Origin of the sequence: Microbacterium sp. LWO13-1.2 (genome assembly GCF_038397725.1) — a bacterium.
Lineage (GTDB): Bacteria > Actinomycetota > Actinomycetes > Actinomycetales > Microbacteriaceae > Microbacterium.
The window spans coordinates 3,214,657-3,324,938 of sequence record NZ_CP151634.1 but is presented as its reverse complement, the minus strand read 5'-3'; the positions used below and the strand labels follow the sequence as shown (position 1 = coordinate 3,324,938).

The following is a 110,282-nucleotide window of genomic DNA, read 5'->3' as shown; positions in this document are numbered from 1 at the left end:
CGTCGTCAAGGTCAAGGTCATCGACCGCACCACCGTGATCCTGGATATCTTCAGCCAGCACGCGAAGAGCCGCGAGGGCAAGGCGCAGGTCGAACTCGCCCAGCTCGAGTACCTGCTGCCGCGACTGCGCGGGTGGGGTGACTCCATGAGCCGCCAGGCCGGTGGCCAGGTCGGCGCCGGTGGGGCGGGTATGGGCTCGCGCGGACCGGGTGAGACGAAGATCGAACTCGACCGCCGCCGCATCCGCACCAAGATGGCTCTGCTGCGTCGCCAGATCCGCGATTTCGGCCCTGCCCGCGAGGCGAAGCGCGCGGAGCGCAAGCGCAACACGATCCCATCGGTCGCGATCACCGGCTACACGAACGCCGGCAAGTCGAGTCTGCTCAACGCGCTGACCAGCGCCGGGGTGCTCGTCGAGAACGCTCTGTTCGCGACGCTCGATGCGACCGTGCGCCGCACCGAGACAGCCGACGGACGTGTCTACACGTTCACGGACACCGTCGGGTTCGTCCGCAATCTGCCGCATCAGCTGGTCGAGGCGTTCCGGTCGACCCTCGAAGAGGTCGGCGAAGCCGACGTCGTGCTGCACGTCGTCGACGGCTCGCACCCCGACCCCGCAGGTCAGCTGCAGACCGTGCGCGACGTGATGGGTGACATCGGCGCGCGCGACATCCCCGAGATCGTCGTCGTCAACAAGGCCGATCTTCTCAGCGAAGACGATCGTCTGGTGCTGCGCGGCCTCGAGCCGAATGCGCACTTCGTCTCCTCCCGGTCCGGAGAGGGCATCGAGGAGCTGCGCGCCGCCGTCGAGGAGGCACTGCCCAAGCCGGCCGTCGAGGTCCGTGCCGTCGTGCCGTACGACCGTGGAGACCTCGTCGCAGCCATCCACGAGACCGGGATGCTGTTGTCGGCGGAGCACGGCGAGCACGGCACTGTCGTGCACGCGCACGTCTCAGAGCGGCTGGCCGCTGAGCTCGCTCCCTTCACCCGCTGAATCCACGGGTACGCAGCGGCGGCTCAGCGGGCGATGAAACGCGCTTCGACGGTTGCCGAGACGATGATCTCTTCCGGCTCGTATTCCATCGACGCGCCGGAGTCGGCCGCCGCAAAGGCGGCGCCGCGCATCTTCATCGCCGGGGGAGCAGCGGCCTCGGCGCGGGCCATCAGGCCGACATCGGCGATCTCGAGCGGCGTGACCTCCGTCAGTCCGAGAGCGCCGGCGTAGGCCTGCGCGCGAGCGACAGCGACGCCGACAGCCTCGGCGGCGACCTCTCGCTCGACACGGCCGCGTGTCTCCGGGGTCAGTTGCCAGTCGACCCAGCCGATCTCCACGCCGTCCCACGCCGAGACCTCGGAGACCCAGATGGACAGCTCGGATGCCTCGGCGAACGTGGCCGTGAGTGAAATGCTCCCGTAGAAGACGGGGGCGAGGCGTTTGCCGTCGCTGTTCCACGGCCGTTCGGCGCGGACCGCAAGGCTCTTGCTCGTCCACTCCACCACGCTGTTCGCATTCTTGCGGTCGACGATGCTTGTGCGCACGGGTTCTGCGAGCCTCATCACGAGGTCGACGACGGGCGCGCGCTGCGCACCCTCGGCACGTACAGTGACGTGGATCGTGGCGCGTTCCGGCGCGATGCGCGCCTCGTTCTCGCCGCGGACGGTGATGGTGACGTCGGTCATGCTGCGACTCTACGCGACTGCTCCACGCCCGCGCGGAATAGCGTGGGGCGCGCTTTCGTTGTAGTCTGTGATGCTCCGGTGCATCGCATCCGGAGTTGAAAAATACACAGTGTGACAGCGGTCCCTTCGCAAGAAGGAACACGGGGCTGATCGGTTTCGACAGCGCCTGTGAATCCACGAGAAGCGGGCCGAGGATGCAGGGTTATCTCGTGAACGCTCCCTGCAAAACTATAAGTGCCGAAACCAAGCGCACTGACTTCGCCCTCGCTGCATAAGCGAGCCCGATAGTCCGTCAGGCCGTATGTGATTCCGATACGGATCCTGGCGTCATCTAGGAATCTTGCTGTATGACGGCGTCTGGACGTCATACGGGACTCTTCCCAGGCTGGGCTTGTCGACTTAGGTGTCTGTGACAAAGGTCGGAGCCGAGTAGAACGTCTGCACAGACTGCGCCCGGAGAATGCGTGGAGACTCAGCGTTGGACGGGGGTTCGATTCCCCCCAGCTCCACCGAACCGCTGTCACTGGATGAAGGCCCGACTCCCTAGAGATCACTATGGAGTCGGGCCTTTTTCTGCGCCCGGTGAAGGCTCCGATCCACCCGGTGCCACAACGGGTGCCACAATCAGCCCGCCGAGGAGGGCGCCGATAGCGTCTGCTGCTTCGCGCTGAAGCCGTGGCATCACTTTGTCGGGCACCCGGCATATGCGCCGCACCCCGACTCGATAGCTGCCGGCGTATAGCAACCCCGAAGTTGGGTCGCCGGGGCGAATTGCCTGTCAGAGGTCGCAGGCGCGCTGAAGCCTCTGACAGCGAGGTTGTCGATAAGGTAAACAAGTCAGCATTCGCTTAGCGCGCGATTCGCGGGTCAACGGACGAGATGTCCTAGACGCGACGGATTCTCATGCCAGGTGCAGGGGATGAAGACGCGGATCCAACGCTTTCGAAGTTGGCCGATGCACGGCGTTCCTAACGGGCTCCCGATGGACAGCGGGTTGGAGTGCACTTCGTGAGTGGGCGGTACGCTCACTCACGAAGGCATCCGCTATCCCGTCACAATCGATATTGCGGACTCAAGTGGTTCGCGAACAACACGGTTCACTCGCAACCCGTTGGCGCGTAGCTCGGCCGCGAAGTCGCGGAGTTTGGAACGTGCCTGCCGTGGGTGACCCGTGATGCTGAACGCGAAGCGCTTGCGGTGAGGATCTACCAAACGGAGCGTCGTTTCGGACTGCTTCACTTTCCATCCTTGAGCCTGAGCGCTTCGGGCGACCGACTGTAGCTCCCAGTGCAACCGTTCGACATGATCCGCTAGGGAGTGCGTCACGGGATTAGGCCGTGCGGGCGCAGCGATCGGCTGGCGCGGAGGAGTTGGAATCGTGCCAGATCGCACCGGCATGCGCTTCCGTGGCCCCACCTCTACAATGTGCTCGGTGATGTCAAGCGCAGCTCGTGTGAGCGCGGCCTTGAGGTTGCGGGAGCCGTCGAGGAAGTACGGTGCGTGTGTGATTCCGTTCATATCGGTCGGGAGCTTGATGCCGTTCGCGGAGTGGTCTGCCACAAGGAGCGCCCTGTCGCGTCCGAGGGCTCCGATGAACAGCCCGAGCTCAAGCATCACGTTGTCACGCGGCGCCATTCGTTCTTGATTCGCTAGAGCGTCGTCTTGCGTGGCAACAAGTACCGCGAAGTCCGCAGCCTCTGCAGCGTTTATCAGGCTATCGAGGAACCCTTTCGTGAGGCCAAACGTGCCCTGATCCCAAACGACCGGATCACACTTCGCGTAGCCCTGCAGAAGCACCTGAAGGGTATCGGCCACGAACTTCGCCTCTGAGGAGGCGCCGATGAAGACGCGGGGGAGCGGTTCGTTCGTCATCCCAGAACGCTAGCGCAGCAGGTTGGGGTCTGACCGAATCGCTAGGCTTCAGGAGTGGAGTTTTGGGAGTGGTTCATCGAGAAGTTCGACGCAGACCCGGCCGGGTGGATCGGGCTACTCATTCTGATCGCTGGTCTGATCGCGGCGTCGTTCTGGGGCAAGCGCATCGTGCGTTGGGCGCGATCGATCCCGAAGCAGATCGACGGGTGGCTGCGCAGGAAGTATGCGACCTCTCCGCCTCCTGTGGGCTCGACGATCTCTGTTGCCTTTTCCAAGTCGATGAGCAATCCCAGCCATTTCACTGCCGCTTACGGCAGCACCTTGCTTGGCGGACTGACTGAGTGGGAAGTCACCAACCTTGGGCCTAGCGCTGTCGAGCACCTTCGTGTCGAGTTTGTTGCGCCGACCATTCAGGCGGAGACGCTTCCTTACTGGAATACCCTCGATGTCGGCGGCACGGGAGCGTTCGTCGCCTTCGTTCCGTTCGACTCGTCTACTGCGACTCGGCTGCGATGGGAGCAGGGCGGACACGGCTTCGAACGCGAGATTTCCCTGCTCTTTGAGCGCCGCTAACTAGAGGTCAGCAGCCACCTCGCATCATGTTGAGACGGTTCTCAGTGGTTGCGACAACTTCTCGCGTTAGCTCTTCAAACTTGAGCCGCCGCCGACGCTCGACGATTCGGCCTTTGAGCCACCGATGAGGAGCACCCGTGATGGTCTCTAGGTTGATCACGTGAGCCTTGGCGGACAGTTCGTGCCATGCTTCGAGGAACGCATCGCGGTATTCATCTAGGAGACGCCGCGCGTGGAGGTAGGACGTTACGTCGTCCTTGAACGCCCAGTCTTGCTCGACCTGCGTTGCAACGGGTTCGAGTGTTTCAGGGGCGCCGCCCTCCCACCACGACGGTATGTGAGTGACTCCGGCACGCGCCATGTCGTTGATGCGAGCGTAGAGAGTCGAAGCTGTCAGGAAGCTATCGCCACTCTCGTAGCTCTCCGATCGAGCGGAGATGCTGTCGGCCAGTACCTGAAGGCGCTCGTAAGTTCCCACGGCGTCTGTTAACCAATTGAACCCGAATACGTTTCGGGAAGGCCGATCCGGAGAGACGGAGCCAGCAAGAAGCCGCAGGCGCTCCAGGTTGCCGCCAGCGGGTAGCAGTGACTCTGGACCATGTCCGGAGTAGATAAGGGATGCCTGAAGCAGAAGAACCCCGTTAGACACGGCTCGGTCCTGCTGTTGGGCTACAGCCTCGCCCCGCGCGTGGGCACTCACGCGTTGCTCGGCCCAGATGAGTATCAGACCAACACCCAGAGCAGTCAGCGCCCCGACGATGAGGTCCGGTCCGAATGTCGAGAAGTTCCAGATACCTGCAGAATCCGGAGCCGCGGAGTCGCTGAGTTCCATGGTGATGAGTGAAGACCACATGGAAGAACACAACCACACGTTGCACCGTATGAAAGCGACACTCGACGTCGAGGTGCCAGGCATGGGTACACCGATGGGATCACCCGATGCTCAGGGGTGGGGGGAACCCCCTTCGCCCCTCGCACCGCGGCCCGCCGGGGAATCGACTTTTCTCCCCCCACGAAAAAACGGGGTCGAAGGAGGCTCATGACTATTTCTGAGGAGGTCGGTGCCGAGCTGGATCGGCTCGGTGTTGACGGATGGCGGCGTGCAGTTGCGCTACGGCTCGCCGAGACGGTCGACGAGAGCGGCACTGCTTCAGCCGCCGGATTGCTGCGAGTCCTAATGGGTGCGTCAACGACTGATCGACATGCTCGCGCAATTCGGGATCACCGGGGCCGAAGCAGAAGCCTACGCCGACAAGCTCGGACTCATCCCCGGCAACATAAACACCGCGGTGACTTTGACCGGCGCGGAAGAAGCGGAACTGAAGCTGCGGGCTCTGAAGGAACGCCTAGACGCGATTCCCGGCAACACCTACAAGCGGATCACGCTGGAATCGTTCTCTGTCGGGAACAAGGACGTGTCGATCGGCGAATGGGCTACCGGCGGGCCGGTTCGCGGACCCGGGACGAGCACATCCGACGACGTGCCCGCAATGCTGTCAGACGGCGAGCATGTCCTGACTGCAGCCGAAGTGCGGGCAGCTGGTGGCCACAGCGCGATCGAGAAATACCGTGCCGCATTACGGAGCGGTGAATGGAGAGGCATCACGTCGGCCAGGGGTATTGCTGCCAAGACGGCCGACAGCGAGGAGTACGCTATGGAGCTCCCATCCGGGGCGAAGAGGAAGGGAAGCTCTTGACGCTGCTGATGTACACAGTCTGGCAAGACGCGGCCGAGATCGTTTCTGACACATTGGTCACCGCCGCAGATGGACGTACACCCGTTCGGTATCAGTCGAAGGTGTGGGCCATTCCTCGACTGAACCTAGCCATGGCCACAACAGGTACTGCCGAAATCGGCGCGGCTCTGCACGCTCAACTCAACGCGGATCTGGCAATCGTCGACGTCGAAGGCGCCAATGCGACCGCACCAGGAAGACTGAGGGCGATCGAGCGCGAACTGATCTCGATCGCTGGAGATATCGGCAGCACGACCGTCTACCTCTTCGGGTTTCCGCATGAGAGCGAACTACTTTCGGCCTTCAAGTACACGTCGATGGACGGAGGCACGTTCGAGTCGCAACGTATCCCGGCAGGAGAGTTCGCTGTCAAGCCCAAGCCGCAAACGTTTACGCTGTCATCCGCGCCGGATGCACGCGAGGAGAAGATCGCGCTGGCATGTCGTGTCCGCGACGAACAGCTAGACCTGATGGAAGCCGGTGCCAAGGCAGTCGCCATCGGCGGCGAGCTGATGGCTTTCCTGGTGGAGAACGGAAGCGTCCAGGCGGAACGACTGTTTCGTTTCCCGGACTATGACGAGGCACTGGCGATGAGAGGGGATCTCCGCGAGACGCCTCAACCGGCTGCACCCGTCACGTCGCGTTCCACCGCGGCGGACGTCGCGGTGGAACGCTTGTGGCTAGGCTCTGCTACATGACCCCCGCTGAACTCGCCGTCGAACTGAACGTCTCACCGAAGTGGGTTCGCGCGGTCGCTCGTGAGATGTTCCCGCGGGATGAGTCGGAGCATGGCGGTCCGTGGCGCTTTGATCTGGAACAGGTGTCGCGACTTCGGCGCCGCATACCGACGAGGGCTGAAGCATGGGTGATTGCACTCGACCCAGCAGGGGCGCGCTCAACCGATCCTGTGTTGCCCTGGGAAGCGAACGAAGTGATCGCTGTGCTGCCCGCGTCGCACACAGCCGGAGAGGCGGACGCTGCGCTGAAAGCAGCCGTCCAGATCATATTTCCCTGGGAAGATCGCTCGGAGCTACTGTTGTTTGCCAACGCCGACGACTACGTGCGTGGAGCCCTTCACTACTGGGACATTCTTCACCCATACGTCCAAGTCGTTCAGGCGCGAAACCTCCGGGTCGAATCGGGGCGTCTTCGTTTCGATCCCGTGCTGCGCCGTTGACGGCATGGGGCCGCGTTGCTCCCGGTCTCGATCTTCTAACGCCGCCCGACCCGCACCACAACGGGTGCCACAACGAAGCTCGAAAACGGATGTCGGCCGATGTAGTTTCATGCATGTCGCCATCGAGTGGAGAGCGGAATATTGCCGAAATTCGGCGGATCCCGCTAGCAGAAGTAAGCCGCGGGGCATAAGTTCGATTCCCCCCAGCTCCACGAATGGTGTCAAACATGTGTATCACCACACTGCAAGTGGGGATTCAGAATGGTCGTCACCATGTGTATCATCCGAGACAAGTTGAGCGTCTCGGAGAATGGTCGCTGTCACCAGTGGAAAAGTCATCGCGCGCGCGCGGTCGACCGCCCTGTTCGTCAGGGTGGTGGACCGCGTGCGCCGAAGCAACAGGCCGAGAGGCGAGAGAAGCAGGATCTCGACGCGGCCCGAGAGCGCATCACCGACCTCGAGTCCGAGCGCGATGCGCACCTGCAGGCTCTGCACGCGTACTTCGTCGCTAGCGCCCCGAGGAGCCGCTCGGAAGTATCATTCCAACAGGTTGATCTCGTGCTCTCGAGTTCCTCGATGACACATGAGACACATCAGAAAACAAACTTAGCTCCACGGAACCGCTGTCATACAGGAGAACCCCGACAACCGCGTGACCACGCGGATGTCGGGGTTTTCTGTGTTTGTAGGGGAAATGCACTCTCCAAGAACCGGAGACGGGCCGATCCCGACCTCAGGGGTTCGCGACGGAGGCAGCCAGCGTCCCCGTGGACGCAAGCGCCGCCTGCAGGGCGTTCGCGGTTTCCTCGAATGCGGTCTTGGTCTTCGCCGCACCGATCGCACCGCCCTTGAGGGCGCCGGCGGTCATATCGCGATTCAGGCGGGCGATGAGGCGCCCTTGAGCATCCTGCGCGTAGTCCACAGCGAAGGACACATGGAAGTTCTTCCCGGCCAGAGCGCCGATCCAGAGTGTCGCGGCCTTGCTGCCGCGCGCGGCGACGATCGTCGTCCCGTTCGGCAGCGCGTTCAGCGCGTACCCTTCCGCCTGCAGAGCAGCGGCGATCGTCGCCCTGGCGGCGGTGTGGTCGCCGTTGATGATGAAGTCGTGTGATGCCATGGGGGTCCTCAGGAAATGGGGGCGTGGTTCCGACGAAGCCTAGCCGCATCCCGAAACGTCAGCGGATCAGCCGGCCCACTCGATGAGGATCAGTCCCTGCCTCGTGTCAGCGAATTTCACCCAACCATCGCCGAAGAGGTAGGTCATGCCGTAACCGTCTTCGTCGGTACCCATCGAGTGCTCGGCATCCTCGGTGATGTACACGCCCTCCGATGAATCCTCGCGCTGCCACCCGTCGGCCAGCAGAGCAGCCTGCGCCTTGTCAGCGTCGGATGCGCTGATCTGGGACCATCCATAGAGCTGACCATGATCGGAGGCGACGGTGTAGTCCGCCCAGAAGCAGAGCAGCCCCTGCGGGAGGGGCACGCCTCCGATGTTGAACTCCTTGACCCCCGCGGTCCAACCTTCATCGGTGAGCGCCTCGACCGTGCCCTGCGAGACCATCGTCTCGCAGGTGGGAGCCGCGCTCGTGGCTGCAGGGGTGGGCGTGGTCACCGGTTCGGCGCTCGCCTCCGCGGCGGGCTCCGACGCCTTGGGCGTCGGGATCGTCCCGGTATCGGTCGGCGCGCCGGCGCACGCAGTGAGAACGAGCGCGAGGAGCAGCGCCGAGGCGGCGGCAGTAGAGATGCGGGGGATCATCGCTGGGCCCTGTCGTGTGTCTGGGGTGGAGTCAGTGCAGGAGGTCGAGGAAGGCACCGTGCAGGATGCCGTTACTGGCGAGTGTCGAACGGGCAGAGATCGTCTCGACGCCGTCGAACGAGGTCATTCGGCCACCGGCCTCGCGGACGATCGGGACCGCAGCGGCGATGTCGTATTCCTTCACCTCGAACTCCGCGACCATCTCGAGACGTCCCTCGGCAAGGAGCATGTAGGCGAACACATCGCCATATGCTCGGTCGCGCCAAGAGTGTTCGGCAAGCTTCAGCAGAGCGGGCAGTTGGCCGGCCTCGGCCCATTGCGTGATGCTCTGGAAGCTCACGCTCGCGTCGCTGATGGAAGACACGGATGACGCGCGGATCCTCCGCGGTGCGGCGTCGGTCGCGGTCCAGGATCCTCCGCCGGTCGACGCCCACCAGCGACGCCCGAGTGCGGGCATGCTGACGACACCGACCTGAGGGACGCCGTCGATGGCGAGCGCGATCATCGTGCCCCAGAGCGGGACTCCGCGCAGGAAGTTCGCCGTGCCGTCGATCGGATCGATGATCCACTGGCGGTGCGTATCGCCCTGCGCGCCGAATTCCTCGCCGAAGATGCCATCCTCTGGGCGCTCGGCGGCCAGAATCTCTCGGAGCGCACGCTCCGTCGCGAGGTCGGCGTCCGTGACGTGCGAATTGTCGGCTTTCGTCGAGATCTCGAGGTCGGCCGCATCGAAGCGCGGCAGCGACTGTGCGTCGGCAGCATCCGCCAGTCGGAGGGCGAGCTCGAGGTCGTCGCGGAGGTCGGCGGCAGCGGGGGAGGCGGTCACCTTCTCAGGATAGCCTTCCCATTCCGGGTCTCCGTCGGCGGGTCGGCCTCGATTTCGCATGACGCCGATCGACTGGTAATGTAATTCCTCGGCCGGGGTCATCCCGGGCCACGCACCTCTAGCTCAATCGGCAGAGCAACTGACTCTTAATCAGTGGGTTCTCGGTTCAAGTCCGAGGGGGTGCACGGAATCGCCTCGAAGACTCTCGCCAGTCTTCGGGGCTTTTTCATTTTCCGAACCGAACGCTGCGCTCAGGCGGCGGGAGCGCTCAGATCGAGCACCCATTCGTTGAAGGTGAGCTCGGCATCGCGGAACACGTCGGTGACGGTTCCCGCGTGCGTGAAGCCGGCCTTGCGGCACACCGCATTGGACGGTCCGTTCGTCACGGACGGGAAGGCCGTGAGGAGGCGTCGCTCGGAGCTGTGCTCGCGCATGACGTCGATGAGAAGCGCGAGGGCCGTGGACGCCATGCCGTGCCCTTGAGCCTCCGGCGTGACGAACCAGCCGGTCTCGAAGACGGCCTCGCCGTGCCAGTTAGTCCGCCAGCATCCGATCGAGCCGAGCGGACGATCGCCGTCGATGACCACGAACATCCATGCCTCGCCCGACTCGCCGAGTCGCAGATAGCGCTCATGGCGCGCGATCAGCTGCTCTTCGGTTTCCGGGCCGTTGAGGTGCGCCGTCATCTCGGCGGTGTTGGCCAGGCGCAGCAGATCGAAGTCGTCGACAGACCAGCGGCGAAGAGACAGTTCATTCACGCGCCCAGGATGCCATGCGTCACCGACACGGTGCGATACCGTGAGCCTCGACATGAGGGGTGGGCAGATGGCGAACAGGATGACTCGCACGGTGCTGTCACTGGCAGCGGCCGCAGTGGTCGGCTTCGGGCTGGCGGGGTGCGCAGGCGCCGCTGAGAAGACCGTCGACTACACGGTGGACTCCGTGACTCTCGCACCGGGGGAGACGCTCGTCGTCGACTTCGGGGAGATCAATCCCTCGGTCGGAGATGCGTGGGTGATCACGCAGGAGCCGGATGCAGCGGTGCTCGGCCCCGGCGACGAAGAGACGCGCTACCTCGGCGAGGAGGGAATGACCGGTGCGCCTCTCGAGTTCTCGTACCGGTTCGCTCCGGTGGGCTCGGGAACCACCGTCATCGAGTTCGAGTACGAGTTCCGTGGCTCCGTGCCTGAGGAGACTTCGGACCAGAAGACGGCGAAGATCGCGGTCACGGTCAAGTGATCACGGCCCGCGTGCGTCCGGGCGGTCAGCCGGCGGCGACTTTCACGATCTGACCGTTCGTCATTCCGACGAGCTGAGCGAATGTCAGCGGCATCACGGTGTGCGGGGTGCCGCCCGCCGTCCAGATCTGCGGGTAGGCCTCGAGAGATTCGTCGATGAATGTGGGCAGCGGAGCCGGGTGGCCGACAGGGGCCACTCCGCCGATCGCCTGCCCGGTGACGTCGCGGACGATCGCGGCCGGCGCCATGTCGACGGCATCCGCTCCGACACTGTCGGCGAGCACAGCGAAGTCGACCCGATGCCGGCCGCTCGTCATGACGAGCACCGGCGCGCCGTCGACGACGAGCACGAGGCTGTTCGCGATCGCACCGACGTCGCAGCCGATGGCGGCAGCGGCGGCCGCTGCGGTGCGGGCGGAATCCGGCAGGACGACCACGTTGGTGTCGACCCCTGCCGCCGCGAGATGCTCCTGCACGATGCGGCTCCGCGGCGGAAGGGTCTGTTCTGCGGTCACGACGGCGTCCTTTCAGAAGCGTTCAGAGCCGCGGATCATGCGGCATCTCCGATGAGAATAGCCTCCGCGTCCTCGAGCGCATCCTCGACGGGTTCGTCGATGCGATTGAGCACTCGGCGACCGAAGAAGACGATGAGAGCGGCGAGCAGGATGGATGCTGCCGCGAACAGATACGGCACGGTGGCGTCGAAGGCGTGCCAGAGCAGTGCTGCCAGCGGCGGGGCTGCTGCTCCACCGAGGAACCGAACCGCGGAGTAGGCCGATGATGCCACGGAGCGCGGGAGATCCGTAACCTCCATGACCGCTTCGGTCAGCACCGTGTTCATGATGCCGAGGAGGAGCCCGCCGACGATGATGCAGACGACCAGGGCAGCAGCGTTCGTGACGACCAGCCCAGCGGCGATGAGATCGAGGGCGAGCATCGGCAGCACCACGAGGATGATCCGCGTTCGCGGCATCCGGCGCATGAGAACCGGGGCCACCCACACACTCGTCACGGCGAGCGCGACGCCCCACCCGAAGAAGGTGAAGCCGATTCCCATTGCGCCGAAGCCCAGTGGGAAGGGCGAGAAGGCGAGCAGCACGAAGAACCCGATGTTGTAGAACAGCGCGGTGGCGGCCAGTGCGGCGAGTGCCGGGTGGCCGAGGGCTTTGAACGGGGCCGTGAACGGTATCGGCTCGCGCGTCTCGGTCGGGCCGCGCAAGAGAGCGAGCACCGCGATGAACGCGATCGCCATCAGCGCGACGACGCCGAAGAACGGTCCACGCCAGCTCTGCTCGCCGAGCAGGCCGCCGATCAGGGGACCCACCGCGATGCCGAGGCCCAGGGCGGCCTCGTAGAGCACGATGGCCGCGCTGCTGCCGCCGGAAGCGGCACCGACGATCGTCGCGAGCGCTGTGGAGATGAACAGCGCATTGCCGAGGCCCCAGCCGGCGCGGAAGCCGATCACGGCGTCGACGCTGCCGCTGAGCGCGCACAGCAGGGCGAAGACCACGATCAGGCCGAGCCCGATCAGCAGCGTCGCTTTCGCGCCGATCCGGCTGGAGATCCAGCTGGTGACGAGCATCGCGAGACCTGTGACGAGCAGGTAGCTGGTGAAGAGCAGCTCGGTCTCCACCGGCGTCGCTTTCAGCGACTCGGCGATGGCCGGAAGGATCGGATCGACGAGGCCGATCCCCATGAAGGCGACGACGCACGCGAAGGCGACGGCCCAGACCTGCGCCGGCTGCTTCCAGACAGAGGGGGCGGGAGTGCTCACCGTGCTTCTCCTGTCTTCGCGCTGCCGATGTGCTCGGTCAAGATCTTCGCTGCCCGCATCAGGACACTCCAGTCGTCGTCGCCGAGATCAGCGAAGCGTGGGGCGAGTGTGTCCCGGAACTCCTCACGCCAGGACCGCAGCGCGGTCACGCCCTCGGCGGTGATGTCGACGACCACGGCTCGGGAATCGGTCGGGTCCGCTGAACGGCGCACGAGTCCTTCGCGTTCGAGACTGCCGAGCAGCCGGGTCATCCCCGGCTGCGTCGTGCGCGCCGCAGACGCGAGTTCGCCGACGCGCTGGCCGCCGCCCTGCTCGAGCCGGCTCAGGACGCGCCACTGGGCCGCTGGGGCCTCGTTCCCGGCGTCCTGTGCGGCGATCCGGGCGAGGGCGTGTGCGGAAAGCACGAGCGAGGGGATGATGTCGTCGCGATTCATACCATTCAGTATATATCAGATGGTATGGAATGGCTTCAGCGTCGAGCGCCGGCGATCCGAGCGGAGAGCTGATGCGCGTGCGCGAGGAGGGTTCGCCCGAGATCGGCGATACGGTCCGGGCCGAAGCGGAATCCGACCCCGGTGAGACTCAGCGCCCATTCCGGACGCCCGGCGCGATCGAACACCGCAGCGCCGATGCCCCAGCTGCCCTCGACGATGAGGCCGGGGTTGATCGCGTAGCCGCGCTCCTTCGTCTCGGCGAGGCGAGTGCGCAACGGCTTCTGGCCGTGCGGACGCCCCCACTGCGACGCCAGGTCGGGATGGCGATCCAGATAGGCATCCACATCGTGGTCAGGGAGGAAGGCGAGGATCGCGAGTCCGGCGCTCGCGACGCCGAGGGGGAAACGCACCCCTTCGCTGAGCACGAACGAACGGATCGGGAACGAGCCCTCCTCGCGCAGCAGGCAGACCGTCTCGTCAGCACGTCGCACCGAGAAGAAGGCGCTCTCCTCGGTCTTCACGGCCAGTGACCGGACGATGTCCCTGGCCTGTGCGGTCACGTCGTAGCGTGCCGCAGCCACTGATCCCATGAGGAAGAGCTCGGGTCCCGGCATCCAGCGCGTACTCTCGCCGTCGCGGTCGACGAGGCCCTCCGCGCGCAGGGCGGTGAGAAGGCGGTGCGCGGTCGAGCGCGACAGGTCGGCTGACCGTGCGAGATCCTGCAGCGAGGCGCCGTCCGCACCGCTCGAGGTCACCAGGCGCAGCAGCAGTGCCGCGCGAGCGATCGCCTGTGCACCGGGGACGGTTCTCGAAGCCTGTTCCATAATGTGGACGCTATCTCCGACTTCGGCCACATCGCAAGACCCGGCTTCCCTCAGGCGGGTGCGAAGCGGATGCTGGAGGGAGGACACGATGCGAAGGAGTACGCGTGATCGACAAGCAGTGGGCGTCCGCGACGGAAGCCGTCGCCGATATCTCTGACGGTGCATCGCTGGCGGTGGGCGGGTTCGGGCTCTCCGGCAACCCGATCGCCCTCATCGAGGCGCTTCTCGCCCAGGGGACGAAGGATCTCAGCGTCGTGAGCAACAACTGCGGCGTGGATGACTGGGGGCTCGGCGTACTGCTCGCGGCGCACCGCATCCGCAAGATGACCTCGTCGTATGTGGGGGAGAACAAGGAGTTCGAGCGTCAGTTCCTCACGGGCGAGCTCGAGCTGGAACTGACCCCGCAAGGAACCCTGGCAGAGAAGCTGCGCGCCGGGGGGTCCGGGATCGCCGCGTTCTTCACGCAGACCGGTGTGGGCACGCAGGTCGCCGAGGGCGGTCTCCCGCAGCGGTACGACCCTGACGGCTCGATCGCCGTCGCCTCGCCGGCCAAGGACGTGCGCTCCTTCGACGTCCGGGGTGAGCAGCGCGAGTTCGTCCTCGAAGAGGCGATCACCACCGACTTCTCGCTCGTGCACGCCCTCGTCGGTGACCGTCACGGCAATCTCATCTTCAACAAAGCCGCCAGGAACTTCAATCCGCTGGCGGCGATGGCCGGGCGCATCTGCATCGCGCAGGTCGAGCGACTTGTTGAGCCGGGCGAGCTCGACCCCGATCGTGTCCACCTCCCCGGAGTCTTCGTGCATCGCATCGTCGAGGTCGGCTCCGACATCCCCAAGCGCATTGAACGGCGCACTGTTGCGGTTGCCGTGGACGCCACGGAAGGAGCGTGAGATGACACTCACCCGAGACCAGATGGCCGCACGCGCTGCGGCCGAGCTGCAGGACGGCTCCTATGTCAATCTCGGCATCGGTCTGCCGACGCTCGTGCCGAACCATGTGCCCGACGGTGTCACCGTCGTGCTCCAGTCGGAGAACGGAATTCTGGGCGTCGGACCGTACCCGCGGGAGGACGCCGTCGACCCTGACCTCATCAACGCCGGGAAGGAGACCGTCACGGTTCTCGCGGGGTCCGCGTACTTCGATTCGGCGATGAGCTTCGGGATGATCCGCGGTGGAAAGATCGACGCCGCGATCCTCGGGGCGATGCAGGTGTCGGCCGCGGGAGACCTGGCGAACTGGATGATTCCGGGAAAGATGGTCAAGGGCCCCGGGGGAGCGATGGATCTCGTGCACGGCGCGGCCCCCGTCATCGTGCTGATGGAGCACGTCGCGAAGGACGGCTCTGCGAAGATCGTCGACGAGTGCTCGCTGCCGTTGACCGGACGCGGAGTGGTGGATCGGATCATCACCGATCTCGCCGTCATCGACGTGACGCCGGCCGGGCTCGTGCTGGTCGAGACGGCACCGGGTGTCACGGTCGACGAAGTGATCGCCGCGACCGAGCCGCAACTGATCGTGGCCGAAGCATTGAAGGAGCAGTCATGAGTGAGAAGGAAATCGTCATCGTCGCAGCGGCCCGTACGCCGCAGGGGCGACTGAAGGGGCAGTTGGCGTCGTTCACCGCGCCGCAGCTCGGATCGTTCGCCATCCGCGGTGCGCTGGAGCAGGCCTCCGTGGATCCCGCCGAGGTCGACGCGGTCATCGTCGGGCAGGTGCTCGCCGCAGGTTCCGGGCAGAACGCCGCGCGCCAGGCGGCCATCGGCGCTGGAATCGGGTGGGATGTGCCTGCGCACTCCGTGAACAAGGTCTGCCTGTCGGGTCTCACCGCGATCATCGACGCCGCGCGGATGATCCGCGTCGGGGATGCGACCGTAGTGGTCGCCGCCGGGATGGAGTCGATGACGAGGGCGCCGCACCTGCTGATGGGATCCCGCGACGGGTGGACCTACGGCAGCGTCGAGGTGCTCGACCACATGGCGTTCGACGGGCTCACCGATGCGTACGACAAGGAGAGCATGGGCGCATCGACTGAGCGGCACAACGCCCGTTATGAACTCACGCGCGAGGCTCAGGATGCGGTCGCTGCGCTGTCGCACCAGCGTGCCGCCGCGGCGCAGGAGGCGGGCGTCTTCGCGGATGAGATCGTCGAGATCTCCGTTCCGCAGCGGCGCGGGGAACCGGTACGGGTGACGAAGGACGAGGGCATTCGCCCGGACACCACGGCGGAATCGCTCGCCGGGCTGCGCGCGGCCTTTGCCGAGGGCGGATCGATCACCGCGGGGAACTCCTCGCAGATCTCCGACGGCGCGTCTGCTGTCATCGTCACCTCGCGCGCCAATGCGGAGGCGAAGGGCTGGCCGATCCTGGTGACCGTCGGAGCGAGCGGTCAGACCGCCGGTCCCGACAACTCCCTGCAGGCGCAGCCGGCGCGCGCGATCGAGCGGGCCTGCGAGAAGCAGGGCATCACCCCCGTCGATCTCGATCTCGTGGAGATCAACGAAGCTTTCGGTGCTGTTGTGGCGCGGTCGCAGAAGGAACTCGGCGTGGCCTCCGACATCGTCAATATCCACGGCGGCGGCATCGCCATCGGGCATCCGATCGGAGCATCCGGAAACCGGCTCGTCGTGCACGTCGCGCACGAACTGGCACGTCGGGGCAGCGGCACCGCTGCGGTGGGGCTGTGCGGCGGCGGCGGTCAGGGAGAGGCGCTGATCCTTACACGCTGAGCCGTGGTCAGCGGCGTCGGTCCTTGGCGTGCCCCTGGGCGTCGGCCATGGCCTTCTGCGAGCGGAACTGCAGTCGCTGCGCCTTCTTCGACTTCTTCACGGACTGGGGGGAGTCGGCGTCCACGAGAACACCGCGCCTTGCGCGGTTCATGTCGACCACGGCCCCGACCGCGAGTGCCATGGTGATGCCCCAGCTCAACCAGGAGAGCACGGCCCGCCAGGTGATGGGTTCCTCGCGCGTGCCGCGCAGGAGCGAGACGCCTGCCGAGATCGCGGCGATGAGTCCGGTGCTGAAGAGGTAGCGCATGCCCCTACGCTACCCGGCGTCGCCCCAGGCGGTGCCGAGCCTTGACAAGCCGTCCCGGATCCGCTCCGGTGCGTAGGTGGTGAATGAAAGGCGGAGAGCCCGACGATCCGCCGGACCGGCGAAGAACGGCGCGCCGGGCACGTAAGCCACGTCGTGCGTCAGCGCCGAGGCGAGCAAAGACGTGGCATCCAGCCCCTCAGGCAGCCGAGCCCAGACGAACATTCCACCGTCCGGCCGGTTCCAGGAGCTCCCGGCCGGCAGCGCGGACGGAAGCGCGTCGAGCATCGCATCGCGCCGTTCGGCGTAGGCGGAGCGGATTCGCTCCAGCGCGGCTTCGCCGCGACCGGAGTCCAGATAGTGAGCCGCAGCCGCCTGGTCGACCGTGGAGGTGTGCAGGTCGGCGGCCTGCTTGGCGATCGTGACCGTCGGTCGAACGTCGGCGGTCGTCCGGATCCAGCCGATGCGCAGGCCCGGCGCGATCACCTTCGAGAAGCTGCCGAGGCTGAGCACGTGGTCGGGAGCGAAAGCCGACAAAGACGGGAGGGGGTCGCCGGAGTAGCGCAGCTGCTTGTACGGCTCGTCCTCGATGATCCGGAAGCCGTGCCGGATCGCCGTCTCGGCGATCCTCCCGCGCGCAGGGAACGCGTGGGTCCTCCCAGTCGGGTTCTGGAACGTCGGCACCGTGTAGAAGAACTTCGGAGAGTGTTCGGCGGCGAGGCGTTCCAGCGCGTCGAGGTCGAGTTCATCCCCGGCATACGGAACGCAGATGACATGAGCGCCGGCCAGCGCGAACGTCTGCAGGGCGGCGAGGTAGCAGGGCTCCTCCACCAGGATGCGATCGCCGGGATCGAGCAGCGCCGTGGCGAGCAGGCCGAGGCCCTGTTGCGATCCCGTGGTGATGATCAGATCGGATGCCGCCGTCTCCAGACCGTCGGCGGTGTAGCGCCGAGCCACCTCTTCTCGCAGTGCGGGGTTGCCATCGGAGGGGGAGTACTGCAGCACGTTCGGCTGGCGCAGCACGTTGTCGAAGGAGTCGCGGATCCCGTCGAGGTCGAACAGCTCGGGGGCAGGAAGTCCGCCGGCGAAGGAGATGACCTCCGGCCGTTCGGTGAGCGCGAGAAGATCACGAACCGGTGAGGTCTTCGCCGAAGCCGCGCGCTGCGATCTTCCCGGCAGGGTGAGAATCCGGTCGGCGGTGTCCGCGGCTGACGTCATGTCGGTCTCTCCGTCCTGGGGCGTGTCGCCCAGGATAGCGCCGCCGCTCTCCGCACGCGGCCACTGTGTCGCGGTATCATGGAGTCGCCGCAATTCGACTGCGGCCGCACACCGTGTAACTACCGGCCGCCGGCATTCCGGCGGACAGCGGCGGCACCAGATCACCGCGTCCGTCGACGCGTGAGAGCCATGGCACAGACACACATCGCACCTCGGCAGAGCCTTCTCAAGCTCGCAGGTCTCCCGTATTTCCTGATCGCCTTCATCGCGCGGCTACCTTTCGCGATGATGGTGGTCGGCGTCCTCACCGTCGTCGTCGCCGCCCGCGGATCGATCTCCCTCGGCGGACTCACGTCGGCATCCGTCGGGCTCGGAACGGCGTGCTTCGGGCCGTTCCTCGGCGCCGCCGCCGACCGGTTCGGGCAGCGAGTCGTCCTGCTGACCCTGGCGGTCGCGAACGGCACGATGCTGGTGCTGTTCACCGCCACCGTCTACAGCTCCGCCGCCGATGCCCTCGTGCTGCTCACCGCCGTCGGGATCGGCGCGACCGCACCCCAGGTCGCCCCGATGTCGCGCTCGCGATTGGTCACGATGATCGCGGACCGGATGCCGCCAGCCCAGCGCGCCGGCACGCTCTCCGGGACGATGGCCTATGAATCGGCCGCGGATGAGACGGTGTTCGTGTTCGGCCCGTTCCTCGTCGGCGTCCTGGCCTCTGCCATCGCGCCGTGGGCTCCGTTGGTCGGAGCGGCAGCGCTCACCGTCCTGTTCGTCGGTGCGTTCGCGCTGCACCCGAGCGGTCGCCACGTCTCGCTGGACCGTGACGCGTCAGGGCGGGCGCCGTCTGCCGTCGCTGATCTGTTCCGTCCGCAACTGCTGGTGGTGGTGATGGGCATCCTCGGTGTCGGGCTCTTCTTCGGCGCGATGCTCACGGCGCTCACGTCATTCATGGCTGATCGGGGTGCTCCGGAACAGGCTGGTCTTCTCTACGGCGTGATGGGCGTCGGGTCGGCGCTGCTCGCCCTCGGCGTCGCCTGGCTTCCGCCGTCGTTCTCGCTCCGCGCACGCTGGCTGGTGTTCTCCGGCATCCTGCTGGCCGGCTCGCTGCTGCTCGGATTCGTCGATTCCGCCGCGATGATGATGCTCGCATTGGCGATCATGGGCGTCGGTATCGGACCGACCCTCGTCACCCAATACAGCTTCGGCGCCGCACGCAGTCCGCTCGGACGTTCGGCGACCGTGATGACGATGCTCGGGTCCGGCGTCATCGTCGGACAGTCGATCGGCGCCGCGGTCACGGGGGCGATCGCCGAGAGCGTCGGCACGGCGCCCGCACTCGTGCTGCCGGTGGTCGCAGCGTCCATCGCATTTGCCGCGGGAGTCGTGAACTGGTTCCTCAGCCGCACCCGACCGCGCCGTCGTCGCGTCGCAGCCTGACAGGCGTGGCGTCGGAGGCTCGGCAACCTCGATAGCCTGGGGGCACTGAACCGCTGGCGTGAGGAGTCATCATGACCGCCGCAGATTTCGTCGTCGTGGCCAACCGGCTGCCCGTCGACCGTGTTGCAGGGCCCGACGGAGAAGAAGTCTGGCGCACGTCGCCGGGTGGACTCGTGGCTGCGCTCGAGCCCGTGATGCAGAGCGTCAACGGCGCCTGGGTGGGGTGGCCGGGGCAGGCCGACCTCGAGGTGAAGCCCTTCGCATCCGGTGGCATCCGACTCATCCCGATCGCGCTGAGTGAGCAGGAGGTCGCGGAGTACTACGAGGGATTCTCCAACGACACGATCTGGCCGCTCTACCACGATGTGATCGCGCCTCCTCAGTACCACCGCGAATGGTGGGACGCGTACGTCGCGGTGAACCGGCGCTTCGCTGACGCCGCTGCCGCCGCGGTCGCGCAGGACGGGACCGTCTGGGTGCACGACTACCAGCTGCAGCTCGTTCCGCAGATGGTGCGGGCGCTGCGACCGGATGTGACCATCGGGTACTTCCATCACATCCCCTTCCCGACACACGGGCTTTACGCACAGCTGCCGTGGCGTGGCCAGGTGCTGCGCGGGCTCCTCGGCGCGGACGTGATCGGATTCCAGCGGGCGACCGATGCCACGAACTTCCTCAACGCCGTGCGCCGCCGGTTGAAGTACGAGATCAAGTCGTCGACCGTCACCGTGCCGTCGGGCAACGGCGAGATCGACGACAGAGGCGATTCGCACCGCGCGCTGGTGAAGGCCTTCCCGATCTCGATCGACACGGCGCCGTACATCGAGCTCGCCCGGCGCCCGGACATCCAGGCGCGCGCAGCCGAGATCAGAGCGAACCTCGGCAATCCGAAGTACGTGCTGCTCGGAGTCGACCGCCTGGACTACACCAAGGGCATCGGTCACCGCGTCAAGGCATACGGTGAGCTGCTCGCCTCAGGAGACCTCTCCGTCGAGGACGTCACACTCGTGCAGGTCGCGAGTCCGAGCCGCGAACGCGTGGACGCGTACGCGAACCTGCGCGACGAGATCGAGCTCTCCGTCGGCAGGATCAACGGCGACACCGACACGATGGGGCACACCGCGATCCGGTACCTGCACCAGGGGTTCCCCCGTGAGGAGATGGCGGCCCTGTACCTGGCCGCCGACGTGATGCTCGTGACCGCCCTCCGTGACGGCATGAACCTCGTGGCCAAGGAATACGTCGCCACTCGAATCGACAATCGTGGTGTGCTCGTGCTGAGCGAGTTCGCCGGTGCTGCCGACGAGCTCGGCAACGCGATCCTGGTGAATCCTCATGACATCGAGGGCCTCAAGGAAGCCATCATGCGCGCTGTGGAGATGCCGCCGCGGGAACAGACACGACGGATGCGTGCGCTCCGGCGCCGAGTGCTCGACAACGACGTGAACGCCTGGTCGAACTCGTTCCTCGCCGCCCTCGCCGCGGCGCGCGAAGCACGCTGACCGCCGCGTGCGGCCGGGCTCCTGCGTGAGAGGCTGGCAGAGCACGGATACCGAACAAGGAGATGCCCTGTGACCCGCAGCTGGACCCCCGGAACACCGGATGCCGACCTCTCGGCGATCGCCCGGACGCTCCGACTGGTCGTCGCGCTCGACTTCGACGGCGTCGCTTCGCCTCTGGTCGCCGAACCGATGGCGGCACGGGCCCTCCCCGAGGTGGCCGCTCAGGCGAGCCGACTCGCGTCGTTGCCGGACACCCTCGTCGCCTACGTCTCCGGGCGAAGCTTGCACGACCTTCGTGAGATCACCGAACATGACGACGCCTCGCCGATAGTTCTCGCCGGCTCGCACGGCGCTCAGTACTGGTATCCGGGCACCGGTGAGCTCGACAGCGGAAGCGAACAGACGGCCGGAGAGACACGCGAGGCACTCTGGGAGGCAGCCCGGCCGATCATCGACCGTTACGTGGGGGCTGAGTTCGAGCCGAAGACCTTCGGGATGGGTGTGCACACCCGTCGCGCTGACCGCGAGACCGAGACTCAGGTGTTCGCCGAGATCGACGCGCTCGTCGCCGAGCGATTCCCGGGTCTGCGACGTCGGGCCGGACACCGTGTACTCGAGTTCTCCTCCCGTACCGAGGGCAAGGACGCCGCGATGGCCGCCCTCCGCGAACACTTCGATGCCACCGGGATCCTGTTCGCCGGCGATGATGTCACGGACGAGGACGCGATGCGCGTACTTCAGGACGACGATCTCGGGGTGCGGGTCGGGCCGGGGGAGAGCGCGGCGGCGCTCCGTGTGGACAGCCCACAACAGATCGCCCAGCTTCTGGAGACGCTCGCGGACGAGCGGGCCGCGCGGCAGGAATAGACTGCCGTCATGTCCCCGCATGATCCTTCTGCCAGCGCGCCCGCCGATTCCCGCACCGTCGACATCAAGCCCCGCAGCCGAGTCGTCACCGACGGCATTGAAGCCACGACTTCTCGTGGCATGTTGCGTGCCGTCGGCATGGGAGATGCCGATTGGGAGAAGCCGCAGATCGGGATCGCGTCCAGCTGGAACGAGATCACCCCTTGCAACCTGAGCCTCGACCGTCTCGCTCAGGGTGCGAAGGAGGGCGTGCACGCCGGCGGCGGATACCCGCTGCAGTTCGGCACCATCTCGGTTTCTGACGGCATCTCGATGGGCCACGAGGGCATGCACTTCTCGCTCGTGTCGCGCGAGGTCATCGCCGACTCGGTCGAGACCGTGATGATGGCGGAGCGGCTCGACGGGTCCGTGCTCCTCGCGGGTTGCGACAAGTCCATCCCCGGGATGCTGATGGCCAGCGCCCGTCTCGGCCTCTCCAGCGTGTTCCTGTACGCCGGGTCCATCGCGCCCGGCTGGGTGAAACTCTCGGACGGCACCGAGAAGGAAATCACGATCATCGACTCGTTCGAGGGCGTCGGCGCCTGCCGAGCGGGCCGGATGAGCGAGGAGGACCTCAAGCGCATCGAGTGCGCCTTCGCTCCGGGAGAGGGCGCATGCGGCGGCATGTACACCGCCAACACCATGGCGTCCGTCGCCGAGGCCCTCGGCCTCAGCCTCCCTGGATCAGCCGCCCCGCCCGCAGCCGACCGTCGTCGTGACTACTACGCGCACCGTTCCGGTGAGGCGGTGGTCAACCTGCTCCGCCAGGGCATCACCACCAAGGACATCCTGACCAAGGAGTCCTTCGAGAACGCGATCGCCCTCGCCATGGCGCTGGGCGGCTCGACCAACGTCGTCCTGCACCTCCTCGCCATCGCCCGTGAGGCCGAGATCGAGTTGAGCCTGCACGACTTCAACCGCATCGGCAGCAAGACCCCGCACGTCGCCGACATGAAGCCGTTCGGGCAGTACGTCATGAACGACGTCGACCGCCACGGCGGAATCCCGGTCATCATGAAGGCGATGCTCGACGAGGGGCTCCTCCACGGCGACGCGCTCACGGTCACCGGCAAGACCGTTGCCGAGAACCTGGCCGACCTGAACCCGGACCCGGTGGATGGCGACGTCATCCACACGTTCGACAACCCGATCCACGCCTCCGGCGGCATCACGATCCTGCACGGATCGCTCGCACCCGAGGGCGCCGTCGTCAAGTCCGCCGGCTTCGACGCCGACGTGTTCGAGGGGCCGGCCCGTGTGTTCGAGCGCGAGCGCGGGGCGATGGACGCCCTCGCTGCCGGCGAGGTCAACGCGGGCGATGTCATCGTGATCCGCTACGAAGGACCCAAGGGTGGGCCCGGGATGCGCGAGATGCTCGCGATCACCGCCGCCATCAAGGGCGCCGGGCTCGGAAAAGATGTACTACTCTTGACAGACGGTCGATTCTCAGGCGGCACAACCGGACTGTGCATCGGCCACATAGCACCCGAAGCGGTGGACGCAGGTCCTATCGCCTTCGTGCGCGATGGTGATCTGATACGGGTCGATATCGCGGCTCGCACCCTCGACCTACTCGTCGACGATGCAGAGCTCGCCTCCCGCCGCTCTGGCTGGGAGCCGCTTCCCCCGCGCTATACCCGTGGCGTTCTTGCCAAGTACTCGCGTCTCGTGCGGTCCGCCGCCGAAGGCGCGACGACCGGCTGAATCGCGTCGGCCACGCCTCCGGCATCCGACGTCGTCCACAGACCACCAGAAGGAATGTCATGACTGCTGATCCCGTCTCGGCCGTGCCGAGGCCACCCGCCCGCCAATCCGCCGCCCCAGAGCTCTCGGGCGCCGAAGCCGTCGTCCGGTCGCTGGAGCTGCTCGGTGTCACCGACGTCTTCGGGCTGCCCGGTGGTGCGATCCTCCCGCTCTACGACACGTTGATGGGCGACTCCCAACTCCGCCACATCTTGGTGCGCCACGAGCAGGGCGCCGGCCACGCGGCCGAGGGCTACGCCTCGGCGTCGGGCCGCGTCGGGGTCTGCATCGCGACGTCCGGTCCCGGCGCCACGAACCTCGTCACGGCGATCGCCGATGCCTACATGGACTCGGTGCCGCTGGTCGCGATCACCGGTCAGGTGTTCTCCACGCTGATGGGGACGGATGCCTTCCAGGAGGCCGACATCGTCGGCATCACGATGCCCGTGACGAAGCACTCCTTCCTCGTGAAGGACCCCGCGGACGTTCCAGGAGCCCTCGCCGCCGCCTTCGAGATCGCCTCCACGGGCCGCCCCGGTCCCGTGCTGGTCGACATCACCAAGGACGCGCAGCAGGCATTCGCGCCGTTCATCTGGCCGCCCAAGATCGATCTTCCCGGGTATCGCCCGGTGACGAAGGCGCACGGCAAGCAGATCCAGGCCGCAGCGAAGCTGCTGGCCGAGGCGAAGAAGCCGGTCCTGTACGTCGGTGGCGGCGTGATCCGCGGCCGCGCATCGGCGGAACTGCTCGAGTTCGCCGAATCGACCGGCGCTCCCGTCGTGACGACCCTGATGGCACGCGGGGCGTTCCCTGACTCGCACGCGCAGCACCTGGGCATGCCCGGGATGCACGGCACGGTTCCCGCCGTGCTGGCGCTGCAGGAAGCAGATCTGCTGATCTCGCTCGGAGCTCGCTTCGATGACCGCGTGACCGGCAAGGCCGCGCTGTTCGCACCGAACGCGAAGGTCGTCCACGTCGACATCGACCCGGCAGAGATCTCCAAGATCCGCACCGCGGACGTGCCGATCGTGGGTGATGTGCGCGAAGTGCTGATCGACCTCGACGCGGCGTATCGCGGCACCGTCGGTGACACGAAGCCGGACACCGAGGAGTGGTGGTCGTACCTCGACGGACTGCGCGATGAGTTCCCGCTCGGCTTCGCGCCGACCACCGACGGACTTCTCGCACCGCAGTACGTGATCCAGCGCATCGGCGAGCTCACCGGTCCCGAAGCCGTGTACGCGGCGGGCGTCGGACAGCACCAGATGTGGGCTGCCCAGTTCATCAAGTACGAGCGTCCCAACGCCTGGCTGAACTCCGGGGGAGCAGGCACCATGGGCTACTCGGTACCGGCGGCGATGGGTGCGAAGGTCGCCGAACCCGATCGTGTGGTCTGGGCGATCGATGGTGACGGCTGCTTCCAGATGACCAATCAGGAGCTCGCGACCTGCACGATCAACAACATCCCGATCAAGGTCGCGATCATCAACAACTCCTCGCTGGGCATGGTGCGCCAGTGGCAGACCCTGTTCTATGACGGCCGGCACTCCAACACCGATCTGAACACCGGGCACGGCACGGTCCGCATCCCCGACTTCGTCAAGCTGTCCGAGGCCTACGGGTGCCTTGCGATCCGCGTGGAGAAGGAAGAGGAAGTGGATGCCGCGATCAAGCTGGCACTCGAGACCAACGACCGTCCTGTGGTGATCGACTTCGTGGTCAGCGCGGATTCGATGGTGTGGCCGATGGTGCCGCAGGGCGTCAGCAACAGCTACGTCCAGTACGCGCGGGAGCACGCCCCCGAGTTCGATGAGGAGATCTGAGCCATGTCGACCCACGTACTGAGTCTGTTGGTGGAGAACAAGCCCGGTCTCCTCACGCGCGTCGCCGGGCTCTTCGCCCGTCGCGGCTTCAACATCGAGTCGCTCGCTGTCGGCGTGACCGAGGTGCCCGGAATCTCCCGCATCACGGTCGTCGTCGACGTGGAGGACCTGCCCCTCGAGCAGGTGACCAAGCAGCTGAACAAGCTGATCAACGTCATCAAGATCGTCGAGCTGGACCCGGCGTCCTCCGTGCAGCGCGACCACATGCTGGTCAAGGTGCGCACCGACAACGCGACCCGCTCGAACGTGATCGAGGTCGTGAACCTGTTCCGGGCCTCGGTCGTCGATTACGCCCCCGACGCTCTGGTCGTCGAGGTGACCGGCGACAAGGGCAAGGTCGAAGCGATCCTGCGCGCACTGGAGCCCTTCGGCATCAAGGAGATCGCCCAGTCCGGCCTCCTCGCCATCGGCCGTGGCGGCAAGAGCATCACCGAGCGCGTCCTGCGCGGCTGACCACTTTCACAATTTCAGGGACTCCGTGTCCCGCACGAACCACTACCAAGGAGAAAAACAGTGAGCACCGAGATCTTCTACGACGCAGACGCAGACCTGTCCCTGATCCAGGGCAAGAAGGTCGCGATCGTCGGCTACGGATCGCAGGGCCACGCCCACGCGCAGAACCTGCGCGACTCGGGTGTCGAGGTCGCGATCGCCCTCAAGGAGGGCTCGAAGTCCGCCGCGAAGGCCGAAGAGGCCGGCTTCCCGGTCAAGACGGTGGCGGATGCCGCCGAGTGGGCTGACGTCATCATGATCCTCGCGCCGGACCAGTACCAGCGCACGATCTTCAACGAGTCCATCAAGGACAAGCTGACCCCGGGCAAGACGCTCGCGTTCGCACACGGCTTCAACATTCGCTTCGGGTACATCGACGCTCCCGAGGGCGTCGACGTCATCCTCGTCGCCCCGAAGGCTCCCGGGCACACGGTGCGTCGTGAGTTCGTCGCCGGCCGCGGCATCCCGGACATCATCGCCGTCGAGCGCGACGCGTCCGGCCACGCCTGGGACCTCGCGCTCTCCTATGCGAAGGCGATCGGCGGCACGCGTGCCGGTGTCATCAAGACGACCTTCACCGAAGAGACCGAGACCGACCTGTTCGGTGAGCAGGCCGTGCTCTGCGGTGGCGTCAGCCACCTCGTGCAGGCCGGCTTCGAGACCCTGGTCGAGGCGGGCTACCAGCCGCAAATCGCCTACTTCGAGGTGCTGCACGAGCTGAAGCTCATCGTCGACCTGATGTGGGAGGGCGGCATCGCCAAGCAGCGCTGGTCGGTCTCCGACACGGCCGAGTACGGCGACTACGTCTCCGGCCCGCGCGTCGTGACTCCCGAGGTCAAGGCGTCGATGCAGGCGATCCTCTCCGACATTCAGTCGGGTGCCTTCGCGAAGCGCTTCATCGACGACCAGGACAACGGCGGCGAAGAGTTCCTCGCGCTCCGCGCGAAGGAAGAGACGCACCCGATCGAGGCGACGGGCAAGGAGCTGCGCGCTCTGTTCGCGTGGAAGCAGCAGGACGAAGACTACGTCGACGGCAGCGCTGCGCGCTGATCTGAAGCACGAAGAAAGGGCGTCCCGCGAGGGGCGCCCTTTCTCGTCCCTCCGCTGGGATACATCCGATGTCTTTGGCTAGGATGAGGCCATGCGACAGGACTGGTTCAGTGACGCCCGATTCGGCATGTTCGTCCACTTCGGGCTCTACAGCGCGGCGGCCCGACACGAGTGGGTGCAGAGCTTCGAGCGCCTCACCGATGCCGACTACCGGCAGTACTTCGAGCATTTCGACCCTGATCTCTTCGATGCCCGTGCTCTCGCGCGCACGGCGAAGGAGACGGGAATGGGTTATGTGGTGCTGACGACGAAGCACCATGACGGCTTCTGCCTCTGGGATTCCACACTCACCGACTTCACCTCCACCGTCGCCGTCGACCGGGACCTCGTCCGCGAGTACGTCGAGGCCTTGCGTGCAGAGGGGCTCAAAGTCGGTCTCTATCATTCGCTGATCGACTGGCGTCATCCGCATTTCACCCTCGACTGGACCCACCCGCGCCGCGACGACGACGACGCACGCGACCTCGACGCGGGTAGGGACATGGCCGTGTATCGGGAGTATCTGCACGGTCAAGTGCGTGAACTGCTCACCGAATACGGCGACATCGACTACCTGTTCTTCGATTTCACCAGCCCCGACGAGAAAGACGGCTGGCCGGGGAAGGGGCCGGACGACTGGGATGCGCAGGCGTTGCTCGCGCTGTGTCGAGAGCTGCAGCCGAACATGCTGGTGAACGACCGGCTCGGCATCCCTGCAGACTTCGTCACACCGGAGCAGTACCAGCCGACCGCGCCCCTCGTGCGCGACGGGAGCCCGCTGGTGTGGGAGGCATGTCAGACCCTCAACGGCTCGTGGGGGTATCACCGTGACAACACCGACCAGAAGTCGGCGACCCTGCTGGCTCAGATGCTCGTCGATTCCGTATCGATGGGCGGCAACATGCTGCTCAACATCGGACCCGACGGGCGCGGAGCGATCGTTCCTCGTGATGCCGCGACCCTGTCCGAGATCGGGACCTGGATGCGGTTGCACCGAGACGCCGTCATCGGGGCCGGGCATTCCTCGTTCGTCCCGCCTCGTGAAGGCGTGTACACGCGTCGCGGCAATCGCCTGTACCTGAGTCTCTTCTTCTGGCCGATGGGATTCGTGCATCTCCCGGAGCTCGCCGGAAAGGTCGCGTACGCACGCCTTCTCAATGACGGCTCGTGGCTGCGGACGAGTGTGTCAGATCCTGGGCAGGAAGCCGACCTCATGACGCCGGCCGGTCAAGCAGAGGGCACGCTGACGGTGCATCTCCCGGTGCAGCGCCCCGATGTCCTCATCCCGGTGATCGAACTCACGCTGACGGACTGACGGGCATTCTGAGATCGGCGCGCTCCTCGGAGCGCGCCGATCGTCGTCGAGCCATCACGCGGGTGCAGAGGACCGGCTGCCGCGGCGTCTCTCTTTGGTGACCCCAATTCGCGCAGACATCCGATGTTCAGCTTGCGCCATCCCCTGAAGTATGAAACGGTAACTTCATACGAAACCCTCCTAGGTTGTTTCGATTTTAGGAACAACCTTCCCGTTCCCAAGGAGTAATTCAATGAAGAAGATACGCATGGGCGCCGTCGCCGCCATCGCCGGCGTCGCCGTCGCCATGACGGGATGTGCCGGCTCCGGTGGAGCGTCCGGTTCTGGTGACGACGGCACGATCGTCGTCGACATGTGGGCCGGCTCTGCCGACGACACGAAGGCCCTCGAGGCGCAGATCAAGATCGCCCAGGAGCAGAACCCCGACCTGAAGATCGAGCTGCGCACGGCGCCATGGGGTGACTTCTTCACGAAGCTCACGACCAACATGGCGTCCGGCAACATGGCGTGCGTCACCGGTATGAACAGCGGCATGCTGTCCAGCTACACCGACGGCTTCGCCGAGCTCAGCGCGGCCGACCTCAAGACCGCCGGACTCGCCGAGAGCGATTTCGCACCGGGCGCGACCGAGATCCTGAAGAACAAGGGCACGATGTACGGCCTTCCCTTCGACGTCGCCACGATGCTCGTCTACTTCAACGCCGATCAGCTCGCTGCATCCGGCGCGGCGACTCCTGCTCCCGGCTGGACCTTCGACGACTTCGAAGCGACGGCCAAGGCGGCCACCAGCAACGGCAAGGCGGGCTTCGCCGTGGGAATGGGCGACTTCCAGTGGCAGGCTCTTCCGATCGCGAAGGCGGGCCTGCAGCCGGTCAGCGCCGATGGTGAGCTGCAGCTGACTGACAAGAAGTTCGTCGAGGCGGCCACGTGGTACGGGGACCTCGTCTCCGCACAGAAGGTGGCGCTCCCTGTCGCGTCCGCATCCGACACCGGCTGGGGAGAGAACCAGTACTCGAGTGGCAATGCGGCGATGGCAGTGGACGGCACCTGGAACGCGGTGAGCTACCTCGCCAACGAGTCGGGTTTCGCCGCAGGCATGGCGCCGCTTCCGTCTGAGGGCGGCGAATCGCTCAGCCTCATCCTCGGTTCCGGCTTCGGCATCTCCAAGACCTGCGAGAACAAGGAAGACGCCCTCAAGGTGCTCGGCTCGCTTCTCAGTGCCGACGCTCAGGACTACATCGCCTCCTCCGGGCGCAGCTACCCGGCGCGCGCCGAGAGCCAGCCGCTCTACTTCGAGTCGATCGATGAGAAGTACCGCGCGCAGGTCGAAGAGGTCTTCACGGCAGCGTTCGAGAACGTCCAGGGCCAGTACGTCAGCGACAACTGGTCGAAGGTCGGCACCTACGTCCAGCCGCAGCTGGTGAGCGTGTACAACGGGCAGGAGACGATGGCCAAGGTCCTCGAATCCGCCCAGCAGCAGTTCGCCAACTGACGAACTGAGGAAGAAGAGAGATGACCGCCAACGTGCCACGTCGCAGGTCTCTCGCCAAGGTCGAAGGCCGCCAGGCGCTGGGGTTCGCAACCCCGGCCCTGGTGGGCCTCGCCCTGTTCACCATCGTGCCTGTCGTGCTCTCCGTCGTGATGAGCTTCTTCGACTGGCCGACGTTCGGCGAGAAGACCTTCATCGGAATCGACAACTACATCCGGCTGTTCACGGCCAGCCCGGACTTCTGGCCGGCGATGCGGAACACCGCGGTCTTCACGATCCTCTACGTTCCGCTGAACGTCGGGCTGTCGCTCGTGCTCGCGATGGCCCTGGGGCCGCGCATTCGCGGTCGCGGCGCCCTCCGCGTGCTGTTCTTCATCCCCGTGGTGACGCCGATGGTCGCCAACGTGCTGGTGTGGAAGATGCTCCTGCAGCCACAAGGCCTGTTCAACGGCGCTTCGGAGAGCTGGTTCGGGGTGACGCTGCCGAACTTCCTGGCCGACCCGCAGTGGGCGATGATCATGGTCGTCATCATGAGCGTCTGGCAAGGCGTCGGATACAACATGCTCATCTTCTCGGCGGCGCTCGAGCAGTTGCCGGAGTCGGTGATGGAGGCCGCCAGGATCGACGGTGCGAGCGGATTGCGGATGCAGCTCAGCATCGTCGTCCCGATGATCTCGCCGGCGGTGTTCTTCGCCACGATCATGACGATGATCACGGCGCTCCAGGTGTTCGTGCAGCCGCAACTGCTCACCGGTGGCGGACCCGGAAATGCGACGCAACCGCTGGTCCAGTTCATCTACAACCAGGGCTTCAAATTCCAGGAGCTGGGCCTGGCCGCTGCGGGCGCGTGGATCCTGTTCGCTCTCATCATCGTCATCACGGCGCTGCAGTTCGGCGCGCAGAAGAAGTGGGTGCACTATGAGCACTGACCTGCAGACCTCATCCGTTGTGCTCGGCGATGGCGAACACGTCGAGGTCGACCGCAAGGGACGCACCAGGGCGCCGCTGAGCGCAGCGGAGCGTACCAGACTCGTCATCGCGCATGTGCTCGTCTATATCGCCGCGGCGATCTTCGTCTCGCCGATCGTGTACGCGTTCTTCTCGGCGCTCAAGCCGAACTCCGAGATGTTCACGATGCCGCCGTCGCTGGTCGCATCCGAGGTGCGCTGGACGAATTTCCTCGACGTGTTCGCTTACGGGCCGTTCCTGACCTACATTGGCAATTCGTTCTTCGTCGCGATCGCCGGCACGCTCGTCGTGCTGTTCGTCTCGACCACGGCCGGCTACGCCTTCGGACGGCTGCGATGGAAGGGGCGGGATGCCGTCTTCGTCCTGTTCCTCGCGACGCTCATGGTCCCCGCCGAGGTCCTCGTGATCCCGATGTTCCAGGTCATGCAATGGTTCGACTGGGTCGACACCTACCAGGCGCTGATCTTCCCGTTCGCGTTCACCGCGTTCGGCACCTTCCTGATGCGTCAGTTCTTCCGTGGCATCCCGTACGAGCTCGAAGAAGCCGCGCGCGTCGACGGCGCGGGGCCGGTCCGGTCGTTCGTGCAGATCATCCTGCCGCTCGCCAAGTCGGCCGTCGCCGTGCTCTCGGTCTTCACGTTCCTGTCTTTCTGGAACAGCTATCTGTGGCCGCTCATCGTGACCGTGGACTACAACGCGCACGGCACGCTGCCGATCGGCCTCGCCAGCTTCTCCGGCCTCACCGGCACCCGCTGGGACCTGCAGATGGCCGCTGCGATCATCTCGATGGTCCCGACGACCGTGCTGGTAATCGTGCTCCAGAAGCACCTGGTCAAGGGGATCGCGATGGCAGGACTCGGCGGGCGCTGATGTCCGCGGCTCGCATGCACGACGAGGAGAAGAAGACCGCATGATGAACTTCGAGAAGCGCACCGGTCCGGACTTCGGCGCGGCCGCGCCGACCTATCCGACGAACGGCGTGCCGGACTGGTACCGCGACGCGAAGCTCGGCTTCTTCGTGCACTGGGGCCTGTACTCGGTGCCCGCCTGGGCCGTGCAGCACGGTGACGGCGTGAACATCCCGACTGAGGATGCGTACGCCTGGCATCAGTACGCGGAGTGGTACGGCAACACCGTCCGCATCGCAGGCAGCCCCACCTGGGAGCGCCACCAGCGTCTGTACGGCCCCGGTACGTCATACGAGGATCTCGCCGATCGATGGGACGCCTCGGCATTCGACGCCGACGCTTTTGTCGGCGAGCTGGTGGATGCCGGAGCGCAGTACATCGTCCCGACGACGAAGCACCACGAGGGGTTCTGTCTCTGGGGCACCGGGACGACCGGATTCAATGCGGTCGCCCGCGGTCCCCGCCGGGATCTGATCGCGGAGTTCCACGATGCCACCCGTCGCGCGGGGGCCAAGTTCGGCGTCTACTATTCAGGGGCTCTGGACTGGCACGTGAGTGACTTCCCGGCCATCGAGTCCGACACGGACCTCTTTCGATATCGCCGTACCGACGAGCATTTCGCCCGCTATTCGGCGGCGCAGCTCGAGGAGCTCGTCGAGCGCTTCTCGCCGGATCTCCTGTGGAACGACATCGAGTGGCCGGACGGCGGCAAAGGGCCGGAGGCCTACGGCGTGGCCGCGTTCCTGTCGAGATACTTCGACGCGGTGCCGGGCGGCGTCGTCAACGACCGCTGGGGAGTGCCGTACCACGGGTTCCTCACGCGTGAATACACGGACATCCCCGACATCATCTCCGAGCCGTGGGAGTCCACGCGAGGACTCGGGTACTCCTTCGGGTACAACCAGGACGAGGACGCCAGGCATTCGCTCTCCGGAGCAGCGCTGGTGCGTCTCCTCGTGGATGTCGTCGCGAAGAACGGAAACCTGCTGATCAATGTGGGACCGGCTGCAGACGGATCGATCCCGGAGCTGCAGCGCGACGCGATGCGCGAACTCGGCGCGTGGCTGCGTGTGAACGGCGACGCGATCTACGGCACGCGGCCGTGGATCCGGATGGGGGAGCAGGCCGGGGTGCCGGTGCGGTACACCCGTTCGGCAGACGGCGTGCATCTCCACACGCTCGACCCGAGCGTCGGTACGGTTGCCCTGCCCGCGGAGTTCGGAGATGTCGAAATGCGCTGGCGGGACGGAACCCCCGCGCGCGCGGAGCGGGACGCGCACGGTATCCGGTCCGTCGAGGTTCCCGTTGGTCTGCGCGGAGAACCGGTCGCCGTGCTCACCGCATCCGGGATCTGACGCCCGTGAGAACGGAGGAGGCCCGGTGCACGTGCACCGGGCCTCCTCCGTTCTCAGCTGGTCAAGAGCGGATCACTCCGACGGCGCCTCTTCGACCTCGATCGGAGCGTCGGCCGCGTCCGCCCAGACGGGCGCGGGCAGCAGCGTGTCGGTCGAACCGTCGCGGATGGCGCGGAGCGCCTCGACGATCTCGCTCGAGTTCTCCGGCACAGCCAGTCCGCAGGTCTTCAACTCTGATGCGAACTCGAGCGTCAGGCGGGTCTTGCCTGCTTCGACCGCCTCAGCGGTGGTGCCGGTGCGCTTCTCGCTGCCGGTCTGGATGTCCGAGACCTCGTCGCACACGTGGTAGACGGCGCCGCCGTCGACCCAGACGACTTCGTCCTTGCCGAGCAGCTGGATCACGGTGGACTGGTCTGCCGTGTATTTCTCCACCGACGGCGGGTTGAAGTCGATCCCGAGCACGACGGCGAGAGCGGCCAGGACGATACCGACGATGCCGGCCGTCGTCTTCTGCCCCTTGTCCATGTCCTTGTTCAGGAAGATGAGGATGATGAGCGGCACGAACGCGATGATGGCGATGATCGCACCGAGCTGGTTCTGCACGAAGAATCGCACGGTGTCGGACTTTCTCGCGGGATCGAGGCGATTCGCCTTCTTCCAGAGGAAGGACCCGGTGATCGCCAGCGCGGCGATGACGACGAGCAGCACGAGGAGAGCGATGAACGCCCACTGCGGGAACTGTGCGGTGACGCCCTGCTCCTCGAGGAGCCCGGTGTCGGGGTCGCGGACGAGCGCGCCGTCCTCGCCGACGAAGACGCGCTGGCGCAGCAGCCAGAAGATGCCGACGGCCTCTCCGGCGATCGCGAGGACCCACAGGACCACGGCGATCCAACGGAAGGTCACCGCCTTCGACTTCGCCTCCGGAGTCGGCTTCCAGTTCGCCGGCGGGTCGACGACTCCGCCGTCGCTCGACACGGTCTGATCGTCACGGACGACCTTCTTCTTGCTCTCAGCCACGGTGCCTCCCCGATCGTTACAGCGCCGAGCTTAGTGGAAGCCCTACGCTGTCCTCATGACATCCGACTCCGATTCCGACGACGCGTTGGGCTGGGCGGGCGACGAGCAATCGCCGAAGAGCGACCCCTCGCTTCCGCACGGCTGGAATGCCGTGGGCAAGGGCAGCGCAAAGGTGGGGCGGATCAAAGCGGACGGGACCGTCACGCCGGCGGATGCGCCCGCGCCGATGAGTACGGCGATGCTCGTGACGCTCGGCATCGTCGGGGGCATCTACCTGCTGTACACCGTCGGGTGGGTCATCGGAGGATTGCGGCTCAAGCCGCTGACGGCCCTGATCGTCGCTGACGCGATGTTCGTGCCGTGGTTCGTGCTGGCGATCGCCGCACCCGCTCTCTGGTTCCTGACGTCCTGGATCCTCACGCGCGGCCGTGCGACGTGGATCCGGCTGCTCGTCCTTCTTGTCGGCGTGGTGCTGCTGGTGCCATGGCCCTTCGTGACGGTGGGGGTGATCGGGTCGTGAGTGCTGCAGGAGATTCCGTGCCGGAGTCGGTCGGTGGGAACGGGGCTCCGCGCTGGCTGACCTGGACCGTCATCGGCGCGGCCGGTTTGTTCTACGCATACGCCGTCTGGAACGCCGTCGCGCATCTGGTCTCGTTCCTGCCGAGCGGTCTCACCGCGATCGGCTGGGTGACGTTCCTGTTCGGTGTGGTGTTCCCGATCATCGTGTTCGTGCTCGCCCTCGCGCTCGGACGGCGCCGCAACGCCGGAGAGCTCGCGCTGCTCCTGCTCACCGGACTCGGTGTGGTGGCCGTTTTCTGGCTGAGTCTTCTCGGATACAGCGTGCTGAACATGGACGAACTGGTGACCGTCGCGCGCTGACGCCGAACGTCACACGTCGGGGCGCGCTGAACCGCTCCGGTACAGTTGAAACCGATCGCGCCCCCACGGTGTGCGGCGCATCGGCCCCTCCCGCCTGTCGCGCTGCCCCGAAGGATCCACTGTGCCGAAGCCCGTTGTGCTCATCGCCGAAGAACTCTCTCCCGCCACGATCGAGGCCCTGGGCCCGGACTTCGAGGTCCGCAACGTCGACGGCACCGACCGCGCGGCGCTGTTCTCCGCGTTGGCAGAGTCGGACGCAGTGCTCGTCCGCTCAGCGACGAAGATCGATGAGGAGGCGCTCAGCCACGCGCCGAAGCTCAAGGTCGTCGCCCGTGCCGGCGTCGGTCTCGACAACGTCGACATCAAGGCGGCCACCACTGCCGGTGTGATGGTCGTCAACGCCCCGACCTCGAACATCGTCTCCGCCGCCGAGCTCACCGTCGGCCACATCCTCAGCCTCGCCCGTCGCATTCCCGCGGCGCACGCGTCGCTGTCGGCCGGGGCCTGGAAGCGCAGCTCCTTCACCGGCGCCGAACTCTTCGAGAAGACCGTCGGCATCATCGGCCTCGGCCGCATCGGCGCCCTCGTCGCGGCCCGCCTCGCCGCCTTCGACATGCGCGTCGTCGCCTACGACCCCTATGTCACCTCCGCACGCGCCCAGCAGCTCGGCGTGCAGCTGCTCTCGCTGGACGAGCTCGTCGCGGAGTCGGACTTCATCACGATCCACATGCCGAAGACCCCGGAGACCACCGGCATGCTCGGCGCTGAGCAGTTCAAGGCGATGAAGCCCTCCGCGTTCGTCGTGAACGTCGCCCGCGGCGGCCTGATCGATGAGGTCGCACTGCACGAGGCACTGGTCGCCGGCGAGATCGCCGGCGCCGGACTCGACGTCTTCACCTCAGAGCCCCCCGCCGAGGGCGGCTCCGCGCGCGCACTGCTCGATCTGCCGAACGTCGTGGTCACCCCGCACCTCGGCGCAAGCACCGAGGAGGCGCAGGAGAAGGCCGGCGTCTCGGTCGCCCGCTCCGTGCGCCTGGCGCTCGGTGGAGACCTGGTGCCGGATGCCGTGAACGTCGCCGGCGGTGTCATCGACCCGTACGTGCGCCCCGGTATCTCCCTCGTCGACAAGCTCGGTCAGATCTTCGCCGCTCTCGCGACTTCGCCGCTGACGAGCCTCGACGTCGAGGTGCACGGTGAGCTCAACGACTACGACGTCAGCGTGCTCAAGCTCGCCGCGCTCAAGGGCGTCTTCACGAACATCGTCAGCGAGACGGTCTCGTACGTGAACGCACCTCTGCTCGCTGAGCAGCGGGGCGTCGCCGTCCGTCTCATCCAGGACGACGTGAGCGACGAGTACCGCAACGTCATCACGCTGCGCGGCGCCCTCTCCGATGGCTCGCAGCTGTCGGTGTCCGGCACGCTGACCGGACCGAAGCAGATCGAGAAGCTCGTCGGCATCAACGACCACGCCGTCGAACTCCCGATCGAGAAGCACCACGTCGTGATGCTGTACACGGACCGCCCCGGAATCGTCGCCGTCTACGGGCAGAAGTTCGGCCAGGCCGGCATCAACATCGCTGGTATGCAGATCGCGCGTCAGGCCGCCGGTGCGCAGGCGCTCAGCATCCTCACCTTGGACTCGCCGGTCTCCGACGATCTGCTCGACGACGTCTCGAGCGCGATCGACGCCGACCTGTTCCGTCAGATCGAGATCACCGAGGCGTGACGCGGGGGAGGGCGAGCATATGAACCGCGAGCCCTCTTTCGTCAGCCTCGCCTTCGGTGACGGCAGGTTCGATCACGGAGACGTCTTCTTCGTCTCGATCCCGCCGCAGGCGCCGAGCGATCCTCGCCTCTGGGCGGAGACGATGTTCTCGCCGTCCTCGGTGCCGCGCGCCGTGCAGGGACTGTTCGCCGTGCGGATGCTCTTCGCTTCGCTGCTCGGCCTCCGACCAGCTCCGTCGGGTGTCTTCGACGTGCGCGAGGTGGTCGGCGACGAAGCCCTGATGGCGTTCGACGATGAACACCTGGATTTCCGATGCGCCGTCGGAGTGGACGTGCATTCCGGGATCGTCAGGGTGACCACGGTGGTCCGGCTGCACGGGTGGCGCGGGCGGTTGTACTTCACTCCGGTGAGCCTGCTGCATCCGCTGATCGTGCAGTCGATGCTCCGTCGAACCAGACGGGTTCTCGTGCGGGGGAGGTGAGCGCCTCAGGCGGTTGCCCGCAGCACCAGCTCGATGAGGTCTCGGAGCTCGTCGCCGTTCGGAATGAGTCGCTCGGGCCCGTGCACGTCGAGCGAGTTGTTGAAGTAGAGACCGTCGCTGACGAGCATCACGAGATCAAGACTCGCGTCGTCGCGCACATGGGGCCGGATCTGATCCGCCCAACGTCTGCGGACGTTTCTGAGTGCGTCTGCTGCCGCCGATGATCCGGCCTGAGCCAGCCGAGAAGCGGCGATGAGGGCCCGATCGAGCGCGTCATCCTCCATCACCGAGGTCCGCACGTAGTACGCGACCGGGCCTTCTGCGGCGGACGACATGCGCTCCAGGTCCGCCGTCGTCAGTGCATCCAGGCGCTCGAGCATCCCGGCGACGAGTTCGTCCTTCGAGCCGAAATGGTAGAGCAGGCCGCCCTTGGAGACACCCGCTGCCTTGGCCGTGGCATCCAGTGTGGCTGAGCGCTCTCCATCGGCGATGACGAGCGCCTCGAAGGCATCGAGGACACGTTCACGTGCGAGCGGCGGTCGGGGCATCGGGGTCCTGTTCTCGGGAAAAATTCTGCCGATTCTGTTACTGTACCATCTGGACGGTTTAGTAACGGGTCGTCCAAAAGATACTGAGAGGTGTTCCATGACGCGCACAGCGTCGATTCCCACGATCGATAACCATATCGAGACGGATGCGCCGCGAGCCGGCGCGCGCGGCTGGGCGGCACTCGTCGTCCTTATGCTGCCGGTTCTGCTGGTCTCGGTGGACAATACGGTGCTGAGCTTCGCGCTGCCCGAGATCTCCATCGCGCTCGGACCCACCGGAGCCGAGCAGCTGTGGATCATCGACGCCTATCCGCTCGTGCTGGCAGGTCTCCTGGTCACGATGGGCACGCTCGGCGACAGGTTCGGACGTCGACGGATGCTGCTCATCGGCGCGACCGGCTTCGCCGCCGTGTCTGCGCTGGCCGCCTTCGCCCCCACAGCGGGGCTGCTGATCGCCGCTCGTGCCCTCCTCGGGTTCTTCGGCGCGATGCTGATGCCCTCGACGCTTTCCCTCCTGCGTTCGATCTTCAAGAACCGCGATCAGCGCCGCCTGGCGATCGCCGTCTGGGCATCCGCGTTCTCGGCCGGTGCCGCGCTCGGTCCGATCGTCGGCGGCTTCCTCCTCGAGCACTACGGCTGGGGATCGGTGTTCCTCATCGCGGTCCCCGTGCTCATCCCGCTGCTCATCGCGGCACCCCTGCTCGTCCCCGAGAGCCGCGACCCGAATCCGGGCCGGATCGATCCGATCAGCATCCTGCTCTCGATGGGCGCGATGATTCCGATCGTCTACGCGATCAAGTCGCTCGCCGTCGAGGGACCGACCGTGCTCGCCGCCGTCTGGACCCTGCTCGGCATCCTGCTGGGCGCCCTGTTCGTGCGGCGCCAGCTGCGCACGGACGTTCCGATGCTCGACATGGCTCTGTTCCGCCGGGGCTCGTTCTCCGGCGCGATCCTGGTGAATCTGCTCAGTGTCGTCGCCCTGGTCGGCTTCCTCTACTTCGTCTCCCAGCACCTGCAGCTCGTGCTGGGTCTGTCGCCCATGACGGCGGGCTTCGCACTCGTGCCCGGGATGGTCGCCATGATCATCGCAGGGCTCTCCGTCGTGCCCATCTCACGGCGGGTGCCTCCGCATGTGCTGGTCCCGTCGGCGCTGGTGTTCTCGGTCGCCGGATATCTGATCGTCGCGTTCACCACTCACGAGCACGGCGTGCTGCCCCTCGTCGTGGCCTTCGTGGTGCTCGGGATCGGGATCGGCGCCGCGGAGACCATCTCGAACGAGTTGATCCTCTCCAGTGCGCCTGCCGAGAAGGCGGGAGCCGCGAGCGCCGTCTCCGAGACGGCGTACGAGCTCGGCGCTGTCCTCGGCACGGCCGTGCTCGGCGGGATCATCACCGCGTTCTACCGTGGAGCGCTGGTGATCCCCGATGGTCTGCCGCAGGATGCGGTGGATGCCGCGCGGGAGACGCTCGCCGGCGCGTACACGGCCGCTCAGGAACTCCCGGCGCAGCTCGGCGACTCCCTCTGGAACGCGGCAGCCGCGGCGTTCGGATCCGGAGTGACGGTGACGTCGCTGATCGGGGCCGGGCTCGTCGTGGCAGCCGGCGTGATCGCCGCCGTCACACTGCGCTCGGGGCGTATGCACTGACCAGTACGCTGGATGCACGCCCGCGCCGCGTCGGATCGCGGGCGATCCCGATGCAAGGAGTGTCATGTCGCGTGTCGTGAAGCTGGCCGTCATCCCGGGTGACGGCATCGGCCCCGAGGTCGTCGCCGAAGCCGAGAAGGTGCTCGATGCCGTCACCGCAGGCAGCGGCGTCAGCTTCGACAAGACCCGCTTCTCGCTGGGCGCTGCGCGCTTCCTCGAGACCGGCGACACCCTGACGGACGATGATCTCGAAGCCATCGCCGCGCACGACGCGATCTTGCTGGGGGCCGTCGGCGGCACCCCGGGCGACCCCCGGCTGAAGGACGCCAACATCGAGCGCGGCCTGCTTCTGAAGCTGCGCTTCACGCTCGACCACTATGTGAATCTGCGTCCTTCGAAGCTGTTCCTCGGGGCTCCCGGGCCCCTCGCGAACCCCGGAGCGATCGATTTCGTCGTCGTCCGGGAGGGCACAGAAGGACCGTACGTCGGCAACGGGGGCGCGATCCGCAAGGGAACGCCCCATGAGGTCGCGAACGAGACCTCGGTGAACACGGCATTCGGCGTCGAGCGGGTCGTCCGCTACGCGTTCGACCTCGCCGAGCGTCGACGCAAGAAGATCACCCTCGTGCACAAGACCAACGTCCTGGTGCACGCCGGGGGCATCTGGCAGCGCGTCGTGAACGAGGTCGCCGCCGAGCATCCGGATGTCACTGTCGACTACCTGCACGTGGATGCGGCGACGATCTTCCTCGTGACCGACCCCTCTCGGTTCGACGTCATCGTCACGGACAACCTGTTCGGCGACATCCTCACGGACCTCGCCGGAGCGGTCACCGGAGGCATCGGCCTCGCTGCCTCCGGGAACATCAACCCCGACGGCGCGTTCCCGTCGATGTTCGAGCCCGTGCACGGTTCGGCTCCCGACATCGCGGGGCAGCAGAAGGCGGACCCGACGGCGGCGATCCTCTCGATCGCGCTGCTGCTCGACCACCTCGGTCTCGTGGAGGAGTCCCTGCGGGTCAGCGAGGCCGTCGAGGCCGATATCGCCGCACGCGACGGCGCGCCGCGCACCACGGCGGACATCGGTTCCGCGATCACTGCTCTGCTCTGACCAACTGGTTCTGAACGGCGGCGCGCATCCGCGGTTCGGGCGTAGGCTGAAACGGCGCGACGGAGCGCCCACCCACAAGGAATGGATGACGACATGACGACCATCGACGCAGAGGCGGCCGTGGCCCCGCTGGAGTTCACTGTGATGAAGAACCTGCAGGCAGCGGCGCCTGCACGTCTCGCTGAGGTGCTGGAGAATCCGGGCTTCGGCGTCAACTTCACCGATCACATGGTCGACATCTGCTGGTCCACCAAGGGGGGATGGCACCGTCCGCGCGTGCAGCCGTACGGCCCGATCGCGCTCGATCCCGCCGCATCCGTGCTCCACTACGCGCAGGAGATCTTCGAGGGCATCAAGGCCTACCGTCACGCCGACGGCTCGATCCACACGTTCCGCCCCGACCGGAACGCGGCTCGGCTGCAGGCGAGCGCGCGTCGTCTGGCTCTGCCCGAGCTGCCGACCGAGTACTTCATCCAGTCGCTGCGCGAGCTCATCGCCGTCGACGGCCGCTGGGTGCCTTCCGGCGCTGACCAGAGCCTGTACCTGCGGCCCTTCATGTTCGCGAAAGAGGCCTTCCTCGGTGTTCGCGCCGCGCAGAAGGTCGCCTACTACGTGATCGCCAGCCCGGCCGGCGCGTACTTCTCCGGCGGCGTCAAGCCCGTGCGCATCTGGCTCTCCGAGGACTACGCCCGCGCGGGCCGCGGTGGCACAGGCAAGGCCAAGACCGGCGGCAACTACGCGTCCAGTCTGCTGCCGCAGGCCGAGGCGAGTGCCAAGGGCTGCGACCAGGTCGTCTTCCTCAACGAGGAACGCAATGTCGAAGAGCTCGGTGGCATGAACGTCGTGTTCGTGTTCAAGGACGGCCGCGTCGTGACCCCGCAGTCCGACAGCATCCTCGAGGGCATCACGCGCGACTCGCTGCTGCAGCTCGCCGAGGACCGCGGATACACGGTCGAGCGCCGGCCGATCTCGATCGACGAGTGGCGTCAGGGCGTGGCATCGGGCGACATCGTCGAGGTGTTCGCCTGTGGCACGGCCGCCGTGGTCACCCCGATCGGCGCGCTCGTCAACGATGACTTCGAGGATGTGCAGCCGATCGGCGAGCTCGCACTCTCGCTGCGCGAAGAGCTCACCGACATCCAGTACGGCCGCCGCGAGGACCGGCACGGCTGGCTGGTCCGTCTGGACGCCTGAGGTTCTAGGCTGGACGGGTGAAGATCGCTCGGTTCAGCCACAATGACGCCATCACCTACGGAATCCTCGACGAGAAGGATCTGGTCGTCCTCGCCGGCGACCCCCTGTTCGCCGGATACGAGACGACGGGCGAACGCGTGCCGCTCGCGGACGCGGTGCTGCTCGCACCGGTCATCCCTCGGTCGAAGGTCGTCTGCGTCGGCAAGAACTATCACGACCACGCCGCCGAGATGGGGGGAGTAGCGCCGGAGGAACCGTTGCTGTTCCTCAAGCCGAACACCGCGGTGATCGGCCCCGGCGACACCATCGTGCGCCCGACCCTCTCGGAGCGCACCGAGTACGAGGGTGAGCTCGCGGTGGTGATCGGACGCATCGCCAAGAACGTCAAGGCGGCGGATGCCCTGGACTACGTGCTCGGCTACACGATCGGCAACGACGTGACGGCGCGCGACCTCCAGCGTAAAGACGGCCAGTGGTCGCGGGCGAAGGGCTTCGACACGTTCTGCCCGCTCGGCCCCGTGATCGAGACCGACTTCGATCCGGCATCCGCCACGATCGAGACCAGGGTGAACGGTGAAGTGCGCCAGCACGCGCCGCTCACCGACATGATCCACTCGATTCCGGCGATCATCGAGTACGCCTCGGCAGTCTTCACCCTGCTTCCCGGCGATGTCATCCTCACCGGAACGCCCGCAGGTGTGGGTATTTTCGAGGCGGGCGATACCGTCGAGGTCGAGATCACCGGCCTGGGCATCCTGCGCAATTCCGTGCGCGACGCGCTTCCCGCGTCATGACCGTCGTCGCGCTGACGGCACAGCAGCAAGCGGCCGTGCAGCGCCGCACGGTGCTGGTGCTGTCGATGGGCCAGGTGCTCGGCGGCATCGCCTTCGGCGCCACCGTCTCGCTGGGCGCGCTCCTGGCCGCGGATATCTCGGGCGATGACGCGTTGTCCGGGTTGGCCACAGCGTCGGTGACTCTCGGAGCGGCGCTGTGCGCCATTCCGTTGGCGAAGCTTGCCGCCCGCGTCGGGCGCCGCCGTGCGCTCACGCTCGGGAACGTCTTCGCGCTCGTCGGAATCGCCGTCGTGATCCTCGCAGCGGGCCTGCGCGTGTTCCCGTTGCTGCTCGTCGGCATCCTGCTGATCGGCGCCGGCAACGCCGGAAACCTCCAGTCGCGCTTCGCCGCCACAGACCTCGCGGCACCCGTGCATCGAGGCAGGGACCTGTCGGTCGTGGTGTGGGCGACGACGGTCGGTGGTGTCGCAGGTCCGCTGCTGCTCGGGCCGGGCGAGATCGTGGGCAAGGCGATCGGGATGCCGCCGCTGACCGGGTCGTACGTGTTCTCGTTCGTGGCGCAGTGCGCCGCCCTGCTGCTGTACATCATCGCGTTGCGCCCGGACCCGCTCCTGGCGGCTCAGCGCATCGCGAAGGCCGCAGCCGAGGCCACCGGCCAGGAGCGCGCCGACCGCCCTCTCGCCGCGCGCTATGCCATCTTCGCCGTCGCCGGATCGCACGTCGTGATGGCGTCGGTGATGGCGATGACGCCGGTGCATCTGGCGCATATGGCGCACGGCGCGCAGGGCGGGCATGCCTCGTCGGCAGACGTCTCGCTGCTCGTGGGCGTGACGATCGCGATGCACGTCGCCGGTATGTATGCGCTCTCGCCGGTGTTCGGCATCCTCGCCGACCGGTGGGGTCGCCTGCGCGTGGTGCTCTTCGGTCAGGTGTTGCTGGCCGGCGCGCTGGGCTTCGCGATCTTCGCGAACTCTTCGCCGGCCGGCGTGATGATCGCGCTCGTCCTGCTCGGGCTCGGCTGGAGTGCCGCTACCGTCGCCGGCGCGGCGCTGCTGACCGAAGCGAGCGCGCCGGACGTGCGCACGGCGCGCCAGGGGCGCAGTGACTCACTGATGAGCCTGTCCGCCGCGGCCGGAGCGGTGCTCGCCGGTGTGATCCTCTCCAACTTCCAGTACGCCGGACTCGGCACGGCGGCGTTCGCGATCGTGATCGCGATCGTCGCCCTTTCACCGCTCGCTCGGAGGGGCATGCGATGAAGCCGTGGGCGGGCGTCGGTGAGGCGTATGCGTCGTCCTATGCGGCACTCTGCGCCGGAACCACGGATGCTCTCGCCGCAGAACTCGGACCGGCATCCGGCCGTTCGCTGCTGGACGTCGGCTCAGGAACCGGAATGGTCGCCGCGCGCTTCGCAGCGGACGGGTGGGACGTGACCGGTTGCGAACCGGAAGCGACGATGCGTGCGGTCGCCGCACGAGAGCATCCGAGACTCGCCGTCATCGCCGGATCCCTCCCTGACCTGCCGTTCGACGAGGCCGCCTTCGACGCCGTCATCGCGAACTTCGTCCTCAACCATGTCCACGATCCACGACAGTCGGCACGAGAACTCGCGCGAGTGAGTGCGGAACGGGTGGCGGCGACGATCTGGCTGGTTTCGCCATCCTGGTTGTGGCACGAAGTCTGTGCACGCGCCGGCCTTGAACCTGTCGCGGGGGAGCGGCTCGCGCCGGACAAGGATTTCGAGCGCACCGCGGAGGGGTTCGCCGGAATGCTCCGCGACGCCGGTTGGCGCGACGTCCTCGTGTCGGAGCTCAGCTGGACGTGGCACGCCGAACCGGCCGCGCTGTGGGCGTCGGCCGAAGGCGGTGTGGCGTCTGCCGGCGCGTTCTACCTGAGTCTTGACGAGGCAGGCCGTGACGACTTCCGTCGTGCTTTCGATGACGTGTGCGCCGATCGCTCCGTCGACGGGGCCCTCGCCCTCCCACATACTGCCGCCATCGCGTCCGGCCGGCGCGGCTGAGGCGGACGGGGCAGTGACGGATCGGTGCAGTATCAGCGCGCCGTAGGATTGGAGGGCTATGGCTACCCCTCACCCCCTCACCACGACCGCAAGCGGCGCTGACGTCCGCGTTCGCTTCTGCCCTTCGCCGACCGGCCTGCCGCACGTCGGCATGGTGCGCACCGCTCTGTACAACTGGGCCTACGCCCGTCACAACGGCGGCAAGATGATCTTCCGCATCGAGGACACCGATGCTGCCCGCGACAGCGAAGAGAGCTTCCGCCAGCTCGTCGATGCGCTCACCTGGCTCAAGATCGACTGGGATGAGGGCGTCGAGATCGGCGGCCCGCATGCGCCGTACCGGCAGTCGCAGCGCCACGATATCTACCAGGGCGTGATCGACAAGCTCGTCGCGTCGGGTGCTCTGTACGAGAGCTACTCGAACGCGGAAGAGATCGACGCCCGCAACGAAGCGAACGGGCGGGCCAAGCAGCTCGGCTACGACAACTTCGACCGCGAGCTCACCGATGAGCAGAAGGCAGCGTTCCGCGCCGATGGGCGTCAGCCCGCGCTGCGACTGCGGGTGCCCGACGAGGACTTGACGTACGTCGACCTCATTCGCGGCGAGGTGACATTCCCGGCAGGATCGTTCCCCGATTTCGTCGTCGTCCGCCCGAACGGCGTGCCGCTGTACACCTTCGTCAACCCCGTCGACGATGCGCTGATGGGCATCACGCACGTGCTGCGCGGCGAGGATCTGATGCCGTCGACCGCCCGCCAGCTCGCGCTGTACGCTGCGCTGATCGACGCCGACGTCACCACTTTCGTGCCGCGCTTCGCCCACATGCCGCTGGTGCTGGGGGAGACCGGCAACAAGAAGCTCTCCAAGCGCGACCCGCAGGCCGACCTCTTCCTGCACCGGGAGCGCGGCTTCATCCACGAGGGCCTGCTGAACTACCTGGCGCTGCTGGGCTGGTCGATCGGCCACGACCGCGACGTCTTCTCGCTCGAGGAGTTCACTGCCGCGTTCGACATCGTGAATGTGAACCCGAATCCGGCGCGCTTCGACCAGAAGAAGGCCGAGTCGATCAACGGAGACCATATCCGGATGCTCGACGTGAAGGACTTCGCCGAACGGAGCATCCCGTACCTTGCTGCGGCCGGCCTGTTCGATGAGCCGACCCATGAGCAGCTGGTTCTCGCCTTCCGTGCCGCACCGCTGGTGCAGGAGCGCGTACAGCTTCTCGGCGAGGTGCCGGGGATGCTCGGCTTCCTCTTCACCGACGAGATCTCGTACGAGGCGGATGCGCTGAAGGGACTGCCGGCGAACGCCGCGGAGGTGCTGGAAGCGTGCGTCGCCGCCCTCGAGCCTTTGACGGACTTCACGCCGGCGGCGATCCAGGATGCTCTCGCCAGCGCACTGGTCGAGAAGCTCGAGCTCAAGCCTCGCGTCGCCTACGGTCCGCCGCGTGTGGCGATCACGGGGCGCCGCATCTCGCCGCCGCTTTTCGAGTCGATGGAGCTGATCGGCAAGGACGAGTCACTGCGACGCCTCCGGGCCCTCGCGGAGCTCCGAAAGGACTGACGACGCGCCCGAGCGGGCGGCCGACCGGGCTGTTTTGGTGTTCCGGCCGCCGCTCGGGTAAGCTTGACTCTTGGTGCGAGGCCCTGGTTTCGCCCTTGGGGTATGGTGTAATTGGCAACACGGCGGTTTCTGGTTCCGTTGTTCTTGGTTCGAGTCCAGGTACCCCAGCAAGATTGAAACCCCCGCTCAGGCGGGGGTTTTCTTGTTCTCGGATCCCTTCATCTCGGATGACGTGGTTATCCACAATGTCGGCGTGCCCCGGCGTGGAGTAGCGTCACCTCCGATCCAGAGATGCCGTTTCGAGTGGCGGCGTCCTCGAGAAAGGGAATCCACCATGAGTGCTGCGAAGACCCGAAATCCGATTCACAGGAGAAACACGGCGAAGAGCGTCGTCGCACTCCTGGTCGCAGGTGCGCTCGTCATCGGCGGCACGTCCGCCGCGCAGGCGCACGGGTGGGTCGGTGGAGCCGGCAGCGAGCTCACGGCGCGTGCGGCATTCACCGCGAACACGAACCTCGGCGCGGTTCAGTACGAGCCGCAGAGCCTCGAGGGGACCGGTGGGTTCCCGGTGACCGGACCGGCCGATGGTCAGATCGCTTCAGCGGGCAATTCGCGCTTCGGAGAGCTCGACGCTCAGAGCGCGACGCGATGGGCGAAGAACAACGTCACGCCCGGCTCGCACGTGTTCGGCTGGACCTACACGGCGCCGCACCCGGCGGCGGAATGGCGCTACTACATCACGAAGGTCGGCTGGAACCCGAACGGTCCGCTCGACCGTGGCGACTTCGAACTTCTCACGGTGGTCCCGCACAACGGCACAGCAGCGAACACGAACCCCGCGCACACGATCACGATCCCGTCCGACCACACCGGTTACCACGTCATCCTCGCGGTGTGGGAGATCGCCGACACGGCCAACGCCTTCTACAACGTCATCGACGTCAATATTTCGGGCAGTGGGACCACGCCCACCCCGACGCCTACGCCGACTCCCACGCCGACACCGAGCCCCACGCCGACAACCGGGCCCGACGTCACGGCACCGACGACACCGACCGGGTTGCACAGCATGGCGACGAAGTCGACGAGCATCGACCTGATGTGGACAGCCTCGAGCGACAATCGTGGCGTCGTGGGCTACCGCATCGAGCGATCACTCGGCAACGGAGCCTTCCAGCAGATCGTTCAGGTCGCGGGCACCAGCCACATCGACACAGGGCTGTCGCCGTCGACTTCGTACCGCTATCGGGTGAGTGCGGTGGATGCCGCAGGCAACGCGTCACCAGCAAGCGCGGTGTTCTCGGTGACAACTGCGACGGAGACAGGCCCGCCGGTGCCGGTGTGGAGCCCTACAGGCACGTACACGAAGGGCGACGTCGTGACGTACAACGGCCTCCAGTTCGTCTGCCAGCAGAGTTACCAGGGCGTCGGTGACCCCAACTGGATCAACGCGCTCTCGTTGTGGAAACCGAAGGCATAACCCGCGGTGCTCGCTGGTCGCGGTGGGAACGCCCTCGTCCAAGTCGCCCCTGTGCGCGGACCGGTCGACGCGCTACATTCGCTCTGAGCGACTGCGCACGGCGGACGCACACTGGAGGTCTCCCGTGAAGTGGTTCGCGTCGTCGCCCTCGACTCGTCGTCCCTCGATGCTCGCGGCCGGGTTTCTCGCTGTAGGTCTCGCACTCACCGGATGCGCGGCACCGACCAGTGGCGACGGCGGTGGCAATGCGCTGCCGCCGGTCATCGCCGATCTGACGAAGATCGACGGCACGACGGTGACGGTCGTGGAAGGAAACGTCATCGATCTCGTCGGTGACGACGAGGACTACCTCGACTGGAAGGCCGAGATCGACGACGAGGCGATCGTCTCGTTCACGCCCGGCAAGGATGACGGCTCCGCCCAGTTCAATCCGGGCCTGACCGCGAAGAAGGTCGGCGAGACCGACGTGGTCCTCTCCAACGATGCCTCGGGCGATGAGGTCGCCTTCACCGTCGAGGTGACTCCGAAGAAGTAGCTCCGGTCGGAGTCGCTACTCGCACTCGCCGATGAAACCGAGATAGCAGACGGCTTCGTGCGTGACGGCGGGGCGGGCGTCGTTGTTCGATACCTCGCGCGTCGATACCTCTGCCGTCCGATGCAGGTGGCCGTAGGTGCCGAGCGTGGCGACGACGCCGTCAGTGCCGGCGGCCTTCATCTCGTCGATGGACGCGAGGTAGTCGTCGCAGAGCGCCGTTGCGGTCGCCGTGAGATCGACATCCGCGCACGCCGCGTTGTACTGGACGACCATCGCATTGGTGCAGTCCGCCCAGCCCTGGTCTACCCAGCACGGGTTCACGGTGTCCATGGTGACGTCGTACAGTCCGGTCTCGTACTCCTCGCTGTGGAATGTCTCCGGCTGCTCAGGAATGTCGATCTTCGTCCAATGCCGAGCCGTCGCGAACGCGGCGACGACGACGATCACGGCGATCAGGATCAAAGCTCCGAGTATCGACAGCAGTACCCAGAGCCCGGTGTTCTTCTTCCCGGGGGTGGATCCGGCCGCAGGCGTCGAGACCGGCGCCGGTGCGGCGTTCACGATCGTCGCCGGTGCAGCATTGCCGATCGGCGTCGGCAGCGGCATGGTCGGAAAGAAATCGTGGGCTCCTGCAGCCGCGAAGACCGGTTCCGGATTCGAGGCGAGCCAGTGCGCGTAGTGCGCCTGGGAAAGCTGCGCATCCGCATGGACGTGCTGCGCCTGGGCATCCGACATCCAGATGCCCAACGCGTCCCTCGTCTCGGCGTGCAGCAGAGCGGCATGGAACTCGTTGAATGACACCGGCATACTCGAGATGATCTCAGAAGCGGGCGGTAACGATCAATTCCGGAGGGTGGGCTCAGATGAACGAACGGGTGCTGCAGATGCGGCTGGTGGTCGAGGCGGCGGATTACGACGAGGCCGTCGCCTTCTATCGTGATGTGCTCGGCGCACCGGAGGAGCTGTTCGTCGACAGCGGGGATGGCGCTCGTGTGACGATCTTGGATGTCGGACGGGCAACGCTCGAGCTGAGCACCCCGGAGCAGGTCGACCTCATCGACGATGTCGAGGTCGGGCGCCGGGTGAGCCCGCGTCTGCGCGTGGCATTCGAGGTCGTCGATGCGGCCGCGATGACCGCAGACATGGAGGCGGCGGGGGCCGAGGTGATCGCGCCGCCGACGCGCACGCCGTGGGATTCGCTCAATGCTCGGCTCGACGCGCCGGGGGACTTGCAGATCACCGTGTTCGAGGAGAGTCGCTGACGTCGAGGCTGCCCGCACGACCCTGATGTCGGTGGCATCCGGAAGAATGATCGGGTGACCGGTATGAAGACGTTCTGGAATGCCCTGCCCACTGAAGGGCGATGGCTGCTGTCGACGGTCGCGATTCAGACGCTCGGCCGGGGGATGACCCTCCCGTTCACGATCATCTACTTCCATGAGGTCCGCGGCTTCGACCTCGGGCTCTCGGGCGCGCTGATGAGCCTCATCGCGATCACCGGCCTCATCGTCACCGGTCCGGGCGGGACCCTCATCGACCGTTATGGTGCCCGCAGAGTGCTGCTCGCGGGTCTCGTGGCGATGATCGCGGGATGCGCACTGCTGGCCTTCGCATCGCATCCGGCAGTCGCGGCCATCGCCGTCATCCTCATCGGCATCAACTTCGGGGTGTCCTGGCCCGGCTTCAACGCCCTCATCGCCACCGTGGTCGACGGAGAGGTTCGCCAGCAGTACTTCGGCGTCAACTTCGCGCTCGTGAACCTCGGAATCGGTGTCGGCGGCGTGATCGGCGGATTCTTCGTCGATGTGACCGATCCGGGTACCTTCACCACGATCTTCCTCATCGACGCCGTGAGCTGTCTCATCCCGCTGGCTCTGCTTCTCGGGCCGCTGCGCCACGTCCGCACGGAGTCGGACGTCGAAGAGGGCGCCCCACCCGCTGGCGGCTATCGAGAGATACTTCGGCGTCCGGTGGTGCTGTGGCTGACCGTTCTGACGTTCCTCGCCGTCTTCATCGGCTATGGGCAGATGGAGGCCGGATTCCCCGCCTTCGCACGTCAGGTGTCAGAGGTCTCGACGCGCGTGGTCGGACTGTCGTTCGCGGTGAACACCGCGGTCATCGTGCTGCTGCAGTTCGCCGTGCTCCGGTTCATCACCGGTAAGCGCCGCACCCGAGTCATGCAGGTGATGGCCCTGATCTGGGCCCTGTCGTGGCTGCTGCTCGGTGCGACCGGCTTCCTCCCGGATTCCCTGGCGGCGGCGATCGGAGTCCTCGCGTTCATGGGTGTCTTCGCGTTCGGCGAGACCATGCTGCAGCCGACCGTGCCCGCGATCTACAACGATCTCGCCTCCGACCGCACGCGCGGCCGGTACAACGCCATCAACTCGGCGGCGTTCCAGGGCGGTGCCATCACCGGTCCCCTCGCGGCCGGCTTGCTCCTGGGGGCGGGGCTGGATGGCTGGTTCATCGCTGTCATGGTCGCCGGCGCTCTAGGAGTCGGCGTGCTCGCGATCGTGCTCGAGCGCGTCGTTCCGGCGTCGGCGAACGGCGCCGAGCCGGAGACAACGCCGATCGCGGTCGACCAGGAGATGTAGACGTCGGGGCTAAGCCGGGACCACCCTGGCATCGGTGCCCGGGTATACCAGGCCCTCGTGGCCGTCGGTCCAGCGCACCAGATACGGCGGTGCGCCGTCTTCTCCTCGAACGTCGAGCACCTCAGCCTCACGGCGGTGCTCGGAGTCCGTGTGGCCCTCCACGATCAGACGATCGCCTGCCTTTGCCTTCATGATCCTCGCCTCCGCGATTTCGGCGAAACTGATGAATTCAGACTGCTCCGGATTCATTGACGGGACAAGGGGGCCTCATCACGATTCCTGGAGCGGCGGGTGGTCGGTGAGTCCACGGAGACTACAGAGAACCCGGCGCGCCCCACTGGAGGAGCACGCAGGCGATCATGCCGACCAGCGTGACTGCGGCCATGCTCAGGAAGCAGAAGGCCATCCGCTGCAACCGCTGTGGTCCGGGCGACGCAGCGAGACGCACAGTGACCATCGCCGCGTACAAGGCGACCATGAGCACGATCGTCGCGATCGCGACCATGCCCGCAGAACGTCCGGTCGCCACGATGCCGACAAGGGGGATCAGGCAGATCGCGGTGAAGACCGCACCCACGATGAGCCAGATCGCTCCCGACGACGTGCGCAGAGCCGGCTGATTTCGCACGCGCGACGGGTCGTCCGCCGAATCGCCGACGCGGCTCCGCACGGGACCCCGAACCATGATCGGTCTCCTTCCCCAGAATTCCATCCGAGCATCGTCCTTTCGACGACAAGCGAGAAGTCCCTGGACAACAGGCTCTCCCGGGTATAGGGCATCCCGCTTCTATCACCGGCTGCGAAGGAGTGCCACCCCCTTCCGCAGGAGAGCGCGACTCCCACATCCTGAGGCGACGCGTCGGCGGGCTGCTGACGCGCGAACTTGGAGGCTGAGGGATGGCATCGCTGATCCGTGTGGTTCCCGGCGAGCAGTCGGGATTTCGTCGGGTCCGGGCGGGCAGCGGATTCCGCTATCTCGACGAGACAGGAGCCCCCGTCGGGGACGGCGATCGCGAGCGCATCCGCGATCTGGTGATTCCCCCTGCGTGGGAGGACGTCTGGATCGCCGCAGAACCGCTCGCGCACATCCAGGCGGTCGGAACCGACGAGGCCGGACGTCGCCAATACCTCTACCATCCGCTCTGGCGCGCCCGTCGCGATCGACGCAAGTTCAGTCGCGCGCTCGCCCTCGCGAAGGCGTTGCCGGCAGCGCGTGCCCGGGTCACCCGGGGGTTGCGAGACGAGGAGGCATCCCGGGACCGGGTGCTCGCGACGGCATTCCGGTTGCTGGACGATGCGGCTCTCCGCATCGGCTCGGAGCGCTATCTCGTGCGGCACGGGAGCAGGGGACTGACGACATTGCGGCGGCGAGATGTGATGGTCGACGGATCGACGGTCGCACTCTCGTTTCCTGCGAAGAGCGGGCGACGCGCCGCCATCGAGATCACCGATTCTGTTCTCGCCGACGCGCTCACCGACCTTGCCGCCGGTCCTGGGCGAGCCCCCCTGCTCGCTTACAGGCGAGGGCGCCGCCGCGTCCGGATCACACCCGGTGAGGTCAACGCCTATCTCCGCGAAGTGACCGGAGGCTCGTTCACCGCGAAGGATTTCCGCACCCTGCACGGCACGATCCTCGCTGCCGACGCGTTGGCCCGCATCGGCGCACTCGACTCGGCGCGCGAACGTCGGCAGGCGGAGCGGATGGCCGTTCAGGCGACAGCTGCAGCGCTCGGCAACACCACGGCGGTCGCCCGCGGCAGCTACATCGATCCGCGGGTCTTCCGTCTGTACGCCCGCGGACGGATGCTCGATCTGACCGTCTCGCCGGAGACCGCGATCCGCCGGCTCTTCGAAGGCGAGTGAGACGGACGCCGGATACGCGCAGCAGTCCGAGTCGATCCCTCCGCCGTGAAACGATGGAGGCATGAACTCAGCGAACCTCACCAGGGAAGAGACCGCGGCGCGATCCGCAGCGGTCACCCTGCGCAGCATCCGGGTCGAACTGGACCTGACCGGAGCCCCGGAGCGATCCCGCACCGGCTTCCCGACGACGACCACGCTCGAGTTCGACAGCACCGTTGCTGCAACCTGGCTCGACTTCATCGGCGAGAGCGTCGACCGTGTCAGCGTCAACGGCGTCGATCAGAGCATCGACTACGACGGCGCGCGCATCGCACTGACCGGCCTCGAACAGCGCAACATCGTGCGCGTCGAGGCGATCGGGGCGTACAGCCGCTCCGGCGAAGGCCTGCACCGCTTTCACGACCCGGCCGACGACGCGACCTACCTCTACACGCAGTACGAGCCGGCGGACTCACGGCGGGTCATGGCCTGCTTCGAGCAGCCCGATCTGAAGGCGTCGTACACCTTCGTGGTCGATGCCCCCGCAGGATGGGAGGTGCTTTCCAACCAGTCGCCGGCGACAGTCGATCGCGGCGTCGGAGTGCAGCGCGTCGAGTTCGCGCCCACCCTTCCGATCTCCAGTTACATCACCGCCGTCGCCGCCGGGCCGTACGTCCGGGTCGAGGGGGAGTGGCGCCGTGACGAACAGCACATCGCGCTCGGCGTCTTCGCACGGCGATCGCTGGCACAGCACCTCGAGGCGGACGAGATCCTCGAGGTCACCGGGCAGGGTCTCGACTTCTTCACGGATGCCTTCGCCTACCCGTACCCGTGGGGAAAGTACGACCAGATCTTCGTACCCGAGTACAACCTGGGCGCGATGGAGAATCCAGGCCTCGTCACTTTCACCGAGGCCTATCTGTCCCGAGGCGCGGCGACCGACGCGCAGCGCGCCGGCCGGGCGAACACGATCCTGCACGAGATGGCGCACATGTGGTTCGGCGATCTCGTCACGATGCGCTGGTGGGACGACCTGTGGCTGAAGGAGTCCTTCGCCGACTACATGGGATCGCACGCCTCGGCAGCCGCCACCCGCTACACCGATGCCTGGGCGAAGTTCGCCGCGAACCGCAAGGCGTGGGCCTATCAGCAGGACCAGCTGCCGACGACGCATCCGATCGTCGCCGACATCATCGACCTCGAAGCTGCGAAGCTCAATTTCGACGGCATCACCTACGCCAAGGGCGCTGCCGTGCTGAAGCAGCTCGTCGCCTTCGTCGGCGACGACGCCTTCTTCGAGGGTGCCAGACGCTACTTCGCGACCCACGCATTCGGAAACACCACGTTGGAAGACCTGCTGACGGAGCTGAACGCCGTATCCGGGCGGGACATGCGCGCCTGGTCTCGTGCGTGGCTGGAGACGACGGGAATGTCCACGATCCGGCTGGAGACGGATGCGGCAGGGCAGCGGACGATCGTGCAGAGCGAACCGCGACCACACCGGCTGCGCGTCGGAATGTACGAGCGGACCGACGGGCGCGTCGTGCGGCGCGAACAGATCTCCATCGACATCACCGAAGAACGGACCCCGGTCGATCTCCCCGAGGCGGACCTCGTCATCGTCAACGATGACGACCTGACCTACGCGAAGGTGCGCCTCGATGAGCGTTCGCTGGCGTGCGTGGAAGAGTCCCTCTCCGACATCGAAGACCCGCTGGCGCGTGCCTTGGTCTGGTCGTCGCTGTGGAACGCCACTCGCGACGGGGAGCTGTCGGCCAGACGGTATCTCGCCGTCGTGCGCAACCACGCTCCGCGTGAATCCAGCATCGGTCTGCTCGTCGGAATCCTCGCCAACGCGGCGTTCGCTGTCCGCCACTTCGTCGCCGACGATGCGCGCGCCGACGAACAGCAGGCTTGGACGGCGGCGGCCTGGGCCGCACTGCAGGGCGCTGAGGCCAGGAGCGACGCTCAACTGTCGTGGGCACGCGCATATGCCTCCGCATCCGCGTACGACGGCACGCACAGCGGTGAGGTGCGCGCCCTCCTCGACGGGAGGGTGCCCGACGGCCTCACCGTCGATCCCGATCTGCGCTGGCAGCTGCTCACCGCACTCGCGACCACGGGGAATGCCACGGCGGAAGACATCTCGGACGAGCAGATGCGCGACGACACGGCAACCGGGCGCACGGCCGCGCGGCGCGCTCTCGCTGCACGCCCGGTGGCCGCCATCCGCGCGGCCGCTTGGGATGCGGCGTGGAACGACCTCACTCTGAGCAACGATCATCTGGACGCGGAGATCGCGGGGTTCCGTGCCGGTGGGAGCCGGGACCTGATCGCGGGATTCGACGAGGCCTACTTCTCGCTGATCGCCGAGGCCTGGCGCTCGCGCAGTATCGAACTGGCCCAGCGCCTCGTGGTCGGGATGTTCCCGGCTGCGGACTCGCTGGAACTCGTCGATGCCTGGCTCGAGGGCAACGCCTCAGCTCCGGCCGCCCTGCGTCGTCTGGTCATCGAGCAACGCGATCACCTGGCGCGCGATCTCAGGGTGCGGGCGGCGCACTGACGCTGGACGCCGGAGCGGCATCGACCTGCATGCCCATGACCGTGCGCACGATCCAGGGATGGGCGTGGTCGTCGGCGATGTGCGTCATGCCGAGCTTCTCGGCGACACCGCGGGACGCGTCGTTGTCGGGATGGATGATCGCGGTCAGCAGGGTGGGCGCGAATTCGCGGCGAACCAGATCGACACAGGCGCGAGCCGCCTCGGTCGCGAAGCCGCGACGCTGCATCGCTGCGCGCACTTGATACCCGACCTCGAGGAGAGGGACGCCATTGGCGGACTGCCAGGTGACGCCGCAGCCTCCGACGAACTCGCCATCGTGCGTCTCGATGATCCATAAGCCGTGACCGTCTTCGGCGTAGCGCTGCTGGTTCCGAGCGATCCAGTCGGCGCTCTCGTCCCGCGTCTTCGGTGCGGGATAGAAGGCCATGACCTCAGGGTCGCCGAGCATCGCGGCCATCGCGTCCAGATCCTCCGGCACCATCTCCCGGAATCGAAGCCGCGCGGTGGGTGCGGGAAGAAGCCGGCGGACCGGCATCAGAGGTCGATCGCTTCGCCGGGTTCCAGCGCGAAGAACTCGCCGGCTCCCTGTTCCGTCGCCCATTGCAGGCGCTGACGGTGCATGCCCTTGCCGATGACGGACAGCGTCATATCGTGGGTGCCGAACGCCCGGCGCGGCTGCACTGCGAGAACGAAATCCATCGCGTCGCCGATACGCAGCCAGGGCGCCCCCAGGGGCGCGGCGAGCGTGTCCACTTCGACATCGACGGGCACTGCGTAGGAGTCGCCGGGGTAGTAGAGCTTGTCGTTCACCAGAACGCCCAGGTTCTCGATCGTGGGAAGCGAGGAGTGGATGACCGCGTGCTCACCGCCGAAGAAGCGCAACGTGAAGTCTCCCGCCTCGACCGTGTCACCCGGTGCGACGACCGTGATCTCGTAGCCTTCGGCGGCGCGTGCAACACCTGCGGGCGCGAAGATCGGCGTGCCGGGCGCCACGCGCAGGATGCGGTCGAGATGCTCCGGCGTCCAGTGATCCGGATGCTCGTGCGTGATCACGACGCCCACGAGGGCGGTGAGATCATTCAGCGGGGTCGTGAACGAACCCGGGTCGATCAGCAGGGTCCCTCCGGCCTCGTCGATCCGGAGGCAGGCGTGTTCGAATTTCGTGACGCGCATGAGACGAGTCAACTCCGTCCCCGCGCCCGGGGCAAACCCGTTCCCGTCCGCGCCACGCCCGGGCATCCGGTCGGTGCCGCCACGATTTTGCGGAGGGAGAATCGGCATGGCATACTTGAACGGTTGTCGCGGCACGGAAACGTTCCGCCAGACGGCCCCATCGTATAGCGGCCTAGTACGCTGCCCTCTCACGGCGGTAACGCGGGTTCGAATCCCGCTGGGGTCACACAACACGAAAGCCCTCGGTTCGCCGAGGGCTTTCGTCATTTCAGGCCACCGTGCGAGTCCACCGAGAACCTGTCATCCGCAGCGCCACCCACGTCCCGACGAGGGCGACGGCTGCGAGCAGCAGATCGAGCCCATAGGCCGTGATCGCCAGCACCGGAACCACGAACAGCACGACAGCGACCACGGTCGTGGAAGGGGCGGAGAAGCGCGGGGTTCCGGACGCCGGGGCTTCCTCGAACCGCACCAGCCACAGCGAGAGCAACCATACGGCGCCCAGCACGACGACCAGGAACACCGGACGCGTCCACCACCAGGCGGGACTCCCCGGCGAGGGCATCGGAAGCGGCAGCAGCAGCTGAATGCCGGTGAGCACCATGATCATCGGCAGGTGCCAGAGGTAGATCGTCATCAGGCGGGAACCGAGCAGGAACACCACGGCCCGCGCGGGCCGGGTGCGCATGAGCGCGGTGAGTGGAGCGTGCAGGAGCGTGAGACCGGATGCCTGTACGACGGCGAGCACCGCCATCGTCGCGGTCGGCGGCCACTGATTGCCCAGCATGCTCCACGAGTAGCCGCCGATCGAAACCATCCCGAACAGCAGCGCATAGCCCGTGACCATCAGCAGGGCGAGCTGCCACCAGCGGCGCTTTGCGAACCAGCCGTCGAACAGGAAGAATCCGACCTGCTGAGCGAACAGCCACACGAAGACGACGTTGGGGACCCCGACGAGCTCGTCGCCGAATCCATAGCCCGCCGACGGAACCGGGCCGACGCCGAGCACGCCCATCACGAGGACATATCGGATGGCGTCCACCAGGACCGCCGCGATGATCAAGGCGAGCGGGACCCATCCGCGGTAGCGCTCGTGCAGGCGCATCATGGTCGGCGAGAGCGCCTGCACGATCATGTACGCGGCCAGGAACCACAGGGGAGAGCCCACGCCGATCGCGATCGTGTCGACGAGCGCCGGGTCGAGGTCGATGATCCGCGTGGCGGCGAGCACCAGTGTGAAGAACGCGAACAGGGGGAGTGCCGGTCGCGCGAGGCGCGCCAGACGAATCCGGATGAACCGGTCGGCGGTCTCCCCGCGGGCGACGGCGGAGCGCCAGCCGGCCCGCGCAGCGTATCCGCCGACAACGAAGAACAGCGGCATGATGTTCGCGATCCAGGACGCCGGCGTGAACCAGGCCTGGAGCTCGACGGTGCGCTCGATGAGGAGAGATCCATCCGGGCGGTGGCCGACGCCGGTGAACAGGATGTGCACGAACACGACGAGCGCCACGCACGCGACCCGGGTGAGATCGAGCGTCAGATCTCGCCCGGCGGGCACGGTGCGAACCTTCGAATCAGTGGCGGCGCTGCTCATGCCGATGACTCTAGCGGGGTGTGATCGGGTCGTTCGAGGGGGCTCAGCGGGTTTCCGCGGTCTCGCGCGGAGCGACTGGCGGCTGACGGAGGGACAGCTCGCGGAACGTCCGGTTGCGCAGCGGAACGATCATGATCGCCGCCATGGCTGCTCCGTAGAGCGCGAACGGAACCCACAGCGCCGTCGCCGTTGCGAGCGCGCCGAAGCAGGCCATCGCGAGCGGCATCAGGCAGTCGTCTCCGAGCCGCGTGATCGACCCCATCCGTCCGAGGTAGGCGGTGTCGACGGTGGCCGCGAAGGTCGAACTCAGCAGCACGGATGCGTAGCCCGCGGTCGCGCCGATGAGGAATGAGGAGGCGGCGACGCTCCAGAGCGGCCCGAGACCCAGCGCCACGATGCCGGCGCCCTGAACGACAAGCGCCCAGAATCCGGCGTAGGCCTCGCGCCGGGGTCGCCACCGGGCGACGGAGACAGCGCCGAGTGCCGCGCCGAGGCCGAGGAGCGCTTCGAACAGCCCGAGTGCCTGCGCGCCCCAATCCTGGTCGTGTGCCCGCAATGCCAGACCGATTCCGACTGCCGGGCCCACGGCGAGATTCAGACCGGACAGGGCGATGACGAGCGTTCGGGTCGTCGGTGCTTCACGCAGATGGGCGAAGCCGCGGGCGATGCCGCGCAGCGCCGACTCCCGGTCGGCGCGCGCGAGTGCGAACCGAGGCCGCAGCCAGATTGCGATGAACGCGACCACCAGAGTGAACGTCAGGGCGTTCACGGAGGCACTGCCACTGAGTCCGACATGCGCGACCAGGACGCCGCCGATCGCCGCACCGGCCATACTGCCGAGTCGCGATGCGGTCTGCGAGACGGCGCTGTACGAGGGCAGGTCGGAAGGGCGCACCAGTTGCCGGGCGATCGTGCCCGCGGACGGTTCGTAGAATGCGTCGCAGACCCCGAACGCGATCGCCGCGAACAGCAGGACGGCGACGGACGGCGGTGTGGCGAGTACCCACAGCGCGACCGTCACCAGCACGACCACGCGGAGAGCGTTGAACAGCATCATGACGCGCCTCGCATCCGCCCGATCGGCGATGACTCCACCGAAGAGCAGGATCACCGCGCGTGGCACCGTTCCGGCAGCGATGATGAGACCGGCGACAGCGGGGGAGGCGATCTGCACGGCCGTCCAGGCGAGCGCGATCGTCCAGAGAGCGTCGCCGGCGTCGGAGAGCGCCTTCACGCCGATCCAGGCGTGCACCGCGATGTCGCGACGAAACACCGGTGGTTCGCGCAGCTGAAGTGGTTCGGTGGCGGTCATCACGGCTCCGTCGGGAAGGCGTGGGCGAAGAAGAAGACGGGCGTTCGCTCGCGACCGTCGGCCCTGTCGATCGATGTGCGCCAGTCGGCGAGGGTGCGGCCCAGCCGCTCGGAGAGATCCTGCAGCTCGGCGGGGGTCGCCCACCCGAGTGTCTCGATGTTGAAACCGTCGTAGTCCGGCAGCTCACGCGCGCGATGGCGTCGGCGCCAGCGCTGCAGTCGATCGATCTGCCCGCGGATGCCGTTCCGCTCGGCCTCGCGCGCAAGCAGCGCATCCGCCGGTGCGTCGGCGTAATCATCGGCCGACCAGGTGAAGCTGTGCCGGGACAGCACCCACCAACTGGTCCGACGGTCACCGTCGGGGTCTTCCGCGCGTTCGACCACGCCCGCCCGCTCGAGCATCCGCAGATGGTGGCTGATGCTGCCGACCTGGCTGTCGAGCGCGCGCGAGATCGCCGTCACCTGAGACGTCCCGTAGAGCAGCAGGTAATCGAAGATGCGGCGTCGGAGCGGGTGGTGCACGGCGGTGATCACGGAGATGTCTTCCACGTCGACAACGCTATGCACGGACGATCAAGAGCACAAGACTTCTTGTATACCCTGGAAAATCAATGAAAGGTCGCTCCCGAGATGAACTCGGGAGCGACTTTTCGTCAGTGTTCCGTCTCAGCTCTCATCGGAGGCGGTCGCCGCCGCCCTGCGATGACGGCGAGCCCTTCGGATCAGCCAGATCACGAGCACGATGATGCCGACGACGCCCAGCCAGGGGAGGACGAATCCGAGCGCGATCACCAGGGCATTGAGCGACACGACGAGGCCGTTCCAGCCGGCGAGCAGTCCATCGCCGAAACCGGCGGGGTCCGCCGTCGTCGGCGCCGCGGTCTCCGTGAGTTGCACCTGCAGCGTCGACATGGCGACCTGGTCCTCCAGAGCAGCGAGCTGCTGTTCGTACGACTCCAGCTGGGCCTGACGGTCGGTCAGGGCGACCTCTGCCTCGATGAGCTCAGAGACACTGCCCGACTGCGACATCAGCTCGGTCAGGCGCACCACCGATGCCCGCGTGGCCTCCACCCGTGCCCGCAGATCGATGGCTGTCGACGTCACGTCCTGCTTGGAGATCGACGTGGAGAGCACTTCTCCGGAGTTCTTGAGAGCCTCGATCACGGCGGTGAGGTCGGCAGACGGAACGCGGATGCTGATCCATCCGTATCCGGCGTTCGGGGGAGCGGGCATCGACGTGTCGACGGTCGCGAGCGACTTGCCGATGTCGGTGCTCTCCACGTATCCGCCGTGCTCCTCGGCGAGAGCGGAGATCGCTGCCGCCGCTTTCGCGATGTCCTTCACCTGGACGGTGGCGTTCGCGTTGGCGATGATCTCGCGGGCGGATGCTTCGTCCGCCGCCAGCGGGACCATCTCGGTTGCTCCGCCTGAGCTGTCGGCGTCGGACTTGGGCGCGCTTTCGGCGGAAAGGTCCTGTGCGCCGCTGTCGTACTCCGTCCCGGTGCTCCAGCCGTCAGCGGTACTCGTGGCTCCTCCGGAGCCGACGATGCCGAGGATCGGGGGCGTGACGAGCACGCCGACCACGAACGCCGCGGCGATTCCGCCGCCGGTGAGCCAGCGTCGGCGTCGGGTACGGGCACGGTCGACAGACGGGCGCGCCGACGGCCGCTGTGCTGCGATCTCCGTGAAAACCGCGTTCTCGATGCGGTCGATGGTCGCATCCGACAGCGGCGGCAGTGTCTCGGTGGTGTTCTGGTCGTTCATGCGTCTCTCGCTTCCTTCACGGCGCCGCGCAACTGAGTGCGCACTCGGGAGAGACGGTTCCGAACGACCGCATGACTGACCCCCAGCTCTTCGGCGGCCGCCTGATAGGCGTATCCCTCCGAAGCGCACAGCCGGAAGATCTCCTGGTCGAGTTCGCTCAGCGAACCGACCTCCTCGGCGATCCGTGCGGCGAGTGCGGCGGTGATGACCTGCTCCTCGACGCTGACCGTGTCCGGCAGCGTCTCATCAGCGGCATCCGTGGTGTGCGCCTGGTCGCGACGGCGCTGCCGAAGACGATTCGCTGCCTGGAATCGGCAGATGGTCGCCAGCCACGGGAGGATCGATTCCCCCTGCAACTCGAAGTCGGGCAGCTTGCGCCATGCGACCACGAAGGTCTCCTGGGTGACGTCCTCGGCATCGGCGGGCGAGCCGAGGATGCCGTGGGCGATCCAGTAGACCGGACGCACGTGGGCTCGGTACAGCTCTCGGAAGGCGCTCTCGTCACCCGCCGCGGCCTGTGCCGCCCATCTCTGATCAGTCGTCTGCACGGGGCATCCTGTTCCGTTCGGTGTCTCTCACCCTGAAAGTGTCGACGGATGCCCCATCGTCTCAGAAGACGTCCGGATCAGTGCGCCGGCTGCGCGTGCGCCTTGGCCAGCGTCTGCTGGGACATCCGGTCGATCCACGCGAGGGCGATGGCAGAGAGGATGAACACCATGTGGATGACGACCTGCCAGAGCACGCCGGTGGGGGTATAGCTGCCGAGGCCATCCACCTCGGAGGAGGAGACACCGTCCGCATCCATGTTGCCGACGGCGATGAAGGTCTTCAGCAGGTGGATCGAGGAGATGCCGATGATCGCCATCGCAAGCTTCACCTTGAGCACGTTGGCGTTCACGTGCGAGAGCCACTCCGGCTGATCGGGGTGTCCTTCGGTGTTGATGCGCGACACGAAGGTCTCGTAGCCGCCGATGATGACCATGATGAGCAGGTTCGCGATCATCACCACGTCGATGAGTCCGAGGACCGCCAGCATGATCGTTGCTTCGTTGATGTGGGTGATGTCGCTGAAGACATCCTCTGCGATCAGGTGCCAGAGCTCGACCATGAAGACGATGACGTAGACGATCTGGGCGACGATCAGTCCGAGGTAGAGGGGAGCCTGCAACCAGCGGCTGACGAAGATGAGAGAGCCGATGGCGCGGGCCCATGAATTCTGGGCCGGGGTCTCGAGGGGAGCGATGCCGTGTTCGACGTGTTCATGCGAAGTCTGTGTCACGACGACCATTTCATCATGTTCGGGATGCTCCGGTAGCATTGTCGTGCGAGAGGGAGTATCCCATTTCCGCGCGCATCGTCATCACGAGCATCATCTTCGCTGCTCCGGGCGCGCGACGCACTCTGTGCGGGGGAGAGACTTTCGGCTCATTTCCGACCCTCCCTCGAAAGGTGCAGTGCGCCCTTGGAAATTCCTGTCTGGTTCGAAATCACCTCGATGGTCGTGCTCACGATCATCCTGATCGCCGATCTTCTGCTCGTCCGGCTCCGCCCGCACATCCCCTCCACCAAGGAGTCGACGCTGTGGGTCCTCTTCTATGTCAGCCTTGCGCTGATCTTCGCCGTGCTCCTCGGCAACGTCGGCGGGTGGAAGAACGCAGGAGACTTCATCACCGGTTGGGCGCTGGAGTACAGCCTCTCCATCGACAATCTCTTCGTCTTCGTGCTGATCATGGCGCAGTTCGCCGTGCCTCGCCGCCTGCAGCAGCAGGTGCTGATGGTCGGCATCATCATCGCGCTCGTGCTGCGCGGCGCCTTCATCCTCGTCGGCGTCGCCATCATCGAGCACTTCTCGCCGATCTTCTACATCTTCGGTGCGTTCCTCATCTGGACGGCGATCCGCCAGGCAATGCCAGAGGGCGATCATGAGGGCGAGGTGCAGCGCGAGAACTTCATCGTCCGGCTGCTGCGCCGTCGCATCGACATCAGCGAGGAGTACGACGGCTCGAAGCTGCGCACGACGGTCGACGGCAAGCGCATGTTCACCCCGATGGTCATCGTGTTCATCACCATCGGCGTGACGGATCTCATCTTCGCGATCGACTCGATCCCGGCCATCTTCGAGATCACGACCAACGGCTTCCTCGTCTTCGCGGCCAACATCTTCGCGCTGATGGGGCTCCGTCAGCTCTACTTCCTGCTGGGCGACCTGCTGGATCGCCTCAAGTACCTGCACTACGGCATCGCGGTCATCCTCGGCTTCATCGGCGTCAAGCTGATCCTGCACGCCCTGCACGAGAACGAACTGCCGTTCATCAACGGCGGGCAGCACGTCGAGTGGGTGCCGGACATCGACAACATGGTCTCGCTCGGCGTGATCCTGGCGTCCATGACGGTGGCGACGATCGCCAGCCTCATCTCGTCCTCTCGCGAGAAGCGCGCCGAGAACAAGGCGTCGATCGTCGAGTAACAGCGTTCACGAAGGGACGGACCACCCGTCGCAGCGGTGTAAACTGACCGCATGCGGCGGGTGGTTCTCCTTCTTAGCGGCCGCGACGAGACCTCGATCTAGGCCTCTCTCGTCGCGGAGTTCAGCGTGGGCCGAACCTCGATCCCAGGAGACAGCGACATCATGACCACCGACGCCACCGAGACTTTCCACGGTCCGCGCACGCTTGCCGAGAAGGTCTGGGACGACCATCTCGTCGTCAAGGGCGAGAACGGCGAGCCCGATCTCATCTACATCGACCTGCACCTCGTGCACGAGGTCACCAGCCCGCAGGCGTTCGATGGTCTGCGCTCTGAGGGACGCCCGCTGCGCCGACTCGACCTCACGATCGCCACTGAAGACCACAACACCCCGACGTGGGACATCGACAAGCCCATCGCAGACCTCACCAGCCGCACGCAGATCGAGACGCTGCGTCGCAACGCGGCGGAGTTCGGTGTGCGTCTGCACTCGCTGGGCGACGCCGAGCAGGGCATCGTGCACGTCGTCGGCCCGCAGCTGGGGCTGACGATGCCGGGTATCACCGTCGTCTGCGGCGACTCGCACACCTCGACCCACGGCGCCTTCGGCGCGATGGCCTTCGGGATCGGCACCAGTGAGGTCGAGCACGTGATGGCGACGCAGACGCTGCCGTTGAAGCCGTTCAAGACGATGGCGATCAACGTCGACGGGACGCTGCGCGCCGGCGTCACCGCGAAGGACATCATCCTCGCCGTGATCGCGAAGATCGGCACCGGCGGGGGACAGGGCTTCGTCCTGGAGTTCCGCGGGAGCGCCATCCGGGCGCTCTCGATGGAAGGACGGATGACGATCTGCAACATGTCGATCGAGGCGGGTGCGCGCGCAGGGATGGTCGCCCCGGACGAGACGACATTCGCGTATCTGGAAGGCCGGCAGCACGCGCCCAAAGGTCAGGACTGGGAGGACGCGGTCGCCTACTGGCGGACGCTCCCGACCGATGACGGTGCCGTCTTCGATGCCGAGGTGTTCATCGACGCCGATGAACTCGAGCCGTTCGTGACCTGGGGCACCAACCCGGGGCAGGGCAGCTCGCTGTCGGCATCCGTGCCGAACCCGGCCGACATCGCCGACCCGAACGAGCGGGCGGCCGCACAGCGGGCGCTCGAGTACATGGCGTTGACCCCGGGAACCCCGCTCAAGGAAGTGCCGGTGGATGCCGTGTTCATGGGCTCCTGCACCAACAGCCGGATCGAGGACCTGCGCGCCTTCGCGTCCGTCATCCAGGGCAAGAAGAAGGCCGACGGCGTGCGCGTGATGGTCGTGCCCGGTTCGGCGCGTGTGCGCCTGGAGGCCGAGGCCGAGGGGCTCGACAAGATCATCACCGACTTCGGTGCGGAGTGGCGCTTCGCCGGGTGCTCGATGTGCCTGGGGATGAATCCGGATCAGCTGGCGCCGGGCGAGCGGTGCGCGTCTACGTCGAACCGCAACTTCGAGGGCCGGCAGGGCAAGGGCGGTCGCACGCACCTGGTGTCGCCGCTCGTCGCCGCAGCCACCGCGATCCGCGGAACCCTGTCCAGCCCGAGCGATCTGGAGGCCTGATCATGGAGAAGTTCACCACCCACACCGGCATCGCCGCACCTCTGAAGCGGTCTAACGTCGACACCGACCAGATCATCCCCGCCGTCTTCCTGAAGCGCGTCACCAAGACGGGGTTCGAGGACGCCCTCTTCCATGCGTGGCGGCAGGATCCGGACTTCGTGCTCAACCAGGAGCCGTTCCAGGGTGCCTCGGTGCTCGTCGCCGGTTCCGACTTCGGCACCGGTTCCAGCCGCGAGCACGCCGTCTGGGCGCTGCGCGACTTCGGGTTCCAGGTCGTGCTCAGCCCGCGCTTCGCCGACATCTTCCGCGGGAACTCGGGCAAGCAGGGGCTCCTCGCAGCGACGATCTCCGAGGAGGATCTCGAGCGGATCTGGGCGGAGATCGACGCGAACCCGGGTGCGCAGATCACCGTGGACCTGCAGGCACGCACGGCGACGATCGGTGGCATCCAGGCCGACATCGGGATCGACGATTACACTAGGTGGCGGCTCCTCGAAGGGCTCGATGACATCGGGCTCACGCTGCGCAACGAAGACAAGATCGCGCAGTTCGAGGCCCGTCGCGAGTCGTGGCGGCCACGTACCCTCCCCGTGCAGTGACACGGACCGGGTCGTGAGTCAGGGGCAGACCGCCCCGCGGCGACCGCCGCAATCCGTGGAATGAAGTGAGGCTCCGAATGACGACACCCGTGCGCGATGCTCTTCCGGATGGAGTTCCTGCTCTCACCGGAGACGTCCTCAGCATTCGAGGAGGACGCCCGCTGCGCGGCCGCGTCGATGTCAAGGGCGCCAAGAACCTGGCGACGAAGGCGATGGTCGCGTCTCTCCTCGGAGAGACGGTCAGCGTGCTGCGCGACGTCCCGGCCATCAGTGACGTCGCGGTCGTGCGCTCGCTGCTCGAGGTGCACGGCGTCCGAGTGAGCGAGGGCGACGAGCCCGGTGCTCTCGTCTTCGACCCGAGCGACGTGGAGTCCGCCCACTTCGAGGAGATCGACGCGCACGCAGGTGCATCGCGGATCCCGATCCTGTTCTGCGGTCCACTCCTGCATCGCCTCGGACAGGCGTTCATCCCGGACCTCGGCGGCTGCCGCATCGGCGACCGGCCGATCGACTTCCACCTGGATGCGCTCCGCAAGTTCGGCGCGATCGTCGAGAAGCTGCCCAGCGGCATCCGCCTTTCGCGTCCGAACGCGCGACTGCACGGCGCGAACATCCACCTCCCGTACCCGAGTGTCGGCGCCACCGAGCAGGTGCTGCTGACCGCCGTGCGCGCAGAGGGCGTCACCGAGCTTCGCAACGCGGCCATCGAGCCCGAGATCATGGATCTCATCGCCGTCCTGCAGAAGATGGGCGCGATCATCTCCTACGAGCCCAACCGGGTCATCGTGATCGAGGGAGTCGAGAAGCTCCGCGGCTACGATCACCGTTCGATCTTCGACCGCAACGAAGCCGCGTCCTGGGCATCCGCTGCGCTCGCGACCGACGGCGAGATCTTCGTCGGCGGCGCCAAGCAGCAGGAGATGCTGACGTTCCTGAACGTGTTCCGCAAGGCGGGCGGCTGGTTCGACATCCAGGAGGACGGCATCCTGTTCCGCCGCGACGGCGAACTGCACCCTGTGGTCATCGAGACCGACGTGCACCCTGGCTTCATGACCGACTGGCAGCAGCCGCTGGTGGTCGCGCTGACCCAGGCGCGCGGCCGCTCCGTCGTGCACGAGACCGTCTATGAGAACCGGCTGGGCTTCACCGACGCGCTGGTCAAGATGGGGGCCGACATCGTCGTGCACCCGCGCGGACTCCAGGACGGCCCTCGTCGAGTGCCGCGCCGCGACCTGGAACAGGCGGCCGTGATCACCGGTCCGACGCCGTTGCATGGCGCCGACATCGTGGTTCCGGACCTCCGTGGCGGCTACAGCCACGTCATCGCCGCGCTGACCGCACAGGGCGAGTCCCAGGTCTCCGGCGTCGACATCCTCAGCCGTGGCTACGAGAAGTTCCTCGCCAAGCTCGACGCCGTCGGCGCCGACTTCGACGTCATCCGGTGACCCCGATGGGTTCTTCGTCGCCCGAGAAGAGCCGGCCCAGCCTGTTCTGGCCGCTTGCGGCGCTCGTGATCCCGGCGGTCTCGCTGCTCGCGAAGATCCACGTCACCGGGCGCGAGAAGCTGCCTCGCGACGGTGCCTTCGTACTCGCGCCCAACCACTACTCGGAGTTCGATCCGCTGATCGTCGCTGTCGCCGTCTGGCGGCTGGGGCGAGCGCCGCGATTCATGGCCAAGGACAGTCTGTTCCGCGTCCCGGTGCTCGGGTGGTTGCTGCGCAAGACCGGGATGATCCCTGTCGCCCGGACCTCGTCCGCGTCCGCGGCGAAACAGACCATGAGACAGTCGAAAGAGCTCGTCGAGCACGGCAGGGGGGTCATCGTGTACCCCGAGGGCACGCTCACGCGTGACCCCGAGCTGTGGCCGATGCGGGGCAAGTCCGGCGCAGTGCGTCTCGCTCTCGCCGGTGACATCCCGTTGATCCCGATGGCGCAGTGGGGCACCCAGGAGATCATGGGGCGCTACCAGAAGAAGCTCAGCATCTGGCCGCCGCGCAAGCCGGTGCAGGTGATCATCGGAGATCCTGTCGACCTCTCGGATCTGAAGGGCCGGGGGAGCGAACAGGCCGTGCTCAACGAGGCGACCACACGCCTGATGAACGCGATCACCGTTCTTCTCGAGGAGCTTCGCGACGCGAAAGCGCCGGCAGAGCGCTGGAATCCGGCGACGCACGGCCAGAAGGAGACCGGTCGCCTTGAACCCTAAGAGAACTCTCCCCACCGGTCCCAAGGTCGCTGTGGTGGGTGCCGGCAGCTGGGGCACCACCTTCGGCAAGATCCTCGCCGACGGCGGAGCGCAGGTGACCATGTGGGCCCGCCGGGCCGAGCTCGCGCACGAGATCGACGAGGCGAAGCGGAACTCCCGCTACCTGCCGGGCATCAATCTCCCGCGATCGATGGCGGCGACGCACGAGCTCGCCCTGGCACTCCAGGGCGTCGAGCAGGTGTACCTTTCGGTTCCCAGCCAATCCCTGCGTGAGAACCTCAAGGCGCTGCGCCCGCTCCTCGCGGACTCCGACGCCAAGATCGTCAGCCTGATGAAGGGCGTCGAACGAGGCACCGGGCTTCGGATGAGCCAGGTCATCGAGCAGGAGATGCAGTGCGACCCCGATCGCATCGCCGTGGCATCCGGGCCGAACCTCGCGCTGGAGATCGCGAAGGAGCAGCCGACCGCTGCGGTGATCTCCTCGCGCAGTCGGGAGACCGCCGAGACGATCGCCCGCGCCGCGCGCAACAGCTACTTCCGGACCTTCGTGAACACGGATGTCATCGGCACCGAGTTCGGCGGTGTGCTGAAGAACCTCATCGCCGTCGCGATCGGCATCGTCGACGGCGTCGGATACGGCGAGAACACGAAGGCCTCGATCATCACCCGCGGACTCGTGGAGATGACGGACTTCGCCGTCGCCAACGGCGCGCATCCGGAGACGCTGCAGGGTCTGGCCGGACTCGGCGACCTCATCGCCACCTGCCAGTCGCCGCTGAGCCGCAACAACACGGCCGGGCGCCTGCTCGGCCAGGGATACAGCTTCCAGGACGTCGTCAAGCAGATGCAGCAGACTGCGGAGGGGCTCGCGTCGGTCGCCCCCATTCTGCAGCTCGCACGCGAGTCCGAGGTGGACATGCCCATTGTCGAACAGGTGAAGATGGTGCTCGACGGGAAGATGAACCCCCGCGACATCGCACCGCACCTGACGACGGACGACGACACCCCGCAGGGTGAGAGGACCAACCATGGACAAGCAGACGGTGGTGGTGCTCTTCGGAGGGCGCTCCAGCGAGCATTCGATCAGTTCCGCAACGGCGGGCGGGGTACTGGGCGCGATTGATCGCGATCGCTATCGGGTGATCCCGGTGGGGATCACCCGCGACGGCGCTTTCGTGCTCGAAGAGGATCGTCCGGAGAAGTTCCCATTGGAGGCGGAGCACCTGCCTGAGGTCGTCGACAACGGCACCCGGATGCTGTGGCCCGAACCCGGCGGCGAACGCACGCTGCGCGTCGTGCACCCCGACGGCGTGACCGAGGGGCTCGGCGAAGTCGACATCGTGCTGCCGCTTCTGCATGGCCTGCACGGCGAGGACGGTGCGATCCAGGGCTTCTTCGAGGTCATCGACATGCCCTACGCCGGCTGCGGTATCCTGGATTCCGCCATCTCCCTCGACAAGCACTTCACCAAGCTCGCACTGAGCTCCGCCGGTATCGCGGTGTCGCCAGGGATCACCGTGCGTCGTGCGCAGTGGCGGGCCGATCCGTCGGCTGTGCGCGCGCAGATCGCAGCGCTCGGTCCCGTGGTGTTCGTCAAACCGGCCGGTGCCGGCTCGAGCGTCGGCGTGTCGCGGGTCGATGACGGAGAAGGGCTGGATGCCGCTCTCGAGATCGCCTTCGCCGAGGACGAGAAGGTCCTCGTCGAGTCGCGGGTCGAGGGGCGCGAGATCGAGGTCGGTGTGCTCGCCGGTCGTGGCGGGCAGGGGCCGCGAGCATCGCTGCCTGGCGAAGTCGTGCTGACGTCGCGCAGTTTCTACGACTTCGAGGGCAAGTACCTCGGCGGTGACGGCGTCGAGATCGTCTGCCCTGCCGATGTCGACGACGAGTTGATCGAGCGTCTGCGTGAGACGGCGGTGCGTGTCTTCGAGGCCGTGGACGGCAAGGGCCTCGCCCGCGTCGATTTCTTCGTCACGGCCTCCGGCGAGCTCATCGTCAACGAGCTGAACACGATGCCGGGGTTCACTCCGATCTCGATGTTCCCGAAGTGCTGGATCGCGTCCGGCCTCGGTTACGGCGAGCTCATCACCGAGCTCATCGAATCGGGTCTGGACCGCTGAGGTTTCGAGTGCGGCGGTCCGTCTCCGCTCAGGCGGAGCGGACCTAGCCGCGCTCTGTGCAGCGCGCGGTCGCCGGCGCGAGGCCGGACTGGATGCTCTTGGAGATCGTGTCGACGACGGTGGCGAAGTCGAACTCCTCACCCCGCTTGATGGTCACTTCGATCGCAGGATCCCGGCCGTAGGTGACGAGGCGCTGCCTCGTGTCCTCCTGATCGAGTACGAGCCAGTCGACGCCGCCGATCGTCGTGCAATCCAGGGCCGACGGGGCAGGCGGAGCAACCCCGCAGCGCAGCACGATGCTCGGGTCGCCCCATGCGCCGGTTGCCTGCGCATCGGTCCAGACGCGGTCAAGGCCTGCCACGTTCTCGGGCAGGAGCACGGAGACGTCGGCGCAGGCGGGATCGTTCGCGGCGTCGGCCGGTTCCAGATGCACTGTGGTGGAGCATCCGGAAAGGGCGGAAGCCACGATCAGAGCGCCCGCGGCGACTGCGAGGCGACGAGAGCGGAACATGGTTCCAGGCTACCTTTGACAGCATGCCCTCCCGACCCGAAGACGACGATCCGCGCCTGGGAGACATCTCAGAGGGGCGCATCCTGCGGGCGATTCTGGCGCGCACCGCGCCGGCCTCGCACACGCTGATCGGACCTGGTGATGACGCCGCGGTCATCGCCGCCCCATCAGGCACGGTGGTGGCGACGACCGACACCCTCGTGCACGGTCCGGACTTCCGCCTGGCATGGTCCAGCGGCTACGACCTGGGCTGGAAGGCCGCCGCGGTGAACCTCGCCGATGTCGCGGCGATGGGTGCGCGTCCGACCGCGCTGCTCGTCGCCCTGGCCGTTCCGCGCGATCTGCGGCTGTCGTTCGTCGAGCGGCTCGCCGACGGGTTCAGCGATGCCTGCGCAGCACTGGCTCCGGGGTGCGGAGTCGTCGGTGGTGACCTCACCGTCTCGGACACGCTCACGGTCGCGGTGACGGCGCTCGGCGATCTCGAAGGACGTGCGGCGATCACGAGGTCGGGTGCGCGGCCGGGGGATGCCGTCGCCGTCGCCGGCGAACTCGGCCACGCCGCGCACGGACTGGCCGTGCTGTTCGGCCGATTCCGCGACGGGGAGACGCCGGTGGCTGTCGACAGCGCGTTGCTTCGCGATGGTGAACGTGCGGCGCTCTCCGCCCAGCTGCGTCCGGCACCGCCGATCGGCCTGGGGCCGGTCGCTGCCGTGGCGGGAGCGACCGCGATGATGGACATCTCCGATGGGCTGGCTCTCGATGCGCGGCGGATGGCCGAGGCATCAGGTGTGACGATCGCGCTCGATGGCGACGCGCTCGGCGAGAATCGGGGGCGGGCTCTGGCCGGCGGCGAGGATCATGCGCTGCTCGCGACATTCCCCGACGGCGTGCTGCCTCCAGGATTCCGGGTCATCGGCACCGTCCTCCCGGCCGGGGCGGATGCGTTGCTGTGCGACGGCGCTCCGGTGGACGTCGAAGGGTGGGACCCCTACCGGGACTGGGACTCGGCGTCGGGCTGAGTCTCCCCGACCCCCGACGCCTCGACCGGTCCTTCGGTCGTCTGCCGCGCGGCCCACCACAGGGTGGTGTCGCCGTAACTCCGGTCTCGGAGCAGCTCCAGTCCCGCAGCCTCAAGATCGGGCGGCGTCGAGCGGCGGGCGCGCTCGACGATCACGAGAGCGTCCACGGACAGCAGGGGCGCAAGAGCCGCCAGATCGCCGTTCATCGCCTCGTCGTCCAGATCGTACGGCGGATCGGAGAACACCAGATCGTATGTTCCGGCGGTGCGCTGCAGGAAGGTCCGCACCGCGCTCTCGTGGACCCGCGCCGTCGCCACTCCGCCGGCTTTCGCGACCGTGGCGGCGTTGCGGCGGATGATCGCGGCCGCAGGGCGGGACCGCTCCACGAGGTCGGCGCTCACGGCGCCCCGACTGAGCGTTTCGAGTCCGAGCGCTCCGGAGCCGGCGTAGAGGTCGAGGACGCGTGCTCCGACGATGGCATCCGCCGATTCCAACGCCCCGAAGAGCGACTCCCTGACGCGGTCGCTCGTCGGGCGGGTACCTGCACTCGGCACCTCCAGGCGAATGCCTCTGGCCGAACCGGCGATGATCCTCGTCACCCGTTCACGATACGACAATCGGTTCGGATTCCGTGTCCGCGGCGTTCCCTAGACTCGGAGCATGTCGCTCACGCTTGATTCATCGCTGGAGGACGCGCTCGGCGCGGCACCGGCGAAGACCCTGGACCGGGCCTTCGGCATGCGCAGCGTCGGCGATCTGCTCGTGCACTACCCACGGCGCTACGCCGACCCGGGCGAGCTGACGCCGATCCGTGATCTTCCGATCGGAGAGACGGTGACGATCGTCGCCGAGGTGCTCTCGTCCAGTGCCCGCGCGATGCGCAATCGGAAGGGGGCGATGGTCGATGTGATCATCGGCGACGGCATCGGTCGGATGTCGCTGACCTTCTTCGCGAAGAACCTCGGGGCGGCGAAGTGGCGCTCGGAAGAGCTGGCCGTCGGGCGTCGTGGCGTCTTCTCGGGCAAGGTCGGCATGTACAACGACGTGACGCAGTTCGCGCACCCCGAGTACGAGCTCTTCGAGGACGAGGATTCCGCGCGCCGCAGTGCCGACGCCAGGGCGGCGGTGCCGATCCCGATCTATCCGGCCACGTCGAGCATCCAGACCTGGCAGATCGCCAAACTCATCGGCCGCGTCCTGGACGGGCTGGAAGACGTGCCCGATCCGCTGCCTGCCCCGGTCCGCGAACGCGAGGATCTGCTCGAGGCGCGCATGGCGCTGGAGCAGATTCACCGGCCGCGAACCCGCAATGACATCGATCCAGCGGTGCGCACGCTGCGGATGCATGAGGCCCTGGTCCTGCAGACCGCACTCCTTCAGCAGCGCGATGCCGTTCGCGCCCTCTCGGCGACCGCGCGTCCTGCGGAACCGGGTGGACTGCTCGAACGCTTCGACCGCGCGCTGCCGTACACGCTCACCGACGACCAGCAGAGCGTCGGCGCGCAGGTCGCGGCTGACCTCGTCGGCTCCTGGCCGATGAACCGGCTGGTGCAGGGCGAGGTCGGCTCCGGCAAGACGCTGGTGGCGCTGCGTGCGATGCTGCAGGTCGCGGAGTCCGGAGGGCAGGCGGCGCTCATCGCTCCGACCGAGGTGCTCGCCGGGCAGCATCTGCGCTCGATCACGCGGATGCTGGGGCCGGAGCTCGCACCTCTCGTGATGCCCACCCTGCTGACCGGTCAGCTCGGAGCCGCCGACCGTCGTCGCGCGGCCCTGCGCGTGGCATCCGGCCAATCGCTGATCGTGGTGGGCACGCACGCGCTGTTGGGTGAGAAGACGACCTTCGCCGATCTCGGCCTCGTCGTCGTCGACGAGCAGCATCGTTTCGGCGTCGAGCAGCGAGAAGCCCTGCGGGCCAAGGGCTCCAGCCCGCACGCGCTCGTGCTGACGGCCACTCCGATCCCGCGCACGGTCGCGATGACGGTGTTCGGCGACCTCGATACGTCCGTCATCCGCACGATGCCGGCGGGACGGGCGGGCATCGAGACCTTCGTCGCTCCGCTCGCCGAGCACCCCGGGTGGTTCAACCGGGTCTGGGATCGCGCCGCTGAGGAGATCGCCAAGGGGCATCAGATCTTCGCGGTGTGTGCGGCGATCGACACGGCGAAGAAGACCGTCGAGGCCGGCGCGGAGCAGACGCCGGCTCCCGAAGGCGCGAACGGTCCGCGCTGGGGTGTCGTGCAGCTCGATGAGGCTCTGGCCACGCATCCGAAGCTCGGTGCACTCCGACGTGCGGTCCTGCACGGGCGGATGCCCTCCGACGAGAAGGACGCGGTGATGCAGGCCTTCGCCAGGGGGGAGATCGATCTGCTCCTGGCGACGACCGTCATCGAGGTCGGGGTGGATGTGCCGAACGCGTCGACGATGATCGTGCTCGATGCCGATCGCTTCGGCGTGTCCCAGTTGCACCAGCTGCGCGGACGTGTCGGCCGCGGGGGAGTGCCGGGGCTGTGCCTGCTGGTGACAGAGGCGGAATCCGGATCCATCGCCCGGGAGCGCGTCGATGCGGTCGCCGGCACGCTGGATGGCTTCAAGCTCGCCGAAGTCGACCTGGAGCTGCGTGGTGAGGGCGATGTTCTCGGTGCCGCGCAAGCCGGTGTCCGCTCGTCCCTGAAGCTGCTGCGCGTGGTCAAGGATTCCGGCCTCATCATGATGGCGCGGGAGATCGGCGAGAAGATCCTCACCGACGACCCCCATTTGAGCCTGCATCCGGGGCTGCGCGAGGTGATCGCCCGTCGCGTCAGCGATGACGATCGGGCGGCGCTGGCGAAGAACTGACGCGGGGAGGGCGTGCCCTAGGCTGGAAGCATGAGCAGCCGGATCGCCGTCGTCCCGGGTTCCTTCGATCCCCCCACCCTCGGCCACCTCGACGTGATCCGTCGGGCCGCGAAGCTGTACGACGAGCTGCACGTGCTCGTCGTGCACAACCCCGGCAAGGAAGCCATGCTGCCGATCGCGCAGCGGCTCTCCCTGCTCGAGCAGTCCATCGCCGAAGACGGCATGGAGGGCAACATCATCGTCGGATCGTGGAGCATGGGCCTTCTGGTCGACTACGCGCGCGATGTCGACGCCCACGTCCTCATCAAGGGGATCCGCTCGCAGATCGACGTCGCTTACGAGTCGCCGATGGCGATCGTGAACAGGCACCTCGCCGATATCGAGACAGTGTTCCTGCTGCCGGATCCGGCGCATGCCATGGTGTCCAGTTCCCTGGTGCGCCAGGTCGCATCCCTGGGCGGGGACGTCACCCCGTTCGTGCCGCCGGCCGTCGCTGCCTTCCTCGACACAGGGGCCCGCGGCATCTGACGCGGTAGCATTGGGTGGTGCGACCTCGTCTGAATGGCCCGTTCATCCTTCCCGTCCGTGACATCGTCCGCAAGCCAGGCGAAATGCGTGAACACCGTTTCGCCGTGCCCCTCGCCGAGCAGTGGGGAGAGGGAATCGTCTCCTATGAGGCGGGTTCCGAGATCGACATCGACGTGCGCCTGGAGTCCGTTCACGAGGGCATTCTCGCGACCGGAACAGTGGACGCGGAGTACGTCGGAGTGTGCGGAAGATGCCTCATCGACATCGCCGAGCCTGTCGAAGTCGAGTTCCAGGAGCTTTTCGCGTATCCTGGTGAGGAAGAAACTGACTTCGAGGTTCAAGACAACCACGTGGATCTTGAAACTCTGGTCAGGGAAGCGGCCGTATTGGCGCTTCCGTTTCAACCGGTGTGTCAGCCGGACTGCCCTGGACTCGACCCGAGTACGGGTGAGCGGCTGGCCGTGAACACCGGGGCGGAGAAAGCCGCTCCCATCGATCCTCGATGGAGCGCGCTCCAACAGATCACAGACCAAGGAAGCGCAGCAGAAAGCAGCGCGTCCAAGAACACAGAAGAGAGTTAGCCATGGCTGGTAACCCCCCGAAGCGCAAGGTATCCCGTTCCAACACCCGCTCGCGTCGCGCGCAGTGGAAGGCGGCGCCCATCGCTCTCGTCAAGACGATCGAGAACGGCAAGACCGTTTACAGCCGCCCTCACCAGGCGAAGGTCGTCACCGACTCCCAGGGCACCGAGCTCTTCATGGAGTACAAGGGCCGCAAGGTCGCTGACGTCTGATCCTGCCGTGCAGGCTCTCTCGCAGAAGCTCCGCGTCGATATCGACGCGGAGCTTCTGGAGTTGGCGCTGACGCATCGCTCCTACGCGTACGAGCACGGCGGGATTCCGCACAACGAGCGGCTCGAGTTCCTCGGCGACTCCGTACTCGGTCAGGCCGTGACGGTGATGCTGTTCACGACGCACCCTGAGCTCGACGAAGGTCAGCTGGCGAAGCGCCGCGCGAGCGTCGTCTCGACGGTGGCCCTCGCCGAAGTGGCCAGAGGGATCGATCTCGGCAGCCATCTGCTGCTGGGACGCGGCGAGGAGCAGACCGGCGGTCGCGACAAGGATTCGATCCTCGCCGACACGATGGAAGCGGTGATCGGGGCGACCTACATCTCCGTGGGCCCCGAGGCCGCCACCGAACTCGTGCTCAGGCTCACCGAGCCGCTGCTCGCAGACCCGGAGCGCTACGGCGCGGCGATGGATCCGAAGACGAGTCTTCAGGAGCTCGCTGCGAGGACAGGGGCGAGCCCGCCCCAGTATTCGGTGGAGTCGAGCGGCCCCGATCATGATCGACGCTTCCTGGCGACGGTTCTCGTCGGCGACCTCAGCATGACCGGCGTCGGCAGCAGCAAGAAGACCGCAGAGATGGCGGCCGCGCTGAGTGCGTGGCGTTCGCTCAGCGAGCATGCCTGAACTTCCCGAGGTCGAGGTCGTCAGAGCGGGCCTCGCTCCGGCCGCAGTGGGCTCTCGGATCAGCGGCGTCAGCGTCTTCGATGAGCGCGCCCTGACCCGTCATCCCGCTGGCGCGGCCGATTTCGTCGGGCGCCTCGAAGGTCGCACCTTCCGTGCGGCGGAACGTCGCGGCAAGTTCCTCTGGCTCCCGCTGGACGGCGAGGAAGCCGCGCTGATCGCCCACCTCGGCATGAGCGGACAGATGCTGCTGCGGGCACCGGATGCGGCGGCGGAACGCCATGAGCGCGTCCGCATCCACCTGGAGCATCCCCAGCACGGTCATCTCGCGATCGTCTTCGCCGATCAGCGCACCTTCGGTTCGCTCGCCGTCGACGCTCTCGTCACGGACGGGGACTCGCTGATCCCTTCGCAAGTCGTGCACATCGCGCGGGATCCGGTGGATGCCGCATTCGATGACGTCGCCTTCCGCTCGGCGCTGGGCAAGCGAGCCAGCGCGATCAAGCGCGTGCTGCTCGACCAGAGCGTCGTGAGCGGTATCGGCAACATCTACGCCGACGAGTCGCTGTGGGCCGCGCGGATCCATCCGGAGACCCCGGCGAACCGATTGTCCGCGGTCGCCGTCGGCCGGCTGCTCGCCGAGGTACGGGCCGTGCTGGCGAAGGCACTCGCCGAGGGTGGCACCAGCTTCGACGCCCAGTACGTCAACGTGAACGGGGAGTCCGGGTACTTCGCGCATTCCTTGAACGCATACGGGCGCGGCGGTCAGCCCTGCCCTCGGTGCGGCGGCAGCATCCGCCGCGAGGCGTTCATGAACCGCTCTTCACACTTCTGCCCTGCCTGTCAGCGAAAACGCTAGTTGAGCGGATGTGCGGCGAGCGCGACCAGGCAGGCACCATTCTCAACTGGTCGATGCGAGCTCGTTGAGTCGTCGCTCAGTCTCACGGAGTTCGGATTTCTTCGCGGCGAGGCACTCGGCGATCGAGTTCAGTTCGGCGCGAAGGTCCGGGCACATCTCCAAAGAGGTCCCGTGATCTCCGAGCCGAGCGCAGTCGAGGTAGCGCCGGATGGTGGCGGTACCCAGACCGGCGGCGATCATCGCCTTGATGTGCGCCACCAGAGTCACGTCCTCTTCGGAATAGTCGCGGTAGCCGCCGCTGGTGCGATCGGGGATCAGGAGTCCTCTGTCTTCGTAGTGTCGGAGTGCTCGTGTGCTCATGCCCGTCAGCTTCGCGAGTTCGCCGATCTGCACGCTTCGCTCCTCTTTCTCGAATTGACCTTCACGCTAGCGTGAACCCTTACCGTTCTGTCCTATGACGACTGCAGCATCTCAGACTCCACGCACAACGCATCAGCGGGCCCTGATCTTCCACGGCTACGGGGCGACCCCAGAGGATCACTGGTTCGGTTGGCTCGCCGAGCAGCTCGAGACCGAGAGCATCAGGACCGCGATCCCGCCCCTCCCGCACCCCCTCATGCCGCAAACCGAGCAGTGGGAGGACGACGTCCGCGCTGCAGTGAAACAGCCGGACGAGCATACGATCGTGATCGCGCACAGCCTCGGCTGCCTGGCGGTGCTGCGCTACCTGCGCTCCCTTCCTGGTGCCTGGCGGCTGGGAACGCTGGTGCTGGTGTCGGGTTTCATAGACCCACTGCCTGCCCTGCCCGAGTTGGACGGATTCATCGGCGGCGGCTGCGACGTGACGGAACTTCGTGACCACATCGGCCGGCTTGTGGTCGTCCGCTCCGACAACGACTCGATCGTTCCGCCCGGGCATACGGACCGTCTCGCCGAACAGCTCGGAATCTCGGCACAGGTCGTTCCTGGCGCTGGGCACTTCCTCGCCGCCGAGGGCATCACGGAGCTGTCCTTCGTTCGCGACGTGATCACGTCCTAGCGGATTTCCGACTGGGGTGTGGATGCCCGGGGCGCGGGTCAGCGGAACATTTCGCCCGCCCCTGGTCCGGGCCGGTTCCTATCGACTGACCGGGCCCACAGCGACCTACACTGGGAATCGTGACTTCCTCCGCCCTTTCCGCCGCCGTGATCACGGTCTCTGATCGTTCAGCGGCAGGCCTGCGCGAAGACGTCTCCGGTCCTCTCGCCGCTGAACTTCTCGCCGCGGACGGGTGGTCTGCAACTGTTCGCGTCGTGCCGGACGAAGTCGAGGCCATTGCGGGCGCGGTGCGTCAGGTCGTGACTCTCGGCGCTCGTCTGGTCGTGACGACCGGCGGCACCGGCCTCTCGCCTCGGGACGTCACCCCCGAGGCGATGACCGGCCTGCTGCAACGCGAGATCCCCGGCATCGCCGAGGAGATCCGTCGCGTCGGCACCGCAGGGTTTCCGCAGGCGATGCTGTCCAGGGGTCGCGCCGGCATCGTGGACGGTGCCCTGGTGGTGAACCTCGCGGGTTCCCCTGGGGCGGTCCGGGATGGCGTCCCGGTCGTCCTGCAGGTCGCCGCGCACGTCGCCGCGCAGCTGGACGGCGGTGACCACGCATGATCGCCTTCAGTCGGGTGTCCGACGTCGTGCTCGATCCCTCAGAGCATCTCGACGCGGTGGCAGGGGCGGAGGCCGGTGCCAGTGCGCTCTTCGTCGGTACCGTGCGCGACCACGACCCGGATGCCGCGGGCGAAGTCGTGCTCCTGGAATACAGCGCCCACCCCGATGCGGAGCGGATCCTCGGCGAGATCTCCGCGTCTCTCGACGGCGACGGAATCCGGATCGCGGTGAGTCACCGGATCGGCGCCCTGGCTGTGGGCGACGCGGCGATCATCTGCGCCGTATCTTCGGCTCACCGGGCCGACGCCTTCGAGGTGTGCCGTGAGCTCGTCGAGAGAGTCAAGGCCGAACTCCCGGTGTGGAAGAAGCAGGTCGAAGCCGACGGCACTGCAATCTGGGTCGGGCTGGGGAGCCTCGCGACCTGATCGCCTGTGGGCGCGCTCCTCTGCGGCGAGTGCGCTCAGCCGCCGGCGAACGGCGGGAGCACGTCGACGGTCGCGTCATCCGGCACGACAACGTCGTCCCCGCCGCGCGTCCCGTCGACGAGCAGCGAGCAGCGCCCGAGGACATCGGCGAACTCCGGCCCGTGCTCCGTGCTCAGCGCCACCCGCAGTGCGCCGAGCGTGATCGGGCCATCGACCTGCTGCTCCTCGCGCCCCGCGGCATCGGCCGCGCCGGCGAAATAGCGAAGCTTCATGACTGCACCTCGGATGCCGTCGCCCTGGCCTCGATGGCCGCGCGCGTGCGCGCCACCGCTTCTTCCACGGGCATGCCCTGTGCGACGGCGATGCCGATGAGATAGGTCGTCAGCGGCCCCGCGGGCCTGATGATGGCATGCGCGGCTTCGCGCGTGACGTCCAGCAGCAGACCTGTGGGCACCTCTGCGGTTTCGAGGCCGAGTGCGTCGGCGAGTTCCGCAACCCAGACGTCGAGGTCGGCGGGGGAGTCAGACATGGTGATCCTTTCGGCTGTTCCGATAGTCGTCGATGGCGGACCAGGTATCAAGGTCGAGTGCGGTTCCGGCGTCATCGACCGTATGCAGCGTGAGCGGAGCGATCAGGCTCCGCATGGAGACGCCGGCAACCTTGGGGAGCGCCGCAGCTGCGCGTCTGAGCGCGTTGAGCCGATACCGGCCGGCGAGCCATTGCTCGCGTCCGTCTGCGTCGACAGCGATCACGGCATCCGCATCATCGGGGATCGCGACGGCGGCGAGCAGGGCGACGAGATCTTGCGCACGCGGCAGGTCGCAGGCGAGCAACCATGTCTCGACGACATCCACTCCGTCCAATGCATGCAGCGCTGCCGAGATGGCCGCCACCGGCCCTCCGAACGGGGGATCCTCCCGCACCACGCGAATCCCCGGACGCGAGAGACTGTCGGGGCCGACGGCGATGATCGGAGTGCACCCGCGAACGGCGGCGAACACATGATCCACGAGTGCTGTGCCATCCACGACCAGGGACGCCTTGTCCGCGGCATCCAGGCGCGTCGCTCGCCCGCCGGCGAGGACGATCGCCGCCGATTCAGGTGCCGAAGCTGTCACGGAACGCGCACCCAGTCGCCGCTCTTCCCGCCGGTCTTGCGGAGCAGAGCGATGTTCTCGATCGTGATCGATTTGTCGAGGCCTTTGACCATGTCGACGAGAGCGAGCGCCGTGACGCTCACCGCCGTGAAGGCCTCCATCTCGACGCCGGTGCGATCGGCCGTGCGGACGGTGGCTTCGATCTGCACGCCGTCGTCGACGATCTCGAGGTCGACCTGCGCACCATGCACGCCGATCACGTGCGCGAGCGGCAGCAGCTCGGCGGTACGTTTCGCCGCCTGGATGCCGGCGATCCGGGCGACAGCCAGGACATCGCCCTTCGGCGTCGTCCCGTCGCGGAGTGCGGACACCACGAGGGGGGAGCAGCGGACGAATCCGGATGCCGTCGCCGAGCGCACCGTCGGCTGCTTCTCGGTGACATCGACCATCCGCGCGTGGCCCGCGCTGTCCAGGTGGGTGAACGGCTGGTTCATGACAGGACCATCACAGTCACAGGATCTCCTTCTTCGACCCGCTCGACCTCTGCGGGAATGATCGCGAATGCCGAAGCGATGGCGAGCGACGTGACCAGATGCGAACCGCTGCCGCGGTTCGTCGCCGGTCGCACGGTCTCGCCGTCGATCACGGCGGGCAGGACCTGCACGCGCCCCGGAGGGCACCGCCAGCCGACTGCGGCGGTGCGGATGACCTGAGCCCGTTCGATCGTGGTGTGTCCGGCCAGCCGGCGCAGCGCGGGACGCACGAACATCTCGAATGACGCTGCCACACTCACCGGATTCCCCGGCAGGCAGAACGCCAGCATCCCGGAATCGAGGACTCCGAAGCCTTGGGGCTTGCCCGGCTGCATCGCGACCGCGTCGAATCGCACGCCGCGCTCACCGCCCAGCACCGCCTTGACGACGTCGAACGCGCCGACGCTTGCGCCTCCGGAGAGGATCACGACATCGGCTTCCAGCTCGTCCAGCGCGCGGCGCAGAGCGGCCGGATCATCAGCCACGGTGACCACCGTGACGATCTCCGCACCGGCAGAGCGGGCGGCGGCGCTGATCAGCACTGAGTTCGACTCCGGAATCTGTCCGCGCTTCGGTGTGCCTGCGGGAGAGATGAGCTCGCTACCCGTGGAGATCACGGCCACTCGCGGCGCGCGAATCGCCATGACGTGATCATGACCGGCTGACGCGATCGACGACAGCTGCCAGGCGCCGAGCGGCGTGCCCGCGGCGACGGCCAGAGCCCCCGCGGGGGAGTCCTCGCCGCGGGGGCGAATATGCGCGGCGGGAGTCGGCGCCGTGAGGACGGTGATCTGATCCGGAGGCGTCTCCTGGATCGCTGTCCCGAGATCGGTCTGCTCCAGGGGGACGATGGCGTCGGCATCCGAGGGGATCGGCGCGCCGGTCATGATGCGCGCTGCCTCTCCGGCGCCGAGCGACGGATCCTCGCTCGAACCCGCCGCGACGTCGGCGACGATGCGCAGCACCGCACCAGCGGTCGCATCCGCCCGCCGCACGGCGTAGCCGTCCATGGCGGAGTTGTCGAAGAGCGGAACCGGCCAGCGGCTCGTGACATTCTCGTCGAGCACGAGCCCGAGTGCCGCTGCGAGCGGAAGACGCTCGGCGGGGAGCGCGGACGTCGCCTCGAGGATGCGCGCGCGGTGTTCGTCGACGGTGATCATCACAGCGTCCCGGACGGTTCGAACGCGGCGGACCAGGCCGCATAGCTGCCGGCGAGGAGGCGGAGATCCGCGTCAGGGTGCGCGGCCGCGAGCGCACGCCCCGCGGCGCGCGCCCGAGGACCCTGCTGACAGAACACCACGATGGTTCCGGTGACGTCCACGGCGGCGGGATCCGCGAGCAGAGTGCGCAGCGGAACGGAGCGTGCTCCGGGGATGCTCCCGGCGGCGAACTCGTCGGGCTCCCGGACGTCGAGCAGAGTGATCGTCGGCTCTTCGGCGATCAGTTCCGCGAGTTCTTCCGGGGAGACCCGGGGGAGCGCCGCAGGGCGGGAGGGGGCTGCGAGAGGAATCTCCCGTGTTCGTCCGCTGAGCGCGTCGAGCACCAGCATCCGGCCCACCAACGGCTCGCCGATTCCGCAGATCAGTTTGACCGCCTCGGTCACCAGCATCGAGCCCACCTGTCCGCACAGCGATCCGAGCACTCCGGCGTCCGCGCACGAAGGAACGGTGCCGGCGGCCGGCGGCTCCGGGAAGACGTCGCGCAGGCGCATGGGCGAGCCTGAGGACGGGCGAGACCAGAAGACACTCACCTGTGCGTCGAATCGCAGAACCGACCCCCACACCAGCGGGATGCCGAGCACATCGCAGGCATCGGCGACCGCGTAGCGGGTGTCGAAGCTGTCGCTGCCATCGATGATCAGATCGTAGCCGCCGAGCAGTTCCTGGGCATTCGCGTCTGTCAGCCGCGCGCGATGCTCGACGATGCGGACATCCGGGGCGAGGGCGCGGATGCGCTCAGCGGCCACGGTCGTCTTGGGGCGCCCGACATCGGCCGTGCCGAAGGCGATCTGGCGCTGAAGGTTGCTGCGCTCCACATCGTCGTCATCGATGATCCCGATCGTGCCGACCCCTGTGGAGGCCAGATACAGCAATACGGGGGAGCCGATCCCGCCGGCGCCGAGCACGCCGACGCGTGCGGCCGCGAGTCGGAGCTGGCCGAGTTCGCCGATCTCGGTCAGTCGCAGCTGTCGTGCGGTGCGCACGCGTTCCGCGTCGGAAAGAGATGCAGCGGGCGCCACAAGGGGTGGGAAGGCCATGCAGCAACGGTACCGCTCCACGCACGGTGCGGATCGTCAGGCCGCCGTACCCCGGGTACGCTCTGGATATGGGACGGATCACGACGAGGCGGTCGGTGCTGAAGATCTCGTTGGACAGCGGATCTCAGCGACGAGCCGACACGCTCGCCGTCGAGGAACCGCTCGAGATCCGTGTCGCCGGTACGCCGCTGGCGGTGACCATGCGCACGCCGGGGCATGACGTCGAACTCGCTGCCGGCTTTCTCGTCTCCGAGGGAGTGATCGCCGAGGGGAGCGAGTTCCAGTCCGCGATCCACTGCGGCGGTCCGGGCACCGGTGGTGCCGAGAACACCTACAACGTCCTCGATCTCACCCTGGCGGCCGGCGTGCAGCCGCCTGCCCCCGATCTCGCGCGGTCCTTCTACACGACCAGCTCCTGCGGCGTGTGCGGCAAGGCCAGTATCGACGCGGTGGAGACCGTCTCACGCTACGACGTCTCGACCGACGAAGCAGCGGTCACGGCCGAAGCGCTGTCCGCATACCCGACCCGGCTGCGCGCACAACAGGATGTCTTCGACAAGACCGGCGGACTGCATGCCGCTGCGCTGTTCGACGCTGAAACCGGCGAGTTGCTCGTACTCAGAGAGGACGTCGGGCGGCATAACGCTGTCGACAAGGTCGTCGGATGGGCCGTACTGAACGACCGGCTCCCGTTGCGAGGCACGGTGCTTCAGGTGTCGGGGCGAGCGAGCTTCGAACTCGTTCAGAAGGCCGCCATGGCGGGCATCCCTATTCTGGCCGCCGTCTCGGCACCCTCGTCGCTGGCGGCCGAACTGGCAGAGGCACGAGGCCTGACGCTCGTGGGTTTCCTGCGAGGTCGGTCGATGAACGTCTATTCGCACCCGCATCGGGTGACCGTAGAAACAGGAGAGCCCGCCGATGGAGCGCTCCAGTTGGAGGGGTCGGGCAATGACCAGTCTCGATGACAAGTCGACGCAGGGCGTGGCGTTCGGGCTCATGCCTGAGATCCCGCGCCAGGGAGGATATGGGCCGGTGACGGATCGGCCGTGGTCGCAGAAGGATTACCATCACCCGGCGGCCGGTTGGGGTGCGACGGTCTCCGTCGGTGAAGTGCTGCTGCGCTCGAAAGCGCCGGTGAGCGGCGCGCTGGCGATGCTCACGATGAATCATCCGATCAAGGGATTCGACTGCCCCGGCTGCGCGTGGCCGGACGACCAGAACGGGCTCGGGCTCGACATCTGCGAGAACGGCATGAAGCACGTGACGTGGGAGATGACCCACAAGCGGGTGGGGAGTGGCTTCTTCTCGAAGCACACGGTCGCCGAACTCGCGACCTGGACGGATTTCGAGCTCGAGAATGCCGGTCGGCTCACCGAGCCGATGGTCTACGACCCCGAGACCGATCGGTACGCGCCCATCAGCTGGGACGACGCCTTCGCCCTCATCGGCGAGGAGCTGCGAGCGCTGGACAGCCCGGATCAGGCGACCTTCTACACCTCGGGTCGCCTCAGCAACGAAGCCTCCTTCATGTACCAGCTCATGATGCGCGAGTACGGCACGAACAACATGCCGGACTGCTCGAACATGTGCCACGAAGCGTCCGGGCGTGCCCTGCGTGCCTCCATCGGCACAGGCAAGGGCACCACGACGCTCGAGGACTGGGAGAACACCGACCTGCTCTTCCTCATCGGCGTCAACGCGGCGTCGAATGCTCCACGGATGCTCACCTCGCTCTCGAACGCGGTGAAGAACGGCGCCCTGGTGGTGCACGTCAACCCGCTCGTCGAGGCGGCTTCCACGCGCACGATCGTGCCGCACGACTTCGTCGACATGGCGCTCTTCAAGACGCACACCACGGGAACGCTCGACCTTCAGGTGCGGCCGGGTGGAGACATGGCGCTGATGCGTGCCGTCGCGAAGGTCGTCTTCGAGGCGGCGGAGGCCGACCCCTCGGTGCTCGCTGCCGACTTCATCGAGAGGTACACGCAGGGTTTCGCCGAATATCGGGCGCTGGTGGAGGCGACTCCCTGGTCTGAGCTCGTCCTGCAGTCCGGGCTCACCGAGGAGCAGCTTCGTCATGCCGGCGGCCTGTACCTCAAGGCGGACAAGACGATCATCAGCTGGTGCCTCGGCGTGAGTCAGCAGGAGCACGCCGTCGACATGGTGCGCGAGTTCACGAACGTGCTGCTCCTCCGCGGCAATATCGGACGCCCTGGCGCCGGACCCGCACCCGTGCGCGGGCACAGCAACGTGCAGGGCAACCGCACCTGCGGCATCGATCACCACGCGCCCGCGGCGCTGCTCGATCGCCTCGACGCGGTCCTCGGCATCACCTCACCGCGGGAACCCGGTCTCGACACGGTCGCGAGCATCCGTGCCATGCACGAGGGAGCGGTCAAGGTTTTCATCGCTCTCGGCGGCAACTTCGTCGCTGCGGTTCCTGACCCGCTGTACACCGCACAGGGCATGAGTCAGTGCAATCTGACCGTGCAGGTGAGTACGAAGCTCAACCGCAGTCACATCGTGCACGGGGAGAAGGCGCTGATTCTGCCGTGCCTCGGGCGCACCGAGCGGGACGAGCAGGAATCCGGCCTGCAGGGGCAGACCGTCGAGGATGCGATGAGCATGGTGCATCTCTCGGTCGGAAAGAAGAAGCCGGCCTCCGAGCATCTGCTGTCCGACCCCGACATCATTGCCCGGATGGCCAGAGCGGTTCTTCCGGACAGCCCGCTGCCATGGGAATCCTATGTCGCCGATTACGACGTCATCCGTGACGTGATGGCCGAGGTGCTCCCCGGCTTCGAGGGGTTCAACGATCTCATCGCGCATCCGAACGGATTCCGCATCCCGCAACCGGCGCGCGAACTCGACTTCCGGACGGCGTCGGGGAAGGCCGAGTTCTCCCTGCCGGCGTTGTACGACGTGCTTCCGGCATCCGAGGACATGCTCGTATTGCAGACGATGCGCTCCCATGATCAGTGGAACACGACGATCTACGCGAACAACGATCGCTATCGCGGCGTGAAGAACATCCGTGAGCTGATCTTCATGAACGAAACCGACATGAGCGATCGCGGTATCGCCCAAGGAGACTTCGTCGACATCGTGTCGACGTCGAAGGACGGCTCACTCCGTGAGCTGCGCCAGTATCGCGCGGTGGCGTACAACACGCCGCGCGGGAGTGCCGCCGGCTACATGCCCGAGATGAACATCCTGATCGGCCCGGCCGACTTCAGCGCGCAGAGCGATCAGCCGTTGATGAAGAGCATCCATGTGCGGGTCAGCCCGTCCGCCGCGCGGCAGACGGCCTGACCCGACGTCGATCAGGCTGCGGAGAACGACCGCGCGAGCAGCGGGCGCGTTGCCCTCGTGCTCACCCACACCACGCCGATGCCGCCGGCGACGACAAGCGTGATCGTCATCAGGGAGAGCGGGGAGATGACGAGGGCGAGACCGAGGAGCGGGAGCACCAGCGCGCCGGCGCACAGAGACGACCCGATCGCGGTGACCAGCAGCGGTGACATGATCGCCCGGCGGCGGGCACGATCGACAGTGTCCAACGGCATGCCCAGATGATGGAGGCTGCGATGCAGTTCGCGCTGATCGAGGATGTCCGATGCCTGATTCACACCGACAGACGCAGCGACCATGAGGAACGACGCGACGAGGGTGATGACGAGTCCGGTGTGCATGTCCGCCGCGAGCGCCAAGTCTCCGGCCGCGGCGTTCTCGTCGCTCATCACGTTCATCAGCGCGACGCCGGTGCCCGCGAACACGGCCATGAAGCTCGCCATGGCGATGCCGCCGATCTGCCGCCAGGCCGCTTTCGGAGAATCCAGGACGAGCCGAGCGGCGAGCAGACGATCCGGCAGTTCGGCGCGCCGCAGCTGGCGGGAAGCGGCTACTTTCAGTGCCCACGGCCCGATGATGTTCAGCACGGCGAGCGCCCCGGCGAACAGCGCGGCCAGCACGATGATCACGGCGATGAATCCGCCGCTCGAGGGGAAGACCTTGATCAGTGCGAAGGCGATCGCGAGGATGACCGCGGCGATCACGGCACGAATCCAATGCACGTTCGATGCGGTGGTGCGCATGCGCACCCCGAGAGGTGAGATCACGACGCGCCGGAGCCCGACCGCTGCGCTGACGGTGGCGAGGAGCAGCACGCCGCCGAAGACGGCGACGACGAGCATCGGCGGAAGCACGACGGCTGAGAGACCGAGCGGTTGGCCTCGGAACGGGATGAGACCGATCAGCGGGCTGAGGGCGAGGTGGCCCAGCACGCCGGCGAACGCTCCCACTCCCGCGACCAGTACCGACTCGACAACAGTCGCCATCGCGACACCGCCGGGGGAGACGCCGAGCAGGCGGAGGGTGGAGAGGCGTTCATCGCGGCGCCGCGCCGACAGGCGGGCCGCCGCGCCACCGAGGCTCATCAGCGGAACGATGAGGAGCACCAGGGCGGTCGCGGCCAGCGCCTGATAGATCGGAGCGTATTCATCGCTCCAGCCCCAGAAGGACTGCGCGCCGCCGATCACTGTCAGCACCAGCGTCGTCACGATGCCGAAGGCGACGATCGGGAGCGCGAGCACTGCACCTTGACCAGGAGCGGGGCGGAGCAGGATGGCGAGAACCCTCGGATTCATGCGGACACCCCAGCAGAGAGGATCAGGCCGTCACGAACCGCGATGGTGCGCGTGCAGCGAGCCGCGACTTCCGAGTCGTGCGTCACGACGATCAGGGTGCGTCCTTGACCCGATGTCGACCACAGCAGCGCGTCCATGACCTCGTTCGAGGTCTGCGAATCGAGTGCTCCGGTCGGTTCGTCGGCGAAGACCAGCTCTGCACCCGTAGCCTGGGCGCGAGCGATCGCCACGCGCTGGGCCTGGCCACCCGAGAGTTCGCCGATCCTTCGGTCCTCCATCCCGGCAAGACCAAGGGCGGCAAGCCAGGACGCAGCGTGCGGGATGGCCTCCGCTCGTTTCACGCCGTTGATCATCGACGCCAACGCGACGTTCTCCACTGCGGTCAGTTCCGGGATGAGCAGCCCCTGCTGGAAGACGAACCCGAACCGCTCGCGGCGCAGGCGAGAGCGAGCGGTTTCGCCGAGGTCGTTCACCTCGACCGGAGCGCCGGCGGCAGGGCGGAAGGTGACGCGTCCGGTATCCGGTGCGGTGATGCCGGCGAGCACGTGCAGCAGCGTCGTTTTTCCCGAGCCGGATGCTCCCATGATCGCGACGGATTCTCCGCGGTGGATCGCGAGATCGACGCCGGCGAGTGCGCGGGTGGAGCCGAAGCTCTTCGTGAGAGCGTGTGCTTCGATGACGGGCGGATTGATGGCAGCGACGTTCATGCTTCCAGCCTCGCCGCCGGGGGTCGCCGCGTCGTCGGCCAGGAGAATGAAGAGAGCGGATCGGACCTCATCCTCCAGGATGAGATCCGCTCCGCCCTCGGCGCCGACTCAGAGCTTCTTCTGCCAGGCGCCTGCGTACGAGACCGGTACGAAGCCGATCGCCTCGTTGATGTCGAGCATCGGGCGGTTCTCCTCGGCGTTGAAGGTCGAAACCCAGGGAGATTCCGGAGCGAGCTCGCGCCAGCGCAGCAGGTTCGCGCACTTCACGATGGTCCCGAGGCGGTGACCCCGGTGCTCCTTGAGGACCAGGGTGCCCATCTGGTGCGTGACCTCGGAGCGGTCGGCACCGATCAGGAGCTCGTTGTACGCGACGATCGTGCCGGAAGGAATGTGCTCCACCGCTGACACCGAAACGAGTTGGCCGCTTCCTGTCAACCGGGCATCGCGTCGGGCGACGCGCTCGGCGTTCCACTGCTCTTCGTCGATCTCCAGGTCTCCGCTTGGCGCGTCCGTGGAGAGCCGAGCGAGCGCGGCCGCGTAGCCCGCCCTGATGTCGACAGGAGTCGGCATCACCCAGGAGAACTCCCGATACGCGGCACCGGCACTCTCGACAGCCTCTGCGAGAGCGCCTGCGACAGGCGCGGGATCGTTTCGCAGGTCGAAGGAACTGTTGCGCTCCACCTGTTCGAAGCTGAAGCCGTTCGCTTCGAACAACGCGGTGAGCCCGGTCGCGGGCACCCGCCCCCACCCGGTCTTCGGTGTGAGCATCCGCGGGCCCTCGATGGGGCGATGCAGGGTCCAGGTCTGCAGGACGCGGCGATCGGCGAGCCGGGCGTCGTCCTCGGCGCACGTGAGGAGCGCGTCTTCGACGCCGTGCCCCCAGTGCTCGTGGGGCACCATCAGGTCGAACTCGGCCGTGCTGGCGCCTTCGTCTTGCGCGAAGGAGACGGTGACCATGCCGACGATGACTCCGTCGCGGCGTGCGACGAAGCCGTGGCTGACCTCGTCGGTGTCATCGAGCCAACCCGGAAGCATGTCGACGGCCTTCTGGGCAAGGCCCGGAAGGCCGGCCTCCTCATCGCAGATCTGCCGATTCAACTCGGCGTATGCGAGAAATTCGGCCGCGTCCGGGGCATCGACCGACTGCGGCACGCTCAGCGGCGTGATCGTCAGAGTGGTCGTGGTCATGTCAGTACCTTCTTCCAGGCGCCTTCGTAGGCGATCGGGGCGAAGCCGATGGCTTCGTTGATGGAGAGCATCGGCCGGTTCTCCTCGGCGTTGTAGGTGACGACTCTGGACGACTGCGGGTGGTGCTCACGCCAGCTCAGAAGGCCGGCGGTCTTCACGAGCATGCCGAGGCGGTGACCGCGATGCGGCGCCGCCACCAGGGTGTCCTCCTGATGGGTGACGGATGCCTCGTCGGGGCCGATGGACAGCTCGTTGAACGCGCACAGCACGCCGGTAGCCACATGCTGCGCGGCGGTGACGAGCACCGTGTGGCTCATCTGCGCGTACCGGTCATCGTGGCGGGCGACGCGTTCGGCGTCCCAGAGCTCCTCTGGCTGGCCGAGTTCGGCATCGGGGGTGTCGGTCGACATGCGCGACTTCAACCAGGCGTATCCGTCTACGTACTCGGCCGGCGTAGGCAGCGTCCACTGCACGATTCGGTACTCGTCGGCGTGTGCCGCTGCCTCCTCGCGCAGTCTGGTCAGTGCTCCGGGCGTCTGCTCGTCCCAGATCAGGGCGCTCACGCGCACGACCTGCTCAAGGGCGTAGAGCTGCCGCCGCAGGAACCGGGCGGCATGATCGAGCGGAACCGCACCGAACCCGGTGGGGGATGGCAGCAGTTCGGTGCCTTCTTCATCGTGGTGTTCCGCCCAATGCAGGATCTTCTCTGCGCCGGCGCCGCGGGCATCGGCCTCCAACTCGCGGTATGCAGCAGCGCCGATGCCGCGACCCCAGAGCCGCTTCGCGAGTGCGATCGTGGCGATTGCGGTGGCGCCATCGTCATCGGTGAGCAGGTTGATCGCGCTGCAGCCGACGACCTCGCCGTCGTGCTCGACGTACCACTGGCGCCTCGTTCGCTCCGGACTCGAGCGCAGCAGCGGCATCAGCGCCTCGGCCGTGAGGGCGTCGTCGTCACGGCCGGTGGTTTCGCGGATCGAAGCGTTGCGCGCTTCGGCGTAGGCCTGGATCAAGGGGGTGGGCCCCGCATCCGCCCGTGCGGGGAGCACGAGCGGATGCAGGGTCGCACCTGCGGTGAGCGGAATGCTCATTCGGAGACCTCCAGGTCAGCGCAGCTGACGCTGCAGGTCGTGGGTGAGCAGTGCGTATGTCTCCAACGGTGGGCGGTTCCGCTCCTCGAGGAGCAGAAGACCGAGCTCCTGTGCGCGCTGTGCACGTCGTTCGGACCGGCTGCGGGCTCGTTGTCCCCGCTGCATCAGCCAGAGGCCGAGGCGAAGGGACAATCGATCGGCGAGCGCGAGTTCGCTTCGGTCGCTGGGGACGGTGATCTCGAGGACCGTGAGGTCCTGTGTATCGGGCGGGTGGGATGCGCTGCGGGGCAGCGTGAGGGTGTTCACGAGTTTCTCGTTTCAGAGTTGATTTCTTACGGATGTACGGATGTACGGATGTGCGTGGTGCACGGGGCGCGCAAGGTGCGCAGCGGATCGCAGAATGCGGAGCGCGACGCGGAATGCGTCGGGCGCGGGAGCGGTGCTCCGGAGTGGAGCACGAGGGATCGACGATCCTGAGATCAGTCGATGGCGTGGTGCCGGCAAGGCGGAGAATGCCCGATAGGGGCAGAGTTCTCGCGCCGAACTGTTAAGCGGCCGCGACGAGGCGGAAGCTGGGGTCGGTCACCGAGAGGGCAGTGCGCAGCGCAAAGGCGCTGGACGCGACATGGCCTGGGGCCTGTCTACGAGCAGTTGTAATCATCATCGGTAACCTCCTTTCACAGCGATCCGAGCAGTCACGCTAGCGAACGTCTGGTGTGTTCGTCAAGCATCGATCGGCGAGTCCGGTACCGTGAAGTCGTGATCCGTCCTCAAAGCATGCGCGTGTGCGCCCGATGAGCGGGCGGTTCGCATGCATCTGAAGAGCCTGACGCTCAAGGGATTCAAGTCGTTCGCACAGCCGACGAGCTTCGTCTTCGAACCCGGCGTGACGTGCATCGTCGGTCCGAACGGATCCGGCAAGTCCAACGTCGTCGACGCGCTCGCCTGGGTGATGGGGGAGCAGGGAGCGAAGACGCTCCGCGGAGGCAAGATGGAGGATGTCATCTTCGCCGGCACGTCCACACGGGGACCGCTCGGGCGCGCTGAGGTGCAGCTGACGATCGACAACAGCGATGGCCTGCTGCCCATCGAATACGCCGAGGTGACGATCAGCCGGACGCTGTTCCGCAACGGTTCCAGCGAGTATGCGATCAACGGCGAGAACTGCCGTCTGCTCGACGTGCAGGAGCTGCTCAGCGATTCGGGTCTCGGTCGTGAGATGCACGTCATCGTCGGCCAGGGGCGACTGGATACCGTCCTGCAGGCCTCCCCGGAGGATCGTCGTGGCTTCATCGAGGAGGCCGCCGGCATCCTCAAACATCGGCGTCGCAAGGAGAAGACTCTTCGCAAGCTCGATGCGATGGAGGCGAATCTCACTCGACTCAGCGACCTCGCAGGCGAGATCCGGCGCCAGCTCAAGCCTCTCGGGCGACAGGCCGAGATCGCCCGAGAAGCGCAGACGATCGCCGCCGTCGTCCGAGATGCCAAGGCGCGGATCTTCGCCGACGATGTCGTCGCACTGCGCACTGCGCTTGCCGATCACACCCGGACAGAGCACGAGCGTCACACCGAGCGCCTCGTCCTCTCCGATCAGGCAGAGGGCGTGCGCGCGAGCATCGTCCGACTCGAACAGGATCAGAACTCGGTCGCCGTCGACAAGGCGCGCAGCATCGCGTTCGGACTCGAGCAGGTGCAGGAGCGGATGCGCGGGCTGTTCACCCTCGCCAATCAGCGTCTCGCGTTGCTCGGCTCTGAGGAGGACGACGCGGCCGTGACGGCCGTCACGGTGACGCAGAGCACGATCGACGAGGCGAAGGACGAAATCACCGAGATCTCTGCGGGATTGGGCGATGCGCAGGATGCCGCGGTCGCTGCGAGCCGTGAGGTGGTGCACGCCAGAGCCGAACTCGACACTCTCGACGTCGACATCGCTGAGCAGAGCGCGCTCGTCTCCGAGTACGACATGCGCCTGAACACGCTTCGAGGAACGGCGGATGCCGCCGCCTCTGCCCTTGCCGCGGTCCGTGGTGCGGTGCTGCGGCAGGAGAACGCTCTGGAGGCGGCGAACACGCGTCGTCGCGAGGCGGCCGACGCCCTGGATGCGATCGAGGATGCGGAGGCGCCTGAGGGTACGGCGGCCGAGCATTCCGCCGCGTACGAGAGCGCCCAGCGTGCGGCGACCGCGTCGGAGGCCGAGCGGGAGACCCTGCGGGAACGTCTGCACGCCGCCGAGCGCGAGGTGGATGCGCTGACAGCGAAGGCAGCAGCTCTGGGGAGCGCCCTCGCGATCTCCGGGGGCGCGGCCGAGATCGTCAGATCCGGCGCATCTGGTGTGCGAGGGCTCGTCGGCGACGCGGTGCAGGTGCGCGGAGGCTTCGAAGCGGCGGTGGCGGCTGTGCTCGGCTCGTTGGCAGAGGGCGTTCTCGTCGACGCGGCAACCGATGCGTTCGCCCTGGCCGCAGATGCGGCCGAGCAGCGCCGGGGAGTGGTCGACTTCGTGATCGCCGACGCGCTGCGACCGGCCGTGGAGCTGCCCCGAATCGCGGGAGTGACGCCGGCAGTCGAGACGGTGACGGCCCCGAACGGCGTGCTCGGCATCCTCGCCCACGTCCTCATCGCGGACGATCTCGAGGCCGCTCGTGCAGCTCGCGCTGCGCTGGATTCGGCAGGCGACAGCACCACGACCATCGTCACGGTCACCGGTGATGTGATCACCGCTCAGACACTGCGCACCGGATCAGGTGGAGAGCGCTCCCGACTCGAGCTCGCCGCAGAGCGCGATGCGGCATCCGAGCGGCTCGCCGAGGTGCAGGTAATCGTCGATTCGCTCCGTGAAGCGCGCGAAGATGCGAACGAGGCAGTCGAGACCACAAGGCGGAACGCGAAGGAGGCGCTGCGTCTCCTCCGTGAGCACGACGCGGCACTCGCCAGCCATGCCGAGCACGTGAACCGGGTCACGGTGCGCCATGAGTCGGCCGTCGCGGAATGCGAGCGGCTCGAGTCCGGCCTCGGTCAGGCCCAAGCGGCGGTCGCGGATGCCGAGGCCAAGGCCGCGAAGGCGAAGACGGAACTCGACGATGCGATCTCTGCCCCTCGACCCGTGCTCGACGCTTCGGCCCGCGACGATCTGCTCGAGGCCCTCGAGCAGGCGCGCGAAGGTGAGGTGCGCGCCCGTCTGGAGATCGAGACGCTCCGTGAGCGCGTGCGTGCCGCGCAGGCGCGGGTTGCGAGTCTGGAACGCCAGCGCGAGCAGGAGCGGGATGCCGCGGCCGAGGCCGCCCGCCGGGCGGTGATCCGCCGCGCGCAGCGCGGGGCGGCGACCGGAGTGGTCGAGGAACTGCCCCGGGTCCTGGATTCGCTGGATCGCTCGGTGACGGAGGCTCGGGTCGCGCTCTCCGAGGCAGAGACCGCGCGCTCGGCGCAGAACGCGGAGCTCACCGGGCTCAGGGCCCAGGAGACGTCGCTGCGAGAGCGGCTCGCCGGACTCACCGAGAGCGTGCACGGACTCGAACTGCAGATCCACGAGAAGAAGCTGCACCTGACGAGCCTGCTCGAACGCGTGAGCTCTGAACTCGCCCTCGACGAAGATATTCTCGTTGCGGAATATGGACCGGACCAGGCTGTGCCGCGCGATCCTCTCGCCGTGATCGAGGACGGCGATGAAGATGACACTGCCATCCCGTTCGATCGCCGCATCCAGGAGCGACGGCTCGCCGAGGCGGAGCGCAAGCTCGCTCAGCTCGGTCGAGTCAATCCGCTCGCGCTGGAGGAGTTCGCCGCGCTCGAGCAGCGTCACGCGTTCCTCACCGAACAGCTCGCGGACCTGACGCAGACTCGCCAGGATCTGCTCACGATCATCGCCGATCTCGATGAGCGGATGCAGACGATCTTCGCGGACGCCTTCGAGGACACGCAGCGGGCGTTCGGCGAGGTCTTCCCGCTGCTCTTCCCTGGCGGATCCGGCAGCATCTGGCTCACCGATCCGGAGAACATGCTCTCCACGGGGATCGATGTCTCTGTGCGTCCGGTCGGGAAGAAGATCGAGCGCCTCTCACTGCTGTCCGGCGGAGAGCGGTCGCTGGCAGCCGTTGCGCTCCTCGTCGCGATCTTCAAGGCGCGACCGAGCCCGTTCTACATCCTCGATGAGGTGGAGGCAGCGCTCGACGACGCCAACCTCGGGCGTCTGCTCACCGTGTTCGAGCAACTGCGGGAGAGTTCGCAGTTGCTGGTGATCACGCATCAGAAGCGCACGATGGAGATCGCTGATGCCTTGTACGGCGTCTCCATGCGACAGGACGGTGTATCCGCCGTCGTCGGCCAGCGCGTCGGCGATCGCGCCGCGGCAGGCTGAGCTTCGTCGCGTTCGTAGGTCCGAGCCGTGCTCACGGAGCGCGCTCGTGAAGCATCTCAGGATGCTACCCGTAGGCTGGTGTCATGGCGGAGAAGTCCTGGTCCCTCGGTCGCGCATTGCGCGGCATGTTCGTCAAGCCCACCATCGACGAGACGACGTGGGAGGACCTCGAGACCGCCCTCATCACTGCCGACTTCGGACCGGACATCAGCGAGCGGGTCGTGCAGGAGCTGCGCGACAAGGTCGATCGCTACCGCACGACGGATCCGCAGGATCTCCAGCGCATGCTCCGGGAGACGTTGGAAGAGCATTTCGCCAAGTTCGACACCACACTCAAGCTCACCGAACGCCCGGCCGTGGTGCTCGTCGTCGGCGTGAACGGTGTCGGCAAGACGACCACGATCGGCAAGTTCACCAAGTTCCTGCGCGGCTACCAGCGCAGTGTCGTCGTGGGCGCGGCAGATACGTTCCGCGCCGCGGCCGTCGACCAGCTCGCCACCTGGGCGCAGCGCGGGGGAGCGGCGATCGTCCGCCCCCAGCAGGAGGGCCAGGACCCGGCGTCCGTCGCCTACCAGACTGTCGAGTTCGCGCAGCGCGAGGGCATCGAGATCGCGATCATCGACACCGCTGGTCGCCTGCACACCAAGGGCGGGCTGATGGACGAGCTGTCAAAGATCCGCCGGGTCATCGAGAAGCAGGCGCCGATCAGCGAGGTGCTCCTGGTCCTGGATGCCACCACCGGCCAGAACGGTGTCATGCAGGCCGAGGCGTTCCTCGAGCATGCAGGGGTGACCGGATTGGTCCTCACCAAGCTCGACGGCTCCGCGAAGGGCGGCTTCGTCCTGGCGGTGCAGGAGCGCACCGGCATCCCCGTAAAGCTTCTGGGGCAAGGCGAGGGGATCGATGATCTCACCGGTTTCACCCCTCATGTTTTCGTCTCCGCCCTCGTCAACTGACGACGGGACTACCGCGGCACCCAAGAGACTGGTTTCATAGCGTTATGGCGATCGAACACGACTACTTCGGACTCCTCTCGTCGGGGCCTGACGGATCGATCTTCTGGTCCGAGACGGTGGAGCTGGGCGAGCAGTCCGTCACTGTCGACCTCACCGCGCCAGATCAGGAAGACGTATCGTCTGACGCCCTCGACATCGCTGCGTCTCTCATCTCGGGACTGGAGAACGTAGATGCCGTGGCGCGCCGCGGAATGCTGGCCGAGGTCGACGATCGTGCCAGCGAAGTGACCGAGTACATCCTCCAGCAGCAGGAGGTCTACGGCGAAGAACTGGCTGAAGTCCTGGTCGACGTCAGTGGCGACCCGGCGGTCGACATCATCCGGTCGCTCCGCCTCATGAGCATGACGATTCTCGCCGACGAGCATGGAGGGTCAGAGCCGTTCGCCGTCCTCGAATACGCACTGGATGCTGATTCCACCGACGACGTCCTGCTGGTGAATCTCGGATCCGACGGCAGCGTGCAGTCGGTGATGAGCGCGGACTAGGCTCGCCGCGGTCCTGGATCTCCGGATCAACCGCCAGGGGTTTCGGCCGACGACGTCGGCTGCCAGCCTTCTTCCGTGCGGATCGCCCGCAGCACGCGGCGACTGATCTCGCGCAACTGCCGTCGCTGTGACGTGGTCAGCGGGTTGAGAACCAGCTGATCGACCGTCTGTACGTGGCCGGGCGTCGCCTGGTCGAACTTCTCGCGTCCGAGCGCGGTCAGGATCGCCAGAGTGTACCGACCATCGTCAGGGTCGGGTGCACGCTGGATCCATCCTCGGGATTGCAAGCGGGTCGCCGCACGCGACAGCCTCGTCAGCGAGCTGTTCGCATGGGTTGCGAGCACGCTCAGGCGGAGTGTCGATTCAGGAGCGCTGGCGAGCGCGAAAAGGATCCCGTACTCGAAGTGCGTCATCTCCGAGTCGCGGAGCAGTTGGGCATCGAGAGCGGCAGGCAACCACTCCAGAACCGTGGCGAGTGACGCCCAGGTCTCGAGGTCCTCTCCACTCAGCGCGGCTGGTGAGTCGTGTGCTGCCATGCCGTCAGACTACGCGATGCGCCGACGTCTCGCTTCCCATTTAACTTGACTGAGCAAGTAAAGCAAGTGACACTTGACTTGACTGAGCAAGTGAACGGGAGAATCGTGGATCTGAAGTTGAGTGGCCAGAGGGCCTTTGTGAGTGGTTCCACCCAGGGGATCGGATTCGCTATCGCGCGAGCGCTTCTCGACGAGGGCGCGTCGGTCGTGATCAACGGGCGTAGCGAGGAGAAAGTCCAGAGTGCCGTGCAGCGGCTCGCGGCGCAGGTGCCGGGAGCAGACGTGGAGGGCATCGTCGCGGATTTCGAGGACCCCGCAGAGGTGGGGCACCTGTTGGAATCGTTGGGCGATGTCGACGTACTGGTGAACAACGTCGGGCTGTTCGAGGTCGCGCCCTTCAGTGATATCGCGGATGACGAATGGCAGCGCTACTTCGCCGTCAACGTGATGAGTGGCGTGCGGCTCTCCCGGCACGTGCTGGGCGGCATGCTCGACAGGGGGAGGGGCCGCGTCATCTTCATCGGGAGCGAGTCGGGGGTGAACGTCCCGGTGGACATGCTGCACTACGGCGTCACCAAAGCGGCGATGCTGGCACTCAGCAACGGACTCGCCAAGCTCACGCGCGGTACCGAGGTGACGGTGAATGCGATCCTCGGCGGCCCGACCTATTCCGATGGGGTGGCTGATGTCGTCGGTCGGATCTCGCAGGCGCAGGGCGTGCCCGTAGACGGATTGAAGGCCACCATCATCTCCGGGAACTCGACGTCACTCCTGCAGAGGTTCATCGATCCCGCGGAGATCGCCAGCCTGGTCGTCTATCTGGCCAGTCCGGTATCGTCCGCGACGAACGGCGCCGCGTTGCGTGCGGACGGAGGCGTTCTGACCGCGATCATCTGATATCCGTCGAGCGCGGCGACGCGGCGCTCCGTTGCGCCGAGTCGCCTCGCCCGACTGGCCCGGTCAGACGGCCTGCGCGAAGCCGAGATCGGCGCTCTCCGCGATGTGCGCGAGGTGCGGCGGGATCTCACGGCCCTTGGACAGCATCGACTGCGCCCACAGGCGTCCCGCACGGTACGACGAGCGCACCAGTGGGCCCGCGAGGACGCCGAGGAAACCGATCCGCTCGGCCTCTTCTTTGAACTCCACGAACTCAGCAGGCTTCACCCAGCGTGCGACCGGAAGGTGTCGCGGAGTCGGGCGAAGGTACTGCGTGATGGTGATGATGTCGCAGCCGGCGTCATGCAGGTCCTGCAGAGCCTGAATGACCTCCTCCGGCTCCTCACCCATGCCGAGGATGAGATTCGACTTCGTGATGAGCCCTGCAGCCCGCGCCTGTGTCAACACGTCGAGCGAACGCTCGTACTTGAACGCCGGGCGGATGCGCTTGAAGATGCGCGGGACCGTCTCGACGTTATGCGCGAAGACCTCGGGGCGAGCGTCGAAGATCTGGCCGAGGAAAGCGGGATCGGCATTGTGCTCGTTCGCCAGCAGCTCGACGCCGGTGTTCGGGTTCAGCTCGTGGATCTTGCGCACCGTCTCGGCGTTGAGCCATGCACCGGTGTCGGGCAGGTCGTCTCGCGCGACGCTTGTCACGGTGGCGTAGCGGAGGTTCATCCGCACGACGCTCTCGGCCACACGCCGGGGCTCGTCGGTGTCGTAGGCATCCGGCTTTCCCGTGTCGATCTGGCAGAAGTCGCAGCGGCGCGTGCACTGCGAACCGCCGATGAGGAACGTGGCCTCGCGGTCCTCCCAGCACTCGAAGATGTTCGGGCAGCCCGCTTCCTGGCAGACGGTGTGCAGACCCTCTTCCTTCACCAGCGAGTGCAGCGCGGTGTACTCCGGGCCCATCTTCGCCTTTGTGCGGATCCACTCGGGCTTGCGCTCGATCGGTGTCTCGGCATTGCGAATCTCCAGGCGCAGGAGCTTTCGCCCTTCCGGTGCGGCGGCGCTCACGCGGCGACCTCCGCGTACTCGGCGAGGAACGCGGTCGTGACGCTGGCGATGATGTCGGCGGGGGAGACATCCGCGCCGACCACCTCGCTGACCGTCGTGACGCCGGCATCGGTGATTCCGCAGGGGATGATCCCCCGGAAGCCGGCGAGGGTGTTGTTGCAGTTGATGGCGAAGCCGTGCATGGCGACCCCCTGCTGCACCCGGACGCCGATCGCGGCGACCTTGTCTTCGGAGAGCGGTCGGCGCACCCAGACTCCACTGCGTCCTTCGACCTGGTAGCCGTCGACCCCGAACGGGCCGAGGATGTCGATGAGGATCCGCTCCAGGCGGCGCACATGGGCGACGACATCCATCGGCTCGGGAAGCCGCACGATCGGGTAGCCGACGAGCTGCCCAGGTCCGTGCCAGGTGATCTTTCCGCCGCGATCGACGTCGATGACGGGGGTGCCGTCTTGCGGGCGCTCCTGTGGCTCCGTGCGCTTCCCGGCGGTGTACACGGCCTCGTGCTCGAGCAGGATCAGTGTGTCCGGGCGGACGCCGGCGACGATGTCGGCGTGGACCCGACGCTGCAGGTCCCACCCTTCGGTGTAGGGGACGAAGTCCGGAGCGATACCGGGCGTCAGGATGTCGAGCATGCGCCTTCACCTTCGAATAGGTAGTTGGATCGGGTCTAACAATACTCCTCCTCGCACGCGACCGGCGCGAAGCCGCCGTCGCGGTAGCGTGAGGGGATGGCCACAGAATCGCGCGCCGGCAGACCCAAGGTCTCGTCGAGGGAGACTCTCGCCGAGGCTGCCTGCGAGTTGTTCCTCGAGCAGGGATACGACGCGACGTCGGTGGCGGACATCACGCAGCGCGCGGGAGTCAGCCGGTCGAGCTTCTTCAACTACTTCTCCTCGAAGAGCGACGTGCTGTGGTCGGGTCTGGATGCGCGAGTCGAGACCGCTCTCGCTGCCCTTGAGCGATTGGACGCCGACGCAGACGGGAGCGCCGTCGAGATGATCCTCGTGGCCGTGGTTCACGACTTCGCGCCGGATCCGCTCGCGCTGGCACTGCGCAACACAGCGGCGATGGGCGTCGAGGACGAACTGCTCCGAGACTCGGCTCTTCGTCAGGCGCGCCTTGCCGGCGGAATCGCGGCAGCCGCGAAGCGAGCAGGCATCGCAGAGATCCGCGCGGACGTCGTCGGTGCCGCGTACGCGGGGGCGCTGCTCTCTTCGCTGCGCATCTGGGCGGTGCGTGGAGCCGGGCAGAGCACGCCGGAGCAGGTGCTGGATGAAGCTGTCGCCGTTGTGCATGAAGTTCGCTGGGGCCGCTGAAACCGCGCACGGACGAACTCCGGCCGGCCGGACAGGTCATGAGGAGACGGTTTCACCCTCGCTGAAGCCGCCGACGTTCTCGGCATCCCATCATCCACCGCTCGGGGCCGCTACCAGCGCGCGCGGGAGCAACTCCGCGCTGCGCTGAGCGTAGAGGCTCCGCTCGCGTAAGATTGTGGGCACCATGGCTACCTTTGGCACGCTCTCCGATCGGCTCACCGAGACCTTCCGCAATCTGCGCACGAAGGGAAAGCTCACTGCTGCCGACGTCGACGGCACCGTACGCGAGATCCGGCGGGCACTGCTCGATGCCGATGTCGCTCTCATCGTCGTCAAGGACTTCACCGCCAAGGTGCGCGAGCGAGCGCTCGGCGACGAGGTCAGCAAGGCGCTGAACCCCGCTCAGCAGGTCGTGCAGATCGTGAACGAGGAACTCGTGGCCATCCTCGGCGGCGAGCAGCGTCGACTGCAGTTCGCCAAGACCGCACCGACTGTCATCATGCTCGCCGGCCTCCAGGGCTCGGGAAAGACGACGTTCGCCGGCAAGCTCGCCAAGCAGCTCGAGAGCGAGGGGCACACGCCGCTCCTCGTCGCCGCAGACCTCCAGCGCCCGAACGCGGTGAACCAGCTGCAGGTCGTCGCCGAGCAGGCCGGCGCCACCATCTACGCACCCGAGCCGGGCAACGGTGTGGGTGACCCGGTCAAGGTCTCCCGCGACGGCGTCGAGCACGCCCGTCGGCACCAGCACGACGTCGTCATCATCGACACCGCCGGACGCCTCGGCGTCGACGCCGAGCTGATGAAGCAGGCATCCGACATCCGCAAGGCCACGAACCCGGACGAGGTCCTGTTCGTCATCGACGCGATGATCGGACAGGATGCCGTGAACACGGCGAAGGCCTTCCAGGAGGGCGTCGACTTCACCGGTGTCGTGCTGTCGAAGCTCGACGGTGATGCCCGCGGTGGCGCGGCACTCTCCGTGGCATCCGTGACCGGGCGCCCGATCCTCTTCGCCTCCACCGGTGAGCGTCTCGAAGACCTTGAGCCGTTCCACCCCGACCGCATGGCGAGCCGTATCCTCGACCTCGGCGACATCCTGACCCTCATCGAACAGGCCCAGCAGGCCTTCGATGAGGAAGAGGCCATGAAGATGGCCGAGAAGCTCGCAACCGAGCAGTTCACCCTGGAGGACTTCCTCGACCAGCTTCAGCAGATGAAGAAGATGGGCTCGATGAAGAAGATGCTGGGAATGCTCCCCGGCATGGGCCAGATGAAGCAGCAGCTCGAAGACTTCGATGACCGCGAGATCGACCGTACAGAAGCGATCATCCGCTCGATGACGCCGGGTGAGCGGCGCAACCCGAAGGTGCTGAACGGCTCGCGTCGACTGCGCATCGCGCGTGGCTCCGGGATGACGGTGACCGACGTGAATCAGCTCGTTCAGCGCTTCGAGCAGGCCGCGAAGATGATGAAGACCGTCGCGCGCGGCGGCACCCCGAACATCCCCGGAATGGGTGCGATGCCGGGCATGGGGCGCCCTGGCGCCTCCTCGAAGCGCGGCAAGAAGGGCAAGGCGGTCAGCGGTTCGCGCTCCGGGAACCCGGCGAAGCGGGCAGCCGAGAACGCCGGGCTCCCGACGGCGCAGCCGACCGGCTCCGGCTTCGGCCTCGGCGGTGGTGCGGCTCAGGCGCCGAGCGAGGCCGACCTCGCCGAGATCCAGAAGCTCTTCGGCAAGGGCTGAGCCGCGATCAACGGCCGACGGTGAGAGCCGTCGCGGCGTTCGGATCCACCAGCGGAGGTTGCGGGCTCTGGGCGGGGCGGACGGAGAGCTGTCCGCCGATCAGAGCGAGGAGTGCGATCGCGAATCCGACTGCCTGGATCGGCGTGAAGGACTCACCGGCGACGAGCGTTCCCAGGAGCGTCGCCACGACCGGGGAGAGCAAAGCGAGCAGACCGGATGCGATCATCGGCAGCTTCTGGATTCCGCGGAACCAGAGCGTGTACGCGATGATCCCGCCCGCTGTTGCCAGCCACAGATAACCCAGGACGGCTCCGCTGTCGATCGAAGCTGGCGTCCCCTCGACGAGAAGTGTGAGCGGGAGCAGGAGGAGGCCTCCGGCCGAGAGCTGCCATCCTGCGTAGGCGACGGGTCCGACGCCGACGGGCCGTCCCCATCGTTTGGTGAGGATCATGCCGAGCGCTGTGGCGGTGACGCCGCCCAGCGCAGCCAGGATGCCCAGTGCATCGAGCCGTGCCGCCGGGCCGAGCACGACGAGCGCGACACCGCCTGCGCCGGCCACGGCCGCCGCCGCGGTGATCGGCCGGATCCGCTCCTTCAGGACGAGAGCCCCGAGCGAGAGCACGATGAGAGGCTGGACCCCGGCGACAGCCGCGGCGACCCCTCCTGGCAGCCGTTCGGCGGCAAGGAAGAGGAGAGGGAAGAAGGCCCCGATGTTGAGCGCACCCAGTGCGAAAGACTTGAACCACCAGCCGCCGCGAGGGAGGGTCCGGCTGACGGCGACCGCGATGAGTCCGGCGGGAAGGGAGCGCAGAAGACCGGCGAACATCGGATGCCCGACGGGGAGCAGCTCGGTGGTGACGAGGTAGGTCGTGCCCCAGGCGATCGGAGCGAGTGCGGTGATCAGCAGGAGGGTCAGGCGGTTCATGCTTCCAGCCTGTCCAAACCGAGTTGATGAGTCCAACACATAGTTGTCACCGCATCCATGAAGAGCAATCATGAACGTATGGACCTTCAGCAACTGCGTTACGTCGTCGGGGTGGCCGATGCCTCGAGCTTCACTCGTGCAGCGGAGCGCTGCTTCGTCACCCAGTCGGCGCTGAGCCATCAGATCGCGGCGCTGGAGCGTGAGATCGGAGAGAGGCTCTTCGCGCGGACCAGCCGAAGTGTACGGCTCACCGAGCCGGGGGAGGCCTTCGTCAGGCAGGCGAGGATCGCGGTTGCCGCCGCGGATGCAGCCAGGGAAGACGCCGCAGCGGCTGCGGGCCACGTCGTCGGAACGCTCCGGCTCGGAGTGATCCCGACGGTCACGGCCGTGGATCTGCCGGCTTTGCTCGTGCGGTTCCGTGCCGCGCATCCTGCCGTGCGGGTAGAGCTTCGGGTCGGAAACAGCGACGCCCTCGTCCCCGCCGTGCAGCGCGGAGATCTTGACGTCGCGCTCCTCGGGTTGCACGAGGACAGCGTCCCGACGGGAGTGGAGGTGCGCTCGCTCTCCCGCGAACGTCTCGTGGTCGCTCTTCCGCGCGGACATCGGCTCGTCGGGCGCGATGCGGTGCTGGGGGATCTCGCCGGAGAGGTCTTCGCGGATTTTCCCGCGGGGACGTCCGGTCGGGCACAGAGCGATGCGGCGTTCGCCGCGGCGGGTCTGGAGCGCGACGTCGCGTTCGAGGCGGATTCTGCAGGACTCATCCTGGGGCTGGTCGCTGCCGGTCTCGCCGTCTCCCTCCTCGCACCAGGCACCGTCGCGACATCGCACGCAGACGTGGTGTCCGAACAGGTGCTCGATGGTCCGCATCGCGTCGAGTACGTCGCATGGGATGCAGCCTCACCCCGCAGTGTCGCGAGAGCCTTCCTCGCTGCGCTCGACTGACTCATCCGCGTTGCAGACGAAGAGGGCGGACCCGGAGAAATCCTCCGAGCCCGCCCTCTCAGCGATGCGAGATCACTTCACGTCGTCGTCGACCCAGTCCATCGACTTGGTGACGGCCTTGCGCCACAACCGCAGCTGGCGGTCGCGCTCGGCGTCCTCCATAGACGGCTCCCAGCGCTTGTCCTCCTGCCAGTTGGCGGAGAGGTCGTCCAGACCGTCCCAGAAGCCGACAGCGAGTCCGGCAGCGTATGCCGCACCCAGGGCCGTCGTCTCGGCGACGACCGGACGAACGACCGGCACGCCGAGGATGTCCGCCTGGAACTGCATGAGCGCGTCGTTGGCGACCATGCCGCCGTCGACCTTGAGCTCGGTCAGATCCACACCGGCATCCGCATTGACCGCATCGAGCACGTCGCGGGTCTGGTAGGCGACGGCCTCCAGTGCGGCGCGCGCGATGTGGTTCTTGTTGGCGTAGCGGGTGAGCCCGACGATCGCACCGCGTGCGTCCGGACGCCAGTACGGCGCGAACAGACCCGAGAACGCGGGAACGATGTAGACGCCGCCGTTGTCGTCGACCTGCTTGGCGAGCTCTTCGACCTCGGGAGCCGAGTCGATGATTCCGAGCTGGTCGCGCAGCCACTGGATCAGCGATCCGGTGACGGCGATCGAGCCTTCGAGCGCGTAGTGCGTCGGGCCGTCGCCCAGCTTGTAGCCGACAGTGGTGAGCAGCCCGTTCTTCGAGTGGACGATCTCCTCGCCCGTGTTGAAGATCAGGAAGCAACCGGTGCCGTAGGTGTTCTTGCTCTCACCGGTGTTGAACGCAGCCTGACCGAACGTGGCGGCCTGCTGGTCGCCCAGGATGCCGGCGATCGGGGTCTCGCGCAGGAGCGACGAATCCTCGGCCTTGCCGTAGACCTCGGAGGACGAACGGATCTCCGGCATCATCGAGCGCGGTACACCGAATGCCTCGAGGATGTCGTCGCGCCACTCGAGAGTCTCGAGGTCCATGAACATGGTGCGGGAGGCGTTGGTGACGTCGGTGGCGTGCACGCCACCGTCAACGCCGCCGGTGAGGTTCCAGAGCACCCAGCAGTCGGTGGTGCCGAAGAGCAGATCGCCGGCCTCCGCCTTCTCGCGAGCACCGTCGACGTTCTCCAGGATCCAGGCGATCTTCGTGCCGGAGAAGTACGTCGCCAGCGGCAGGCCGACGACCGGCTTGAAGCGCTCGACGCCTCCCTCGGCGGCGAGACGATCCACGATCTGCTGCGTGCGGGTGTCCTGCCAGACGATCGCGTTGTAGATCGGCTGCCCGGTGGTCTTGTCCCACACGACTGCCGTCTCGCGCTGATTCGTGATGCCGATCGCGGCGATGTCGTGCCTGGTGAGGTCGGCGCGGCTCAATGCCTGGCCGATGACTTCCTGGACGTTGCGCCAGATCTCGGCAGGATCGTGTTCCACCCAGCCGGCCCGAGGAAGGATCTGCTCGTGCTCCTTCTGGCCGGTCTCGACGATGCTGCCCTTCTTGTCGAAGATGATCGCGCGACTGGACGTGGTTCCCTGATCGATGGCGATGATGTAGTCAGCCATAGTGTTCTCCTTTGAAGTCAGAGTGGTGGACGGCGAATGGGTTACGCGAGGCCGAGCAGCGCCGGGGCTGCGAGAGCGGCGAGCACACCACCGATGAGCGGTCCGACGACCGGAACCCACGAGTAGGACCAGTCGCTGGAACCCTTGCCCTTGATCGGCAGGATCGCGTGCGCGATGCGCGGGCCGAGGTCACGGGCCGGGTTGATGGCGTAGCCGGTGGGACCACCGAGCGACGCGCCGATTCCGACGACGAGCAGGGCGACGGGCAGTGCGCTGAGCGGGCCGAGGCCTCCCGGCGTGCCGACCTCGATGTCACCATAATCTGCGAAGGCGAAGATCACGAACACCAGCACGAAGGTGCCGATGACCTCGGTGACGAGGTTCCAGCCGTAGGAGCGGATCGCGGGGCCGGTCGAGAAGACGCCGAGCTTGTTCGCCGGGTCCTCTTCGAGGTCGAAGTGCTGCTTGTACGCGGCCCAGCACACGATCGCGCCGAGGATCGCGCCGAGCAGCTCGGCGCCGGTGGCGACGAGGAACATCGTGAACGTGATCTTGCCGGCGACGAGGAGGCCGATTCCGACGGCCGGGTTGAGGATCGCGCCGGAGTATGCCGAGACGAGCACACCGGCGAAGACCGCGAGGCCCCATCCCCAGTTGATCATCAGGAATCCGCCACCGAACCCCTTGTTCTTCGCCAGCACGACATTGGCGACGACGCCGCAGCCGAGCAGGACGAGCATCGCTGTGCCCACCAGTTCCGAGAGGAAGTAGAGACCGAGATTGACTTCAGTCATGTCTTCATTGACCTTTCTTGCGTGTCATGGCCCCTCTGCCATGGCACTTGATAGAGAACGTCGCGAGGAGGGCGACGGTCGGATCTCTCGTCAGCCGCGGGTGCGGGACGAGAGGGTGAGTCCATGCCGATCGTTGAGGAGCGTGCGGGTCTGGTCCACTTCCGCGTCGTGGCGGCTGCGATCCCAGTCGAGCAGCTGTGCAAGTGCATCGGCCAGCTCATCGAGGACGGCGGTATCGGCGTGCCCGGTGAAGGCGATGCTGGTGCGACGGAGGATGACGTCCTCGAGACGGGCGACGAGCTCGTTCTCGACCATCCACGCGAGCTCGCGGGTGGACAGATCGCCGCCGGCGAGGGGAGCGTCATCCCCCTGCTCGATGAACGCCCAGACGTCTGCCGCACGTGTTCCGTAGCGGGTGAGGAGCTTCTCCGCCCGTTCTCCGGCGCCCGGCAGGTTCTCCTGGATCCAGATGCGCCGAGCTTTGGTCGTGCGCGGGAAATCGCGACCGCCGCCGATCGGGACGCCCACGGTGGAGACCTTGCGCGTGCGGCCCAGCAGGCCGAGAACCACATCGGAGAGGGATTCACCGAGTGCCCGGAAGGTGGTCCACTTGCCGCCGACGAGGCTGACCAGGGGAGCGGCGCCTTCGTTGTCGACTTCGATGCGGTAGTCCCTGGACACGAAGCCCGGGGCGGTGTCTTCATGGCGGGGGAGCGGGCGGATGCCGGAGAACCGGTACACGATCTGCTCGCGCGACACATTGATCTGCGGGAAGACGTGGTGGATCAAGTCGAAGAAGTAGTCGACCTCATCCTCCGTGCACACCGGCACCTCGCGAGGGTCGGCGTCGATGTCGGTCGTGCCGACGAGCACCTTTCCCTTGAGTGGGTAGATGAGGACGATGCGGCCGTCGGAGTGCTCGAAGAAGATCTCCCGGCCACGGGTGGCATCGAGGAGCTCAGGGTGGTCGAGCACGATGTGCGAGCCCTTGGTGCCGCCCATGAAACGGGTGTCCGCGCCGAGGGCGTCGTTGGTGAGATCGGTCCAGGGTCCTGATGCATTCACCACGACGTCGGCCGTGATGGTGAACTCCGTGCCGCTCTCCCGATCCCGCAGCACGACCTTGTCGCCGTCGCGGGCGATCGCCTCGACGTAGTTGAGCGCGTGCGCGCCGGTGTGCGCCGCACGGCCATCCTGCAGGACGTCGAGTGCGAGACGCTCCGGGTCGTGCATCGAGGCGTCGTAGTAGGTCGCGGTGTACTTGATGTGCGGGTCGAGCGACGGCAGTTCGGACAGCGAGCGCTTCCGGCCGAGGAAGCGGTGCCGGGGGACCATGCCGCCATCACGAGAGAACGTGTCGTAGATCATCAGCCCGACCTTGATCAGGAACGCGCCGCGCTCCTGAGGCTTGCCGCTCTTGTGCGTCAGGAAACGGAGGGGCGCGGAGAGGATGCCGGAGAAGGTGGAGTAGATCGGGATCGTGGTCTCGAGAGGCTTCACGTAGTGCGGCGCGATTTTCAGGAGGCCGTTGCGTTCCTGCACGGACTCGCGCACCAAGCGGAACTCACCGTTCTCCAGGTAGCGGATGCCGCCGTGGATCATGTGGCTGGATGCCGACGAAGCGCCGGACGCGAAGTCGCCGCGTTCGACCAGGACGACATCGACGCCCTGAAGGGCCAGATCGCGGAACGTGGATATCCCGTTGATCCCTGCGCCGATCACCAGGACGGACGTGCGCCCCGATTCGCGGACGTTGCGTACCTCGGCTCGCTCCGCCGACGAGTGTGTCTGATCGATCATCCTCGACCCCTTCTTCCTTGCTTGCGACCAGCATCAACCCGCACGAGCACGGTGCGCAACCCCAGTGCACATATGTGCAAGGATCGATTGCGAGGAGGACTTTATGGCGCACTCGGACGCACGACCCCAAGAGGCGAAACTGATCGCCGCGCTCACGGCGGCGCAGCTCTACTACATGCAGGACAAGACCATGGAGGTGATCGCGCGCGAGCTGCGCACCTCCCGATCGTCGGTCTCCCGTCTGCTGAGTTTCGCGCGGGAGAGCGGCCTCGTCGACATCCGCATCAACTCGCCACTCGAACGGCTGGGCATGCTGGAGCAGCGCATCCGAGACCGCTACCGGGTCGCCGCTCACGTCGTGCCGATGCCGGAGATCGTCAGTGAGATGGAGCGACTCGAGCGCGTCGCGCTCACAGCAGGGCGGCTGCTTTCGCAGTTCGTGGACTCCAACATGATCATCGGGATCGCGTGGGGATCGACCATCAGTGCCGTCAGTCGCGGGCTCACACAGAAGGAGACGCACAACACGACATTCGTGCAGCTCAATGGCGCTGGGAACACGCAGACGAGTGGTGTGGAGTACTCGAGCGACATCCTGCAGCGCTTCGGCAGCGCCTTCGGTGCCCAGGTGCAGCAGTTTCCGGTACCCGCCTTCTTCGATGACCCCTCGACGCGTGAGGCGATGTGGCGGGAGCGCAGCACACTCCGCGTGCTCGATCTCCAATCGAAGATGGACATCGCAGTGTTCAGTCTCGGCTCGCCGGCGGCCGAGGTGCCGAGCCGGGTCTACGTCGGCGGTTATCTCGGACGCGATGACTATCGGAGTCTTCGGGAGGACCGGGCGATCGGCGACGTGGCGACGGTGTTCTTCCGCGCGGACGGCAGCTGGAAGGACATCCGCGTCAATGCCCGCGCGACCGGCCCTGGTCTCGATCGCCTGCGCCGGGTGCCTCGCCGCATGTGCGTCGTCTCCGGCGTGCCCAAGCTCGTCAGCCTGCGTGCCGCGATCGCCGCAGAGCTCATCACCGACGTCGTGCTCGATGAGGGACTGGCACGTCAGCTGCTGGAGGGCTGAGCCCGCATCACCGGTGCTCCTCGGCGACGGACGACTCGGGACCTGAGCGGAACTCGCGGATGAGGTGCTGCACTACTGCGCCGAGGTCGCCGTCCGCGGCATCCGCGGCTGCGAGTTGTCGTGCATAGCTCGCCCCACCGTCGAGGATCGACGCGACACGACCGAATTCGCGACCGCAGTCGAGGTCCTGGGCGACCGGAGCGAGGTCCGACAGGATCTGGGCGAGGTGCTCGCGCACCGGCAGCTGGGTTCCGGCGGCATCGATGATCACCCGCGCCTCCAGGCCGTACCTCGCCGCCCGCCATTTGTTCTCCCGGTGATACCAGGCGGGAAGCTGGGGGAGAGGGAGCCCTTGATCGAGGCGACGCGAGAAATGCTCGACGAGGACCTGTGTGAGTGCGGCTACCGAGGCGAGCTCGGGAAGTGTCGACATGCCATCGCATGCGCGCACTTCGATCGTTCCCCAGCGCGGCGCCGGCCGGATGTCCCAGCGCACCTCGGAGGCATCGGCCATGACGCCCGTGCGGACCATGTCGTCGAGGTACGACTCGAACTCCGACCAATCGTGCAGGGGCCAGGGGAGACCGGCGGTCGGCAGCTGCTGGAAGACGAGCGCACGATTGGAGGCGTATCCGGTGCGCTCGCCCGCCCAGAACGGACTCGAGGCTGCCAATGCCTGAAGGTGGGGAAGGTAGGCGGCGAGGGCATTGACGAGCGGCAGCACCTTGGCCTGCGACTCGACGCCGATGTGCACGTGGATGCCCCAGATCATCATGTTGCGCCCCCACCATTGCGTGCGCTCGATGAGCGTGTGATAGCGGGACTTGTCGGTGACTCGCTGGTCGTACCACTGGGCGAAAGGATGGCTGCCTGCCGACAGCAGCTCGATGCCGGCCGGCTCGG

The 110,282-nt window shown here is 66.7% G+C and carries 114 protein-coding genes, 3 tRNA genes, 1 other RNA gene and 1 pseudogene (2 of these 119 only partly in view); 70 read left to right on the top strand and 49 right to left on the bottom strand.

What is annotated here, in order from left to right:
• Positions 1-994, top strand: the 3' portion of a protein-coding gene (gene hflX, locus MRBLWO13_RS15980) for a GTPase HflX (protein ID WP_341975075.1). The gene continues 512 nt to the left of window position 1, outside the view; the window shows 994 of its 1,506 coding nt (coding positions 513-1,506); its start codon lies off the left edge, out of view; the stop codon is at positions 992-994.
• A gap of 23 nt (positions 995-1,017) precedes the next feature.
• Here hflX and MRBLWO13_RS15975 read toward each other — a convergent pair whose 3' ends face one another.
• On the bottom strand, positions 1,018-1,680 hold the full coding sequence (locus MRBLWO13_RS15975; RefSeq protein ID WP_341975074.1) for an SIMPL domain-containing protein: 663 nt from the start codon (positions 1,678-1,680) through the stop codon (positions 1,018-1,020).
• Between the two features lie 142 nt (positions 1,681-1,822).
• On the opposite strand from MRBLWO13_RS15975, the gene ssrA reads away from it, so the two are divergent.
• Positions 1,823-2,192, top strand: a transfer-messenger RNA (tmRNA) gene (ssrA, locus tag MRBLWO13_RS15970).
• 532 nt (positions 2,193-2,724) lie between these two features.
• On the opposite strand, the gene MRBLWO13_RS15965 is transcribed toward ssrA, so the two are convergent.
• Positions 2,725-3,552: a nucleotide-binding protein gene (locus MRBLWO13_RS15965; RefSeq protein WP_341975073.1), complete on the bottom strand. Its 828-nt coding sequence runs from the start codon at positions 3,550-3,552 to the stop codon at positions 2,725-2,727.
• A gap of 54 nt (positions 3,553-3,606) precedes the next feature.
• On the opposite strand from MRBLWO13_RS15965, the gene MRBLWO13_RS15960 reads away from it, so the two are divergent.
• A complete protein-coding gene (locus MRBLWO13_RS15960) occupies positions 3,607-4,125 on the top strand; it encodes a hypothetical protein (protein ID WP_341975072.1) in 519 nt (172 codons plus the stop codon).
• Positions 4,126-4,132: 7 nt separating this feature from the next.
• Here the strand turns inward: MRBLWO13_RS15960 and MRBLWO13_RS15955 are convergent, their stop codons facing one another.
• On the bottom strand, positions 4,133-4,957 hold the full coding sequence (locus MRBLWO13_RS15955) for a hypothetical protein (RefSeq protein ID WP_341975071.1): 825 nt from the start codon (positions 4,955-4,957) through the stop codon (positions 4,133-4,135).
• A gap of 370 nt (positions 4,958-5,327) precedes the next feature.
• On the opposite strand from MRBLWO13_RS15955, the gene MRBLWO13_RS15950 reads away from it, so the two are divergent.
• The 3 genes from MRBLWO13_RS15950 to MRBLWO13_RS15940 are packed head-to-tail and all read left to right on the top strand — an operon-like array spanning position 5,328 to position 7,038.
• Positions 5,328-5,822: a hypothetical protein gene (locus MRBLWO13_RS15950; RefSeq protein ID WP_341975070.1), complete on the top strand. Its 495-nt coding sequence runs from the start codon at positions 5,328-5,330 to the stop codon at positions 5,820-5,822.
• Positions 5,819-6,559, top strand: a complete 741-nt coding sequence (locus MRBLWO13_RS15945) for a hypothetical protein (RefSeq protein ID WP_341975069.1) — start codon at positions 5,819-5,821, stop codon at positions 6,557-6,559. Before MRBLWO13_RS15950 ends, MRBLWO13_RS15945 begins: the two co-directional genes overlap by 4 nt.
• Positions 6,556-7,038 (top strand): hypothetical protein, encoded by a 483-nt coding sequence (locus MRBLWO13_RS15940; RefSeq protein WP_341975068.1) that lies wholly within the window; start codon positions 6,556-6,558, stop codon positions 7,036-7,038. Before MRBLWO13_RS15945 ends, MRBLWO13_RS15940 begins: the two co-directional genes overlap by 4 nt.
• Before the next feature lie 234 nt (positions 7,039-7,272).
• Here MRBLWO13_RS15940 and MRBLWO13_RS15935 read toward each other — a convergent pair whose 3' ends face one another.
• The 4 genes from MRBLWO13_RS15935 to MRBLWO13_RS15920 form a co-directional block, all read right to left on the bottom strand.
• Positions 7,273-7,533, bottom strand: coding sequence for a hypothetical protein (locus tag MRBLWO13_RS15935; protein WP_341975067.1), 261 nt, complete (start codon positions 7,531-7,533; stop codon positions 7,273-7,275).
• Positions 7,534-7,771: 238 nt separating this feature from the next.
• The gene (locus tag MRBLWO13_RS15930; RefSeq protein WP_341975066.1) at positions 7,772-8,155 is read right to left on the bottom strand and encodes a hypothetical protein; all 384 of its coding nucleotides are present in this window, start codon (positions 8,153-8,155) and stop codon (positions 7,772-7,774) included.
• 66 nt (positions 8,156-8,221) lie between these two features.
• Positions 8,222-8,794: a hypothetical protein gene (locus MRBLWO13_RS15925; protein WP_341975065.1), complete on the bottom strand. Its 573-nt coding sequence runs from the start codon at positions 8,792-8,794 to the stop codon at positions 8,222-8,224.
• A gap of 31 nt (positions 8,795-8,825) precedes the next feature.
• The gene (locus MRBLWO13_RS15920) at positions 8,826-9,620 is read right to left on the bottom strand and encodes an inositol monophosphatase family protein (RefSeq protein WP_341975064.1); all 795 of its coding nucleotides are present in this window, start codon (positions 9,618-9,620) and stop codon (positions 8,826-8,828) included.
• A gap of 112 nt (positions 9,621-9,732) precedes the next feature.
• Here MRBLWO13_RS15920 and MRBLWO13_RS15915 point away from each other — a divergent pair.
• Positions 9,733-9,805: transfer RNA gene (locus tag MRBLWO13_RS15915), tRNA-Lys, on the top strand.
• A 66-nt stretch (positions 9,806-9,871) separates the two neighbouring features.
• Here the strand turns inward: MRBLWO13_RS15915 and MRBLWO13_RS15910 are convergent.
• Positions 9,872-10,378, bottom strand: coding sequence for a GNAT family N-acetyltransferase (locus MRBLWO13_RS15910; protein ID WP_341975063.1), 507 nt, complete (start codon positions 10,376-10,378; stop codon positions 9,872-9,874).
• 79 nt (positions 10,379-10,457) lie between these two features.
• Between MRBLWO13_RS15910 and MRBLWO13_RS15905 the strand changes: the two genes are divergently transcribed.
• Entirely contained in the window at positions 10,458-10,859 is a 402-nt protein-coding gene (locus tag MRBLWO13_RS15905) for a protease inhibitor I42 family protein (protein ID WP_341975062.1), read from the top strand.
• A gap of 25 nt (positions 10,860-10,884) precedes the next feature.
• On the opposite strand, the gene MRBLWO13_RS15900 is transcribed toward MRBLWO13_RS15905, so the two are convergent.
• From MRBLWO13_RS15900 to MRBLWO13_RS15885, 4 genes are read right to left on the bottom strand one after another with little or no spacing between them, the layout of a single operon-like run.
• Complete coding sequence (locus MRBLWO13_RS15900; protein ID WP_341975061.1) at positions 10,885-11,373, bottom strand: YbaK/EbsC family protein; 489 nt, start codon at positions 11,371-11,373, stop codon at positions 10,885-10,887.
• Between the two features lie 35 nt (positions 11,374-11,408).
• Positions 11,409-12,632: an MFS transporter gene (locus MRBLWO13_RS15895; RefSeq protein ID WP_341975060.1), complete on the bottom strand. Its 1,224-nt coding sequence runs from the start codon at positions 12,630-12,632 to the stop codon at positions 11,409-11,411.
• On the bottom strand, positions 12,629-13,066 hold the full coding sequence (locus MRBLWO13_RS15890; RefSeq protein WP_341975059.1) for a MarR family transcriptional regulator: 438 nt from the start codon (positions 13,064-13,066) through the stop codon (positions 12,629-12,631). Before MRBLWO13_RS15890 ends, MRBLWO13_RS15895 begins: the two co-directional genes overlap by 4 nt.
• A 35-nt stretch (positions 13,067-13,101) precedes the next feature.
• On the bottom strand, positions 13,102-13,890 hold the full coding sequence (locus MRBLWO13_RS15885) for an IclR family transcriptional regulator (protein ID WP_341975058.1): 789 nt from the start codon (positions 13,888-13,890) through the stop codon (positions 13,102-13,104).
• A 104-nt stretch (positions 13,891-13,994) separates the two neighbouring features.
• On the opposite strand from MRBLWO13_RS15885, the gene MRBLWO13_RS15880 reads away from it, so the two are divergent.
• From MRBLWO13_RS15880 to MRBLWO13_RS15870, 3 genes are read left to right on the top strand one after another with little or no spacing between them, the layout of a single operon-like run.
• Positions 13,995-14,783, top strand: coding sequence for a CoA transferase subunit A (locus tag MRBLWO13_RS15880; protein WP_341975057.1), 789 nt, complete (start codon positions 13,995-13,997; stop codon positions 14,781-14,783).
• 1 nt (position 14,784) lies between these two features.
• Entirely contained in the window at positions 14,785-15,438 is a 654-nt protein-coding gene (locus tag MRBLWO13_RS15875) for a CoA transferase subunit B (RefSeq protein ID WP_341975056.1), read from the top strand.
• Positions 15,435-16,619: an acetyl-CoA C-acetyltransferase gene (locus MRBLWO13_RS15870; protein ID WP_341975055.1), complete on the top strand. Its 1,185-nt coding sequence runs from the start codon at positions 15,435-15,437 to the stop codon at positions 16,617-16,619. The genes MRBLWO13_RS15875 and MRBLWO13_RS15870 overlap by 4 nt, the downstream gene beginning before the upstream one ends.
• A 7-nt stretch (positions 16,620-16,626) precedes the next feature.
• On the opposite strand, the gene MRBLWO13_RS15865 is transcribed toward MRBLWO13_RS15870, so the two are convergent.
• Both MRBLWO13_RS15865 and MRBLWO13_RS15860 read right to left on the bottom strand, forming a co-directional pair.
• Positions 16,627-16,926, bottom strand: coding sequence for a hypothetical protein (locus MRBLWO13_RS15865; RefSeq protein WP_341975054.1), 300 nt, complete (start codon positions 16,924-16,926; stop codon positions 16,627-16,629).
• A 9-nt stretch (positions 16,927-16,935) separates the two neighbouring features.
• Positions 16,936-18,141 carry a PLP-dependent aminotransferase family protein gene (locus tag MRBLWO13_RS15860; RefSeq protein ID WP_341975053.1) on the bottom strand — a complete coding sequence of 402 codons (1,206 nt, stop codon included), beginning with the start codon at positions 18,139-18,141 and terminating at the stop codon, positions 16,936-16,938.
• A gap of 189 nt (positions 18,142-18,330) precedes the next feature.
• Here MRBLWO13_RS15860 and MRBLWO13_RS15855 point away from each other — a divergent pair, with 189 nt between their 5' ends.
• From MRBLWO13_RS15855 to MRBLWO13_RS15800, 12 genes are all read left to right on the top strand, one after another.
• Positions 18,331-19,578, top strand: a complete 1,248-nt coding sequence (locus tag MRBLWO13_RS15855; RefSeq protein WP_341975052.1) for an MFS transporter — start codon at positions 18,331-18,333, stop codon at positions 19,576-19,578.
• Between the two features lie 71 nt (positions 19,579-19,649).
• Positions 19,650-21,080, top strand: a complete 1,431-nt coding sequence (locus MRBLWO13_RS15850) for a trehalose-6-phosphate synthase (protein WP_341975051.1) — start codon at positions 19,650-19,652, stop codon at positions 21,078-21,080.
• 69 nt (positions 21,081-21,149) lie between these two features.
• Positions 21,150-21,947 carry a trehalose-phosphatase gene (otsB, locus tag MRBLWO13_RS15845; protein WP_341975050.1) on the top strand — a complete coding sequence of 266 codons (798 nt, stop codon included), beginning with the start codon at positions 21,150-21,152 and terminating at the stop codon, positions 21,945-21,947.
• Between the two features lie 9 nt (positions 21,948-21,956).
• Positions 21,957-23,690 carry a dihydroxy-acid dehydratase gene (ilvD, locus tag MRBLWO13_RS15840; protein WP_341975049.1) on the top strand — a complete coding sequence of 578 codons (1,734 nt, stop codon included), beginning with the start codon at positions 21,957-21,959 and terminating at the stop codon, positions 23,688-23,690.
• A 59-nt stretch (positions 23,691-23,749) separates the two neighbouring features.
• The gene (locus MRBLWO13_RS15835; protein ID WP_341975048.1) at positions 23,750-25,552 is read left to right on the top strand and encodes an acetolactate synthase large subunit; all 1,803 of its coding nucleotides are present in this window, start codon (positions 23,750-23,752) and stop codon (positions 25,550-25,552) included.
• 3 nt (positions 25,553-25,555) lie between these two features.
• Positions 25,556-26,065, top strand: a complete 510-nt coding sequence (gene ilvN, locus MRBLWO13_RS15830; protein WP_102191937.1) for an acetolactate synthase small subunit — start codon at positions 25,556-25,558, stop codon at positions 26,063-26,065.
• Positions 26,066-26,125: 60 nt separating this feature from the next.
• A complete protein-coding gene (gene ilvC, locus MRBLWO13_RS15825) occupies positions 26,126-27,154 on the top strand; it encodes a ketol-acid reductoisomerase (RefSeq protein WP_341975047.1) in 1,029 nt (342 codons plus the stop codon).
• A 91-nt stretch (positions 27,155-27,245) separates the two neighbouring features.
• Positions 27,246-28,508 (top strand): alpha-L-fucosidase, encoded by a 1,263-nt coding sequence (locus MRBLWO13_RS15820; protein WP_341975046.1) that lies wholly within the window; start codon positions 27,246-27,248, stop codon positions 28,506-28,508.
• A 232-nt stretch (positions 28,509-28,740) separates the two neighbouring features.
• On the top strand, positions 28,741-30,000 hold the full coding sequence (locus tag MRBLWO13_RS15815; protein ID WP_341975045.1) for an extracellular solute-binding protein: 1,260 nt from the start codon (positions 28,741-28,743) through the stop codon (positions 29,998-30,000).
• Between the two features lie 20 nt (positions 30,001-30,020).
• On the top strand, positions 30,021-30,926 hold the full coding sequence (locus MRBLWO13_RS15810; RefSeq protein WP_341975044.1) for a sugar ABC transporter permease: 906 nt from the start codon (positions 30,021-30,023) through the stop codon (positions 30,924-30,926).
• Positions 30,916-31,836, top strand: a complete 921-nt coding sequence (locus tag MRBLWO13_RS15805) for a carbohydrate ABC transporter permease (protein WP_341975043.1) — start codon at positions 30,916-30,918, stop codon at positions 31,834-31,836. The genes MRBLWO13_RS15810 and MRBLWO13_RS15805 overlap by 11 nt, the downstream gene beginning before the upstream one ends.
• 40 nt (positions 31,837-31,876) lie before the next feature.
• Positions 31,877-33,229, top strand: coding sequence for an alpha-L-fucosidase (locus MRBLWO13_RS15800; RefSeq protein ID WP_341975042.1), 1,353 nt, complete (start codon positions 31,877-31,879; stop codon positions 33,227-33,229).
• A gap of 72 nt (positions 33,230-33,301) precedes the next feature.
• Here the strand turns inward: MRBLWO13_RS15800 and MRBLWO13_RS15795 are convergent, their stop codons facing one another.
• Positions 33,302-34,246, bottom strand: a complete 945-nt coding sequence (locus MRBLWO13_RS15795) for a hypothetical protein (RefSeq protein WP_341975041.1) — start codon at positions 34,244-34,246, stop codon at positions 33,302-33,304.
• A 55-nt stretch (positions 34,247-34,301) separates the two neighbouring features.
• Between MRBLWO13_RS15795 and MRBLWO13_RS15790 the strand changes: the two genes are divergently transcribed.
• The 4 genes from MRBLWO13_RS15790 (at position 34,302) to MRBLWO13_RS15775 (ending at position 37,332) form a co-directional block, all read left to right on the top strand.
• Positions 34,302-34,766 carry a hypothetical protein gene (locus tag MRBLWO13_RS15790; protein WP_341975040.1) on the top strand — a complete coding sequence of 155 codons (465 nt, stop codon included), beginning with the start codon at positions 34,302-34,304 and terminating at the stop codon, positions 34,764-34,766.
• Positions 34,763-35,125 carry a hypothetical protein gene (locus MRBLWO13_RS15785; protein ID WP_341975039.1) on the top strand — a complete coding sequence of 121 codons (363 nt, stop codon included), beginning with the start codon at positions 34,763-34,765 and terminating at the stop codon, positions 35,123-35,125. The genes MRBLWO13_RS15790 and MRBLWO13_RS15785 overlap by 4 nt, the downstream gene beginning before the upstream one ends.
• 121 nt (positions 35,126-35,246) lie before the next feature.
• Entirely contained in the window at positions 35,247-36,851 is a 1,605-nt protein-coding gene (serA, locus tag MRBLWO13_RS15780) for a phosphoglycerate dehydrogenase (RefSeq protein WP_341975038.1), read from the top strand.
• A 19-nt stretch (positions 36,852-36,870) separates the two neighbouring features.
• Positions 36,871-37,332 carry a DUF2867 domain-containing protein gene (locus MRBLWO13_RS15775; RefSeq protein ID WP_341975037.1) on the top strand — a complete coding sequence of 154 codons (462 nt, stop codon included), beginning with the start codon at positions 36,871-36,873 and terminating at the stop codon, positions 37,330-37,332.
• A gap of 5 nt (positions 37,333-37,337) precedes the next feature.
• Here MRBLWO13_RS15775 and MRBLWO13_RS15770 read toward each other — a convergent pair whose 3' ends face one another.
• Positions 37,338-37,880 carry a TetR/AcrR family transcriptional regulator gene (locus tag MRBLWO13_RS15770; RefSeq protein ID WP_341975036.1) on the bottom strand — a complete coding sequence of 181 codons (543 nt, stop codon included), beginning with the start codon at positions 37,878-37,880 and terminating at the stop codon, positions 37,338-37,340.
• Positions 37,881-37,977: 97 nt separating this feature from the next.
• Here MRBLWO13_RS15770 and MRBLWO13_RS15765 point away from each other — a divergent pair, with 97 nt between their 5' ends.
• The 10 genes from MRBLWO13_RS15765 to MRBLWO13_RS15720 all read left to right on the top strand — a co-directional run bounded on the left by MRBLWO13_RS15765 (position 37,978) and on the right by MRBLWO13_RS15720 (position 48,220).
• Positions 37,978-39,525, top strand: a complete 1,548-nt coding sequence (locus MRBLWO13_RS15765) for an MFS transporter (protein WP_341975035.1) — start codon at positions 37,978-37,980, stop codon at positions 39,523-39,525.
• 64 nt (positions 39,526-39,589) lie between these two features.
• Positions 39,590-40,636, top strand: a complete 1,047-nt coding sequence (locus MRBLWO13_RS15760; RefSeq protein ID WP_341975034.1) for a 3-isopropylmalate dehydrogenase — start codon at positions 39,590-39,592, stop codon at positions 40,634-40,636.
• A 93-nt stretch (positions 40,637-40,729) separates the two neighbouring features.
• Positions 40,730-41,830, top strand: coding sequence for a branched-chain amino acid aminotransferase (locus MRBLWO13_RS15755; RefSeq protein WP_341975033.1), 1,101 nt, complete (start codon positions 40,730-40,732; stop codon positions 41,828-41,830).
• Between the two features lie 17 nt (positions 41,831-41,847).
• Entirely contained in the window at positions 41,848-42,624 is a 777-nt protein-coding gene (locus MRBLWO13_RS15750; RefSeq protein ID WP_341975032.1) for a fumarylacetoacetate hydrolase family protein, read from the top strand.
• On the top strand, positions 42,621-43,880 hold the full coding sequence (locus tag MRBLWO13_RS15745; RefSeq protein ID WP_341975031.1) for an MFS transporter: 1,260 nt from the start codon (positions 42,621-42,623) through the stop codon (positions 43,878-43,880). Before MRBLWO13_RS15750 ends, MRBLWO13_RS15745 begins: the two co-directional genes overlap by 4 nt.
• A complete protein-coding gene (locus tag MRBLWO13_RS15740) occupies positions 43,877-44,641 on the top strand; it encodes a class I SAM-dependent methyltransferase (protein ID WP_341975030.1) in 765 nt (254 codons plus the stop codon). Before MRBLWO13_RS15745 ends, MRBLWO13_RS15740 begins: the two co-directional genes overlap by 4 nt.
• Positions 44,642-44,699: 58 nt before the next feature.
• Positions 44,700-46,205 (top strand): glutamate--tRNA ligase, encoded by a 1,506-nt coding sequence (gene gltX, locus MRBLWO13_RS15735; protein ID WP_341975029.1) that lies wholly within the window; start codon positions 44,700-44,702, stop codon positions 46,203-46,205.
• Positions 46,206-46,301: 96 nt separating this feature from the next.
• Positions 46,302-46,373: transfer RNA gene (locus MRBLWO13_RS15730), tRNA-Gln, on the top strand.
• 166 nt (positions 46,374-46,539) lie between these two features.
• Entirely contained in the window at positions 46,540-47,685 is a 1,146-nt protein-coding gene (locus tag MRBLWO13_RS15725) for a lytic polysaccharide monooxygenase (protein ID WP_341975028.1), read from the top strand.
• 124 nt (positions 47,686-47,809) lie between these two features.
• Positions 47,810-48,220, top strand: a complete 411-nt coding sequence (locus MRBLWO13_RS15720) for a hypothetical protein (RefSeq protein WP_341975027.1) — start codon at positions 47,810-47,812, stop codon at positions 48,218-48,220.
• 15 nt (positions 48,221-48,235) lie between these two features.
• Here the strand turns inward: MRBLWO13_RS15720 and MRBLWO13_RS15715 are convergent, their stop codons facing one another.
• Positions 48,236-49,027: a hypothetical protein gene (locus MRBLWO13_RS15715; protein WP_341975026.1), complete on the bottom strand. Its 792-nt coding sequence runs from the start codon at positions 49,025-49,027 to the stop codon at positions 48,236-48,238.
• A gap of 56 nt (positions 49,028-49,083) precedes the next feature.
• On the opposite strand from MRBLWO13_RS15715, the gene MRBLWO13_RS15710 reads away from it, so the two are divergent.
• Together MRBLWO13_RS15710 and MRBLWO13_RS15705 are read left to right on the top strand one after the other, a co-directional pair.
• Positions 49,084-49,482, top strand: a complete 399-nt coding sequence (locus tag MRBLWO13_RS15710) for a VOC family protein (protein ID WP_341975025.1) — start codon at positions 49,084-49,086, stop codon at positions 49,480-49,482.
• A 63-nt stretch (positions 49,483-49,545) separates the two neighbouring features.
• The gene (locus tag MRBLWO13_RS15705; RefSeq protein WP_341978441.1) at positions 49,546-50,814 is read left to right on the top strand and encodes an MFS transporter; all 1,269 of its coding nucleotides are present in this window, start codon (positions 49,546-49,548) and stop codon (positions 50,812-50,814) included.
• Between the two features lie 9 nt (positions 50,815-50,823).
• Here MRBLWO13_RS15705 and MRBLWO13_RS15700 read toward each other — a convergent pair whose 3' ends face one another.
• Both MRBLWO13_RS15700 and MRBLWO13_RS15695 read right to left on the bottom strand, forming a co-directional pair.
• Positions 50,824-51,006 carry a DUF1918 domain-containing protein gene (locus MRBLWO13_RS15700; RefSeq protein ID WP_341975024.1) on the bottom strand — a complete coding sequence of 61 codons (183 nt, stop codon included), beginning with the start codon at positions 51,004-51,006 and terminating at the stop codon, positions 50,824-50,826.
• Between the two features lie 121 nt (positions 51,007-51,127).
• Complete coding sequence (locus MRBLWO13_RS15695; protein WP_341975023.1) at positions 51,128-51,499, bottom strand: hypothetical protein; 372 nt, start codon at positions 51,497-51,499, stop codon at positions 51,128-51,130.
• A 212-nt stretch (positions 51,500-51,711) separates the two neighbouring features.
• On the opposite strand from MRBLWO13_RS15695, the gene MRBLWO13_RS15690 reads away from it, so the two are divergent.
• Together MRBLWO13_RS15690 and pepN are read left to right on the top strand one after the other, a co-directional pair.
• Positions 51,712-52,677, top strand: coding sequence for a DNA topoisomerase IB (locus MRBLWO13_RS15690; protein ID WP_341975022.1), 966 nt, complete (start codon positions 51,712-51,714; stop codon positions 52,675-52,677).
• A 61-nt stretch (positions 52,678-52,738) separates the two neighbouring features.
• The gene (gene pepN, locus MRBLWO13_RS15685) at positions 52,739-55,219 is read left to right on the top strand and encodes an aminopeptidase N (protein WP_341975021.1); all 2,481 of its coding nucleotides are present in this window, start codon (positions 52,739-52,741) and stop codon (positions 55,217-55,219) included.
• Here the strand turns inward: pepN and MRBLWO13_RS15680 are convergent.
• Positions 55,197-55,754 (bottom strand): GNAT family N-acetyltransferase, encoded by a 558-nt coding sequence (locus MRBLWO13_RS15680; RefSeq protein ID WP_341975020.1) that lies wholly within the window; start codon positions 55,752-55,754, stop codon positions 55,197-55,199. The two genes, pepN and MRBLWO13_RS15680, sit on opposite strands and share 23 nt — an antisense overlap.
• Positions 55,754-56,392, bottom strand: coding sequence for an MBL fold metallo-hydrolase (locus tag MRBLWO13_RS15675; protein ID WP_341975019.1), 639 nt, complete (start codon positions 56,390-56,392; stop codon positions 55,754-55,756). The genes MRBLWO13_RS15680 and MRBLWO13_RS15675 overlap by 1 nt, the downstream gene beginning before the upstream one ends.
• Positions 56,393-56,545: 153 nt before the next feature.
• On the opposite strand from MRBLWO13_RS15675, the gene MRBLWO13_RS15670 reads away from it, so the two are divergent.
• Positions 56,546-56,618 (top strand) — tRNA-Glu (locus tag MRBLWO13_RS15670).
• A gap of 42 nt (positions 56,619-56,660) precedes the next feature.
• Here MRBLWO13_RS15670 and MRBLWO13_RS15665 read toward each other — a convergent pair.
• The 6 genes from MRBLWO13_RS15665 to MRBLWO13_RS15640 all read right to left on the bottom strand — a co-directional run bounded on the left by MRBLWO13_RS15665 (position 56,661) and on the right by MRBLWO13_RS15640 (position 62,340).
• The gene (locus MRBLWO13_RS15665; protein WP_341975018.1) at positions 56,661-57,986 is read right to left on the bottom strand and encodes an acyltransferase; all 1,326 of its coding nucleotides are present in this window, start codon (positions 57,984-57,986) and stop codon (positions 56,661-56,663) included.
• 43 nt (positions 57,987-58,029) lie between these two features.
• Positions 58,030-59,298, bottom strand: a complete 1,269-nt coding sequence (locus MRBLWO13_RS15660) for an MFS transporter (RefSeq protein WP_341975017.1) — start codon at positions 59,296-59,298, stop codon at positions 58,030-58,032.
• Positions 59,298-59,846 (bottom strand): helix-turn-helix domain-containing protein, encoded by a 549-nt coding sequence (locus tag MRBLWO13_RS15655; protein ID WP_341975016.1) that lies wholly within the window; start codon positions 59,844-59,846, stop codon positions 59,298-59,300. The genes MRBLWO13_RS15660 and MRBLWO13_RS15655 overlap by 1 nt, the downstream gene beginning before the upstream one ends.
• Before the next feature lie 117 nt (positions 59,847-59,963).
• Entirely contained in the window at positions 59,964-61,061 is a 1,098-nt protein-coding gene (locus MRBLWO13_RS15650) for a DUF4349 domain-containing protein (protein ID WP_341975015.1), read from the bottom strand.
• Positions 61,058-61,609 carry a sigma-70 family RNA polymerase sigma factor gene (locus MRBLWO13_RS15645; protein WP_341975014.1) on the bottom strand — a complete coding sequence of 184 codons (552 nt, stop codon included), beginning with the start codon at positions 61,607-61,609 and terminating at the stop codon, positions 61,058-61,060. The genes MRBLWO13_RS15650 and MRBLWO13_RS15645 overlap by 4 nt, the downstream gene beginning before the upstream one ends.
• Before the next feature lie 77 nt (positions 61,610-61,686).
• The gene (locus MRBLWO13_RS15640; RefSeq protein ID WP_341975013.1) at positions 61,687-62,340 is read right to left on the bottom strand and encodes a TIGR00645 family protein; all 654 of its coding nucleotides are present in this window, start codon (positions 62,338-62,340) and stop codon (positions 61,687-61,689) included.
• Positions 62,341-62,523: 183 nt separating this feature from the next.
• On the opposite strand from MRBLWO13_RS15640, the gene MRBLWO13_RS15635 reads away from it, so the two are divergent.
• From MRBLWO13_RS15635 to MRBLWO13_RS15605, 7 genes are all read left to right on the top strand, one after another.
• The gene (locus tag MRBLWO13_RS15635) at positions 62,524-63,528 is read left to right on the top strand and encodes a TerC/Alx family metal homeostasis membrane protein (protein WP_341975012.1); all 1,005 of its coding nucleotides are present in this window, start codon (positions 62,524-62,526) and stop codon (positions 63,526-63,528) included.
• Between the two features lie 162 nt (positions 63,529-63,690).
• Positions 63,691-65,127, top strand: coding sequence for a 3-isopropylmalate dehydratase large subunit (leuC, locus tag MRBLWO13_RS15630; protein ID WP_341975010.1), 1,437 nt, complete (start codon positions 63,691-63,693; stop codon positions 65,125-65,127).
• A 2-nt stretch (positions 65,128-65,129) separates the two neighbouring features.
• On the top strand, positions 65,130-65,726 hold the full coding sequence (gene leuD / locus MRBLWO13_RS15625; protein WP_341975009.1) for a 3-isopropylmalate dehydratase small subunit: 597 nt from the start codon (positions 65,130-65,132) through the stop codon (positions 65,724-65,726).
• A gap of 77 nt (positions 65,727-65,803) precedes the next feature.
• Positions 65,804-67,171 carry a UDP-N-acetylglucosamine 1-carboxyvinyltransferase gene (murA, locus tag MRBLWO13_RS15620; protein WP_341975008.1) on the top strand — a complete coding sequence of 456 codons (1,368 nt, stop codon included), beginning with the start codon at positions 65,804-65,806 and terminating at the stop codon, positions 67,169-67,171.
• Between the two features lie 5 nt (positions 67,172-67,176).
• Positions 67,177-67,932, top strand: coding sequence for a lysophospholipid acyltransferase family protein (locus tag MRBLWO13_RS15615; protein WP_341975007.1), 756 nt, complete (start codon positions 67,177-67,179; stop codon positions 67,930-67,932).
• A complete protein-coding gene (locus MRBLWO13_RS15610; RefSeq protein WP_341975006.1) occupies positions 67,922-69,055 on the top strand; it encodes an NAD(P)H-dependent glycerol-3-phosphate dehydrogenase in 1,134 nt (377 codons plus the stop codon). Before MRBLWO13_RS15615 ends, MRBLWO13_RS15610 begins: the two co-directional genes overlap by 11 nt.
• Positions 68,961-70,049, top strand: coding sequence for a D-alanine--D-alanine ligase family protein (locus MRBLWO13_RS15605; RefSeq protein ID WP_341975005.1), 1,089 nt, complete (start codon positions 68,961-68,963; stop codon positions 70,047-70,049). The genes MRBLWO13_RS15610 and MRBLWO13_RS15605 overlap by 95 nt, the downstream gene beginning before the upstream one ends.
• Positions 70,050-70,092: 43 nt before the next feature.
• On the opposite strand, the gene MRBLWO13_RS15600 is transcribed toward MRBLWO13_RS15605, so the two are convergent.
• The gene (locus tag MRBLWO13_RS15600) at positions 70,093-70,560 is read right to left on the bottom strand and encodes a DUF3515 family protein (protein WP_341975004.1); all 468 of its coding nucleotides are present in this window, start codon (positions 70,558-70,560) and stop codon (positions 70,093-70,095) included.
• Positions 70,561-70,583: 23 nt separating this feature from the next.
• Between MRBLWO13_RS15600 and thiL the strand changes: the two genes are divergently transcribed.
• Positions 70,584-71,579 (top strand): thiamine-phosphate kinase, encoded by a 996-nt coding sequence (thiL, locus tag MRBLWO13_RS15595; protein WP_341975003.1) that lies wholly within the window; start codon positions 70,584-70,586, stop codon positions 71,577-71,579.
• Here thiL and rsmD read toward each other — a convergent pair.
• Positions 71,549-72,178 (bottom strand): 16S rRNA (guanine(966)-N(2))-methyltransferase RsmD, encoded by a 630-nt coding sequence (gene rsmD, locus MRBLWO13_RS15590; protein WP_341975002.1) that lies wholly within the window; start codon positions 72,176-72,178, stop codon positions 71,549-71,551. The two genes, thiL and rsmD, sit on opposite strands and share 31 nt — an antisense overlap.
• Before the next feature lie 61 nt (positions 72,179-72,239).
• Between rsmD and MRBLWO13_RS15585 the strand changes: the two genes are divergently transcribed.
• From MRBLWO13_RS15585 to mutM, 6 genes are read left to right on the top strand one after another with little or no spacing between them, the layout of a single operon-like run.
• Complete coding sequence (locus tag MRBLWO13_RS15585; RefSeq protein WP_341975001.1) at positions 72,240-74,414, top strand: ATP-dependent DNA helicase RecG; 2,175 nt, start codon at positions 72,240-72,242, stop codon at positions 74,412-74,414.
• A 30-nt stretch (positions 74,415-74,444) separates the two neighbouring features.
• Positions 74,445-74,942 (top strand): pantetheine-phosphate adenylyltransferase, encoded by a 498-nt coding sequence (coaD, locus tag MRBLWO13_RS15580; protein ID WP_341975000.1) that lies wholly within the window; start codon positions 74,445-74,447, stop codon positions 74,940-74,942.
• A gap of 29 nt (positions 74,943-74,971) precedes the next feature.
• Positions 74,972-75,523 carry a DUF177 domain-containing protein gene (locus MRBLWO13_RS15575; protein WP_341978440.1) on the top strand — a complete coding sequence of 184 codons (552 nt, stop codon included), beginning with the start codon at positions 74,972-74,974 and terminating at the stop codon, positions 75,521-75,523.
• A gap of 2 nt (positions 75,524-75,525) precedes the next feature.
• Positions 75,526-75,735, top strand: a complete 210-nt coding sequence (gene rpmF, locus MRBLWO13_RS15570; RefSeq protein WP_188436709.1) for a 50S ribosomal protein L32 — start codon at positions 75,526-75,528, stop codon at positions 75,733-75,735.
• Positions 75,736-75,742: 7 nt separating this feature from the next.
• Complete coding sequence (gene rnc, locus MRBLWO13_RS15565) at positions 75,743-76,414, top strand: ribonuclease III (protein WP_341974999.1); 672 nt, start codon at positions 75,743-75,745, stop codon at positions 76,412-76,414.
• Positions 76,407-77,270: a bifunctional DNA-formamidopyrimidine glycosylase/DNA-(apurinic or apyrimidinic site) lyase gene (gene mutM, locus MRBLWO13_RS15560; RefSeq protein WP_341974998.1), complete on the top strand. Its 864-nt coding sequence runs from the start codon at positions 76,407-76,409 to the stop codon at positions 77,268-77,270. The genes rnc and mutM overlap by 8 nt, the downstream gene beginning before the upstream one ends.
• A 42-nt stretch (positions 77,271-77,312) precedes the next feature.
• Here the strand turns inward: mutM and MRBLWO13_RS15555 are convergent, their stop codons facing one another.
• Positions 77,313-77,663 (bottom strand): MerR family transcriptional regulator, encoded by a 351-nt coding sequence (locus tag MRBLWO13_RS15555; RefSeq protein WP_341974997.1) that lies wholly within the window; start codon positions 77,661-77,663, stop codon positions 77,313-77,315.
• A gap of 61 nt (positions 77,664-77,724) precedes the next feature.
• Here MRBLWO13_RS15555 and MRBLWO13_RS15550 point away from each other — a divergent pair, with 61 nt between their 5' ends.
• The 3 genes from MRBLWO13_RS15550 to MRBLWO13_RS15540 all read left to right on the top strand — a co-directional run bounded on the left by MRBLWO13_RS15550 (position 77,725) and on the right by MRBLWO13_RS15540 (position 79,339).
• A complete protein-coding gene (locus tag MRBLWO13_RS15550) occupies positions 77,725-78,309 on the top strand; it encodes an alpha/beta hydrolase (protein ID WP_341974996.1) in 585 nt (194 codons plus the stop codon).
• A 119-nt stretch (positions 78,310-78,428) separates the two neighbouring features.
• The gene (locus MRBLWO13_RS15545) at positions 78,429-78,914 is read left to right on the top strand and encodes a MogA/MoaB family molybdenum cofactor biosynthesis protein (RefSeq protein ID WP_341974995.1); all 486 of its coding nucleotides are present in this window, start codon (positions 78,429-78,431) and stop codon (positions 78,912-78,914) included.
• Entirely contained in the window at positions 78,911-79,339 is a 429-nt protein-coding gene (locus tag MRBLWO13_RS15540) for a molybdenum cofactor biosynthesis protein MoaE (RefSeq protein WP_341974994.1), read from the top strand. Before MRBLWO13_RS15545 ends, MRBLWO13_RS15540 begins: the two co-directional genes overlap by 4 nt.
• Before the next feature lie 35 nt (positions 79,340-79,374).
• Here MRBLWO13_RS15540 and MRBLWO13_RS15535 read toward each other — a convergent pair whose 3' ends face one another.
• The 6 genes from MRBLWO13_RS15535 to MRBLWO13_RS15510 are packed head-to-tail and all read right to left on the bottom strand — an operon-like array spanning position 79,375 to position 83,226.
• Positions 79,375-79,611: a MoaD/ThiS family protein gene (locus MRBLWO13_RS15535; protein WP_341974993.1), complete on the bottom strand. Its 237-nt coding sequence runs from the start codon at positions 79,609-79,611 to the stop codon at positions 79,375-79,377.
• Positions 79,608-79,868, bottom strand: coding sequence for a DUF6457 domain-containing protein (locus tag MRBLWO13_RS15530; protein WP_341974992.1), 261 nt, complete (start codon positions 79,866-79,868; stop codon positions 79,608-79,610). The genes MRBLWO13_RS15535 and MRBLWO13_RS15530 overlap by 4 nt, the downstream gene beginning before the upstream one ends.
• A complete protein-coding gene (locus tag MRBLWO13_RS15525; protein WP_341974991.1) occupies positions 79,861-80,457 on the bottom strand; it encodes an NTP transferase domain-containing protein in 597 nt (198 codons plus the stop codon). Before MRBLWO13_RS15525 ends, MRBLWO13_RS15530 begins: the two co-directional genes overlap by 8 nt.
• Complete coding sequence (moaC, locus tag MRBLWO13_RS15520) at positions 80,454-80,930, bottom strand: cyclic pyranopterin monophosphate synthase MoaC (protein WP_341974990.1); 477 nt, start codon at positions 80,928-80,930, stop codon at positions 80,454-80,456. The genes MRBLWO13_RS15525 and moaC overlap by 4 nt, the downstream gene beginning before the upstream one ends.
• On the bottom strand, positions 80,927-82,129 hold the full coding sequence (gene glp / locus MRBLWO13_RS15515) for a gephyrin-like molybdotransferase Glp (protein ID WP_341974989.1): 1,203 nt from the start codon (positions 82,127-82,129) through the stop codon (positions 80,927-80,929). Before glp ends, moaC begins: the two co-directional genes overlap by 4 nt.
• Complete coding sequence (locus MRBLWO13_RS15510) at positions 82,129-83,226, bottom strand: ThiF family adenylyltransferase (protein WP_341974988.1); 1,098 nt, start codon at positions 83,224-83,226, stop codon at positions 82,129-82,131. Before MRBLWO13_RS15510 ends, glp begins: the two co-directional genes overlap by 1 nt.
• 68 nt (positions 83,227-83,294) lie before the next feature.
• On the opposite strand from MRBLWO13_RS15510, the gene fdhD reads away from it, so the two are divergent.
• Both fdhD and MRBLWO13_RS15500 read left to right on the top strand, forming a co-directional pair.
• The gene (gene fdhD / locus MRBLWO13_RS15505; RefSeq protein ID WP_341974987.1) at positions 83,295-84,191 is read left to right on the top strand and encodes a formate dehydrogenase accessory sulfurtransferase FdhD; all 897 of its coding nucleotides are present in this window, start codon (positions 83,295-83,297) and stop codon (positions 84,189-84,191) included.
• A complete protein-coding gene (locus MRBLWO13_RS15500; protein ID WP_341974986.1) occupies positions 84,175-86,538 on the top strand; it encodes an FdhF/YdeP family oxidoreductase in 2,364 nt (787 codons plus the stop codon). The genes fdhD and MRBLWO13_RS15500 overlap by 17 nt, the downstream gene beginning before the upstream one ends.
• 11 nt (positions 86,539-86,549) lie before the next feature.
• Here MRBLWO13_RS15500 and MRBLWO13_RS15495 read toward each other — a convergent pair whose 3' ends face one another.
• The 5 genes from MRBLWO13_RS15495 to MRBLWO13_RS15475 form a co-directional block, all read right to left on the bottom strand.
• Positions 86,550-87,872: an FtsX-like permease family protein gene (locus MRBLWO13_RS15495; protein WP_341974985.1), complete on the bottom strand. Its 1,323-nt coding sequence runs from the start codon at positions 87,870-87,872 to the stop codon at positions 86,550-86,552.
• Positions 87,869-88,579 (bottom strand): ABC transporter ATP-binding protein, encoded by a 711-nt coding sequence (locus MRBLWO13_RS15490; protein ID WP_341974984.1) that lies wholly within the window; start codon positions 88,577-88,579, stop codon positions 87,869-87,871. The genes MRBLWO13_RS15495 and MRBLWO13_RS15490 overlap by 4 nt, the downstream gene beginning before the upstream one ends.
• A gap of 108 nt (positions 88,580-88,687) precedes the next feature.
• Complete coding sequence (locus tag MRBLWO13_RS15485; RefSeq protein ID WP_341974983.1) at positions 88,688-89,767, bottom strand: GNAT family N-acetyltransferase; 1,080 nt, start codon at positions 89,765-89,767, stop codon at positions 88,688-88,690.
• A complete protein-coding gene (locus MRBLWO13_RS15480) occupies positions 89,764-90,855 on the bottom strand; it encodes a GNAT family N-acetyltransferase (protein WP_341974982.1) in 1,092 nt (363 codons plus the stop codon). Before MRBLWO13_RS15480 ends, MRBLWO13_RS15485 begins: the two co-directional genes overlap by 4 nt.
• 15 nt (positions 90,856-90,870) lie before the next feature.
• Complete coding sequence (locus MRBLWO13_RS15475; protein ID WP_341974981.1) at positions 90,871-91,161, bottom strand: hypothetical protein; 291 nt, start codon at positions 91,159-91,161, stop codon at positions 90,871-90,873.
• 505 nt (positions 91,162-91,666) lie between these two features.
• Between MRBLWO13_RS15475 and smc the strand changes: the two genes are divergently transcribed.
• From smc to MRBLWO13_RS15460, 3 genes are all read left to right on the top strand, one after another.
• Positions 91,667-95,206, top strand: a complete 3,540-nt coding sequence (gene smc / locus MRBLWO13_RS15470) for a chromosome segregation protein SMC (RefSeq protein WP_341974980.1) — start codon at positions 91,667-91,669, stop codon at positions 95,204-95,206.
• A gap of 83 nt (positions 95,207-95,289) precedes the next feature.
• Entirely contained in the window at positions 95,290-96,162 is an 873-nt protein-coding gene (ftsY, locus tag MRBLWO13_RS15465) for a signal recognition particle-docking protein FtsY (RefSeq protein WP_341974979.1), read from the top strand.
• A 44-nt stretch (positions 96,163-96,206) separates the two neighbouring features.
• Positions 96,207-96,707, top strand: a complete 501-nt coding sequence (locus tag MRBLWO13_RS15460) for a DUF2004 domain-containing protein (RefSeq protein ID WP_341974978.1) — start codon at positions 96,207-96,209, stop codon at positions 96,705-96,707.
• A gap of 26 nt (positions 96,708-96,733) precedes the next feature.
• On the opposite strand, the gene MRBLWO13_RS15455 is transcribed toward MRBLWO13_RS15460, so the two are convergent.
• Positions 96,734-97,243: a MarR family transcriptional regulator gene (locus MRBLWO13_RS15455; RefSeq protein ID WP_341974977.1), complete on the bottom strand. Its 510-nt coding sequence runs from the start codon at positions 97,241-97,243 to the stop codon at positions 96,734-96,736.
• 138 nt (positions 97,244-97,381) lie between these two features.
• Here MRBLWO13_RS15455 and MRBLWO13_RS15450 point away from each other — a divergent pair, with 138 nt between their 5' ends.
• On the top strand, positions 97,382-98,140 hold the full coding sequence (locus tag MRBLWO13_RS15450) for an SDR family oxidoreductase (protein WP_341974976.1): 759 nt from the start codon (positions 97,382-97,384) through the stop codon (positions 98,138-98,140).
• A 63-nt stretch (positions 98,141-98,203) separates the two neighbouring features.
• Here MRBLWO13_RS15450 and lipA read toward each other — a convergent pair whose 3' ends face one another.
• On the bottom strand, positions 98,204-99,196 hold the full coding sequence (lipA, locus tag MRBLWO13_RS15445; RefSeq protein ID WP_341974975.1) for a lipoyl synthase: 993 nt from the start codon (positions 99,194-99,196) through the stop codon (positions 98,204-98,206).
• Positions 99,193-99,831: a lipoyl(octanoyl) transferase LipB gene (lipB, locus tag MRBLWO13_RS15440; protein ID WP_341974974.1), complete on the bottom strand. Its 639-nt coding sequence runs from the start codon at positions 99,829-99,831 to the stop codon at positions 99,193-99,195. The genes lipA and lipB overlap by 4 nt, the downstream gene beginning before the upstream one ends.
• Positions 99,832-99,927: 96 nt before the next feature.
• Between lipB and MRBLWO13_RS15435 the strand changes: the two genes are divergently transcribed.
• The 3 genes and pseudogenes from MRBLWO13_RS15435 (at position 99,928) to ffh (ending at position 102,256) form a co-directional block, all read left to right on the top strand.
• Complete coding sequence (locus MRBLWO13_RS15435; RefSeq protein WP_341974973.1) at positions 99,928-100,515, top strand: TetR/AcrR family transcriptional regulator; 588 nt, start codon at positions 99,928-99,930, stop codon at positions 100,513-100,515.
• A gap of 57 nt (positions 100,516-100,572) precedes the next feature.
• A pseudogene (locus MRBLWO13_RS15430) lies at positions 100,573-100,686 on the top strand (RNA polymerase subunit sigma-24); the annotation flags it as partial.
• Between the two features lie 13 nt (positions 100,687-100,699).
• Positions 100,700-102,256, top strand: a complete 1,557-nt coding sequence (ffh, locus tag MRBLWO13_RS15425; protein ID WP_341974972.1) for a signal recognition particle protein — start codon at positions 100,700-100,702, stop codon at positions 102,254-102,256.
• 7 nt (positions 102,257-102,263) lie between these two features.
• Here ffh and MRBLWO13_RS15420 read toward each other — a convergent pair whose 3' ends face one another.
• Positions 102,264-103,181 (bottom strand): EamA family transporter, encoded by a 918-nt coding sequence (locus MRBLWO13_RS15420; RefSeq protein WP_341974971.1) that lies wholly within the window; start codon positions 103,179-103,181, stop codon positions 102,264-102,266.
• Positions 103,182-103,259: 78 nt separating this feature from the next.
• Between MRBLWO13_RS15420 and MRBLWO13_RS15415 the strand changes: the two genes are divergently transcribed.
• A complete protein-coding gene (locus MRBLWO13_RS15415; protein ID WP_341974970.1) occupies positions 103,260-104,123 on the top strand; it encodes a LysR family transcriptional regulator in 864 nt (287 codons plus the stop codon).
• Positions 104,124-104,195: 72 nt separating this feature from the next.
• Here MRBLWO13_RS15415 and glpK read toward each other — a convergent pair whose 3' ends face one another.
• The 3 genes from glpK to MRBLWO13_RS15400 all read right to left on the bottom strand — a co-directional run bounded on the left by glpK (position 104,196) and on the right by MRBLWO13_RS15400 (position 108,304).
• Positions 104,196-105,710, bottom strand: coding sequence for a glycerol kinase GlpK (gene glpK, locus MRBLWO13_RS15410; RefSeq protein WP_341974969.1), 1,515 nt, complete (start codon positions 105,708-105,710; stop codon positions 104,196-104,198).
• A gap of 41 nt (positions 105,711-105,751) precedes the next feature.
• Positions 105,752-106,504, bottom strand: coding sequence for an MIP/aquaporin family protein (locus tag MRBLWO13_RS15405; protein WP_341974968.1), 753 nt, complete (start codon positions 106,502-106,504; stop codon positions 105,752-105,754).
• A 90-nt stretch (positions 106,505-106,594) separates the two neighbouring features.
• Positions 106,595-108,304 (bottom strand): glycerol-3-phosphate dehydrogenase/oxidase, encoded by a 1,710-nt coding sequence (locus tag MRBLWO13_RS15400; protein ID WP_341974967.1) that lies wholly within the window; start codon positions 108,302-108,304, stop codon positions 106,595-106,597.
• Between the two features lie 103 nt (positions 108,305-108,407).
• On the opposite strand from MRBLWO13_RS15400, the gene MRBLWO13_RS15395 reads away from it, so the two are divergent.
• Positions 108,408-109,379: a sugar-binding domain-containing protein gene (locus MRBLWO13_RS15395; RefSeq protein ID WP_341974966.1), complete on the top strand. Its 972-nt coding sequence runs from the start codon at positions 108,408-108,410 to the stop codon at positions 109,377-109,379.
• Positions 109,380-109,386: 7 nt separating this feature from the next.
• Here MRBLWO13_RS15395 and MRBLWO13_RS15390 read toward each other — a convergent pair whose 3' ends face one another.
• Positions 109,387-110,282, bottom strand: the 3' portion of a protein-coding gene (locus MRBLWO13_RS15390) for a glutamate--cysteine ligase (RefSeq protein WP_341974965.1). It continues 262 nt past the right edge of the window; only the last 896 of its 1,158 coding nucleotides appear in the window; its start codon lies off the right edge, out of view; its stop codon occupies positions 109,387-109,389.

Bases quoted from the DNA above. Each gene is read 5' to 3' on its own strand.
- MRBLWO13_RS15950 (WP_341975070.1), top strand. From the start codon at position 5,328: ATGCTCGCGCAATTCGGGATCACCGGGGCCGAAGCAGAAGCCTACGCC.
- MRBLWO13_RS15405 (WP_341974968.1), bottom strand. From the start codon at position 106,504: ATGACTGAAGTCAATCTCGGTCTCTACTTCCTCTCGGAACTGGTGGGC.
- MRBLWO13_RS15725 (WP_341975028.1), top strand. From the start codon at position 46,540: ATGAGTGCTGCGAAGACCCGAAATCCGATTCACAGGAGAAACACGGCG.
- MRBLWO13_RS15710 (WP_341975025.1), top strand. From the start codon at position 49,084: ATGAACGAACGGGTGCTGCAGATGCGGCTGGTGGTCGAGGCGGCGGAT.
- MRBLWO13_RS15740 (WP_341975030.1), top strand. From the start codon at position 43,877: ATGAAGCCGTGGGCGGGCGTCGGTGAGGCGTATGCGTCGTCCTATGCG.
- MRBLWO13_RS15660 (WP_341975017.1), bottom strand. From the start codon at position 59,298: ATGACCGCCACCGAACCACTTCAGCTGCGCGAACCACCGGTGTTTCGT.
- smc (WP_341974980.1), top strand. From the start codon at position 91,667: ATGCATCTGAAGAGCCTGACGCTCAAGGGATTCAAGTCGTTCGCACAG.
- MRBLWO13_RS15495 (WP_341974985.1), bottom strand. From the start codon at position 87,872: ATGAATCCGAGGGTTCTCGCCATCCTGCTCCGCCCCGCTCCTGGTCAA.
- MRBLWO13_RS15535 (WP_341974993.1), bottom strand. From the start codon at position 79,611: ATGAAGCTTCGCTATTTCGCCGGCGCGGCCGATGCCGCGGGGCGCGAG.
- MRBLWO13_RS15870 (WP_341975055.1), top strand. From the start codon at position 15,435: ATGAGTGAGAAGGAAATCGTCATCGTCGCAGCGGCCCGTACGCCGCAG.
- MRBLWO13_RS15865 (WP_341975054.1), bottom strand. From the start codon at position 16,926: ATGCGCTACCTCTTCAGCACCGGACTCATCGCCGCGATCTCGGCAGGC.
- MRBLWO13_RS15485 (WP_341974983.1), bottom strand. From the start codon at position 89,767: ATGACCACGACCACTCTGACGATCACGCCGCTGAGCGTGCCGCAGTCG.
- MRBLWO13_RS15775 (WP_341975037.1), top strand. From the start codon at position 36,871: ATGAACCGCGAGCCCTCTTTCGTCAGCCTCGCCTTCGGTGACGGCAGG.
- ffh (WP_341974972.1), top strand. From the start codon at position 100,700: ATGGCTACCTTTGGCACGCTCTCCGATCGGCTCACCGAGACCTTCCGC.
- MRBLWO13_RS15885 (WP_341975058.1), bottom strand. From the start codon at position 13,890: ATGGAACAGGCTTCGAGAACCGTCCCCGGTGCACAGGCGATCGCTCGC.
- MRBLWO13_RS15665 (WP_341975018.1), bottom strand. From the start codon at position 57,986: ATGAGCAGCGCCGCCACTGATTCGAAGGTTCGCACCGTGCCCGCCGGG.
- MRBLWO13_RS15755 (WP_341975033.1), top strand. From the start codon at position 40,730: ATGACGACCATCGACGCAGAGGCGGCCGTGGCCCCGCTGGAGTTCACT.
- lipB (WP_341974974.1), bottom strand. From the start codon at position 99,831: ATGCTCGACATCCTGACGCCCGGTATCGCTCCGGACTTCGTCCCCTAC.
- MRBLWO13_RS15700 (WP_341975024.1), bottom strand. From the start codon at position 51,006: ATGAAGGCAAAGGCAGGCGATCGTCTGATCGTGGAGGGCCACACGGAC.
- MRBLWO13_RS15955 (WP_341975071.1), bottom strand. From the start codon at position 4,957: ATGGAACTCAGCGACTCCGCGGCTCCGGATTCTGCAGGTATCTGGAAC.
- ilvN (WP_102191937.1), top strand. From the start codon at position 25,556: ATGTCGACCCACGTACTGAGTCTGTTGGTGGAGAACAAGCCCGGTCTC.
- fdhD (WP_341974987.1), top strand. From the start codon at position 83,295: ATGGGACGGATCACGACGAGGCGGTCGGTGCTGAAGATCTCGTTGGAC.
- MRBLWO13_RS15745 (WP_341975031.1), top strand. From the start codon at position 42,621: ATGACCGTCGTCGCGCTGACGGCACAGCAGCAAGCGGCCGTGCAGCGC.
- MRBLWO13_RS15695 (WP_341975023.1), bottom strand. From the start codon at position 51,499: ATGGTTCGGGGTCCCGTGCGGAGCCGCGTCGGCGATTCGGCGGACGAC.
- MRBLWO13_RS15395 (WP_341974966.1), top strand. From the start codon at position 108,408: ATGGCGCACTCGGACGCACGACCCCAAGAGGCGAAACTGATCGCCGCG.
- MRBLWO13_RS15765 (WP_341975035.1), top strand. From the start codon at position 37,978: ATGACGCGCACAGCGTCGATTCCCACGATCGATAACCATATCGAGACG.
- MRBLWO13_RS15925 (WP_341975065.1), bottom strand. From the start codon at position 8,794: ATGATCCCCCGCATCTCTACTGCCGCCGCCTCGGCGCTGCTCCTCGCG.
- MRBLWO13_RS15615 (WP_341975007.1), top strand. From the start codon at position 67,177: ATGGGTTCTTCGTCGCCCGAGAAGAGCCGGCCCAGCCTGTTCTGGCCG.
- MRBLWO13_RS15680 (WP_341975020.1), bottom strand. From the start codon at position 55,754: ATGCCGGTCCGCCGGCTTCTTCCCGCACCCACCGCGCGGCTTCGATTC.
- MRBLWO13_RS15715 (WP_341975026.1), bottom strand. From the start codon at position 49,027: ATGCCGGTGTCATTCAACGAGTTCCATGCCGCTCTGCTGCACGCCGAG.
- murA (WP_341975008.1), top strand. From the start codon at position 65,804: ATGACGACACCCGTGCGCGATGCTCTTCCGGATGGAGTTCCTGCTCTC.
- leuC (WP_341975010.1), top strand. From the start codon at position 63,691: ATGACCACCGACGCCACCGAGACTTTCCACGGTCCGCGCACGCTTGCC.
- MRBLWO13_RS15905 (WP_341975062.1), top strand. From the start codon at position 10,458: ATGACTCGCACGGTGCTGTCACTGGCAGCGGCCGCAGTGGTCGGCTTC.
- MRBLWO13_RS15850 (WP_341975051.1), top strand. From the start codon at position 19,650: ATGACCGCCGCAGATTTCGTCGTCGTGGCCAACCGGCTGCCCGTCGAC.
- MRBLWO13_RS15585 (WP_341975001.1), top strand. From the start codon at position 72,240: ATGTCGCTCACGCTTGATTCATCGCTGGAGGACGCGCTCGGCGCGGCA.
- MRBLWO13_RS15690 (WP_341975022.1), top strand. From the start codon at position 51,712: ATGGCATCGCTGATCCGTGTGGTTCCCGGCGAGCAGTCGGGATTTCGT.
- mutM (WP_341974998.1), top strand. From the start codon at position 76,407: ATGCCTGAACTTCCCGAGGTCGAGGTCGTCAGAGCGGGCCTCGCTCCG.
- MRBLWO13_RS15435 (WP_341974973.1), top strand. From the start codon at position 99,928: ATGGCCACAGAATCGCGCGCCGGCAGACCCAAGGTCTCGTCGAGGGAG.
- MRBLWO13_RS15460 (WP_341974978.1), top strand. From the start codon at position 96,207: ATGGCGATCGAACACGACTACTTCGGACTCCTCTCGTCGGGGCCTGAC.
- MRBLWO13_RS15940 (WP_341975068.1), top strand. From the start codon at position 6,556: ATGACCCCCGCTGAACTCGCCGTCGAACTGAACGTCTCACCGAAGTGG.
- MRBLWO13_RS15500 (WP_341974986.1), top strand. From the start codon at position 84,175: ATGACCAGTCTCGATGACAAGTCGACGCAGGGCGTGGCGTTCGGGCTC.
- MRBLWO13_RS15415 (WP_341974970.1), top strand. From the start codon at position 103,260: ATGGACCTTCAGCAACTGCGTTACGTCGTCGGGGTGGCCGATGCCTCG.
- MRBLWO13_RS15855 (WP_341975052.1), top strand. From the start codon at position 18,331: ATGGCACAGACACACATCGCACCTCGGCAGAGCCTTCTCAAGCTCGCA.
- MRBLWO13_RS15875 (WP_341975056.1), top strand. From the start codon at position 14,785: ATGACACTCACCCGAGACCAGATGGCCGCACGCGCTGCGGCCGAGCTG.
- rpmF (WP_188436709.1), top strand. From the start codon at position 75,526: ATGGCTGGTAACCCCCCGAAGCGCAAGGTATCCCGTTCCAACACCCGC.
- ftsY (WP_341974979.1), top strand. From the start codon at position 95,290: ATGGCGGAGAAGTCCTGGTCCCTCGGTCGCGCATTGCGCGGCATGTTC.
- glpK (WP_341974969.1), bottom strand. From the start codon at position 105,710: ATGGCTGACTACATCATCGCCATCGATCAGGGAACCACGTCCAGTCGC.
- glp (WP_341974989.1), bottom strand. From the start codon at position 82,129: ATGATCACCGTCGACGAACACCGCGCGCGCATCCTCGAGGCGACGTCC.
- MRBLWO13_RS15540 (WP_341974994.1), top strand. From the start codon at position 78,911: ATGATCGCCTTCAGTCGGGTGTCCGACGTCGTGCTCGATCCCTCAGAG.
- MRBLWO13_RS15770 (WP_341975036.1), bottom strand. From the start codon at position 37,880: ATGCCCCGACCGCCGCTCGCACGTGAACGTGTCCTCGATGCCTTCGAG.
- MRBLWO13_RS15800 (WP_341975042.1), top strand. From the start codon at position 31,877: ATGATGAACTTCGAGAAGCGCACCGGTCCGGACTTCGGCGCGGCCGCG.
- MRBLWO13_RS15510 (WP_341974988.1), bottom strand. From the start codon at position 83,226: ATGGCCTTCCCACCCCTTGTGGCGCCCGCTGCATCTCTTTCCGACGCG.
- MRBLWO13_RS15760 (WP_341975034.1), top strand. From the start codon at position 39,590: ATGTCGCGTGTCGTGAAGCTGGCCGTCATCCCGGGTGACGGCATCGGC.
- moaC (WP_341974990.1), bottom strand. From the start codon at position 80,930: ATGAACCAGCCGTTCACCCACCTGGACAGCGCGGGCCACGCGCGGATG.
- MRBLWO13_RS15705 (WP_341978441.1), top strand. From the start codon at position 49,546: ATGAAGACGTTCTGGAATGCCCTGCCCACTGAAGGGCGATGGCTGCTG.
- MRBLWO13_RS15480 (WP_341974982.1), bottom strand. From the start codon at position 90,855: ATGAGCATTCCGCTCACCGCAGGTGCGACCCTGCATCCGCTCGTGCTC.
- pepN (WP_341975021.1), top strand. From the start codon at position 52,739: ATGAACTCAGCGAACCTCACCAGGGAAGAGACCGCGGCGCGATCCGCA.
- ilvD (WP_341975049.1), top strand. From the start codon at position 21,957: ATGTCCCCGCATGATCCTTCTGCCAGCGCGCCCGCCGATTCCCGCACC.
- MRBLWO13_RS15400 (WP_341974967.1), bottom strand. From the start codon at position 108,304: ATGATCGATCAGACACACTCGTCGGCGGAGCGAGCCGAGGTACGCAAC.
- MRBLWO13_RS15815 (WP_341975045.1), top strand. From the start codon at position 28,741: ATGAAGAAGATACGCATGGGCGCCGTCGCCGCCATCGCCGGCGTCGCC.
- MRBLWO13_RS15860 (WP_341975053.1), bottom strand. From the start codon at position 18,141: ATGACGTCAGCCGCGGACACCGCCGACCGGATTCTCACCCTGCCGGGA.
- MRBLWO13_RS15420 (WP_341974971.1), bottom strand. From the start codon at position 103,181: ATGAACCGCCTGACCCTCCTGCTGATCACCGCACTCGCTCCGATCGCC.
- MRBLWO13_RS15605 (WP_341975005.1), top strand. From the start codon at position 68,961: ATGGACAAGCAGACGGTGGTGGTGCTCTTCGGAGGGCGCTCCAGCGAG.
- MRBLWO13_RS15890 (WP_341975059.1), bottom strand. From the start codon at position 13,066: ATGAATCGCGACGACATCATCCCCTCGCTCGTGCTTTCCGCACACGCC.
- MRBLWO13_RS15550 (WP_341974996.1), top strand. From the start codon at position 77,725: ATGACGACTGCAGCATCTCAGACTCCACGCACAACGCATCAGCGGGCC.
- MRBLWO13_RS15530 (WP_341974992.1), bottom strand. From the start codon at position 79,868: ATGTCTGACTCCCCCGCCGACCTCGACGTCTGGGTTGCGGAACTCGCC.
- MRBLWO13_RS15455 (WP_341974977.1), bottom strand. From the start codon at position 97,243: ATGGCAGCACACGACTCACCAGCCGCGCTGAGTGGAGAGGACCTCGAG.
- MRBLWO13_RS15675 (WP_341975019.1), bottom strand. From the start codon at position 56,392: ATGCGCGTCACGAAATTCGAACACGCCTGCCTCCGGATCGACGAGGCC.
- MRBLWO13_RS15805 (WP_341975043.1), top strand. From the start codon at position 30,916: ATGAGCACTGACCTGCAGACCTCATCCGTTGTGCTCGGCGATGGCGAA.
- leuD (WP_341975009.1), top strand. From the start codon at position 65,130: ATGGAGAAGTTCACCACCCACACCGGCATCGCCGCACCTCTGAAGCGG.
- gltX (WP_341975029.1), top strand. From the start codon at position 44,700: ATGGCTACCCCTCACCCCCTCACCACGACCGCAAGCGGCGCTGACGTC.
- MRBLWO13_RS15490 (WP_341974984.1), bottom strand. From the start codon at position 88,579: ATGAACGTCGCTGCCATCAATCCGCCCGTCATCGAAGCACACGCTCTC.
- MRBLWO13_RS15820 (WP_341975046.1), top strand. From the start codon at position 27,246: ATGCGACAGGACTGGTTCAGTGACGCCCGATTCGGCATGTTCGTCCAC.
- MRBLWO13_RS15810 (WP_341975044.1), top strand. From the start codon at position 30,021: ATGACCGCCAACGTGCCACGTCGCAGGTCTCTCGCCAAGGTCGAAGGC.
- MRBLWO13_RS15835 (WP_341975048.1), top strand. From the start codon at position 23,750: ATGACTGCTGATCCCGTCTCGGCCGTGCCGAGGCCACCCGCCCGCCAA.
- MRBLWO13_RS15930 (WP_341975066.1), bottom strand. From the start codon at position 8,155: ATGGCATCACACGACTTCATCATCAACGGCGACCACACCGCCGCCAGG.
- MRBLWO13_RS15790 (WP_341975040.1), top strand. From the start codon at position 34,302: ATGACATCCGACTCCGATTCCGACGACGCGTTGGGCTGGGCGGGCGAC.
- MRBLWO13_RS15965 (WP_341975073.1), bottom strand. From the start codon at position 3,552: ATGACGAACGAACCGCTCCCCCGCGTCTTCATCGGCGCCTCCTCAGAG.
- thiL (WP_341975003.1), top strand. From the start codon at position 70,584: ATGCCCTCCCGACCCGAAGACGACGATCCGCGCCTGGGAGACATCTCA.
- MRBLWO13_RS15600 (WP_341975004.1), bottom strand. From the start codon at position 70,560: ATGTTCCGCTCTCGTCGCCTCGCAGTCGCCGCGGGCGCTCTGATCGTG.
- MRBLWO13_RS15975 (WP_341975074.1), bottom strand. From the start codon at position 1,680: ATGACCGACGTCACCATCACCGTCCGCGGCGAGAACGAGGCGCGCATC.
- MRBLWO13_RS15650 (WP_341975015.1), bottom strand. From the start codon at position 61,061: ATGAACGACCAGAACACCACCGAGACACTGCCGCCGCTGTCGGATGCG.
- coaD (WP_341975000.1), top strand. From the start codon at position 74,445: ATGAGCAGCCGGATCGCCGTCGTCCCGGGTTCCTTCGATCCCCCCACC.